108 protein-coding genes and 1 tRNA gene (2 of these 109 running past the window's edge) are annotated in these 111531 nt (G+C 70.9%); 48 read left to right on the plus strand and 61 right to left on the minus strand.

Annotation, left to right across the window (positions count from 1 at the left end; all coding sequences use genetic code 11):
- A protein-coding gene (locus tag JIG36_RS23480; RefSeq protein ID WP_236048101.1) for an AfsR/SARP family transcriptional regulator crosses the window boundary here: on the minus strand, positions 1-607 show its 5' portion. 92 nt of this gene lie to the left of the window's left edge; the window shows 607 of its 699 coding nt (coding positions 1-607); its start codon is at positions 605-607; its stop codon lies beyond the left edge, outside the window.
- 77 nt (positions 608-684) lie between these two features.
- Between JIG36_RS23480 and JIG36_RS23485 the strand changes: the two genes are divergently transcribed.
- Both JIG36_RS23485 and JIG36_RS23490 read left to right on the plus strand, forming a co-directional pair.
- A complete protein-coding gene (locus JIG36_RS23485; RefSeq protein ID WP_203378519.1) occupies positions 685-999 on the plus strand; it encodes a hypothetical protein in 315 nt (104 codons plus the stop codon).
- An 89-nt stretch (positions 1000-1088) separates the two neighbouring features.
- The gene (locus tag JIG36_RS23490) at positions 1089-3275 is read left to right on the plus strand and encodes an FG-GAP repeat domain-containing protein (protein ID WP_203378520.1); all 2187 of its coding nucleotides are present in this window, start codon (positions 1089-1091) and stop codon (positions 3273-3275) included.
- Positions 3276-3447: 172 nt separating this feature from the next.
- On the opposite strand, the gene JIG36_RS23495 is transcribed toward JIG36_RS23490, so the two are convergent.
- Genes JIG36_RS23495 through JIG36_RS23510 form a run of 4 tightly spaced genes read right to left on the minus strand, consistent with a single transcriptional unit; the run spans position 3448 to position 6067 of the window.
- On the minus strand, positions 3448-3816 hold the full coding sequence (locus JIG36_RS23495) for a hypothetical protein (RefSeq protein ID WP_203378521.1): 369 nt from the start codon (positions 3814-3816) through the stop codon (positions 3448-3450).
- Entirely contained in the window at positions 3813-4547 is a 735-nt protein-coding gene (locus JIG36_RS23500; RefSeq protein ID WP_203378522.1) for an FHA domain-containing protein, read from the minus strand. Before JIG36_RS23500 ends, JIG36_RS23495 begins: the two co-directional genes overlap by 4 nt.
- A 59-nt stretch (positions 4548-4606) precedes the next feature.
- Positions 4607-5656: a hypothetical protein gene (locus tag JIG36_RS23505; RefSeq protein WP_203378523.1), complete on the minus strand. Its 1050-nt coding sequence runs from the start codon at positions 5654-5656 to the stop codon at positions 4607-4609.
- A gap of 18 nt (positions 5657-5674) precedes the next feature.
- Entirely contained in the window at positions 5675-6067 is a 393-nt protein-coding gene (locus JIG36_RS23510) for a PadR family transcriptional regulator (protein ID WP_236048102.1), read from the minus strand.
- Positions 6068-6153: 86 nt separating this feature from the next.
- Here JIG36_RS23510 and JIG36_RS23515 point away from each other — a divergent pair, with 86 nt between their 5' ends.
- The gene (locus tag JIG36_RS23515) at positions 6154-8124 is read left to right on the plus strand and encodes a WD40 repeat domain-containing protein (protein WP_203378524.1); all 1971 of its coding nucleotides are present in this window, start codon (positions 6154-6156) and stop codon (positions 8122-8124) included.
- Positions 8125-8132: 8 nt separating this feature from the next.
- Positions 8133-8720 (plus strand): DUF4232 domain-containing protein, encoded by a 588-nt coding sequence (locus JIG36_RS23520; protein ID WP_203378525.1) that lies wholly within the window; start codon positions 8133-8135, stop codon positions 8718-8720.
- A gap of 40 nt (positions 8721-8760) precedes the next feature.
- Here JIG36_RS23520 and JIG36_RS23525 read toward each other — a convergent pair whose 3' ends face one another.
- A complete protein-coding gene (locus tag JIG36_RS23525) occupies positions 8761-9489 on the minus strand; it encodes a S1 family peptidase (protein WP_203378526.1) in 729 nt (242 codons plus the stop codon).
- 113 nt (positions 9490-9602) lie between these two features.
- Between JIG36_RS23525 and JIG36_RS23530 the strand changes: the two genes are divergently transcribed.
- Positions 9603-10514, plus strand: a complete 912-nt coding sequence (locus tag JIG36_RS23530; RefSeq protein WP_236048103.1) for an endonuclease/exonuclease/phosphatase family protein — start codon at positions 9603-9605, stop codon at positions 10512-10514.
- A gap of 124 nt (positions 10515-10638) precedes the next feature.
- Positions 10639-12798: a glycoside hydrolase family 76 protein gene (locus JIG36_RS54160; RefSeq protein ID WP_203378528.1), complete on the plus strand. Its 2160-nt coding sequence runs from the start codon at positions 10639-10641 to the stop codon at positions 12796-12798.
- 268 nt (positions 12799-13066) lie between these two features.
- On the opposite strand, the gene JIG36_RS23540 is transcribed toward JIG36_RS54160, so the two are convergent.
- Together JIG36_RS23540 and JIG36_RS23545 are read right to left on the minus strand one after the other, a co-directional pair.
- Positions 13067-13531 (minus strand): DIP1984 family protein, encoded by a 465-nt coding sequence (locus JIG36_RS23540; RefSeq protein WP_203378529.1) that lies wholly within the window; start codon positions 13529-13531, stop codon positions 13067-13069.
- 100 nt (positions 13532-13631) lie between these two features.
- Complete coding sequence (locus JIG36_RS23545; RefSeq protein ID WP_203378530.1) at positions 13632-14093, minus strand: VOC family protein; 462 nt, start codon at positions 14091-14093, stop codon at positions 13632-13634.
- Positions 14094-14198: 105 nt separating this feature from the next.
- Between JIG36_RS23545 and JIG36_RS23550 the strand changes: the two genes are divergently transcribed.
- Positions 14199-15173, plus strand: a complete 975-nt coding sequence (locus JIG36_RS23550; protein ID WP_203378531.1) for a helix-turn-helix transcriptional regulator — start codon at positions 14199-14201, stop codon at positions 15171-15173.
- Positions 15174-16637: 1464 nt separating this feature from the next.
- On the plus strand, positions 16638-16913 hold the full coding sequence (locus JIG36_RS23555; RefSeq protein WP_203378532.1) for a hypothetical protein: 276 nt from the start codon (positions 16638-16640) through the stop codon (positions 16911-16913).
- A 33-nt stretch (positions 16914-16946) separates the two neighbouring features.
- On the opposite strand, the gene JIG36_RS23560 is transcribed toward JIG36_RS23555, so the two are convergent.
- Both JIG36_RS23560 and JIG36_RS23565 read right to left on the minus strand, forming a co-directional pair.
- Positions 16947-19148, minus strand: coding sequence for a hypothetical protein (locus JIG36_RS23560; protein WP_203378533.1), 2202 nt, complete (start codon positions 19146-19148; stop codon positions 16947-16949).
- A gap of 29 nt (positions 19149-19177) precedes the next feature.
- Positions 19178-19248 (minus strand) — tRNA-Ser (locus JIG36_RS23565).
- A gap of 94 nt (positions 19249-19342) precedes the next feature.
- Here JIG36_RS23565 and JIG36_RS23570 point away from each other — a divergent pair.
- A complete protein-coding gene (locus JIG36_RS23570; protein ID WP_203378534.1) occupies positions 19343-19867 on the plus strand; it encodes a hypothetical protein in 525 nt (174 codons plus the stop codon).
- Between the two features lie 11 nt (positions 19868-19878).
- On the opposite strand, the gene JIG36_RS23575 is transcribed toward JIG36_RS23570, so the two are convergent.
- The 7 genes from JIG36_RS23575 to JIG36_RS23605 all read right to left on the minus strand — a co-directional run bounded on the left by JIG36_RS23575 (position 19879) and on the right by JIG36_RS23605 (position 24640).
- Positions 19879-20178, minus strand: coding sequence for a TIR domain-containing protein (locus tag JIG36_RS23575; RefSeq protein WP_203378535.1), 300 nt, complete (start codon positions 20176-20178; stop codon positions 19879-19881).
- A gap of 5 nt (positions 20179-20183) precedes the next feature.
- Positions 20184-20567: a GntR family transcriptional regulator gene (locus tag JIG36_RS23580; protein ID WP_203378536.1), complete on the minus strand. Its 384-nt coding sequence runs from the start codon at positions 20565-20567 to the stop codon at positions 20184-20186.
- 5 nt (positions 20568-20572) lie between these two features.
- A complete protein-coding gene (locus tag JIG36_RS23585; protein WP_203378537.1) occupies positions 20573-21370 on the minus strand; it encodes a hypothetical protein in 798 nt (265 codons plus the stop codon).
- A gap of 69 nt (positions 21371-21439) precedes the next feature.
- Positions 21440-22045, minus strand: a complete 606-nt coding sequence (locus JIG36_RS23590; RefSeq protein WP_203378538.1) for a response regulator transcription factor — start codon at positions 22043-22045, stop codon at positions 21440-21442.
- Positions 22042-23151: a sensor histidine kinase gene (locus tag JIG36_RS23595; protein WP_203378539.1), complete on the minus strand. Its 1110-nt coding sequence runs from the start codon at positions 23149-23151 to the stop codon at positions 22042-22044. The genes JIG36_RS23590 and JIG36_RS23595 overlap by 4 nt, the downstream gene beginning before the upstream one ends.
- Before the next feature lie 20 nt (positions 23152-23171).
- The gene (locus JIG36_RS23600) at positions 23172-23900 is read right to left on the minus strand and encodes an ABC transporter permease (protein ID WP_203378540.1); all 729 of its coding nucleotides are present in this window, start codon (positions 23898-23900) and stop codon (positions 23172-23174) included.
- Entirely contained in the window at positions 23900-24640 is a 741-nt protein-coding gene (locus tag JIG36_RS23605) for an ABC transporter ATP-binding protein (protein ID WP_236048104.1), read from the minus strand. The genes JIG36_RS23600 and JIG36_RS23605 overlap by 1 nt, the downstream gene beginning before the upstream one ends.
- Before the next feature lie 95 nt (positions 24641-24735).
- Here JIG36_RS23605 and JIG36_RS23610 point away from each other — a divergent pair, with 95 nt between their 5' ends.
- The gene (locus JIG36_RS23610) at positions 24736-25401 is read left to right on the plus strand and encodes an MSMEG_1061 family FMN-dependent PPOX-type flavoprotein (RefSeq protein ID WP_203378541.1); all 666 of its coding nucleotides are present in this window, start codon (positions 24736-24738) and stop codon (positions 25399-25401) included.
- A 151-nt stretch (positions 25402-25552) separates the two neighbouring features.
- Positions 25553-26650 (plus strand): hypothetical protein, encoded by a 1098-nt coding sequence (locus tag JIG36_RS23615; RefSeq protein WP_203378542.1) that lies wholly within the window; start codon positions 25553-25555, stop codon positions 26648-26650.
- Between the two features lie 13 nt (positions 26651-26663).
- Here JIG36_RS23615 and JIG36_RS23620 read toward each other — a convergent pair whose 3' ends face one another.
- Complete coding sequence (locus JIG36_RS23620; protein ID WP_203378543.1) at positions 26664-27017, minus strand: hypothetical protein; 354 nt, start codon at positions 27015-27017, stop codon at positions 26664-26666.
- Positions 27018-27160: 143 nt separating this feature from the next.
- Positions 27161-28057, minus strand: a complete 897-nt coding sequence (locus JIG36_RS23625; RefSeq protein WP_203378544.1) for a hypothetical protein — start codon at positions 28055-28057, stop codon at positions 27161-27163.
- 197 nt (positions 28058-28254) lie between these two features.
- Between JIG36_RS23625 and JIG36_RS23630 the strand changes: the two genes are divergently transcribed.
- From JIG36_RS23630 to JIG36_RS23645, 4 genes are read left to right on the plus strand one after another with little or no spacing between them, the layout of a single operon-like run.
- The gene (locus JIG36_RS23630) at positions 28255-29565 is read left to right on the plus strand and encodes a S8 family peptidase (RefSeq protein ID WP_203378545.1); all 1311 of its coding nucleotides are present in this window, start codon (positions 28255-28257) and stop codon (positions 29563-29565) included.
- A 9-nt stretch (positions 29566-29574) separates the two neighbouring features.
- Complete coding sequence (locus tag JIG36_RS23635) at positions 29575-29817, plus strand: hypothetical protein (protein ID WP_203378546.1); 243 nt, start codon at positions 29575-29577, stop codon at positions 29815-29817.
- 28 nt (positions 29818-29845) lie between these two features.
- Entirely contained in the window at positions 29846-30940 is a 1095-nt protein-coding gene (locus JIG36_RS54165) for a sensor histidine kinase (RefSeq protein ID WP_203378547.1), read from the plus strand.
- Entirely contained in the window at positions 30937-31584 is a 648-nt protein-coding gene (locus JIG36_RS23645) for a response regulator (RefSeq protein WP_307872883.1), read from the plus strand. Before JIG36_RS54165 ends, JIG36_RS23645 begins: the two co-directional genes overlap by 4 nt.
- Here the strand turns inward: JIG36_RS23645 and JIG36_RS23650 are convergent.
- Positions 31556-32341: a CPBP family intramembrane glutamic endopeptidase gene (locus tag JIG36_RS23650; RefSeq protein WP_203378548.1), complete on the minus strand. Its 786-nt coding sequence runs from the start codon at positions 32339-32341 to the stop codon at positions 31556-31558. The genes JIG36_RS23645 and JIG36_RS23650 overlap by 29 nt on opposite strands.
- A gap of 90 nt (positions 32342-32431) precedes the next feature.
- Positions 32432-33364 carry a hypothetical protein gene (locus JIG36_RS23655; RefSeq protein WP_203378549.1) on the minus strand — a complete coding sequence of 311 codons (933 nt, stop codon included), beginning with the start codon at positions 33362-33364 and terminating at the stop codon, positions 32432-32434.
- A 109-nt stretch (positions 33365-33473) separates the two neighbouring features.
- Here JIG36_RS23655 and JIG36_RS23660 point away from each other — a divergent pair, with 109 nt between their 5' ends.
- Positions 33474-34298, plus strand: a complete 825-nt coding sequence (locus JIG36_RS23660) for a maleylpyruvate isomerase N-terminal domain-containing protein (protein WP_203378550.1) — start codon at positions 33474-33476, stop codon at positions 34296-34298.
- Here the strand turns inward: JIG36_RS23660 and JIG36_RS23665 are convergent, their stop codons facing one another.
- From JIG36_RS23665 to JIG36_RS23680, 4 genes are read right to left on the minus strand one after another with little or no spacing between them, the layout of a single operon-like run.
- Complete coding sequence (locus JIG36_RS23665) at positions 34299-35345, minus strand: sensor histidine kinase (RefSeq protein ID WP_203378551.1); 1047 nt, start codon at positions 35343-35345, stop codon at positions 34299-34301.
- A gap of 1 nt (position 35346) precedes the next feature.
- Positions 35347-36006 carry a response regulator transcription factor gene (locus JIG36_RS23670; protein ID WP_203378552.1) on the minus strand — a complete coding sequence of 220 codons (660 nt, stop codon included), beginning with the start codon at positions 36004-36006 and terminating at the stop codon, positions 35347-35349.
- Between the two features lie 17 nt (positions 36007-36023).
- Positions 36024-37151 carry a mannosyltransferase family protein gene (locus JIG36_RS23675; protein ID WP_203378553.1) on the minus strand — a complete coding sequence of 376 codons (1128 nt, stop codon included), beginning with the start codon at positions 37149-37151 and terminating at the stop codon, positions 36024-36026.
- Complete coding sequence (locus tag JIG36_RS23680) at positions 37148-38089, minus strand: glycosyltransferase family 2 protein (RefSeq protein ID WP_203378554.1); 942 nt, start codon at positions 38087-38089, stop codon at positions 37148-37150. The genes JIG36_RS23675 and JIG36_RS23680 overlap by 4 nt, the downstream gene beginning before the upstream one ends.
- Positions 38090-38658: 569 nt before the next feature.
- Between JIG36_RS23680 and JIG36_RS23685 the strand changes: the two genes are divergently transcribed.
- Entirely contained in the window at positions 38659-38946 is a 288-nt protein-coding gene (locus JIG36_RS23685) for a PRC-barrel domain-containing protein (protein ID WP_236048169.1), read from the plus strand.
- Here the strand turns inward: JIG36_RS23685 and JIG36_RS23690 are convergent.
- Genes JIG36_RS23690 through JIG36_RS23715 form a run of 6 tightly spaced genes read right to left on the minus strand, consistent with a single transcriptional unit; the run spans position 38940 to position 44924 of the window.
- Positions 38940-40157: a hypothetical protein gene (locus JIG36_RS23690; RefSeq protein ID WP_203378556.1), complete on the minus strand. Its 1218-nt coding sequence runs from the start codon at positions 40155-40157 to the stop codon at positions 38940-38942. The genes JIG36_RS23685 and JIG36_RS23690 overlap by 7 nt on opposite strands.
- The gene (locus tag JIG36_RS23695; RefSeq protein ID WP_203378557.1) at positions 40154-41032 is read right to left on the minus strand and encodes a class II fructose-bisphosphate aldolase; all 879 of its coding nucleotides are present in this window, start codon (positions 41030-41032) and stop codon (positions 40154-40156) included. The genes JIG36_RS23690 and JIG36_RS23695 overlap by 4 nt, the downstream gene beginning before the upstream one ends.
- Positions 41029-41949 carry a 1-phosphofructokinase family hexose kinase gene (locus tag JIG36_RS23700; protein ID WP_203378558.1) on the minus strand — a complete coding sequence of 307 codons (921 nt, stop codon included), beginning with the start codon at positions 41947-41949 and terminating at the stop codon, positions 41029-41031. The genes JIG36_RS23695 and JIG36_RS23700 overlap by 4 nt, the downstream gene beginning before the upstream one ends.
- A complete protein-coding gene (locus tag JIG36_RS23705) occupies positions 41946-42860 on the minus strand; it encodes a DMT family transporter (protein WP_203378559.1) in 915 nt (304 codons plus the stop codon). Before JIG36_RS23705 ends, JIG36_RS23700 begins: the two co-directional genes overlap by 4 nt.
- Positions 42857-43777 carry an N-acetylglucosamine kinase gene (locus JIG36_RS23710; protein ID WP_203378560.1) on the minus strand — a complete coding sequence of 307 codons (921 nt, stop codon included), beginning with the start codon at positions 43775-43777 and terminating at the stop codon, positions 42857-42859. Before JIG36_RS23710 ends, JIG36_RS23705 begins: the two co-directional genes overlap by 4 nt.
- Before the next feature lies 1 nt (position 43778).
- A complete protein-coding gene (locus tag JIG36_RS23715) occupies positions 43779-44924 on the minus strand; it encodes an SIS domain-containing protein (RefSeq protein ID WP_203378561.1) in 1146 nt (381 codons plus the stop codon).
- Between the two features lie 302 nt (positions 44925-45226).
- Here JIG36_RS23715 and JIG36_RS23720 point away from each other — a divergent pair, with 302 nt between their 5' ends.
- Entirely contained in the window at positions 45227-45976 is a 750-nt protein-coding gene (locus JIG36_RS23720) for a GntR family transcriptional regulator (RefSeq protein WP_203378562.1), read from the plus strand.
- A gap of 98 nt (positions 45977-46074) precedes the next feature.
- On the opposite strand, the gene JIG36_RS53350 is transcribed toward JIG36_RS23720, so the two are convergent.
- Both JIG36_RS53350 and JIG36_RS23725 read right to left on the minus strand, forming a co-directional pair.
- On the minus strand, positions 46075-46203 hold the full coding sequence (locus JIG36_RS53350; RefSeq protein WP_268919669.1) for a hypothetical protein: 129 nt from the start codon (positions 46201-46203) through the stop codon (positions 46075-46077).
- A gap of 103 nt (positions 46204-46306) precedes the next feature.
- Positions 46307-46888, minus strand: coding sequence for a TetR/AcrR family transcriptional regulator (locus JIG36_RS23725; protein ID WP_203378563.1), 582 nt, complete (start codon positions 46886-46888; stop codon positions 46307-46309).
- A gap of 116 nt (positions 46889-47004) precedes the next feature.
- On the opposite strand from JIG36_RS23725, the gene JIG36_RS23730 reads away from it, so the two are divergent.
- The 4 genes from JIG36_RS23730 (at position 47005) to JIG36_RS23745 (ending at position 51513) form a co-directional block, all read left to right on the plus strand.
- On the plus strand, positions 47005-48060 hold the full coding sequence (locus tag JIG36_RS23730; protein ID WP_203378564.1) for an FAD-dependent oxidoreductase: 1056 nt from the start codon (positions 47005-47007) through the stop codon (positions 48058-48060).
- A 74-nt stretch (positions 48061-48134) separates the two neighbouring features.
- A complete protein-coding gene (locus JIG36_RS23735; protein ID WP_203378565.1) occupies positions 48135-48473 on the plus strand; it encodes an effector-associated constant component EACC1 in 339 nt (112 codons plus the stop codon).
- Positions 48470-49777: a caspase family protein gene (locus tag JIG36_RS23740; protein ID WP_203378566.1), complete on the plus strand. Its 1308-nt coding sequence runs from the start codon at positions 48470-48472 to the stop codon at positions 49775-49777. The genes JIG36_RS23735 and JIG36_RS23740 overlap by 4 nt, the downstream gene beginning before the upstream one ends.
- Positions 49778-49785: 8 nt before the next feature.
- The gene (locus JIG36_RS23745; RefSeq protein WP_236048105.1) at positions 49786-51513 is read left to right on the plus strand and encodes an ATP-dependent Clp protease ATP-binding subunit; all 1728 of its coding nucleotides are present in this window, start codon (positions 49786-49788) and stop codon (positions 51511-51513) included.
- Between the two features lie 215 nt (positions 51514-51728).
- Here the strand turns inward: JIG36_RS23745 and JIG36_RS23750 are convergent, their stop codons facing one another.
- Positions 51729-52982, minus strand: coding sequence for a Gfo/Idh/MocA family protein (locus JIG36_RS23750; RefSeq protein ID WP_203378568.1), 1254 nt, complete (start codon positions 52980-52982; stop codon positions 51729-51731).
- A gap of 70 nt (positions 52983-53052) precedes the next feature.
- Here JIG36_RS23750 and JIG36_RS23755 point away from each other — a divergent pair, with 70 nt between their 5' ends.
- The 7 genes from JIG36_RS23755 (at position 53053) to mraY (ending at position 61337) form a co-directional block, all read left to right on the plus strand.
- Positions 53053-54156, plus strand: a complete 1104-nt coding sequence (locus JIG36_RS23755) for an ROK family transcriptional regulator (RefSeq protein ID WP_203378569.1) — start codon at positions 53053-53055, stop codon at positions 54154-54156.
- Positions 54157-54347: 191 nt separating this feature from the next.
- Positions 54348-55583 carry an ABC transporter substrate-binding protein gene (locus JIG36_RS23760; RefSeq protein ID WP_236048106.1) on the plus strand — a complete coding sequence of 412 codons (1236 nt, stop codon included), beginning with the start codon at positions 54348-54350 and terminating at the stop codon, positions 55581-55583.
- 4 nt (positions 55584-55587) lie between these two features.
- Positions 55588-56490, plus strand: coding sequence for a carbohydrate ABC transporter permease (locus JIG36_RS23765; RefSeq protein ID WP_203378571.1), 903 nt, complete (start codon positions 55588-55590; stop codon positions 56488-56490).
- Positions 56483-57304, plus strand: a complete 822-nt coding sequence (locus JIG36_RS23770) for a carbohydrate ABC transporter permease (protein ID WP_203378572.1) — start codon at positions 56483-56485, stop codon at positions 57302-57304. The genes JIG36_RS23765 and JIG36_RS23770 overlap by 8 nt, the downstream gene beginning before the upstream one ends.
- Positions 57305-57309: 5 nt before the next feature.
- Positions 57310-58623, plus strand: a complete 1314-nt coding sequence (locus JIG36_RS23775) for a DUF4832 domain-containing protein (protein WP_203378573.1) — start codon at positions 57310-57312, stop codon at positions 58621-58623.
- Positions 58624-58713: 90 nt separating this feature from the next.
- A complete protein-coding gene (locus JIG36_RS54170; RefSeq protein WP_203378574.1) occupies positions 58714-60087 on the plus strand; it encodes a GGDEF domain-containing protein in 1374 nt (457 codons plus the stop codon).
- 146 nt (positions 60088-60233) lie between these two features.
- Positions 60234-61337, plus strand: coding sequence for a phospho-N-acetylmuramoyl-pentapeptide-transferase (gene mraY, locus JIG36_RS23785; RefSeq protein ID WP_203378575.1), 1104 nt, complete (start codon positions 60234-60236; stop codon positions 61335-61337).
- 48 nt (positions 61338-61385) lie between these two features.
- On the opposite strand, the gene JIG36_RS23790 is transcribed toward mraY, so the two are convergent.
- The 3 genes from JIG36_RS23790 to JIG36_RS23800 all read right to left on the minus strand — a co-directional run bounded on the left by JIG36_RS23790 (position 61386) and on the right by JIG36_RS23800 (position 63942).
- Complete coding sequence (locus JIG36_RS23790; RefSeq protein ID WP_203378576.1) at positions 61386-62645, minus strand: right-handed parallel beta-helix repeat-containing protein; 1260 nt, start codon at positions 62643-62645, stop codon at positions 61386-61388.
- Between the two features lie 29 nt (positions 62646-62674).
- Positions 62675-62962 carry a hypothetical protein gene (locus JIG36_RS23795; protein ID WP_236048107.1) on the minus strand — a complete coding sequence of 96 codons (288 nt, stop codon included), beginning with the start codon at positions 62960-62962 and terminating at the stop codon, positions 62675-62677.
- 92 nt (positions 62963-63054) lie between these two features.
- Positions 63055-63942, minus strand: a complete 888-nt coding sequence (locus tag JIG36_RS23800) for an AraC family transcriptional regulator (protein WP_203378578.1) — start codon at positions 63940-63942, stop codon at positions 63055-63057.
- Positions 63943-64184: 242 nt separating this feature from the next.
- Between JIG36_RS23800 and JIG36_RS23805 the strand changes: the two genes are divergently transcribed.
- From JIG36_RS23805 to JIG36_RS53355, 7 genes are read left to right on the plus strand one after another with little or no spacing between them, the layout of a single operon-like run.
- Positions 64185-65378: an ABC transporter substrate-binding protein gene (locus JIG36_RS23805; protein ID WP_203378579.1), complete on the plus strand. Its 1194-nt coding sequence runs from the start codon at positions 64185-64187 to the stop codon at positions 65376-65378.
- The gene (locus tag JIG36_RS23810) at positions 65375-66235 is read left to right on the plus strand and encodes a carbohydrate ABC transporter permease (protein ID WP_307872884.1); all 861 of its coding nucleotides are present in this window, start codon (positions 65375-65377) and stop codon (positions 66233-66235) included. The genes JIG36_RS23805 and JIG36_RS23810 overlap by 4 nt, the downstream gene beginning before the upstream one ends.
- The gene (locus JIG36_RS23815; protein ID WP_203378580.1) at positions 66232-67062 is read left to right on the plus strand and encodes a carbohydrate ABC transporter permease; all 831 of its coding nucleotides are present in this window, start codon (positions 66232-66234) and stop codon (positions 67060-67062) included. The genes JIG36_RS23810 and JIG36_RS23815 overlap by 4 nt, the downstream gene beginning before the upstream one ends.
- Positions 67063-67105: 43 nt before the next feature.
- Positions 67106-69343: a family 78 glycoside hydrolase catalytic domain gene (locus tag JIG36_RS23820; RefSeq protein WP_236048108.1), complete on the plus strand. Its 2238-nt coding sequence runs from the start codon at positions 67106-67108 to the stop codon at positions 69341-69343.
- Positions 69340-72264, plus strand: coding sequence for a GH92 family glycosyl hydrolase (locus JIG36_RS23825; protein ID WP_203378581.1), 2925 nt, complete (start codon positions 69340-69342; stop codon positions 72262-72264). The genes JIG36_RS23820 and JIG36_RS23825 overlap by 4 nt, the downstream gene beginning before the upstream one ends.
- Positions 72265-72280: 16 nt before the next feature.
- Positions 72281-75229: an alpha-mannosidase gene (locus tag JIG36_RS23830; protein ID WP_203378582.1), complete on the plus strand. Its 2949-nt coding sequence runs from the start codon at positions 72281-72283 to the stop codon at positions 75227-75229.
- Between the two features lie 7 nt (positions 75230-75236).
- A complete protein-coding gene (locus tag JIG36_RS53355) occupies positions 75237-75359 on the plus strand; it encodes a hypothetical protein (RefSeq protein ID WP_268919670.1) in 123 nt (40 codons plus the stop codon).
- On the opposite strand, the gene JIG36_RS23835 is transcribed toward JIG36_RS53355, so the two are convergent.
- From JIG36_RS23835 to JIG36_RS23850, 4 genes are all read right to left on the minus strand, one after another.
- Positions 75337-76287: a hypothetical protein gene (locus tag JIG36_RS23835; protein WP_203378583.1), complete on the minus strand. Its 951-nt coding sequence runs from the start codon at positions 76285-76287 to the stop codon at positions 75337-75339. The genes JIG36_RS53355 and JIG36_RS23835 overlap by 23 nt on opposite strands.
- Complete coding sequence (locus tag JIG36_RS23840) at positions 76280-76783, minus strand: SigE family RNA polymerase sigma factor (RefSeq protein WP_236048109.1); 504 nt, start codon at positions 76781-76783, stop codon at positions 76280-76282. The genes JIG36_RS23835 and JIG36_RS23840 overlap by 8 nt, the downstream gene beginning before the upstream one ends.
- Positions 76780-77790, minus strand: a complete 1011-nt coding sequence (locus tag JIG36_RS23845) for an endo alpha-1,4 polygalactosaminidase (protein WP_203378584.1) — start codon at positions 77788-77790, stop codon at positions 76780-76782. The genes JIG36_RS23840 and JIG36_RS23845 overlap by 4 nt, the downstream gene beginning before the upstream one ends.
- Before the next feature lie 104 nt (positions 77791-77894).
- The gene (locus tag JIG36_RS23850) at positions 77895-79496 is read right to left on the minus strand and encodes a beta-1,3-glucanase family protein (protein ID WP_307872885.1); all 1602 of its coding nucleotides are present in this window, start codon (positions 79494-79496) and stop codon (positions 77895-77897) included.
- A gap of 223 nt (positions 79497-79719) precedes the next feature.
- On the opposite strand from JIG36_RS23850, the gene JIG36_RS23855 reads away from it, so the two are divergent.
- Positions 79720-80601 carry a TolB family protein gene (locus JIG36_RS23855; protein ID WP_203378586.1) on the plus strand — a complete coding sequence of 294 codons (882 nt, stop codon included), beginning with the start codon at positions 79720-79722 and terminating at the stop codon, positions 80599-80601.
- 52 nt (positions 80602-80653) lie between these two features.
- On the plus strand, positions 80654-82099 hold the full coding sequence (locus JIG36_RS23860) for a cellulose binding domain-containing protein (protein WP_203378587.1): 1446 nt from the start codon (positions 80654-80656) through the stop codon (positions 82097-82099).
- 15 nt (positions 82100-82114) lie between these two features.
- Here the strand turns inward: JIG36_RS23860 and JIG36_RS23865 are convergent, their stop codons facing one another.
- The 6 genes from JIG36_RS23865 to JIG36_RS23890 form a co-directional block, all read right to left on the minus strand.
- Positions 82115-83062 (minus strand): glycine betaine ABC transporter substrate-binding protein, encoded by a 948-nt coding sequence (locus JIG36_RS23865; RefSeq protein ID WP_203378588.1) that lies wholly within the window; start codon positions 83060-83062, stop codon positions 82115-82117.
- Between the two features lie 13 nt (positions 83063-83075).
- Positions 83076-83837: an ABC transporter permease gene (locus JIG36_RS23870; RefSeq protein WP_203378589.1), complete on the minus strand. Its 762-nt coding sequence runs from the start codon at positions 83835-83837 to the stop codon at positions 83076-83078.
- Positions 83837-84982 (minus strand): ABC transporter ATP-binding protein, encoded by a 1146-nt coding sequence (locus JIG36_RS23875; protein ID WP_438870750.1) that lies wholly within the window; start codon positions 84980-84982, stop codon positions 83837-83839. Before JIG36_RS23875 ends, JIG36_RS23870 begins: the two co-directional genes overlap by 1 nt.
- An 85-nt stretch (positions 84983-85067) precedes the next feature.
- Entirely contained in the window at positions 85068-85712 is a 645-nt protein-coding gene (locus JIG36_RS23880) for an ABC transporter permease (protein WP_203378590.1), read from the minus strand.
- Positions 85713-86113: 401 nt separating this feature from the next.
- The gene (locus tag JIG36_RS23885) at positions 86114-87073 is read right to left on the minus strand and encodes a GDSL-type esterase/lipase family protein (protein WP_236048110.1); all 960 of its coding nucleotides are present in this window, start codon (positions 87071-87073) and stop codon (positions 86114-86116) included.
- Positions 87073-88173, minus strand: coding sequence for an SGNH/GDSL hydrolase family protein (locus JIG36_RS23890; protein ID WP_236048111.1), 1101 nt, complete (start codon positions 88171-88173; stop codon positions 87073-87075). Before JIG36_RS23890 ends, JIG36_RS23885 begins: the two co-directional genes overlap by 1 nt.
- Before the next feature lie 200 nt (positions 88174-88373).
- On the opposite strand from JIG36_RS23890, the gene JIG36_RS23895 reads away from it, so the two are divergent.
- Positions 88374-89813 (plus strand): glycoside hydrolase family 43 protein, encoded by a 1440-nt coding sequence (locus tag JIG36_RS23895; protein ID WP_203378591.1) that lies wholly within the window; start codon positions 88374-88376, stop codon positions 89811-89813.
- A gap of 37 nt (positions 89814-89850) precedes the next feature.
- Here the strand turns inward: JIG36_RS23895 and JIG36_RS23900 are convergent, their stop codons facing one another.
- From JIG36_RS23900 to JIG36_RS23910, 3 genes are all read right to left on the minus strand, one after another.
- Positions 89851-90513 (minus strand): SanA/YdcF family protein, encoded by a 663-nt coding sequence (locus JIG36_RS23900; RefSeq protein ID WP_307872886.1) that lies wholly within the window; start codon positions 90511-90513, stop codon positions 89851-89853.
- A gap of 54 nt (positions 90514-90567) precedes the next feature.
- Entirely contained in the window at positions 90568-90981 is a 414-nt protein-coding gene (locus JIG36_RS23905) for a hypothetical protein (protein WP_203378592.1), read from the minus strand.
- Between the two features lie 206 nt (positions 90982-91187).
- Positions 91188-92048: a helix-turn-helix domain-containing protein gene (locus JIG36_RS23910; protein ID WP_203378593.1), complete on the minus strand. Its 861-nt coding sequence runs from the start codon at positions 92046-92048 to the stop codon at positions 91188-91190.
- 121 nt (positions 92049-92169) lie between these two features.
- On the opposite strand from JIG36_RS23910, the gene JIG36_RS23915 reads away from it, so the two are divergent.
- Positions 92170-93231 carry an SDR family NAD(P)-dependent oxidoreductase gene (locus tag JIG36_RS23915; protein ID WP_236048112.1) on the plus strand — a complete coding sequence of 354 codons (1062 nt, stop codon included), beginning with the start codon at positions 92170-92172 and terminating at the stop codon, positions 93229-93231.
- A gap of 79 nt (positions 93232-93310) precedes the next feature.
- Here the strand turns inward: JIG36_RS23915 and JIG36_RS23920 are convergent, their stop codons facing one another.
- A complete protein-coding gene (locus JIG36_RS23920; RefSeq protein WP_203378594.1) occupies positions 93311-94033 on the minus strand; it encodes an SDR family oxidoreductase in 723 nt (240 codons plus the stop codon).
- Between the two features lie 321 nt (positions 94034-94354).
- Between JIG36_RS23920 and JIG36_RS23925 the strand changes: the two genes are divergently transcribed.
- Entirely contained in the window at positions 94355-95212 is an 858-nt protein-coding gene (locus JIG36_RS23925; RefSeq protein WP_438870751.1) for a LysR family transcriptional regulator, read from the plus strand.
- Between the two features lie 653 nt (positions 95213-95865).
- Here the strand turns inward: JIG36_RS23925 and JIG36_RS23930 are convergent.
- The 4 genes from JIG36_RS23930 to JIG36_RS23945 form a co-directional block, all read right to left on the minus strand.
- Complete coding sequence (locus tag JIG36_RS23930; RefSeq protein WP_203378595.1) at positions 95866-96630, minus strand: DeoR/GlpR family DNA-binding transcription regulator; 765 nt, start codon at positions 96628-96630, stop codon at positions 95866-95868.
- 106 nt (positions 96631-96736) lie between these two features.
- Entirely contained in the window at positions 96737-97486 is a 750-nt protein-coding gene (locus JIG36_RS23935; RefSeq protein WP_203378596.1) for an alpha/beta fold hydrolase, read from the minus strand.
- A gap of 282 nt (positions 97487-97768) precedes the next feature.
- Positions 97769-98590: a sugar phosphate isomerase/epimerase family protein gene (locus tag JIG36_RS23940; protein ID WP_203378597.1), complete on the minus strand. Its 822-nt coding sequence runs from the start codon at positions 98588-98590 to the stop codon at positions 97769-97771.
- A complete protein-coding gene (locus tag JIG36_RS23945) occupies positions 98587-99621 on the minus strand; it encodes a Gfo/Idh/MocA family protein (protein WP_203378598.1) in 1035 nt (344 codons plus the stop codon). Before JIG36_RS23945 ends, JIG36_RS23940 begins: the two co-directional genes overlap by 4 nt.
- A 314-nt stretch (positions 99622-99935) precedes the next feature.
- On the opposite strand from JIG36_RS23945, the gene JIG36_RS23950 reads away from it, so the two are divergent.
- A complete protein-coding gene (locus JIG36_RS23950; protein ID WP_203378599.1) occupies positions 99936-100268 on the plus strand; it encodes a YciI family protein in 333 nt (110 codons plus the stop codon).
- A 50-nt stretch (positions 100269-100318) separates the two neighbouring features.
- Positions 100319-101557 (plus strand): RNA polymerase sigma factor, encoded by a 1239-nt coding sequence (locus JIG36_RS23955; protein ID WP_203378686.1) that lies wholly within the window; start codon positions 100319-100321, stop codon positions 101555-101557.
- Between the two features lie 254 nt (positions 101558-101811).
- On the opposite strand, the gene JIG36_RS23960 is transcribed toward JIG36_RS23955, so the two are convergent.
- Positions 101812-102255 carry a lamin tail domain-containing protein gene (locus JIG36_RS23960; protein WP_203378600.1) on the minus strand — a complete coding sequence of 148 codons (444 nt, stop codon included), beginning with the start codon at positions 102253-102255 and terminating at the stop codon, positions 101812-101814.
- 189 nt (positions 102256-102444) lie between these two features.
- Here JIG36_RS23960 and JIG36_RS23965 point away from each other — a divergent pair, with 189 nt between their 5' ends.
- Both JIG36_RS23965 and JIG36_RS23970 read left to right on the plus strand, forming a co-directional pair.
- Entirely contained in the window at positions 102445-103023 is a 579-nt protein-coding gene (locus JIG36_RS23965; protein ID WP_203378601.1) for a dihydrofolate reductase family protein, read from the plus strand.
- Positions 103024-103081: 58 nt separating this feature from the next.
- Positions 103082-103849 carry a MerR family transcriptional regulator gene (locus tag JIG36_RS23970; protein ID WP_203378602.1) on the plus strand — a complete coding sequence of 256 codons (768 nt, stop codon included), beginning with the start codon at positions 103082-103084 and terminating at the stop codon, positions 103847-103849.
- Here the strand turns inward: JIG36_RS23970 and JIG36_RS23975 are convergent.
- The 5 genes from JIG36_RS23975 to JIG36_RS53365 form a co-directional block, all read right to left on the minus strand.
- Positions 103837-104613 (minus strand): SDR family NAD(P)-dependent oxidoreductase, encoded by a 777-nt coding sequence (locus tag JIG36_RS23975; protein WP_203378603.1) that lies wholly within the window; start codon positions 104611-104613, stop codon positions 103837-103839. The genes JIG36_RS23970 and JIG36_RS23975 overlap by 13 nt on opposite strands.
- Positions 104610-105032, minus strand: coding sequence for a VOC family protein (locus JIG36_RS23980; protein WP_203378604.1), 423 nt, complete (start codon positions 105030-105032; stop codon positions 104610-104612). The genes JIG36_RS23975 and JIG36_RS23980 overlap by 4 nt, the downstream gene beginning before the upstream one ends.
- Positions 105033-105177: 145 nt before the next feature.
- Complete coding sequence (locus JIG36_RS54175; protein WP_203378605.1) at positions 105178-107343, minus strand: eCIS core domain-containing protein; 2166 nt, start codon at positions 107341-107343, stop codon at positions 105178-105180.
- 214 nt (positions 107344-107557) lie between these two features.
- Positions 107558-108514 (minus strand): aminoglycoside phosphotransferase family protein, encoded by a 957-nt coding sequence (locus tag JIG36_RS23990; RefSeq protein ID WP_307872887.1) that lies wholly within the window; start codon positions 108512-108514, stop codon positions 107558-107560.
- 11 nt (positions 108515-108525) lie between these two features.
- Positions 108526-108654, minus strand: a complete 129-nt coding sequence (locus JIG36_RS53365; protein ID WP_268919671.1) for a hypothetical protein — start codon at positions 108652-108654, stop codon at positions 108526-108528.
- Positions 108655-108724: 70 nt separating this feature from the next.
- Between JIG36_RS53365 and JIG36_RS23995 the strand changes: the two genes are divergently transcribed.
- The 3 genes in view from JIG36_RS23995 to JIG36_RS24005 are tightly spaced (at most 21 nt apart) and all read left to right on the plus strand, a layout consistent with a single transcriptional unit that may run on beyond the window.
- On the plus strand, positions 108725-109726 hold the full coding sequence (locus JIG36_RS23995) for a Bug family tripartite tricarboxylate transporter substrate binding protein (RefSeq protein ID WP_203378607.1): 1002 nt from the start codon (positions 108725-108727) through the stop codon (positions 109724-109726).
- A 21-nt stretch (positions 109727-109747) separates the two neighbouring features.
- Complete coding sequence (locus JIG36_RS24000) at positions 109748-110269, plus strand: tripartite tricarboxylate transporter TctB family protein (protein WP_203378608.1); 522 nt, start codon at positions 109748-109750, stop codon at positions 110267-110269.
- A protein-coding gene (locus JIG36_RS24005) for a tripartite tricarboxylate transporter permease (RefSeq protein ID WP_203378609.1) crosses the window boundary here: on the plus strand, positions 110266-111531 show its 5' portion. Its footprint extends 285 nt past the window's final position; only the first 1266 of its 1551 coding nucleotides appear in the window; its start codon is at positions 110266-110268; its stop codon lies off the right edge, out of view. The genes JIG36_RS24000 and JIG36_RS24005 overlap by 4 nt, the downstream gene beginning before the upstream one ends.

A 111531-nucleotide genomic window follows, 5' to 3' on the forward strand; every position in this document is an offset into this window, starting at 1 on the left:
CCGCGCCCCGGTTGCCGGCGGCCCGGTGGGCCCGGATCAGCGCGAGGTGGGCGCTCTCGCGCAACGGCTCGGCGGCCACGGCGGTGAGGGCGGCCGCGACCGCCTCACCCGGCCGGCCGGCGGCGATCAGGTGGTCGCCGAGCGCCTCCAACGCGTGCAGGCGCAGCTGGCGGAGCTGTTCGCGGGGGACCAGGAGCCAGTCCTCGTCGTCCCACTCCGGCAGCAGGTCGTCGGCCAGCTCGTCGCGGACCCCGGCCTCGAGCAGCGCCGTGTCGAACCGGCGCGCGTCGAGCAGGCGGGCCGCGAGTTCACGGACCCGGCTCAGGTCGGTGTGCACGTGGGCGGCCAGCCGCAGGTGGCGGCCGTCGGTGTCGATCAGGCCGGGTTGGATGCGATGGGTGCGGCACAGCGCCGACCGCAGATTGGGCCCGCCGCGGGCCGGGGTGGCGTCCGGCCAGAGCGCCAGGGCGACGTGCGAGCGTTCGGCCGGGCGGGTCTGCACGGCCAGCAGGGCCAGCAGGCGCTCCGCGGTCGGGAAAACGGGAACGACCTGGCCTTCGACGGTCAGCGTGAAGCCGCCGAGAAGCATGAGTTCCACCCCACCCATCCGCCCAGCCTCACACCGGCGCCCAGCCGTGTCACGGGCGGTGTCGACATGACGACTGGCATGCGCAGAATGACGAGATGGAAGTGCTTGTTCTCGTACGGGATCCCGACCGTTACGCCGAGGCGATCGACGCGTGGCGGCAATCGGCCACGGTGACCCAGGAGCTGCGGCCGTGGCTGGCACTGGTGTCGCCTGCGGGCCCGCAGGTGCCCGAGATACCGGGTACGCGCTGGTTCGCCGGTGACGTGCCGGAAGACGTACTGGGGGAGTTGCCGCCGGCGGCCCGGTTGTTCGTGGCCGCTTGGCGTCAGCGACAGGAACCGAAGGACCGGCCCGGCGACGGATTGCCCTGGGACACGCCCGGTCACCTGCCTCCGGACAGAGGCGATTGACGATATGTCCACGCCCCGGTCACGGCCCGCGTGGCCTACTTGCCGCCGGGGATGAAACACGTCGTCCCCAGCTGGGAAAGGGGACGGCGATGGCCGGCGACCTGGGAATCACCGAACGGACAGTGTGGAACCAGCCGGAGGCGGCGCTGGCCCCGGCCGCGGGCGAGCAGGATGAGCGGATCATCCATCGGTACGGCCGGTTAGGCATCCTCGCGGTGCCCCGGGGCGGCCCGGCCGACAGCGCGGCCGAGGCGATTCCGGCCACGGACGAGCTGAGCGACGTCGAACGGATCGGCCTGTCCGCGTTCCGGTTGCGCGAGTCGGCGGAATTCCGTACGAGCAAGGACAACCGGCCCCGCGACGGCGAGACGTGGGACATGCCGGACTGCACCACGATCGTGCCCCCGCCGCCCGACGCGCAGCTGACCCAGTCGATCACGCCGGGTGCGCCCGCACCGGCGCCGACCAGCGCCTACCTCGAGGGCTCGGTCGCGGTCGGCATCATCATCGTGCAGGGGCCGACCGCGGATCTGCAGTTCACCGACGCCGAGGCGATCAAGGCGGTCGCCGAGGTGCAGAACGGGCTCGGCTTCTACGCCGTACAGAACCCGCTGGCCGGGATCACCTTCGCCTACGACATCCAGAACGTCACGCTCACCACGCCCGCCGACCCGGCCGCGGCCGACAAGGAAGCGATCTTCCGGGACGGGGCGATGGCGGCCATGGGCTTCCCGGCGAACTGGAACGGTGTCGTCGCGTACGTGGAAAGCCTGCGCTCCGAATTCGGCACGCGCTGGACCTACTGCGCGTTCATCACCAAATATCCGGTCAACCACTTCGCGTACGCCTATTTCGGCGGCCCGCACCTGGTGATGGACTACCGCAACGACGGGTGGGGACCGGACAACATCGACCGCGTGTTCGCGCACGAGACCGGGCACATCTTCAACGCGCCCGACGAGTACGCGGCGAGCGGGTGCACCTGCGGCGGAGCGTTCGGCCGGTACGGGGTGGCCAACGGCAACTGTGAGACGTGCGCGGCCGGAGGCGGGGTCAGCTGCCTGATGAAGGCCAACGACTTCGCGCTGTGCGAGTACACCCCGAGCCACCTCGGCTGGTCGCCGCAGTTGGTGATCCGTAACTTCGGCTACTCGGCGGGTGGCTGGCGGGTCGAGAGCCACCCGCGCCTGATGGCCGACACCAGCAACGACAAGCGGGCCGACATGGTCGGTTTCGGCAACGCCGGTGTGTACGTGTCGCGGGCGCTGGCCAGCGGCGGGTTCGAGCCGCCGGTGCTGCGCGTCGGCGACTTCGGCTACGTCGCGGGTGGCTGGCGGGTGGACAAGCATCCGCGCATGCTGGCCGACACGACCGCCGACGGGCGTGCGGACATCGTCGGTTTCGGTGATGCCGGGGTGTACGTGTCGCGGGCGCAGGCGGACGGCTCGTTCGACGCGTTGCGTCTGGTGGTCCCGGACTTCGGCTACGTCGCCGGTGGCTGGCGGGTGGATCGGCATCCGCGGTTCATGGCCGACACCACCGCGGACGGGCGGGCCGACATCGTCGGTTTCGGTGACGCCGGGGTGTACGTGTCACGCGCGCAGGCGAACGGGTCGTACGACGCGTTGCGCCTGGTCGTGGCGAACTTCGGCTACACCGCGGGCGGCTGGCGGGTCGAGAGGCACCCGCGCTTCATGGCCGACACCACCGGCGACAAGCGGGCCGACATCGTCGGTTTCGGCGACGCCGGGGTCTGGATCTCCCGCGCCCAGCCGAACGGCTCGTACACCGCACCCCAGCTGGTGGTGAACAACTTCGGCTACACCGCCGGCGGCTGGCGGGTCGAGAAGCACCCGCGGTTCGTCGCCGACCTGACCGGCGACGGGCGGGCCGACATCCTCGGCTTCGGCGACGCCGGAGTCTGGATCTCACTGGCCCAGGCCGACGGTTCCTATTCGGCGCCCGAGCTGGTCGTGGCGAACTTCGGTTACGTCGCTGGGGGCTGGCGGGTCGAGAACCACCCGCGGTTCCTGGCCGACACCACCGGCGACGGCCGGCTCGACATCGTCGGTTTCGGCGACGCCGGTGTCTGGGTGTCCCGCTCGCTGGGCGGCGGCAAGTTCGAACCGCCCGGACTGGTCGTGACGAACTTCGGCTACGTCGCGGGCGGCTGGCGGGTCGACAAGCACCCGCGCTTCGTCGTCGACTCCACCGGCGACGGCAAGGCCGACATCATCGGCTGCGGCGACGCCGGCGTGTGGTTCGCCCGCTCGTAGCGGGGCCGCTTCCAGGGCCGGCGCCCGCTTTACGGCGGGCGCCGGCCCACACGCGCCCGCGCTGGGCTCCACGGCAGGCGCCGGCCCACGCGTGCCCGCGCCCGGCTTCACGGCGGGCGCCGGCCCACGCGTGTCCACGCTCGGTTTCACAGCGGGCGCCGGTCCCCGCGCGTCAGATCAGAGGCAGGCCGACCAGGGCGCCGAGTGCGCGCATCGACGTGACCAGCGCGGTCCCCGCCGTGGCGAGGGCGCCCGCGTCGCGCAGGCCGGCGGCGAACCGTTGCAGGTGTGATCCCGCCGCGGCCTTGTCGGGCAGGGCGCGCTCGGCCTCGTCCAGCCGGGCCTCGGCCGCCTTGCGTTCGGCGCCGGTCAGGCGGAGCTCGTCCAGCGCCTCCCGCAGACGGTCGATCTCCTGGGTCAGTTGCGGCGCGGCGCCGCCGATGTGCTGGTCGCGGCCGGCCAGATACTGGTCGCGACCGGCGACGAACTGGTTGCCCGAGCCGGTGTTGACCGGGCCGTGGACGTTGCCGAACGTACTCATGCGTTTCCCCTTCGTTCCGCACGTTTGCGGGCGGCCTTGGACATGCCGCTGCCGATGCCGGCCAGGACGGCTCCGAACAGGAACGCGGCCGCGCCGACGGGCAGGACCGGCACGCCCGGGACCAGTTCGACGGCCATCGGGTCACGCCCCACCGGGTCGTCGATCGAGGAGCCGAACGCGACCATGAAGAAGTAGCCGATCAGCGCGAACCCGCCCAGCGAGAGCAGCCAGCCGAAGATCATCAGGAAGCGGCCGAAACCGCGGCCCTGGAACATCTCGTCCGAGGCGTCGTAGTCGTTGGTGTACGTGAACCGGTCGCCGATGTGCTGATCCCGGCCGGCCACATACTGGCGGCCCGGCCCGGTGTTCACCGGCCCGTGCACATCACCGAACCGCATGGGCTGCGCCTGCGGCCGGCGCGCCGGTGAGTCGTACCGGAGCCGGACGTCTCCCAGCCGCACGGTGTCACCGGGATGCAGCGGCCTCGTTTCGCCCCGCAGCCGGTCATGGTTGACCCAGGTGCCGTTGGTCGACCCGAGGTCACGCAGCGCGACCTGATCGCCGTGCCGCGACACCAGAACGTGCCGTCGGCTGACCGTGCCGTCGGTGACCAGCCCGAGCGGATTGTCCCGCCCGACCGCGGTCTCCCCGATCGGGATGTCCCACGCCGCATGAGTGGCCGGCCCGTCGATCACCACCAGCCGATGCGGTACGTCCCACCCTTCATCCATGCCCGCGAAGGGCGCCGACGACCAGCCCGCGTACGTCTCTGTCGGCTACCCGACCCGGGTCAGGCCGTGGTGGGTGTGTGGACGGGTGCCCGTCGTGGCCAGACGCAGCAGACGACGACCGCGAGGATCGGGATCAGCGACAGGAGGGCGAGCGGCTCGGCCCCGAGGAACACGAAACCGCCCCAGTACACCGAGGGGCCGTGGCCGTTGCGGTGGGTGTTGGCCAGCAGGGAGCCGGTCGAGGTGGGGATGTTGCCCAGGCCGGCCGGGGCGAGCAGCAGCAGCGTGGTGACGCAGAGTCCGGAGTACATCCGCTGCCGGCCCGGCCCGTAGCGGCGCATGCGCTTCGAGGTGTAAAGCCCGAGCAGGGCGCCGAGCAGTGCGCCGGCCAGGCCGCCGAGGACGGTGTCGCGCACGTGGCCGGGCGGCTCGGCCCACATGAGGTCGAAGTTCAGGGCGGACGGGTTGGACTCGGCCTGGGTGATCTGCACCGCGGCGAGATAGCCGCTGCGCGTGCCGGTCACCTCGGCGAACCCGCTCTGTGGACCCGTGGTGTGCACGTCCTGCCAGCCGTGTGCGCGCATCTGCCGGGTGACGTCGGCGGCGACCTGCTCCACGCGAGCGTGCGGGGGCATCATGCCGGTCACACTGGTCCGGCCGGCGCGGACGCCGGTGCCGCCGAACAAAGAATTCTTGCTGTACGGGTTCCAGAAGGTGTGCCGCCCGTACTGGTCGGCCCGGTCGTCGAAGGGGACCGGCAGGACCGTGGGCGCGAGCCCGATGGCGGTGGCCTTGTCGGGCGCCATCGGGTCCACGTCCCGCCAGGCCAGCCACGACCCGAGCGCAATCCCGCCCAGCCCGCCGAGCACGGCCGCGAACGCCGCGATCACAAACGCCCGGCGCCCGAACTCGGCGACACGCCGGCCGAGGCCGTGCCGCAGCAGCAACGCGGCCTCGCGCGCGGCCGGCCGCGACCGGCCCGGATCGGCGGCGTCGAGCAGCGTCGCGAGGATCTCCGGGCCACGCTCGCGCCGGTACGCCCGGGGGTAGGCCAGCAGCCACCGCCGGTACCCGCGGGTCAGGCGCGCGGTGCGGATGTCCTCAGGCACGGTGATCCCTCCGGGGTCTCAGGCCGGGCGGGGAGCACCGGCGGGCCGGACTCCGTACTTGCCGCCGCTGGGGGGTGAGGGGTTGTCGGAAGCCGACGCGCGGTGGCTCAGCCGTTGGCTGACCATCCGTGCGTCGCGCCGCATCTGCTCGGCCTCGGCGGCCAGCGTGGCGATGCCCTGATCGGTCAGCCGGTAATAGCGGCGGAGCCGGCCGTCGACCGTTTCCTCACGGTCGACCTCGACCAGGCCTTCGTCGCTGAGCCGGTCGAGCGCCGCATACAACGTGCCGGCGGCGAGGCGCGTCTTGTCGTCCGACAGCCGCGCCACTTCTTTGATCACCGCGTATCCGTGCAGCGGGGCCGGAGCGAGCGCCGACAGGATCAGAAAGCTCGGTCGCCGCATGCTCGCCATGCCCGCCAATATACAGTTGATCGTCATATAGGCGAGCCCGCTAGCCCCACCTCAGCTACGAAACAGGCGCTCGTTAGGGTGCCGGGGTGATCGACAAGCTGCCCCTCGACAGCCCGCTGTGGGACGGGCTGTCCGCCTGCTACTCGACCGCCAACGCGATCGCCCGGTTGCGGGAAGTGGTTTCGACTCGGGAGCTGGGCGAGCCCTGGCGCGAGCTGTGCGACGAGTTGCTGCACCAGGGATCGGTGTACGGGGTGACGTCGGCGGCCATTCCGCACCTGGTCGAGCTGGCGCCCGAGCTGCCGATGGACGCCCGGCGGACGCTGTGGATCGAGATCGGGTTCATGGTCACGGCCGGGGCCGGCGAGTTCGAGTCGCCGCCGGCGGCCGGCCTCCAGGAAGGTCTGACCGCGGCGCTGCGCCGAGCGGACGTTCTTGCGGTGGGTGACTTCCTCGCCGACGGGGCGGTCCCGCCGGGCGAGGTCGGGTATTTCGCCCTGTCGTGCGTGGCGTTCACCGGGCACCCGGTCGGCCGGGCACTGTGGGAGTTCCTGTCGCCGGGTGAGGGTTACGTGCGGATGGTCTGCGCCGGGTGCGAGGCCGAGTACGAGGTCGGCGGCTTCGCCGATCCGATCGGGCCGCCGTGCCCGCCGCCGGTCGTGGAGCTGCCGCCGCTCGGCCTCGAACCGTGGCCGAGCCTGGCCCGGGCCATCGACGACGTGGATCTGGGGCCGGGCTGGTCGGGCTTCCTCGATGCGGCCCGGCAGGTGGCCGCCGCCGGTGTGCCGGTGCACGCCCCGGCCGATGCGGTGTGGTGCCTGGTCGCCGCGATGGTGGCCCTCCAGGGCGACGACTCGGTTCCGTGGGCGCGCACGCTGGCACGCCTGGCCGGGCACCTGCGCTGCGTCGAGTGCGACCAGGTGTATTCGATCGCGGACCTGATCAACGAGCAGGACGACGTCGAACCGGTCGATCCGGCCTCGGCGCCGGCCGAGACTGTCGCCGACGGCGTGACCGGGTTCCGGCCCGCCCCGGGCGGGGTTCCGGCTTCGGCCGCCCTGGAGGCGCGGGTGCGATGGCGGGTCGGGAGCAGGGCGGTCGACGCACTCGCCGCGCTGGGCGAGGGGGCGGTTCTGGCTGCGGGTCCGTCCGGGACCACGGCGTGGGACGTTGAAACCGGCGGTCAGGTGCTGCCGGTAATGCCCGGCCCCGCGGTCAGCGTCTACGCCCCCGACGACACGGTCATCGTCACCGCCGACCCGGACGGCGCCCTGCATCGGTGGGAACGGTCGACGGCGAATCCCCTCGGCGAGGCCGTACGCGGTGGTGGAACGCCGGTGCGGTCGTTGGCGGCGGTCCTCGTGCCCCACGCCCGGCACGAGCACGCCGTGCCGTGGCTCTCCGTGATGCAGGGACGACGCCTGCTCGCGGTCGGTGACGCCGGTGGCGGGGTCGAACTGTGGGAGCCACTGGCCGAGCGGCCACACGTCGAGCTGTTCCGGCGCGAGGACCGGGCCGTGGCCGGCCTGGCCGCCCTCGACTTCACCGACCAGCCGTCGTGGAGCGGCACCGACCTCATCGTCCTGTACGGCGACACCGTCGTCGACGTGTGGGAGTCGGCGGCCGTGCACGGGAACCGTTCCACCATGGCGCCGGACCCGGCCGGGCTGGCGGCGATCGGTCACGAACACATCGTCGGCGGCGTCGTCGCTCCCCGGCGGCTCGGATATCGGGCGCCGGTCCTGCTCGCCGACCGCAACGGCACGGTCTCGATGTGGGAGACCTTCGGCGTGCGCCTGAACGACCCCCTGCCGCCGGATCCCCGGCACCGCGACGTGATCGGTGTAGCCGCTGTGCCGTACGGGGAAAGCATTGCCGTCGTCACGGTCAGTCGCGCCGACCGGAACCTGCGGATCTGGCAACCGGCGCGGGGTTCCGTCGCGCTCGTCCCGCTCGACGTGAGTCCGCGCTGTGTGACGGCGGTCGGGCGCACGGTGGTCGTCGGGCATGACGACGGAGTTCTGGCCGTGACGGCGGGTGGCGAGGGTACGACATGATCGGCGGCGTGCCTGGGGTCCGCCGATTGCTGCTGCTGGTGCTTGTGGTTCCGCTGCTGGCCTCGTGCTCGGAGCCGTGGCGGGCCGCCGACGGGCTGATGCCGACGGCGACGCCCAGCGCACCGGCGCCATCGGTCGTCGCGAGCAGCCCGGCCGGTCCCGCGGCTCCGGAGGCGGTCGAGGCGGTGTCCGCGTGCTCGCTGACCGGCGTGCTCATCACGGCCGATCGGGGGGATGCGGCGGCGGGATACCGGGAGATGGGCCTGCACATCCGGAACTGCGGCACCGAGCCGTACGAACTGAGGGGGCGCCCGGACATCGTCGTGCTCGACGAGGACGGTCGTCCGCTGAAGATCTCGGTCGAGGCCAGCCGGCACTACACCGCGGCGCCGGGGCGGCTCGTGCTGAAACCGGGCGCGGGGGCGATGGCCGTGCTGTCCTGGCGCAACACCGTGACCTCGATCAGCGGCGGGGTGGACACCGGGGAGTCGCTGGCGGTGGCCGTGTCCGAGGGCGGGATGCGCCAGCTCGTCACCCTGCCGTCGACGCTCGACCTCGGCAACACCGGGCGGCTCGAGACCAGCGCCTGGTTCTGACGGCGGCCTCGAGCCGGGATGTGCGCGGTGGCGGTGCCGGTCAGGACGGGAGGCCGCCGACCTGGGTGTTCACCCAGGCCCGGATCGACGGCAGGTCGCCGTAGATCGAGGGGGCGGTGGCGCAGGTCGAGCTGCTGTTGCCGGCCCGGCTGGTCACGCCGATCAGGTTCCAGCGGCCGCTGACCGTACGGACCTGAGGGCCGCCCGAGTCGCCGTAGCAGGCGCCGGCCACGCCGCCGGTGTTGTTGGTGCAGATCTCGTACGCGGAGTCGATGCCCGCGCAGCGGCTGTCGGCGACGATCGACGTGTCGAGCTGGTGGGCGATCGTCGGCGCGGAACCGCAACCGCGCGGGGCGCAGGTCTGACCCCAGCCGATGATGCGGGTGGCGGTGCCGACGGCCCCGGAGGTGGTCGGGATCGGAGCCGGAGCATAGGTGACCGACGACGCCAGTTCGAACAGCTTCACGTCGATCCGCGGGTGACTGACCGCGCGCCGCACCGAGACGACGGTTCCGCCGCTGCTGCGGTTGATGCTTCCCACCCGTACGGAGGAAGGGGTCGGGCAGTGTTTGGCCGTGACCACCCAGTTCGACTTGATCAGCGAACCGGTGCAGCCGGAGGTGTACACCATGAACGGGTAGTTCTCCGTGGCCTGCTGACCACCGACGACCGACGGGCCGGGCGGGGGTTCGGCGGCCGCGGCGGGAGTGGCCGGGAGTAACAGGCCGGTGACGAGCAGCGCGAGCAGGGTCCGGGCGAGGAGGCGCATAGGGATCGTCCTGTCTGGCCGGTGCGGGATGGAGGCGGGCGGGTTGCCCGGCCACACCGTAACCGTGAATAGACAATCATCGATACATGTCAAACAGGGCCTATCATGAGCTGATGGCGATTCGTGGCGGTCTATCCACCGTACGGTCGCTGATCGCTCTGCTCGCCGTGCTGAGCACGCTGGCCCTCACCGTCGCGCCGGTGGCCGCGGCGACCTCGGCCATGGAGCGGCTGGCCGGCCCCGCGAAGCCCGGTGACCTGCACGTGATGACGTTCAACCTGCGCTACGGCAGCACCGCCACGCCCAACTCGTGGGCCCAGCGCCGCCCGGTGATGCGCAACCTGCTGGCGACCGAGCGGCCCGACCTGATCGGCATCCAGGAGGGGCTTTCCGAGCAGCTGAGCGACATCGTCGGCGACCTCGACGACGCCTACGGTTATGTGGGCAAGGGGCGGCTCGGCGGCACCCGGGGCGAGTTCTCGGCGATCCTCTATCGCAAGGAACGGCTGACCCCGCAGGCGTACGGAAATTTCTGGCTCTCCAACACCCCGGCGATACCCGGTTCGGAAACCTGGGGCGGCTGGTCGGTCCGCATGGTCACGTGGGGGCGGTTTCTCGACCGTACGACGGGAAAGCAGTTCTACGCCGTCAACACCCATCTCGACAATGCCAGCGAATACGCGCGTTTCCGGGCCGCCATGCTGATCCGGCACCGCATCAAGGCCATGGGCCCGATCGTCCTGACCGGCGACTTCAACAGTCCGGCCCGGCTCGGCGGCCATGTCTACGACGTGCTGGTGGCGCGGGCCGGTCTGCGGGACTCGTGGATGACGGCTCAGGAGCGCGGGCCCGCGTACGGGACCTTCCACGGTTACCGCCCCCTCGTGTCGGGCGGTCCGCGGATCGACTGGGTGCTGACCTCGGCCGATGTGGTCGTCACGGCCGCGCTGATCAACACGTACCGCCGGGGGAGCCAGTTCCCGAGCGACCATCTGCCGGTCCAGGTGCGCGTGCGGCTTCCCTGAGCGCGCGCCCGAGCCGCGGCGCAGCGGCCGTCATCGCGACTCACCGTAGCCGGACCGGCGCGAAAGGGCAGACTCGGTTAACAATCATTGCTGTCAGGCGTTGATGTTTATCAATATGTACTTTGTGAAGCGCGTTGTCCTCGCCGTTGTCACGTTCCTCGCCGTCGTCCTCAGCGGCACGCCCGCGCAGGCCCGGCCCACCACCGAACCGGAGGCCGTGGCCTCCACCATTCCGCTCGCGGCTGCCGTCATCTGCTCCGTGAACTGCGACATGCTCGACCCGTCGAAGGCCAAGCAGGACACGTTCCCGGTCCCCGACAAGACGCAGAACGGCCGCCGCATCTCCCTGCACTTGTCCGACGCCGACGCCATGGCGTGGGGCAGCATCGACAACGGCGGCTCCGGCGACTCGGTGTGGCTCGACCGCACCTTCGACGGCGGCGCCACCTGGGACGGCCTGCTCGGCAAGGCCTCCGTCCCGGGCGGCTGGACCGGCACCCGCACCCTCATGTACAACCTGTCGGACCCGTCGCACCACCGGCGCGGGATGATCCGGGCCTGCGGCGACGCGTCGGGCATCCAGTGCACGGACTGGGTGCGTACGGGAGCCTGTGATGTGGTCTGTGATCACTCCGCGGCCGGATCCGGGGACAGCCAACCGGTCCCGTCCACCACCCTCAGCGGCCGCACGATCGCGCTGCACACCGACACCCGGGGCATGGTCTGGGCCACCATCGGCGGCGGGGCGGCCGGCGACGAGCTCTGGCTCGACCGGTCGTGGGACGAGGGCTCCTCCTGGGGCGGCGGCTCCTCCCTCGGCCGGGTCAGCACCCCCAGCGGCGCCACCGGCACCCGCACCGCGCTCTTCGCTTCCCGAGACACCAAGGCTTTCCTGTACGGGGGTGCCTTGCGCGCCTGTGGACGGGCGGTCACCGGTAACAACGGCAGCTGTACGGCGTGGGCGCGGCCCTCCGACAACCGGGCCGCGGCCGCCGTCGACGCGCTGATGTACAACTACCAGCCGGACACCGCGTGGTGGCTGTCGAGCTGGTGGAACACGGCCGACTCGATCACCGCGGTGATGGCCTGGATGAAACGCACCGGCCGTACCGACTACATGTGGGCCGTCGACCGCACGTTCACTGTGAACCGGGTCGCCTTCCCGGCCGGGGTGAAGAGCAGCGACCCGATCGAGGGCAACTTCATCAGCCGGGCCGTGGACGACGCCGGTTGGTGGGGGCTGGCCTGGGTCCAGGCGTACGACCTGACCCGCGACGCCAAGTACCTCAACGAGGCGGTGACGATCGCCAACTACGTCAGCAGCTTCTGGGACACCTCGACCTGCGGTGGGGGCGTGTGGTGGGACCGGGAACGCACGTACAAGAACTCGGTCACGATCGGCCTCTACATCCGGCTGGCGGCCGCCCTGCACAACCGCATCGCGGGCGACACGGCCTGGCTCAATCGGGCGACGACCGGCTGGAACTGGTTCGTCAACAGCGGTCTGATCAATGGGTCCAATCTGGTCAATGACGGCCTGACCCGGGCCTGCGCCAACAACAACGACACCGTCTGGACCTACAACCAGGGCCTGGCGATCGGGGCGGCGGTCGAGCTCTATCGCGCCAACGGCAACGCGGCCGTGCTGAGCAAGGCGCGGGCGCTGGCCGATGCTGCCACCGCCAACGGTGTGCTGACCAAGAACGGCATCCTGACCGAGGCCTGCGACGCCGACAACCGTACGTGCGACGACAACGGCAAGCAGTTCAAGGGCATCTTCATGCGGCACCTGATGGATCTGGCCGACGTGACCGGGCAGGCGAGCTATCGGACGTACGCCCGTACGCAGGCCGATCGGATCTGGTCGGCTGATCGGGACACGCTCAACCGGCTGGGGGAGCGCTGGACCGGCGCGACGTCCTCGTCCTACCCGAACGCGCGTGACTGGCGTACTCAGGCCTCGGCGTTGGGTGCGTTGCTGGCCGCCACCGACCCGCCGGCCGGAACCAACCCGCCCCCGACGACGCCGCCTCCGACCACGCCGCCAACGACACCCCCGACGACCCCTCCGGCCACGCCGCCAACGACGCCGCCGACAACGACACCTCCGACAACGACACCTCCGACAACGCCTCCGAGCGCCACGGCCTGGGCGCCTGGGGTGTCTTATCGGCAGGGCGACGTCGTCACGTACGGCGGTCTGCGGTATTCCTGCCGGCAGCCGCACACCTCACAAGAAGGCTGGGAGCCGCCCTACGTACAGGCTCTGTGGCTGGCGCTCTGACCGCCGGCGGCGGTCCCCGGCGGCAACCGGGGACCGCTGTCTTCTCTTGTGCGCGGAGTACCCCGTACCCGCCCTCGCCGTCGTGGATCTGCACGCGGTGGTGTGCTGTGCCCGGTGCGCCGTTACCTGTCTTGCGTGCTGGGCATGCGTTGTGAAACGGGGAGTCGAACCCCCGCGCCTGCCCCCGGCGCGCCAGGAGTGGGCCGGATAACCCGCCGGCCCTCGGGTCTGTGCACGCCTCCACGTCGGCTACCTGCTCCGCGCCCGCTCAGTCGAGCAGATCGACCTCCCAGTTCATCCGCTGGATCACCGTGTCCACCTCGCGGATCTGCCGGGCCAGGTCGTCGGCCTGCCGCCGGATGTCGGCGACCGGCAGCGCCGGGATCATCTTGAGCTCCGAGCGCAGCTGCCGGTATCCGCGCTGCCCCTCACCGGCCGCGGCGTCGGCGGCCGCGGTGATGATGCTGTGCCGCAGGCGCAGGACGTCACGACGGGCCAGGGCGTCGGTCAGTGTGCCGCCCTCGGCCGGGGTGGCGGCGTTGGTGCGGTTGATCCGGCGGATCAGCGACTCGAGCTGCGTGAGCACTTCGCCCGCCTCGACCAGAAGCGCGGCGGCGTCTTCGGCCGGCGTCTCACCCTCCTGGAAGCGGGCGCTGCCGGCGATGCGCGAACGGAGCTGTTCCGCCCGGCGCGACGCGTCCGCGCGCAGCGCGAGGGCCTCGGCAAGTTTCATCGCAGCAGTATCGCAAACCCAAGATCGAGGCCGCCTCCGATTAATCCCCCGGCGAACCGGGCCCGAGACCGTCTCGGACCCGGCCGGCCGGGGTGACGTGTCAGCCGGCCTGGGCGGCGGTGACCTGGAGGACCCAGGTGACGCCGAAGCGGTCGGTCAGCATGCCGAAACCGGGGGAGAACGGCGACGGGCCGAACTTCTCGACGATCTCGGCGCCGTCGGCCAGCTTGTCCCACAGGGCGCCGACCTCGTCGGCCGTCTCACCGTTCACGGCCACGAAGAAGCGCTCGCCGGTCAGGGTCAGGCCGTTCTCGCGGGTGGTGGCGGTCGGCGCGGCGGCCTCAGGGGAGTGGCTGGGGGCGTCGTAGGCCGCGATGCGGAAGCCGCTGTCGGCCGTGACCTGCCCGAAAACGACCTTGTCGGCGTCGGGCAGCTCCTTCGGCATGCCGAAATCCCCGTACGCGATGACGGTGAGGTGGCCGCCGAACACGGACTGGTAGAACTCCAGCGCCGCCCGGGCGTCGCCGCGGAAGTTCAGGTGGGTGGTGGCGGTGATCGTCATGGTTCTGGCTCCTTGGTTTGTCCGGCCGGTGCGGCCCGGCGTGAGACCAAGATTCGCAGGGGTAGGTGCCAGGTTGTGGCACCTACTTCGGGCAGAATTCGGTTCATGCCGAAAACCTCCGCGCGGCTCCTGGCCCTGCTCTCGCTGCTGCAGGCGCGCCGGGACTGGCCGGGCACCCTGCTGGCCGAGCGTCTCGACATCAGCCTGCGTACGGTGCGGCGCGACGTCGACCGGCTGCGCGAGCTCGGCTATCCGATCGCCGCGGTCAAGGGTCCCGACGGTGGCTACCGGCTCAGCGCCGGCACCGAACTGCCCCCGCTGCTGTTCGACGACGATCAGGCCGTCGCGCTCACGATCGCCCTGCAGGTCGCCGCCACCAGTTCGGGCGACACCCTGGCCGAGGCCTCGGCGCGGGCGCTGAACACGATCCGGCAGGTGATGCCGTCGCGGCTGCGCCACCGCATCGAGTCCCTGCGGATCACGGCCGTCGAACGACCCGCGACCCGTCCCGCCGCGCCGGTCGACGGCGACGTGCTGCTGGCCATCAGCGCCGCCGTGCACGCCCGTGAGGTGTTGCGCTTCGACTACGGAACCTCGGACGCGCCCCCGCGCCGCGCCGAACCCCACCACCTGATCACGTGGGACGGGCGCTGGTACCTCATCGCCTGGGACCTTGACCGCGGCGACTGGCGTACTTTCCGGGCCGACCGGATCACCGTACGGACGCCGAACGGTCCTCGCTTCACGCCGCGCGAGCTGCCCGGTGGTGACGTCGCGACGTATGTGATCGGGAAGTTCCGCGGATCGGGCGACGCCTCCGGGAACTGGCCCTGCCAGGGCACGGTGATCCTCGACATGCCGGCCGCCACGGTGGCCCTCTACACCCGCGACGGCGTCGTCGAGGAGGCCGGGCCCGACCGTTGCCGGCTCACCCTCGGGTCGTGGTCATGGGCCGCACTGGCCGCGGCCGTCGCCCGGTTCGACGCCGAGATCGAGGTGGTCGGGCCGCCCGAGCTGACCGAGGCCTTCGCCCACCTGGCCGCCCGTTTCAGCCGGACCGCGGCCCGCTCAGTCGCCTGACCGCAGACGCTGCGCGCCGCCTGCTTCGGCCGGACCGCGGGCGGCTCAGTCGCCTGACCGGAGATGCTCCGCGGCCAGGACCTTCCACTTCGCACTCCCGCCCGGCAGCGGCCACGCGCGCGTTGCCCCGTACGGGAATCGTAGGTTTTGAGACTCGTGGCGAGCTGCCGGCCGACAATGACAAGCGCCCGCTCGGCCCCGGGTGCGCCGCGGGTGATCTGGCGTTCCAGGGCCTCAGCCGTGATGGCGTACCGGCTCAGCGCGGCTTCCGTGTCGCGGACGGCCCGCTCGGTGTCGACCAGGTAGAGGGCGAGGGTCGGCGGCTCCACCTTCTCGGCCATCGCCGCGACGAGCCGGTCATGGCCGTCCAGCACCACGTAGCAGTCCAGGCCGCTGATGTACCAGAGCAGAACGGGCGCGAGAACGCCGTCCCTCACCTGTTTCCGGTACGCCTTGACGCGTCCCGCTTCCAGCCCGGCCAGCGGCCGCAGCGGGATGACCTGCCAGACCCCGTTGTTGCAGAACCAGTCGACGTATCCCCGGTTCCCAGGCAGCAGGCATTCCTCCCACGGGCGGGCCGGCGAGACTCCCCGCAGATGGGTGGTGCCGTCGCCCAGAGCCCAGCGGCCGGTATGCAGCGGTCCCTCCGCCGAGCCGGTCAGCGCGCTCGCCATGTGGTGAGCCCATCGCGAAAGCCCCTGTGTGCCGACGGATGCGGCGTGAGCGGCCCGGATAGGCGCGACGGGCGAGCGGTAGTGGCCGGTCACCGCGTACTCGACGCCGCAATGGTCGTTCGCGACCAGCGCGACGAGCACGACCGCGTCGCCCTGCCACAGCACGAGGGAACCCCGGCCGGCGACCTCGACCCGCAGCCCCGGGCGAGCCGGCTGTTTCACATCGAGGACGAGCGCTTCCCCCGGTGCGTTCTGTTCCACTTCCGTATGGTCGGGCAACTTTGGTTGCGACGCCCGCCATTTTCCGGAGTCGTGACGATGGCGAGTCCGGACGGCACGCCCGGGTCGTGGTCCGCGATCCGAATGACGCCGGCCAGATGCTTGTCCGGCGGCCCGTACGCATCCGCAGGCACCATCACCACCGACCAGCCGCGCCGCTCGATGGTGCCCGCCATACGCGGGTCGGATTCGTTGTCGCCCTGACCGAGCGCGCAGGACAGGGCGGGCGTTCGTCGCTCGCGTGCCCAGCCTACGAGCGGTCGCGCGCATGCTCAGCCCCGCGTCACAATGCCGCCAACCGGCAGTGCACCCGCCCCGGACCCGCGATGATCGAATGATGAAGGCACCTTGCCGCGTCGGAGCGTGGGCCCTCCTGACAATCGGGATGGCCGGGTCCTTCGCGGCCTGCTCCGGTGACGACTCGCCTGTCACGACGGCCACGTCCTCCCGGCCTGCCTCGTCCAGTTTCTCGGCGACGCTCCCGGCACTCGAGGAACCGACGACCGGGCGCGTGCTCGAAAACCTGAAGGACAGGACGGGTGCCTGGACGGCCGAACTCGGCGAGCCTGATGCGAGCGGACCGGTTGACTTCAGCGTCAGCTGTATCGGCGGCGGGCGGCTGAGCTACGCCTACGCCGAAGCGGCGGGCACGACGGCCTGCGACGGGTCGATTCTGCACAACCGCGAGGAACAGGCAGCGGCTGGTCCCGTTGCCGTACGGATCGAGGCCGCCGGCGGACAGCGGTGGTCGATGCTCATGGTTCGCGGGATGCGGCTCAGCGACTGACGTAGCGCCATCGCGCTTCCACCTGGATCGGCGTCAGCGGCTGAGGCGGACGAGCATCCAGTGCCGGCCCGTGGTCCAGCCGAGCAGGCGCCGGCTTGTGCCGGAAGCGTCGTCGGGCTCGGCGGTCCGGTCGATGGCCACCCGCGTCAGCCCGGAAAGGGCCGGACCGATCGCCGCCCGTACGGGGTCAGGCCGGCTGTCCAGCTCACGGGACCAGTTGGCGAAGCGGGCCCGCACCTCGGCCTCGTCGCTGAGCGACAGGAAGAAGACCAGCTGCCGCCACGCGTACGCGATGTCCTTGACCGTGCCCAGCGGCCGCGGGTTGCCGCGCAACCGACCGGCGAGCGTGGTGGCCGTGGCGAACGCGCGGTCGGCCAGCACCGGCCAACCCGATTCCGGGCGCACCCCGACCCGGGCGACCAGCGTGGCCAGATTGTGGGTGGTGAGGATCTGGGCCTGCTCGATCACCATGCCGTTCGCGGCCACGGAACGGCCGCGGAGGTCGCCGAGTTCGCCGGCCCGCTCGCGGCACAACGCGTCGAACGCCGGCGAGGTGGCGGCGGCCTGCCGTCCGCGCTTCCGGAGGTCGTCGATCGCGCTGATCCGTGCGTAGTCGATGCCGTAGTAACGCTCGTAGAGGCTGCCCGGCAACAGTTCCGCGGCTACCTTGGCCGCGCCGAGGAAGCTGGTTGCGAACGTGCCCTCGAAGATGTCGGCGGCCAGTTCGCTGACCCACGGCAGTCCGGCGTCCGCCTCCTTGCCCAATGTGGACAGCTCACGAACCAGCGGGTTGGGCAGCAGGGTGGCCGGGAAGCCCTCGAGGGCCAGTTCGCCCAGCCGCCGCAGCGTCGCGTGGGCCTCGCCGCGGGTGTCGTCGTCGGCCGTGCGATAGGGCTGGACCGCCCGCACCCACGGCAGTTCTCCCAGGCGCACCTGGTGTTCCAGGTTGAGCAGCAGAAGCGACCGGCGGTTGCGGAGCGCGCGGTAGGTGGCCGCCATCAGCGTGCGCAAGGCCTCGTCGCGGTAGGGGGCGGCGGCCGTGGCGGCGGCGATCTGCGGCACCAGCGACGCCAGAACCTCGGCCGACGGCACGACGCGGGCCGCGACCAGTTCCTCCACCGTGCCCGCGAGCGCCCGCAACACCGGCGCCCGCAGCGAAACGGGGAACTCCGTGCCGGGCGCCACACCGTCCGCTTCCCCCGCCCGTACGGGGGAAAGCACCTCCTCGACATCACCGATGCCCTGCCCCGGCGGCAGCGCGGCCAGTCGCCGCACCAGGATCCGCGCGAGCTCGTGATGCGTCGGCACGGACGCCTCGGCCGCCTGCCCCGCGCGCAAGGCGGCATGCCGGGCCGAACCGGGCGTCCCCCGCCGCCGCAGCATCGAGTCGACCGCGTGCTGCAGCATGCCCCGGGCGCGCGGGGTCAACGAAACGCCATCCTCCACCTTGGCCAGGGCCGAACGCAGGATGGCCAGATTTTCCTTGGGGCGCTTGTGCTTCCCGCACCAGGTGTGGGCGGCGGCGAGCCGTTCGTAGCGCCGCAGCAGCGCCGAAGCCCGCCGCCGCCAGTCGTCGTCCATCGCGGCCGCGACCTGTCCGTCGACGACCGTCTCGCACCACAGCACCAGAAGCTCGTCGGCGAACGGGTTCCAGACCGTCAGGGCCTCACGCTGCGCCTCGATCTGCGGGTTGCGCCGGCGCTGGGCCAGACGCTCACCGGCGTCGGCCGAGGTCTCGCGCCACACGACATCGGGATCGGCGACCGCCTCGCCGGGCAGAGGCGAGAAGCGCAACCTTTCCCCGTACGGCCCGATCTCCTCCAACAGCCGCAAAGCGCCGTCGCGGTCGCCCGCTCGCAGCAGCCACGCCACCACCAGCAGGGCCGCGTGTTCGGGCAGCTCGACGTGGTAGGCGCCGCTGTCGAGCCGGGCGGTGAGCTCGGCCAGTCCCGCCTCGGTCAGATAGTGGGCGAACGGCGCTCCCCGCTCGCCGCCGGCCGCCGCGGCCCGCCCGGTGGCGAACCCACCCCGCACGACCTCGGGGGTCACCCACACCGGCAGATCGGCCACCGGCTTACGGGATCCGACCCGCAACGCCCCGCTCAGCATGCCGCGCAACACCGACGCCCACCGGCCGGCCCGCTCGTCGGCACGCCGGCGGGTCGCCTCGTCCTCGTGGGCCGACGCGGTCGCCAGGGCCTTGGCCAGCTCGCCCGCGGCATAGCCCGGGTTCACGCTCGCAGGGTGCTTGTTCTCGTTCATCGCCAGCGTGGCGGGAACCGCCCCCGCGCCTTCCGGGTCTCCAGCCCGGTGCTCTCTGCTGAGCTACACGCTGTTCGCCACGGGCACGACCCGCGGGACCGCCCGACCATACCCGCGCCCGCCTCGCCCGCGCCCCGCATTTACCGCGGTCGTGTGATCATCCTCGGGTGACCAGTTTCCCCGCGACGGCCGTGCAGGTGCGCGACCGGAGCCGGGATCCGCGGCGCCGCCGGGTGAGCCTGCGGAACTGCCTCTACCACTTCGCGCCGTACGGCTTCCACGCCACCTGGAACCACCTGGCGGCCGCCCACCGCATTCCCCGCCGCATCGAGGCCGATCCCGAGTCCCTGGCCCGGGCCCTCGACGAACTCGAGGCCGCACGCGTGGTGGTGCTGCCCCGGGCGGCCGCCTTCGCCGCCGATCAACGCGAGCGGAAACGCCACGGTCGCCGCTTCCCGATCGCGGCGCACCCATGGGATTCGTGGGGCGGCCACGGCATCGCCTACTGTCCCGACCCCGGAAAACACCCGTTCGAACCGCTGCCGGTCGTGGTGGGCCGGGTCCTGGACGCGTGTGCGGCCGGTGCCGATCCGCGGGGCCGCTGCCTGGTCTGCGGCGACGAGGACCGCCGCCCGCGGAGGGCGTGCCGCCATTGCGGCGTCCTGCCCGGCGGCCGCAACAACCCCATCTGAGCCCGGGCGGCTCACTCGCGGCTCAGATACCGGACCGGCTTGCCCAGCGACTCCGCGTAGGCGATCTCCCGCCGGGTCGACTCGCCCAGGTAGCCGCCCGGGTCCACGATGTACACCTCGTCGGCCATGCGGATCTTCTGGAAGTGCACGCGGCCGAGCCGGCCCCTCAGATCGTCGTCCGGCGGTTCGGGAAGGCTGAACAGGCCCAGGCTGATCACGACGCAACCCTCGAGCGTGAGTCGCCGGTTGACCTCCGCGAACTCGGCCTCGAACCGGGTCGAGCCGCACAGCGTGATGACCTTCGCCTCCATGGGCTTCATGATCGGTGTTCAGCCGGCCTCGGGGACACCCGGGTCAGCGCCGCCTGGACGATGCGGACGGCTTCGGCGGTGTCGATGCCGAACTCGGCGATGACGGCCGCGTATTCGGCGGCGGCCCGCCGGGCCCGCTCGCGGCCCTGCTCACCGGCCGCGGACACGAACGAGCCGGCCGCGCCGCGGGTCTCGATCAGCCCGGCCTCCTCCAGTTCCCGGTAGGCCCGGCCGACCGTGTTGACCGCCAGGCCGAGGTCTGCGGCCAGCCGCCGGATGGTCGGCAGCCGGGTGCCCACGGCCAGCGTGCGTTCCTGGATCTGCCGGGCGAGCTGGGCGCGCAGCTGCTCGAAGGGCGGCACGGGCGAGGCCGAGTCGATAACGATCATCTGGCTCACCGGGCGTTGGAGCCGCGCCGGGCGGCCAGGGCGTTGCGCCCGTCCCAGGCCGTGATCAGGACGACGGCGATGACGCTGAGGACGATGAAGACGAGCCAGCCCGTGTTCCACGGATCGAGCCCGGTGTCGAACACCGACACGACCGGCAGCGACCACACCACGGTCGGCAGAGCCACCTCGCGGGCGTCCTCGACGCGCATGAGGAAGTCGGCCTTCAGCGAGCCTTCGTCGTCGGCCACCACCGGGTGGGTGAGCACGTGCCGCAGCTGCACGGCCGTGCCCACCGCGACCCCGCTCAGCCCGATGAGCAGGATGACCGCCGCATAACGGGCGGAGCCCTCGCGCGTGGCCAGGGACGCGATCGCCAGCACGGCCGCGCCCGCGTAGGTGCTCGCCAGCAGAGCGGCCCGCGGCACGCCGAGCACGGTTCGCCAGCCGGGCCGGACGGAGTGGGCCGCCCGTCGTGGCAACTCGGCGCCGGCCCGCTGATCGACCCGCCGCACCCACCGGTCGAGCAGCGAAAGACCCAGCACCAGCCCGGTCACCAGGGCCGTCAGCACCACCAGGGCCCAGCGCTCCTGCGTGCCGAAACCGTCGTCCGAGGGACGGATCGGCAGAGCGGAGACGTAGACGAGGGCGGTCGCGCAGAGGAACACGGCCAGCACGACGGCCACGGCCACCCGCGCCCGTCGCCGGACCGTCAGGCGCGCGGCCAGCATCGGCGTCGGCGTGACGTCGGCCAGGGCGCGCGCGGCCAACCACAAACGGGCTGTCTCGAGCTCCGTCGCGCGCATGGCGGCCTCCCTCTTGTCGCAAGCCTTGTCCCAACATGATGAGACAAGATCTGGGACAAGTCAACGGCGTCAGATCCAGCCGTTGGCCCGGGCCCGGTGGGCCGCCTCGATGCGATTCCGCGTGCTCGTCTTGCCGATCGCCGCCGACAGATAGTTGCGGACCGTGCTCTCCGACAAGTGCAGCCGGGCCGCGATATCGGCAACCGTCGCGCCGTCGGCGGCCGCCGCCAAGGCGTCCCGTTCGCGGTCGGTGAGCGGGTTCGGGCCGGCCGACAACGCCGCCGCCGCGAGCGCCGGGTCGATCACCCGCTCGCCCGCCAGCACCTGCCGGACGGCGACCGCCAGCTGCTCGACCGGCCCGTCCTTGACCAGGAAACCCGCGGCGCCGGCCTCCATCGCCCGCCGCAGATAACCGGGACGGCCGAAAGTGGTCAGGATCAGGACACGGCAGTCCGGCACCTCCGTTCGTAGGCGCGCCGCCACGTCGAGGCCGCTGCCGTCGGGCATCTCGATGTCGAGCAGCGCCACGTCGGGCCGGGTCTCCGCCGCGCGGCCCAACGCCTCGGCGGCCGTTCCCGCCTCGGCCACCACCTCGATGTCCGGCTCGAGGTTGAGCAGCAGGGCCAGGGCGCCGCGCATCATCCCCTGATCCTCGGCCAGCAGCAGCCGGATCATGCGGTCACCCGGGCCGGCAGATGCGCGGTCAGCTCGATCCCGCCGCCGGCTTCCGAGCCGAACCGCAGCGTGCCGCCGGCCACCTCGACCCGTTCCGCCAGGCCGCGCAATCCGTTGCCGGGCAACGGGTTCCCACTCGTGCCGTTGTCGCGGACGGTGAGCGTCGCGCCGCCGATGCCCGCTTCCACCACGATGTCGCAGCGGGTGGCCGCGCTGTGCCGCATCACGTTCGTCACCGCCTCGCGCAGAACCCACCGGAACACGTCGTCGGCCTCACCGTCGAGCGGCGGCCCGGACTCCTGCAGGGTGACCTCGACCCCCATGCCGGCCAGGACGGTACGGGCGTTGTCCAGCTCGCGGGCGAAACTGTGCTCGCGGTAACCGGTGACGGCCTCGCGCACCTCGGCGAGCGCGGTGCGGCCGATCCGCTCGATGTCGGCGGCCTCGTCCGAGGCGCGTCCGGGGTCGGCCACGGCGAGACGGCGTACGACCTCCGCCTTCACCACGATCAGGGACAGGCTGTGACCGAGCAGGTCGTGCAGGTCCTGGGCGAACCGCAGGCGTTCCCGTTCGAGGACGGTGCGGGCGAGTTCCTTCTGCGTACGGCGTAGCTCCTCGACGAGCCGTACGAAGCGCACGAAAGCGATGGTGGAAGCGCCGGCCAGCCCCGCGATGAGCGCGATCGGTGCGATGTCGGAGGCCGGTCGCGACTGCAGGGCGCCGATCGCGAGGACGGCCGCCACACAGCCGCCGACCCAGGCGAATCCGGCGGCCGGGCGGGCGATTCCGAGCGCGCCGGCCGAGCAGACGAACAGCAGCAGGGTCGGCCAACTGCCACTTCCTTTCCCGTACGCCGTAGCCAACCCGACCCCGAGCAGCGCCAGGGCCGCCAACCCGCCATAGCGGGCGGTGGAGGGCACCGGCAGCTGCAGCACCGGCACCGCGATCAGCGTGATGTAGAGCAGCACGAAGGCGATCAGCCCGGTCGCGGCCACCGGCCGATGCGTCACCGAGGCGGCCGCCGGCAGCAGGAACCACAGCCACGCCGTATGCGCGACCAGGAGCGCGATCCCGCGCCGCCGCTGGACGTTCCGATCCCCGGTCATGCCTGCCACCGTATCGACCCTCAGCGGCGCGCCGTCGAACGCCGGTACGCCCAGGCCGCCACCACGGCGAACCCGGCCGTCCACGCGCCCAGCACGGCCAGTTCGGCCCCGCCGGGCAGCTGCCCGGCCGCGGAGCGCCAGCCGAGTTCGGCATAACGGTAGGTCGGCAGCGCGTGCGCCAGGCCGCGGAGCCAGCCCGGGAAATAGGTCGCGGGCGCGAGCAGCCCGCCCAGCACGGACAACGTGAGAAAGACCAGGAAGGTGACCGACGTGGCGATCTGCGGGGACAGGCCGTACCCGATGGCGAGACCGAGCAACGCGAACGGCACCGTGCCGATCCACATGAGCAGCACCAGGGCGGCCCACCGGCCGTACGGCAAATCGATGTGATGCTGAACGGCGGCGGCGGCCCCGACGGCGATCACCGGCGGAATCGCGGTCAGGCTGCCGAGGAAGGCCTTCACGGCGACGACCTCGCGGGCCGGCAACGGTGTGACCCGCAGTTGGTGCAGCCAGCCCGAGGCGCGCTCCTGCGAGACCGCCGATCCGACCATGAGCACACCCGCGACGGCACCGTATCCGGCCAGGCCGATCATCACGGCGACCGGTGCGGCCAGCCCTTCCAGGCGGTCGCCGGCCGACCAGCCCGAGAAGATCACGTACGTGACCACCGGGCCGATGACCGAGAAGAACAACAGCCGGGGGTCCCGTACGAGGCGGCGCAGCTCGAACCTCAGGTAGGCGCGCATCACTGCTCCGTTCCGGTCGGGGTGGACGGGTCGGTGAGGGCGAGGAATGCCTGATCGAGGGAGATGCCCTCCCGTACGCCGGCTTTCACGCGAACCTGCGCGGGCGTGCCGTCGGCCACCACCCGGCCGGCGGCCAGCACCACGATCCGGTCGGCGTGCTCGTCCGCCTCGTGGAGCTGGTGGGTGCTGAACAGAACAGTGTTGCCGTCGGCCGCGTACGAGCGGACGGCCGTCCAGAACGCCTGCCGGGCCGCGACGTCCATGGCCGCGGACGGCTCGTCGAGAACCAGAAGTTCGGGGCCGCCGGCGAGAGCGAACGCGAACCGGGCCCGCTGGGCCTCGCCGCCGGAGAGTTTGTCGAGCCGCCGGCCGGCCAGCCCGGTCAAGCCGGCCACGCTCAGGACCCGGTCGGTGTCGAGCGGGCGTGGATACAGGGCGCGAGCCAGCTCGACCACGTCGCGAACGGTGGCGCCCGGCACGAACGCGCCGTCCTGGAGCATCGCGCCGACCCGGCCGGCCCGCACCGCGTCGACCGGAGAACCCTCGTACAGCAGAACCGTGCCCGTGTCGGGTGGCGCGAGACCCAGCATCATCGAGATCGCCGTGGTCTTGCCCGCGCCGTTCGGGCCGAGCAGGGCCATCACGCAGCCCCGGTCCACGCTCAGGTCGAGCCGGTCGACGGCCCGGACCACGCCGAAGCGCTTGCTGACACCGGTGACGCGAATTGCCATGTCATCCATGACATCGACGCTACGGAAAGTGGCACTGCCCTCGGCAGAGCCGCCGATACGGCCTCGGCCGTGACAAATGTCCTGGCACCGGCGAGCATTGACGGATGCAGTCAGCCCTCCCCACCACCACGGCCTTCGACTCCCTGCGCCTCGACGCCGTGCCCGATCAGGAGGCGTTGCGCCGGGCCTACGACGCCCAGCCCAGCGAGGCGGCCGTACGCAAGCAGATGACCGAGCTCACCGAGCAGACCCGGCGGCTGATCGGCTGCGCCTCGCTGGTCTTCGTCGCCAGCGTCGACGCCCACGGCAACGCCGACGTCTCGCCGCGCGGCGGCCCGGCCGGGTTCGTCGCCGTGCTCGACTCCCGCACGCTGGCGATCCCCGACGCGACCGGCAACAAGCGCCTGGACACCCTGCAGAACGTCGTCGAAACCGGCCGGGCCGGCCTGCTGTTCGTCATCCCCGGCCGCACCACGACGCTCCGCGTGAACGGCCGGGCCTGCGTCTCCACCCGCCCCGACCTGTTGTCGCAACTGACCCCGGTGGGCAAGCCCCCGGCCAGCGCGCTGGTGGTCGGCATCGACGAGGTCTACCCGCACTGCCCCAAGGCCCTGCTGCGCGGCGCGGCCTGGAAGCCCGACCAGTGGCTCTCGCCCGACGCCCAGCCCACCTCGGCCGAGGTCACGCTGGCCCAGTTGCGCATGCCCGGTCTGACGATCGCCGACATCGAGCAGACCGAGGCCGACGCCCTGAAATACCGCTACGAATAAACGATGCGACGGCTGAGCGGCTCGATTCGCGGAGGTCGGCGGCGAGCTTCGGCGCGCGTTCGGTGGTGTTGCGCTGCACAGCGAACCGGATGGGAGCCAGGGTCCAGCGGGGCCTGAATCGCGGCGGTCGTGACGAAGTAGGGTGCGGCGCATGTCGAAGCTGGCCGGGAGCCTGACGGACCTGTTCGCGGGATACGCCGCATTCTGGCTCGGGATCACCCGGCCGGTGCCGCCGTTCGAGGTCGGGCTGAACGGGCCGGACGTCGAAATCGCGGTCGCCGGGCAGAAGGTCGTCGGGCGGCTGTCCGCGTATGCCCTGCTGGCACACCGGTTCTGGGCCGCCGTGCTGCCGCCGCCGGTGGTCATTCCGTCGCTGATCCGGGAGGGCAACGAGGGCCGCGACTGGGACCAGTTCGACGAGGACCACGGCGTGGCCGCCCTGCACGTCGCCGCCGGCTGCCTGGAACAGGCGGGTGAACGCACCGAGGCGGCCCTGGTTCATCGGCTTCTGGCCCGCACCGACGGCGACTGGGGCGTCCCGCCGTGGACGAGCACGGACGATTACCTGGGCTACCACGAGGTGCCGGCCTCGCTGGTGGCCGACGTCGCGTGGCGCAGCCCGGTGGTGGAGCGGCTGGCCGGCCGCAGGTCATGGAACGTTACCTTCACCGTCAAGGCACTCCAGACCGAGGACGACTGGGCCCTCGTGACGCGGACCATCGACGCCCCGGACGGCAAGCGCGATCGCAGTGCCGCGTACGCCGATGCGCCGTACTGGAATGACCTCCGTCTTGCCGGCAGCCTCGATGTCCGGCGCGCGGTGGGCTTGGCGCGGGCTGCTGAGGCCACGGCGCTGCGGGCGGCCGGCGAGGATCTGTGGCTCGTCGAGCAGATCCGCAGCTATGGCGAGGACCGGGCGCGCAAGGGGATCGAGCGGCTGATCCGGCAGCGGGCCTACGCGCCCGGCGATGAGGAAGCGGTCGCACTGCGTGACCGCGCCCGGGAACTGTGCGCCCGGGCCCTGGAAATCACGGTCGAGGAGGGCACGGGTCGCGAGCGCTTCTTCCGGGCCAACGCGTTGTGGGGCTCGGTCGGCCGGGCCCGGGAAGCGCTCGGCGACCGCGACGGCGCCCTGGCCGCTTACCGCACGGCCCGCGACATCGCGGTCGCCTCGGGTGTTCCCGGCGACTGGTGGGCCGGCGACATCGAGCGGCTCAGACGCGATGCGGATCCTCGCCCGCCGCTTTGACCAACCGGTCGTGTCACCGGCCCAGGTCGTCCTTGACGGCCGCGGCCTCGGCGGCGCCCAGATCGCCGGCCGCCGCGCCGATCAGCCACCGTTCCAGGGCGCGGTCGGGGTCGGCCAGACGCCGCTCCTCGCCGCCCGCCTCCCGCACGGTGACCGTCCCGTCCGAGACGAACACCTCGGCCGGGGCGCCGGGCGCGGCGAATGCGGTGGCCCGCAGACCCCGGTAGCCGAGCCGGTCGCTGGAGGCCGAGGACGAGGGAGCGGGCTGCAGGGCGGCCACCCGGCGCAGCAGCTCGTCGGCGACGTCGGCGCCGACGTCCGCGACCGGGTTGGGGCGTCCGCTGTAGAGATCAACCTCGAGCCGCATGCCTGCTCCCCCCGACGAAGACGGCGACGAAGACGGTGACGGTGACGGCGGGGGCGACGACGACGCATCGTCGCCGCAACCGGCCGTGCACAACGCCACCCCGGCGATCACAAAAAGCGATCGCCGGGGAATACCCGCGTCTTTCACCGTATCCGTCGCCGTTGGCTGTCGCAGCCGTAGAAATAGCCGGCGAAAATCGTGTACGGACCCCGGTCGGCCGTTTCCGGATTGGTGATCGTCTGGTTGCTGTTGTCGACGTTCCGGGCCGCTGTCCCGCCCGGCTTGTGTCCCCAGAACCCACCCTGGTGATAGCGGTACCAGTGGTAGTCGATGAACGCCGGTCCGGGCGCGATGACCAGAGCGACCAGATTGCGGGGCTTCTCGGTGTCGGGGAAGCAGTCGTAGCGCCGGTGCATGCCGTCGCAGAGCGCCGCCCGGGTCACCTCGGCGGCGGTGATCGCCTTCCAGACGTTGCCGCAACCGCGCCCGGGCTGGGCGAACGTGTTGGTGCGCCAGTTGCTGGCGTAGTTGTAGCAGTTGTTGTTCCACAGGGTGGTCGAGTTGTCGTTCCAGAAGCCCGGGTTGAACGCGTAGAAGTCGTAGTAACAGACGGCGTCGGCGGTCGCGGGCTCCTGCTTGTCGGACCCCTCCTGCACGGTTCCGCTGCTGCTTCTCTCGAGCTGTCCGAGCAGGTAGTCGCGCAGGCCCTCGTCGAAGGTCGTCTGCTCCTCGAAACCGGGCACGGCCAGGGCGTTGCCGCTCATGGCGAGCGAGGTCAGCCGCTCGGTGAACTCGGCGGTGGCGGCGCCGGCCGGGATGTAGAGCGAGCCGGCCAGGTCGTAGCGCCGGGCCAGCTCGTCGTCCATGATCTCCAGCTGGAACCCGCGCAGGCCGAGGCCGCCCTCGGCGGGTGGTTCGGCGGTCGCCAGCGAACGGTTGGCCGACAACTGCCGCAGGGTCGAGCGGATTTCGTCGTCGTTGCTGATCTCGATGACCGGATTGGGACGACCCGAGTAGACGTCCACGGTTATCCGAAACATGAATCTTCCCCATTCCGCGGTGGGTTTTTCCGGTTGAGCCGAGCTGTACCGCCGGTGACGACGACGGGGCAAGGGACCGGTCCGGAAACGGACGCGGGGGTTGGTAGATCGAGGACATTGCCGATGCGCGCCCCGGCCGGCCGGCCATAGCGTCCGAGGGCTCAGGTGACGGACGCGCCGGAGGGGGCGGAGAAATCATGACGGAACCGATGGGGGAGAACGCCAACCGGGCCGACGCGGGTGTGCCCGCGCGGGTGGACGCCTACACGGGCGCCTATCTGGTGCTGCTGGAGCCGGACGATGCCGGCGCGGCGGCCGTGGTCATGCACGACGAGGCCGGCGTGCCGGTGGCCGAGATGGTCCACGGCACCGAAGCGCACCAGGTGGCCGACATCCTGGCCGGAGGCGGCTCGGTCATCCTTCCCGAGATCGGCGTCGCCGTGGTGCCGGTCGACCCCGACCAGCGCGACGCCCTGGTGCGGGTCGCCGCCGACACCCCGCAGATCCTGCTCACCGAGCCTGAGCGGGAGGTGTACGCGTTCGCCGACGGCCTGACGGTGGAATATCTGCGCGGCTTCCGGGACGCGGCTGAGGCGCTGCTGGAGAGCTCGTCGAACGGCTCCGGGGCGGCCGAGGCGGCGGCCCGGCAGTGGGACGAGAACCGGGTGACGTGGGGGCTGCAGGCGGTCCGGGCGACCGAGTCCGACCTGACCGGCCGGGGCGTACGGGTCGCGGTGCTCGACACCGGCGTCGACCGGCACCACCGCGATCTCGAGGGCCGGGCCATCACGACGATGTCGTTCATCGCCGGGGAGAGCGCGGTGGACGGCCACGGCCACGGCACACACTGCATCGGCACCGCGTGCGGGGTGCGCTCGCCCAAGGTGCTGCCGCGCTACGGCGTGGCCGGCGAGGCCGAGATCTTCGCGGGCAAGGTGCTGAGCAACGCCGGCAGCGGCCGTGACGGCGGCATCCTGGCCGGCATCAGCTGGGCCGTGGCGCAGGACTGCCGGGTCATCTCGATGTCGCTCGGGGCGCCGGTCCGCGTGGGTGGCACCTATTCGCGCATCTACGAGGAGGTCGCCCGGCGCGCGCTGCGGCAAGGCTCCCTGATCGTGGCGGCGGCGGGCAACGAGAGCCGCCGGCCGGGCACGATCGCGTCGGTCGGGCACCCGGCGAACTGCCCGTCGATCCTCGCGGTGGCCGCCCTGACCCCCGACTTCGATGTGGCGTCGTTCTCGTGCGCGGGCCGCAACCCCGACGGCGGTCAGGTCGACATCGCGGCGCCCGGCGTGCGCGTTCTGTCGTCGTTCCCCGAACCGACCGGCTACAAGCTGCTCAACGGCACGAGCATGGCCACCCCGCACGTGGCCGGGGTGCTGGCGCTGTTCGCCGAGCAGAACCCGGCGGCGACACCGGCCGACCTGAAGGCGTTGCTGGCGTCGAGCGCCCAGCGGCTGCCGCTGCCGTCCACGGATGTCGGGGCCGGCCTGGTCCAGGCCCCGTAGGATCCGGCGATGACCGACGAGCCGGCGGTGCCGGTGACCATCCTGGTCGACACCGAGGCCTTCGCCGGCGTGGCCGCGTCGCTGGCGGCCGCCGCCGACGTCGAGGTCGACGCCGAGCTGCCGGCCATCGGGGTGATCAGCGCCCGGGTGCCGCCGGGCCGGGTCGCGGCGCTCGCCGGGCTCGACGGGGTGCGGTCGGTGGAGCTGGAGCGCGAGTTCCGGCTCCCGCCGCCGGAGGCGGAGACGCAGTAGGTGGCAGCCCGGCGGTAGGGTCGGGCCGGTGAAGCCGTTCCTGGCGGCGCGCATCGATCGGTTCGCGCGTGCCCGCCCCGTCCTGCTGGACCGTCTTCTCGCCGGAGCGGTCTGGGTGGTGGCCGGCCTGCCGAGCGCGCTGATCGCCGGTTGGGCCGGGCTGGTGGTCGGCACCGCGACCGTGCTGCCGCTGGCCGCCCGCCGTCAGTTCCCGCGCTCGGTGCTGGCCTGGTCGACCGCCGTCTTCGTGGTGCAGCTGGTCGTGCTGCTCGTCCCGCTGCCGGCCAACCTGGCTCAGGCGATCGTTGTCTACACGATCGCCGCGCATGTGCCGTCGCTCGCCGTCCGGCTCACCGCGTTGGCTCTGGCCACCGCGGGGTGTCTGGTCGCCGGCTTCCGGTGGAGCACCCCGCCCCGGTACGTGGCCAACGCCGTCTTCATCGGTGTCGTGCTGGCGGTGCTCGTCGTCCTGGTGTGGATGATCGGGAACCTGGTCCGCGGCCGGACGGCGAACCTGCGTGCGCTCGCCGAGAGCCGCCACCGCAACGAGCGCCTGGCCGCCGCCCGCGAGATCCACGACCTGGTCGCGCATTCGCTGACGGTCGTGGTCGTGCAGGCCGACGCCGGAGCGTACGGTGACCCGCGACAGGCCCTGACCACGATCGGCCGTACGGCCCGGACCGCGCTGGCCGACGTCCGCGAGGTCATCGAGATGCTGCGCGAGACCGCACCCGTCTCCGACGCCCCGGTCGTTCTCGCCGACGTGGAACGGATCGCCGACGTGGTCCGGGCGGCCGGGGTGCCCGTCACGGTCTTCGCCGATCCCCATACGCTCACCGTCGTGCCGCCGCCGATTCTCCGGGTGATCCGTGAGGCCCTGACCAACGTGGTCAAGCACGCCGGCGTGGGGGCGTCGGCCGCGGTGAGCATGTGGATCTCGGCCGAGGAGCTGCGGGTTCGGGTCGACGACGACGGTTCCGGCGGGCCGGTCGGCGCCGGGACCGGGGTGGGCATCGCCGGGATGCGCGAACGCCTGCATGCCCTGGACGGGACGCTGGAGGCCGGCCCGCTGCCGGACCGCGGCTTCCGCGTCCAGGCGAGCATGCCGGTGGCGGTGCCGTGATCCGCGTCTTCCTCGTCGACGACCAGGAAATGGTCCGGGCCGGCTTCGCGATGATCATTGACGCCGCCCCGGACCTCGGCGTGGCCGGCCAGGCCGCCGACGGCCGCACCGCGCTCACCATGCTGCGGTCGCCCGAGCACCGGGCCGACGTGGTGCTGATGGACATCCGCATGCCCGGTCCCGACGGGGTCGAGACCACCCGCCGCCTGATGGCCTCGGCCCGGCCACCCCGGGTCGTCATGCTGACCACGTTCGACGCGGACGACCTGCTGGTGGCCGCCCTGCGCGCCGGCGCCTCCGGCTACCTGCTGAAGGACGCCGGCCCGGCCGACCTGCTGGCCGGCATCCGCTCGGCCGCGGCCGGGGACGCACCCGTCTCGCCCCGCCTGGTCGGCCGGCTGATCGACTCCTTCGTGCGCCCGGCCCCGGCCCCGCCCGCGCCGGATCCGGGGCTGGACCGGCTGACCCAGCGGGAGCGCGAGATTCTGGCCGCCGTCGGGCTCGGCCTGACCAACACCGAGATCGCCGCCCGCCTGCACGTGGCCGAGTCGACCGTGAAGACCCATCTGGGCGCTGTGCTGCGCAAGCTGGACCTGCGGGACCGTGTGCAGGCGGTCATTCTCGCGCAGTCGCTCGGGGGATGAGCGGCGCCGCCGCCCGGGGCACGAGCGCGGCGGCCACGGCCGTGCCGATCAGCACGAACAATCCGGTGTCCCCGGCCAGATATTCGTTGACCACGACCGGGTGGCTGGTCGTCAGGGCGTACGTGCCGATGAGGGCGAACGTGGCGTTGTGCGCGAAGTGGGCCAGCACCGCCGGCCACACACTGCCCGTACGCTCCCGCAGCTTGCCGAAGAGCACCGAGAAGGCCAGCACCGAACCGGCGAACAACCCCAGGACCAGGACCCGGTTCCCGTCGGCGTGGTAGTCCGGCGTGAGCAGGATGTACGGGAGGTGCCAGGCGATCCACACCACGCCGATGACCAGCGACGACCGGAGGCGGGGCTGGAGATAACCGCGCCAGCCGATCTCCTCGGCGAAGGCCAGGACCGGGCCGGTGACGCCGATCGCGAGCAGGTCGGCCGGCCACGATCCGTGCGGCGCGGTGAACCGGGCGACCCCGGCCACGACCACGAGCACCGCGGCGATCACGCTGACTCCCGCGGTGGTGGCCACGGCGGCCGGCCAGGAGCCGAGCCCCAGCCGGCCGAGCCCGAGCCGCCGCCAGCCGTCGCGTGACCACCCGTCCCGGGTCACGACGAGCATCATCAGCAGCGTCACCAGCAGAGGTGAGACGGCGAGGACCAGCCCGCCGGCGACCCGGGCCGTGCTCAGCGAAACCGCGAGAACGACCACGACAAACACGAGCCCCGAGGCCCGATCCGAAAGCGTACGAAACATCGGCTCAGTCTCGGCACGCCGACGTGGCCGCGACTCCACCCGCGAACGGAGATCCACCCCGGCCCTCCGACCGCGGGACTACGACCGCGCTCAGTTGTAGGGCATCGTGGGGAACCACCCGTGGCCGAACATGGCCGGCAGCCGCACATCCCAGTAGACGGCGGTGAACACACCGAGGGCGATCAGCAGGGCGGCCGTCACGGCCACGGTGCGGGACGGGCGCGCGGTCAGCCACTGCAGCACCCGGCCTCGCGTCAGCACGATCACCAGCGCGAACAGGATCGTGACGATCGCGATGTTGCCCAGTGACTGCAACACGAAGGCTCCGGCGCCGTAGAGCGGGTTGCCCGAGTCGACGGCCCAGTGGAACAGCTTGTTGAACAACGGATACGGGCGTCCGATGAGGAATCCACCGACCAGGGCGCCGAGCACCACCACGCGGGCGATCGGCCGGTCCGCGAACGGGTCGGGCACGATCCGCAGCGCGGCCAGCCCCAGATAGACGAAGGCCAGCCCGATCACGCCGAAGACCACCATCGACTGGATCAGGCGGACCGGAATGCCGCCGACGACCTCGGTCGACAACTGTGGCAGGTCGTCACCGATCAGCACGCCGACCGCGCCGTACAGCGCCGAGACGGTCACCATGCCGAGCGCGAGCCAGCCGACCGGCCGCAGCAGCCGGCGGAGGCCCGAAGAGGTCGAGCCGGACCGGGTCGCCTGGCTCATCGGTCCGACCGACGCGACCATCGCGATGTTGCAGGCGGTGAACGTGCCGGCCAGGCCGGAGACGAACGCGAAGACCAGACCGGCCGCGGTCCCGCCGATCGCGGTCGCCTTGGCGTCGTGGCCGAGCAGCGTGTTGGCGACGTTGTCGCCGATGACGTGGTCGACGAACTCGAAGGACCACAGGACGGCCAGCGCCAGGCCGGCCAGGACGCTGCCGGCGACGATCAGGCCGCGCCGGCGTGGACGATCGTCGATCGAGGTGATCAGTGGCGGTGTTTTCCCCAGGACAGACATTGCTTCAGTGTCGGAGCGTCCACGCGCTCCGGACGCCTTCGGGATTGCTGACTTCAACTACGGCAATTTCGAAGAAGACCGATGCCGCTCGATGCGGCAGGCTGTCCTCATGGACAGCCTGCTGACGGCGTTGCCCACCGCGCTGGATCGACTGCGTACGGTCGTCGGCAGCATTCCCTCCACGCGGAAGGTGACCCGGCACTGGGATGTCGGCGACACCCTGGCCCACGTGGCCTCGATCGCCGCGATGGACGTCGCTCTGCTCGCCGGGCGCCCCCTCGATCCGCTCGTGCCGGGCCTGGACGAGCTCGTCGCGGGTAGCACGGTCGACCAGGTGAAGGACGTCAACGTCAAGGTCCTGGCGCACCTCCGGGAGCGTGACCCGGCCGTTCTGCTCGGCCGGCTGACCGAGGATCTGGACGAGCTGCTCCGGATGGCGCGCGGGGCCGATCCCCGCACCGTCTTTCCCTGGCTCGGCGGGGCGGACCTGCCGCTCGACGGCCTTCTGGCCCATCTGCTCAACGAGATCAACGTGCACGGCTGGGACATCGCGACGGCGGCCGGCCGCCCCTGGCATCTGCCCGCGGCCGATGCCGCCGCGTTCTTCGACGTGTTCTTCACCGGCCTCGTCGCCTCCGGCTACGGCAAACTTCTCGACCACGACGGTCCACCCCACCCGGGAAAGGTCGTGGTGACGTTCCGGGGATCGGCCGTCCGGCCGTTCACCCTGGTGCTCGAGCGCGGCCGGGTGCATCTCACCGAGGTGGTGGAACGCCCGGACGTGCGCCTGACCTACGACCCGGTGACGCTCGACCTGATGCTGTTCGGCCGGGTCAGCCGGGTGCGGGCCGCCCTGACCGGAAAGGTCCGCGTCGGTGGCCGCCGCCCGTGGCTGCTTCCTCCGTTCCTGCGGACGGTCCGGCTGCCGTCCTGATCAGGCCGGGAACGTGACGGTCATCTGCAGGCCGCCGCCCTCGGCGTTCGGGGCCGCGTCCACCGTGCCGCCGTGGGTGCGCACGATCGCCCGCACGATGGCCAGCCCCAGGCCGCTGCCCCCGCTGTGGTCGAGGCGGTCGCCGGCCAGCCGGGTGAACGGTTCGAACAGGCGGCCGATCTCGGCCGCGGGCACGGCCGGGCCGGTGTTGGTGACGACCAGGGCGCCCGCCGGGTCGATCTCGACGTGGACGGTGCCGCCCGGCACGTTGTACTTGAGGGCGTTCTCGACCAGGTTGCGGGCCAGCCGTTCCAGCAGGATCCGGTCGCCGCTGACCACGCGGGGCCGCAGACCGGTGGTGAGGGTGACGCCGGTGGGCTGGTGGGCCTGGACGACCTCGGCCACGATCTCGTCCAGCCGCTGCGGGGTGTGCGCGACCAGTCCCTGCTCGGCCTGGCTGAGCGTGAGCAGGCCCTCGATGAGGCGTTCGCTGCGCTCGTTGGCCTGCAGGAGCTGACCGGCGACCTGGGCCGAGCGGTCCTCGGTGAGCGGCTCGGTCATGCCGATCTCGATCAGCATGCGCTGCAACGCGAGCGGGGTCCGCAGCTCGTGGGAGGCGTTGGCGGCGAAGTTGCGCTGCCCCTCGTAGGCGGCGGCCAGCCGGTCCAGCATGGCGTTGAGCGCGGACGTCAGCGCCGCCACCTCACCCTTGCGGTCGCGGCCGGAGGGGATGCGCAGCCCCAGGTTCTGCGGGCCGACCTGGGCGACGAGCGGGACCAGGTTGCGGACGGGCGCCAGCACCCACCGGGCCACCGGGCGGGACAGGATGACCACGACCAGCAGCAGGAACGCCCACTCGGTGACCGACGTGAACGGCTTGTTGCGATAGAACGTGCCGCAGAAGCCGTCGGTCGCGCCCATGCACGGTTCCCACTCCCACCACGTGAGCCAGGGGAAGAGCATGTAGTAGTGGTCGAACGCCATGACACCGGTCAGGCCGGCCACGGTGACGAGCAACAACCTCGCCCGTACGGTGCGCAGATGCATCTCAGGCTCCGAGCCGGTAACCGGACCGCGGGACGGTGTGCAGGACAGCCGGCTCGCCGAGCTTGCGGCGCAGGTTGCCGACCGTCACCCGTACGACGTTGGTGAACGGGTCGGTGTGTTCGTCCCATACCTGTTCCAGCAGGTCCTCCACGGTGACGGCGTGCCCCTGGGCCCGCAGCAGGGCGTGCAGCAGCCCGAACTCCTTGGCGGTCAGCCCGAGCGGACGGCCGTCGCGGGTCGCGGTGCGGGTGGCCAGGTCGACCGTGACGCCGTCGCGTTCCAGGGCGGGCGGCAGCGCCGGGGCGGTCCGCCGGGCCAGGGCCTCCATCCGCGCGACGAGCTCGGCGAACGCGAACGGCTTGGTGAGGTAGTCGTCGGCGCCCAGCCGCAGCCCCTCGACCCGGTCATAGACACTGCCGGCCGCGGTCAGCAGCAGCACCCGGGTCTCGAGCCGTTGTTCGTGCACCCAGCGGCACACGTCGTCGCCCGTACGGCCGGGCATGTCACGGTCGAGCACGGCCACGTCGTAGCGGTGCACGCCGAGCCGTTCGATGGCGGCCTCACCGTCGTAGCAGACGTCGACCGCCATCGCGTGCCGCCGCAGCCCCGCGGCGAGCAGGTCGGCGTAGAGCCGCTCGTCGTCGGCAACCAGGATGCGCATAGCAGAACCAGCCTATTTCAGGCGATCAAGAAAGTGCCGGACATGAACACCATCAGCAGCGCCGCGTGCAGCGCGAAACCTGAGGTCAGCACCAGCCGGTCGACGAGCGGGCGGGCGCCGATCCGGGCCAGCACCAGCACGACGGCCACGGCCTCCATCGCATAGCGGGGCGCCGACTGCATCGCGCGACCACCGACCTCGGTCGACATCAACAGCACAAGACAGATGCCCCCGTACGCAATGAGGTAGCTCTGATCGGGCCGGAAGCGGAACCGGCCCCGGACGCAGAGGATCAGCAGCACCACCGCGGCCAGAATCGAACCGGCGTCGAGGATCGCCCCCAGCGTGCCGTTGCCGAGCGTGCCGTCGGCCTGCCCGACCGCGATGAACCACGCCTCACCGGGAAAGGTGTAGCGGCGTCCCCACTGGTCCTGGGCGATGCTGAAGGCCAGCGGGCTGCCCAGATCCCACCAGCAATAGAGGCTGTAGGCCACCACGCCCAGCGGCACGAGCGCGATCCCCAGCACGTCGGCCCGGATCCGCCGGTTCTGGCGCAGGTACTCGATGGCCAGCGGCAGCATCAGGAGCACGCCGAACAGGCGGGTGCCCGACGCCAACGTGCCGAGGCTGCCGGCCAGCCACCAGTGTCCGCGCCGGGCGGCGTACAGGGAACCGATCGTCAGCAGCAGGAACAGCGACTCGTTGTAGCCGATGAACAGGAAGAAGCCCATGGGGGAAGCGGCGAGGTACCACGCCGCCCGCTGAGCCGTGCCCGGACCGAACTCGTGGTCGGCCAGCCGGTGCAGCAGGGCTAGCGCACCGATCGCGGCCGCGTTGGCGACGACCAGGGCGCTGATCAGCCCGCCGCCCGGCAGCAGCGGGTCGAAGACGCGGATCAGCAGCGGATAGAGCGGGAAGAAGGCCGGATAGCCCGGGCCCACGTGATAGCCGACCTCGGCGATCGTGACGTAGTGCTGGGCATCCCAGTTGTTCCAGCTCAGCCAGCTCGACCGGGAGAACACGGTCACCGCGATGTGGACCACGGTGACGGCCGACCACACGGCGAGGGCGGTGCGGAACGCCGCCTGCCACGGGGCGGTAGTCCGGACCGGGGCCGGCGCGGGCGCGACAAGCAGGTCGGTCACCGGGTGGCCAGCATTTCCGAGTCGAAGGCCACCACGTACGCCGGTCGGCCCTGCAACGTGGTGAAGATGCGGGCCACGTACTCGCCGAGCAGGCCCAGGCACAACAGCTGCAGCGCGCCCAGGAACACCAGTACCACCAGCATCGACGACCACCCCGGCACCACGTCGCCCCACCAGTAGGCGGCGAGCACACCGAGGCCCAGCAGCACGCACAGGGCGATGCCGGCGCAGCCGAGCCACGTGGCGAGCCGCAGCGGGGCGGCCGAGAATCCGGTGATGCTGTCGAGGGCCAGCCGCATCATCTTGGCGAGCGGATACTTCGACCGCCCGGCCGCTCGGGGCTGCCGGGCGTAGGTCACCTCGCCGCTGGGCAGGCCCAGCCACGGCACCAGCAGACGGTAGACCGGCCCGTGCTCCGGGAGCCCGATCAGCGCGTCGACCGCCCGGCGGCTGAGCATCCGGAAGTCGCCGGCGTCGGCGGGCACGTTCGCGCCGACCACCCGCCGGACGAGCCGGTAGTAGGCGCCGGCGGTCCAGCGCTTGAACGGGGTGTCGCTGCTGCGGTCGGCCCGCACGCCGTGGACCACGTCGAGCCCCTCGGCCTCGGCCAGACGCAGCATCTCGGCGATGACCTCGGGCGGGTCCTGCAGATCGACGTCGATGCTGACCACGTACTCGCCGCGGGCCCGGTGCAGGCCGGCGGTGAGCGCGTTCTGGTGCCCGCTGTTGCGCCGGAGCCGGACGACGCGCAGCTCCGGCCAGCGGAAACGCATGCCCTCCAGCACGGCCGGGGTGGCGTCACGGCTGCCGTCGTCGACGGCCAGGACCTCGTACGGAATCCCGAGCGCGTCGAGCACCGGCCGCAGCCGGTCCTCGAACAGCGGCAGAACGTCTTCCTCGTTGAACACGGGGACGACAACGGAGACCTTGATCGACATGACGACCGACCGTACGGAAGGTCCGATAAATGCCCGATAAATCGACGGTCATCACATCAGAGGCTGGGCGCCGGCGTGGTACGCCCGGGAAGTTCCGCTGGACGCTCCCGGGCCCCGGATTCGCAGCGGCCCGTAGGCAGACCCCCGTACCGCCTACGGGCCGCTGACCAAGAGGCTCGCACGCTCCGCTTGCGGAATCCTTGCGGCGGCCGTCCGTGAACTGCTCTAACCGCGCGCGGGCGGCGGTGGTTCGTCCTCCCAGCGGTGGGATCGCCGGTTGTCGCGGTCCGGTGTGACGCGTCGCTGGTTGACGCCGTACCAGGCAGTTCCCGACTGCAGATCACGGGCCGGGGGAAGGTTGCGCGCATCGGTGGCGCGGGACATCGTGAATCACTTCCTTGGGGAAACGTTGCTCACCAGCACGCATGCCCGCCCAGCCTCCGCGCAAACCAGCGACCGTTCGATCACTGTTTGTCATTGAACGGAGAAGCGACCGCCGGGTGTTCGCGACATCCCGTTCCTAGCGTTGCCCGCAGGGCCAGGAGCAGAGGAGGTACGTGGTGAATCCGATGGACGGCCTCGACATCCGTGGACGTGAGGTGCTCGACAACGAGGGCCGGGAGATCGGCCGGATCGACGACGTGCTGACCGACCCGGCACGCTTGCTGCGCGTGGAGCACGACGGGCTCTTCGGCGTCGGCGCCGGGCCTCTGTACATCCCGGCCGACTGCGTGGAGAGCGTGACCGACGAGCAGGTCAGGCTGGATCGCACCCGCGTGCAGATCGCCGGCGCGGCCGCGTACGGACCCGACACGATCGACGAACTGCTCGAGTACTACCGGAGCGTGGCTCAGTAGGTCGCGCGCGAGCAGGTCAGGACCGCCCGGCGGACGGCGGCGACCCGGGCCGCGGCCTCCTGGTCGCTGAGTTTGCTCAGCTCGTGCGCCTGAGCGGAGGCGTCGGGGGTGCCCAGCAGCCAGGCCGACGCGGCGTCGACAACCGTGGTGTCGGGGCCGGGGGAGTCGGCGGGGCACGGGAAGGGGAGGACGCCCAGGTTCTCGGCGAGGCGGCCGGTGCCGAGCGCGTGTCCGTTGTCGTCGATCGCCAGGGGAATCAGCAGGGTGTCGGCGGAGCGCGGGACGAGTCCCGCCTCGACGGCCCGGGTCGGGGCGCCGGGGAGGCGGGACAGCGTGGCCAGGGCGGCACGGGCGGGCGGTGCCACCTCGTCGAGCACTCCGCTGTGGACGCGGGCCACGCAGACCGTGGGGGCGTCGGGGGTGCAGACGAGAGAGCGGGCGACGGGGTCGATCGGGTCCCGTACGAAGGCCGCGCCGCCCTGCAGGACGAGAGCGGCGAGCGCCGTGCCCAGCAGTGGGGGCAGCAGGGCGGGCCACCGGGTGCGGGCGAACAGCAGCGCGGCCCCGGCGGCCAGGCCGGTCAGGTAGAGGAGCTGGCCGATACTGAAACGGGCCTGGATAGTGTCGAAGTCGGTTCCGCTGCCCAGGCCGTGCGCGGGGAACAGCAGGGCGCTCACCCAGCCCTCGCGACCGGGCACGGCCAACGGCGACGCCAGGCTCAGGATGGCCAGGGCGGGCGCCGTGACGACGTACGGCAGCAATCGCCCGGCCGCCAGACCGAACCAGGACCCGGCCAGCACGGCCACCGCACCGACCGCCACCACCCCGAGGAAGGCGCCGACCGGCAGGTAGTGGGCGGTGCCGAGGATCCACAGGGCGGCCAGGGCGGTGGCGCCGGCATAGGCGAGGACCATCGAGATCCCGTACGCGATCAGGACCGGCACCACCTGCTGGAAGCGGGGCCGGGGCATGCCGGCGAACAACTCCTCGACCCGGGACCGGCGTTCCCGGCGGCCCTGCGCGGCGCCCGCGGCCAAGGCGATGCCGGCCAGGAACGGCAGGTACCACCGCTGGTCCAGGGCCAGGATCATCCAGCCCGAGGTCCACCGCTGGCGAGCCGAGTAGAGCATCGCGGTCCCGCTCGCCAGCATCGTCAGGGCCGCCCAGAGCACGGTCGAGCGGCGTAGTTCGATGAGGAGGATGCGGCTCACACGGGGCTAGACGCTGCCGCCCCCGTCCGCGGATCATCGGCCGCTGTGGGACCCGTCACATCTGTGGCGAGCAGCCGCAGCAGGCGGGTCACCTCCGCCCGTACGGCGTCCCGGCCCGGCTTCAGATATTTGCGCGGATCGGTCAACGTGTCCTGGTCGGCCAGCACGTCGCGGACGGTCTCGGTGAGCACCCGGTTGAGCAGCGTGCCGACGTTGACCTTGGTGATGCCCCGGGCGGCGGCGGCCCGAAGACCGTCGTCGGGCACGCCGGACGAGCCGTGCAGCACCAGCGGCACCGGAACGGCCTCGGCGAGCCGGGTGATCAGGTCGAGGTCGAGGCGGGCGTCGCGGCTCGACATGGCGTGCGAGGAGCCGACCGCGACGGCCAGTGAGTCCACGCCGGTCTCGGCGACGAACTGCGCCGCCTGGGCCGGATCGGTGCGGACGCCGGGAGCGTGGGCCCCGTCCTTGCCGCCGATCTCGCCCAGCTCGGCCTCGACCAGGCAGCCCACCGCGTGGCAGCGCTGCACGACCGCCCGGGTGCGGGCCACGTTCTCCTCGTACGGCAGGGTGGCCGCGTCGAACATCACCGAACGCAGGCCCAGCGCGACCGCCTGGTCGATCAGGCTCTCGTCCTCGGCGTGGTCGAGATGGACGGTCACCGGCACCGAGGCGGCCGACGCCAGGCTCAGGCAGGCGGTGGCGAAGGGGGCCAGCGAACCGTGGTAGCGCACGGCGTTCTGGGAGATCTGCAGGATGACCGGCAGCCCGGCCTGTTCGGCGCCGGTGACGATGGCCTCGGCGTGTTCGAGCAGGATGGCGTTGAAGGCGCCGACGGCGTGGCCGCGGCCTCGAAGGTCGGTCAACAGGCTCACGGAAGTTCCTCCACGGTGATGGTCCCGAGCCAGCGGCGGCGTGCCTCGAGATCGATTTCGCCGGCCACCGGGCGCAGCACGCAGGCGGCCGAGGTGGCGACGGCGTCGGCGAGGGCAGCGGGCCAGGGGGTGCCGGCGGCCAGGGAAAGGGCCAGGGCGGCGGTGGCGGCGTCGCCGGCGCCGGTCGGGTTGCCGTCGACCACCTCGGCGGCGCGGGCGTGCCAGGCGCCACCGGCGGTGACGGCCACGGCGCCGTCCTCACCGAGGGTCACGACGACCGCGGATGCGCCCTGTTGCAGCAATTGGCGTCCACAAGCGACGACGTCATGGACCGGGCCCCAGATGTCGGCCAGTTCGTCCCGGTTGGGAACGAGCACGGCACCGGAGCCGACCGCGGCGCGCAGGGCCGGGCCCGAAACGTCGACAACGGCCGGAATATCCCGTTCCCGGGCCAGCCGGGCGAGCCGAGCGGGGAGGTCGGCCGTCAACCCCGGTGGGACGCTGCCGGAGACGACGAGGGCGTCCGCGCCGGCCAGCTCTTCCGTGATCACACCCTCGACAGCGGCGGCGGTTCCCTGCGGCGCGGGGCTGCCGGGCTCCAACAGGATCGTCGTCGGACCGTCGGCACCCACGACGGCGACGGTCCGACGTACGGTGGCGAAAGCGGGAACCAGGTGGTGAGCCAGGCCCAGGCTGTCGAGCCCCTCGCGGAACGGGTCCGGCTCGGCGCTGGCCGCCGGGGCGACGACGATCGCGTCGCCGCCCAGCTGCCGCACCACGGAGGCCACGTTGACGCCCTTGCCGCCGGCCCGCGACCGGACCGCCTCGACCCGGACGCTGGAGCCGACGGCGAGCGCCGGAACCGCGTACGTGATGTCGAGCGCCGGATTCAGCGTGACGGTGACGACGCGGGTCATACCTCGGCCAGTTCCGCGGACTTCTCGGTCGTGTAGACCATCAGCGTCGAACCGGCCAGCGCCAGCACGATGCCGGCGGTCTGCCACCCGGACGGAATGGTCTGGTAGATCGCCAGCGACAGCGCGATCGTGAGCACCGGCGCCAGCGCGTTGGTGATCGGCGCGACCACCGACGCCTTGCCGCGGCTCATCGCCATCACCAGGAAGAGCGCGCCGACGGCGTTGAGCACCTGGGTGACCGCGGTCAGGGCGGGCGCCTGCCACGGGAAGCCGGTCGGGAAGCCGCCCATCATGATCAGGGCGACCGGGATGAGCACGAGGCCGCTGATCGTCATCCAGCCGAACGTGGTCGCGTCGTTGACGCCGGCCACCGCCGCCTTGCGCATGTAATAGGCCTGCACACCCCACGCGACGCAGATCAGCACGGCCAGGATCAGGTACGGGCCGGTGGAGACGCCCTCGTCACTGGGCGCGACGGAGAACAGCACGATCGCCACCAGCGCCATCACCACGCCGATCACGGCCAGGCGGGTCAGGCGTTCCTTGAGCGCGACCAACGCCATGATCACGGTGATCGCGGGGGAGAGGGCGATGATCGGGAAGATGATGTACGCGGGCCCGATGGTCAGCGCCTTGAACAGCAGCAGCTGGCCGCCGGCGCCGGTGATACCCACGATCAGCCCGTACGCGGCGGCGACCGGCCGGCGGTCGAAGGTGGCCCCGCGCAGGGCGGCCACGGCGGGGATGATCATGGTGATCGACCAGACGATGTAGACCATGCCGTCGGGGTAGCCGTATCTGCTGGTCGGCTGGCTGGAGAAGGCGCCCCAGACACCCCAGAAGAGCACGAGCAGGGCCGCGTACGGGATCCAGCCCGTACGCCGGGCGGCGGTGGTGCCGAGTGAGGTCATGTCGGGGTTCCGTTCGATAGGCGTGCGGCGTACAGGGCCGCGCCGTGGTCGGGGGGAAGGAGCGGTTCGCGCAGGTCGTAGCGCCCGGTCAGGGCCTGCCGGAACGACGCGAGCAGGGGTGCGCAGGTGAACATCCCGCCCGAGTAGGAGACCGGGACGTTCTGATCGGGGCCGAAGCCGAGCACGCGGGCCTGGGCGTCGACCATGGCGGCGAGTTCGGTTCCGGCGTCGTGCAGGATCGCAGCGCAGACGGTGTCGCCGGCGTCGGCCGCCTCGCTGACCGCGGTGCTGAGCGCGGCGATCTTCGCCCGGTCGGCCTGCCAGCGGTTGAGCACGACGTCGACCAGTTCGAGGTCGTCGGTGAGGCCGAGCTTCGTCCGCAGGATGTCGACGAGCGGGCCGCGGGGCAGCCGTCCGTCGCCCATCTTGCTGAACGCGTTGAGACCCCGGATGGCGACCCAGTGGGCCGAGCCCTCGTCGCCGAAGATCTCGCCCCAGCCGCCGGCGCGGGCCTTGCGGTCGCCGTTCTCGCCGTAGGCGATCGATCCCGTGCCGGCCACCACGTTGATGCCGTCGACCGCGCCCAGCGAGCCGGCCCAGCCGCAGATCATGTCGTTGCCGCACCGGTAGCGGTCGGTGCCGAGCACATTCCGGGGGAGGGCGTCGAGTTTCGGGACGTCGGGCAGCACCTCGCCGTAGCAGGGGATCCCGAAGAACGCGTACGAGATGTCCTCGGGTTTGATGCTGGCCGCCGCGCACACCTCGGCGGTGCCCTCGGCGAGCAGCGGTTCGACGATCTCGATGCCGCTCATCAGGTAGTAGATGCTGGCCGTGCGGGCCGTGGCGACGATCGCGCCGTCGTCGTCGATGAGGCAGAACGCGGTCTTGGTGCCGCCTCCGTCCACGCCGAGATACATGTCAGACCCCCAGTTCCCCGTACGGATGGATGACGACGCCCCGCACCACGCGGTTGACCTCGCCGCCCGGGAACGGGTTGTCCGGGGTGATCCCGGCCGCCCGGGAGCAGGTCAGCGCGGTGAGCTGAGCGGTGATGACGGCGGCGAGCGCCCACAGCGCGTCCGGCATGCCCGGAGCTCGCGGGACATGCCACGTGCCTTCCCGGTCGTCTTTGTTGTCGCCTTTGTTGTCGCGCTCGCGGTCGTCTTTGTCGTCGTCGACCAGCACGACCCGCTCGTTGCCCAGTTCGCCTGTCAGCTCGCGGGCCAGGTCCAGGTCGTACGCCCGCCGGTAGTCGTCGCCGGAGACGAAGATGACGGCGAGGGTGTCCGGGGTGAGGGCGGCCTTGGGGCCGTGGCGGAAGCCCAGCGTCGACTCGCCGAGCGCGACCGTCGTGCCCGCGGTCAGTTCCAGGGTCTTGAGCGCCGCCTCGCGGGCCAGACCCTTGAGGCTGCCCGAGCCCAGATAGACGATGCGGCCCGGCCGCAGCTCGGTGACGGTCCGCTCGATCTTTCCCGCACCGGCCAGCACGGTGGCGGCGGCCTCGGCCAACGCGTCGACGTCGGCGTCGCCGGCCAGGCACAGGTAGGCGGCGAGCACCATCGACGTGAACGACGACGTCATGGCGAAGCCGCGGTCGTTGGTCTCGGCGGGCAGGGTCACCACGGCGGCGTTGGCGGCTCCGGCGTACGCGCGGGCCAGCTGCCCGTCGGCGTCACAGGTGATCACCAGGTGGTGGGCGGCCGGGGCGAGCTGGTCGATCAGTCCGGCCGCGGCGACCGATTCCGGGCTGTTGCCGCTGCGGGCGAACGACACCAGCAGCACCGGCCGGTCCCCGGCGACCACGGCCTGCGGGTCGGTGACGATGTCGGTGGTCGCGATCGCCTCGACCGGTCGCTTCAGTGCGCGGGCCAGTTCCGGCGCCAGAACCTCACCGGCGTACGCGGAAGTTCCGGCGCCGGTCAGCACGATGCGGGTGCGCTCGTCCAGGGCCGCGCCGAGCAGGCGGTCGACCTCCGCGCGGGCGGCCTGCACGACGCGCCGGGTCGCGCGCCAGACGTCCGGCTGCTGCTCGATCTCGGCGCGGGTATAGGTGCTGCCAGTCATCGTGCTCCTTGCTTCTGCTCTTGCTCGGGTCGTGCCCTGTGCGCTGCGCTTTTGGCCGCGCGTCCGGGTGTGCTTGTTGGGTGCGCATCCGGCTGTGCTTGTTGGGTGCGCATCCGGCTGCGCTGATCTGCTCGCGGCTGGGCTCGTTGCCCCGGCCGGTCTTCTCGACGCTTGTTGGCTGCGTGTCCGGCTGCGCTAGTGGTTGCGTGTCCGCTGACAATTCTGGTCTGGTTCCGGAAAGCTACTGGTATGCAACTGGTATGTCAACGGTTTCAACTGGTTGAGCTGGTACCGTCGTCCCGGTGCAGACCAGCCCCCTGATCGGCCCCGACGCTCTCCCGCTCTACCTGCGGCTCGCCGATCAGATCCACGACGACCTGCGGGCCGCCGACGGCACCGACGGCGCCCGCCTGCCCTCGGAGCGTCAGCTGGCCGAGCGTTACGCGGTCTCCCGGGTCACGATCCGGGCCGCACTGGGCGAACTGCGCGAGCGTGGTGTGCTGGTCTCCCTGCCCGCGCGGGGCTGGGCCGTGGCTGCCGCCCCGCAGCAGCGCGGCGCCGGAACCGCGGGCCGGGTGCTGGGGTTCGCCGACCTGGCCGCCCAGCGCGGCCTGGTGATGCGTAACGAGGTGCTGTCGAGCGCGGTCCGTCCGGCCACCGTCCGCGAGGCCGAGCTGCTGCGGACGGTGGCCGGCGCCGACCTGTTCGAGATGCGCCGCCTGCGCTACCTCAACGACCTGGTGATCGCGGTCGAGCACAACCGCCTGCCGCTGACCGTCGCCCCCGAACTGGCGACGACCGACTTCACGCAGCGCTCGCTCTACGAGGTGTTGCGGGCGGCGTCCCCGCGGCAGCAGCCGCACTATGCCGACTACTCGGTCGAGGCCCGCATCGCCACCGACGACGAGCGGGAGCAGCTCGACATCACCGGCCCGGTCCCGATCCTGGCCGCGACGCAGCTGACGTTCAACCAGGAGGGCGTCCCGATCGAGCTGACGGTCCAGGCCTACCGCGGCGACCGCTACACGTTCCGCGCCTCGATCACCGACTGACAGGGTTCCGGCGCCCGCCTCCTCGGTCGCCGCCGTCTTTCAGCTGTCGCTTTCCGCCCGCGCGCCCTTCAACGCCGCATCTTCAGCCCGCGCGCCCTTCAGTGCCGGATCTTCAGCCTGCGTGCCTTCAGCGCCGGATCTTCAGTGCGCGTGCCGATCAGCGCCGCATTTTCAGTGCGCGTGCCGATCGGCGCCGCATCTTCAGTGCGCGTGCCCTCGTGCCGCATCTTCAGTGCGCGTGTCCTTCAATGCCGGATCTTCAGTGCGCGCCCCGCAGCGCCGCATCCCCTTCAGCGTTTTTCAGCCCGCATCCCCTTCGGCGCCGCTTTTTTAGCCCGTGCGCTCGTTCCAGCCGTCGCGCAGCAGCTCGAAGATCGTCTCGACGGCGGCCCGCCGGTCCGGACGGGTGCTGGTCAGGGCCGGGATGTCCAGAACGAACCGGGCCAGCGTGAGGCACGCGAGGTCGTCGGCGGGCCGGCCCAGCTCGGCCGCGATCGCGGCCCCGAGCGTGCCGGTGTGCCGGGTCCACATCTGCTCGTAGTACGCCCGCAACGCCGGCGTGGTGTCGACCAGCGCGACGAATTCGGCCCGCTGGGGATGCCCGGCGATCGGCAGCCAATGGGCCAGGACATAGCGTCGAAGCGCGTCGGCGACGCTCTCCCCGGCGACGCGTTCGCGCACCGCCGCGACCAGCCCGGCGTCGACGTCCTGCTCCTGGTCGAAGACCAGCGCTTCCTTGCCGCTGAAGTGCTTGAACAGCGTGGTCGTGGAGACGTCGGCGGCGTCCGCGATGTCACGGATGCCGACCTGGTCGTAGCCGCGCTCGAGGAACAGGCGCAGGGCGGCGTCGGCGATCGCCTGGCGGGTGGCGGCCTTCTTGCGTTCGCGGCGGCCGACGACGGGCTCGGTCATGAGTTGAGCGTATCCAACTGTTGAATGAAACACAAAGTTGACTCGTTGCACTTTTGGATCGAGTTTGCTTTTCTGGTGGAGGAGGCACATCGCCCCCGCTCACCGAAGGAGTAGTCATGAATCGGATCAGCATCATCGGCGCCGGCCCCGGCGGCCTCACCTGCGCCCGCATCCTGCAGCGGCACGGCATCCCCGTGACCGTCTATGACCGCGACACCAGCCGCGACGCCCGCAACCAGGGCGGAACACTCGATCTGCATGCCGACGACGGCCAGGTCGCTCTGCGCGAGGCCGGCCTGCTGGAGGAGTTCTTCCGGCTGTCCCGTCCCGAGGGGCAGGAGATGCGGGCGTACTCGATCACCGGCGAGCTGCGCGAGCACCACATGCCCGAGGAGGGCGAGCTGTTCAAGCCCGAGATCGACCGCGGCGTGCTGCGCGACCTGCTCCTCGACTCGCTGGAGCCCGGCACCGTGCGCTGGGGTCACGACCTGGCGTCGACCGACGGCCGGACCCTGCGGTTCAAGGACGGCACCACGGCCGGGACCGACCTGGTCATCGGCGCCGACGGGGCCTATTCCCGCGTACGGCCGCTGGTCTCCACAGCCGTGCCGCAGTACACCGGGGTGTCGTTCCTGGAGGCGTGGTTCAACGACGTGGAGAACCGCCACCCCGAGCTGGCCGCGCTGGTCGGCCAGGGCGGAGCGGCCGCCGCCGACGGCGAACGCGGCCTGTTCGCCCAGCGCAACGGCGGCGACCACATCCGGGTCTACATCATCCGCCGCTCCCCGGCCGCCGTGACCGGCCTGTCCACCGAGGAGATCCGAGCCGGCCTGCGCACCGAGTTCGCGGCCTGGTCCCCCGAGATGCGGGGGCTGGTCACCGACAACGACGGCCCGTACATCGACCGCCCGATCAACGTCCTGCCCGTCCCGCACACCTGGACCCACCACCCGAACGCCACCCTGCTCGGCGACGCGGCCCACCTGATGCCGCCCCTCGGCGTAGGCGTGAACCTGGCCATGCTGGACGCCAGCGACCTGGCCCTGGCCCTGGCCGCCGCGCCCACCCTCGACGAGGGCGTGCGCGCGTACGAAGCAATCATGCTGCCCCGCTCCACCGAGATGGCCAAGACCCTCGAGGGCCGCGCCGAAGACCTCCTCGAAGCCGCCTGACCTCAGCGCTGTCACGGACTGAGTGACCCCATCGGGGGAGGTCGGAGAGGCGCGGCCTCACTACCATCCGTTCAATGGAGCTTCAGTTGTCCGGAGTGGACGCCGACGATCTTGGCGGATGGCTGGTGAGCGAGCCCGATCTCCGGCCGTTGGTCAACCGGGTCCGGTCGACACCGCGGCCCGGTGAGCTGGGCGCGCTCGAGGTCCTGACCATCGCCGTCGGCTCGGGCGGAGTGCTGACCGTGCTGGCCGGATCCCTCAACGCCTGGCTGTCGCAGGCCCGCAACCGCACCGTCCGCCTCAAGGTCTCCCTGCGCAACGGGCCGATCCGTCAGATCGAGCTCGACGCGACGAACACCGACGCCTCCGAGATCGAGAAGATCCTGCGGGGGTTGGGGGACGGACCTTCGTGAGCCTGCCGGACGGGGATCGCTCGCAGGTCATCCTGCTCGGCGCCTCCAGGTTCGCCCACGCCGAGGCCTTGCCGGCGGTGCCGGAGGTCCGGCTGAACGTCACCGACCTGGCGGCCTCGTTCACCGACGGCACGTACGGCATCGTGCCGCCCGCCAACTGCGTCTCGTTCGTCGACGACGACAGCCTGCCCACCCTGGGGCGCCGGCTGCGTGCCGTCGCCGTCCAGGCCAAGGACCTGCTGCTCATCTACTACGCCGGCCACGGTCTGAAGGCCGGTCCCCGCCACGAGCTCTACCTCGCGATGTATGAGACCGACCCGGAGGATCCCAACTTCGGCGCGCTCAAGTACGACGTGCTCCGCGAGATCGTCATCCGGAGCCCCGCCCGCGTCAAGGTCATCATCCTGGACTGCTGCTTCTCGGGAACGGCGCTCGACGGCGAGCTGAGCGGAGCCGCCGAGTCACTGGTCACACAGCTCAACGTCGAGGGATGCTGCCTGCTCACTTCGTCACAGGCCGACAAGGTGGCGCTGGTCCTGCCGGGGGAGAGGCACACCGCTTTCACCGAGCGCCTGTTGGAGGTCCTGAGCGAGGGAGTGCCGACGGAGGACGAGTTCCTGACGTTCGACGCCGTCTACCGCGCGGTCGAGGAACGACTGACCGCCCGCAACCTGCCGACGCCGATCGGCCGCGGATCCCGTACGGCCTCCAGCCTGTTCCTGGCCCGCAACCGCGGTTCGTCGGCGGCCGTGGCGGCAGCCTGCCGTCTGCGCTTCGACCAGGCCGAGACGCTGGTGGGCGAAGGGCAGTGGCCAGCCGCCCTGGAGGTCCTGCGATCAGTGGAGGCCGAGCAGACCCGACTTCACGGTGCCGACCATGAGGAGACACTACGGACGCGGCGCCTGGCCGCGCACGCGGTCGGAGCCGCCGGCGATCCGAGGGAGGCGTCCCACCTCCTCCAGGACATCCTGGAGCTGGAAACCCGCTCGGGTCTGGGCCCGGACAACGCAGAACACCTGCGTACGCGCCAATATCTGGCGGTCAACCTGGGCGAGGCGGGCGCCCGCAACGACGCCGTTGCCATGTTGAGGGTGCTGCTGCCCGACCGCCGGCGGCTGCTCGGCCCCGACCACGAGGACACGTTGCGAACGCAGCACATGCTGGCCCGCAACGTCGCCCTGCTCGGCGCCAGAGCCGAAGCCGAGGCGCTGCTGAGGGAGATCGTCCACTCGGCGTCCCCGGGCACGCCGGCGCACGACTGGGCCCTCTCCGACCTGACCGACCTGCTCGAGGCCAGCCGATGAAGGACGGGATGGTAGTCGTCCAGTGGGCGGACCTGACCGGTACGGGTTTCAGCCCGCAGCGTCGCGACAGCGATGCGCCCGCCGAATACTGGGCCGCAGCGGAAGGGCTTCTCAACGCCGATCTTTGCCAGCCGCCGGACTTTTTGCGCACCACCGGCAGCCATCCGGTCTGGACATTGCGCAAGGTGCCGGTGAGGGGGCATCACGTCTGGTGCTTTGCAGTTCAAGGCCGGCGCGGCGAGTTCGGTGTGGCCGGAACCTGCCGTTTCGCCTTCGCGACGAAGGAGCTGGAAGCGGCTGAGGCCTGGCAACGTGGCATCGAAGCCACGGGTGCTCAAGCGGCCGAGCCGCAGATGTCGGACACGCAATTCGCAGCCGGGGTGCGTGATGTGCTGCGCGGGGTGGTCCTTGGCCGGGACCGGATCGGGGTGGGGCTGGGACCGGCCGAAACCGCCCGGATCATCGCCTGCGTCCTCGCCGCGCTGCCGGAAGCCGAGGCGCGCGCCTGGTCGTGGTCGACCTGCGCGCTGATGCCACCCGGACCGTCCAAACGGAAGGAGGTGTCAGGGAGATGGCCGGACGAGTTCCGCGCCTGGGAACCGCGGTGGGCGAACGCAATCGCCGCCTCTTTCGACGAGCCCATCACCGCCACCGAGAACTTCCGCCGGTTGCTCGAGGCGCAACGGCTCAAAGGGCTAGAGGAGTTCAAGGAGCAGGTGGTGCGCGGGCAGGTCGACGCCGATCTGCGGAGGAGCAGTCGCGACCTGGCCGAGCTGATCTCGCGGATCCGCACGCGTCCCAGCCCCCGTCCGCGGTTGATGCCGACCGTGTTGCCGCCGGTGCCGGCCACGGCGCCTTCGATGCCCGTGACGCCGGCCGGCACCAACGGTCATCAGCCTGCGCCAAAGGAAGATGCGCCCGAGGAGCCGCCCGCCGCAGAGTCGTTCCGCTTCGGCCGAGACCTGACCCGGGTTGCCCGCGATCCCGCGGCGGTTCCGATCGTCAGCCGTGACCGGGAGATCGACCACATCCTGCGGGTCATCTCGCTGCACAAGCGCAACAACCCGGTCCTCATCGGCGAACCGGGTGCAGGGAAGACCGCAGTGATCGAGGGTCTGGCCCAACGGATCGCGGCCGGCCGCGTGCCACCCGCCCTGGCCGGCAAGCTCCTCTACGGCGTCGACCGTGGGGTCGCACCGGACGAACTCATCGTCGAGATCGCCGGGCAGAAGGACGTCATCGTCGTCGTGGAGGACTATTTCCACTGGCGGGAGATGTACCGCCTGCTCCGAAATGATGTTCAGATCATCGCGACCAGCACAGCCGCCGACTACGAATCCGCCCGAGCGACCGATCGCAGCCTGGACCGCTCTTTCACGCCGGTGCTCATCGCAGTGCCAACCGCCGCGGCATCAGTCGCGATCCTGCAGGCGGTCCGTCCGAGCTACGAGCGGCACCACCGTCTGCGCATCGCCGACGACGCCCTCACCGAAGCCGTCCGGCTGGCCGCTCGCCACATCGGCGACCGCAGCCTGCCCTCAACCGCGCTCGACCTGCTCGACGATGCCGCCGCGTGGCTGGCGGTGCACAACCCGGAATCCGTGCTGGAGGCCGCCGCAGTCTGGGCGGCGCTGGACCGCCACACCGGCCACGGCCTCGCGGTGCCGACCCTCGCCGACGCGCCGGCCACCAACCTGTTCAAGGACGGCGGCCGCGACGTCTGGATGATGTCCTGAAGTCGCCGGCTCGGAAATCCTGAAGCCTTGCGCGAACTTCGGCGATGGTTACGGCGTACATCGTCGCGACACTCTCGGACGAGCGAGGAAACGGAGCAGGACGAGGGGTATGGAACGAGGCACCCGGGAGCGGTTGATCGGCCGCTTGGCCGAAGCGGTCGAGGAGGTTGACGTCGCGCACCCGGCCCGGGCGGCGACCGCCCGGCCTGGGTGGATCACGCGGGCAGCCGCACCACCTGATCGGTCAGGCGGGCCTGCTCGGCGGCCCACACGACGCGGTGCGTGGCCAGGCTTTCGACCGGGTCCGAGAGCAGGGCCGAGCCGTCGCCGGTTGCTACCGCCTGCAGAAAAGCGTCGACCAGGCCATCGTCACCGCCGCCGTGGCCGTCCGCCGCTGATGGGCCGCCGTCGGACGCGGAGTCCAGGACCTCGACCTTTCCCGTACGGAAGTCCAGGTGACGCACCGTGCGGCCGTCGCCGTCGAGGTAGCCGTGTGTGCCCTGCAAGCGGGTGCGCCGGTGCTCCATGGGGGTGAACGCGCTGACCGTGAACGAGCAGGTCGCGCCGTCGGGGAAGGCCATGTTGACGACCTGGTGGTCGACCACGTCGTTGTCGCAGGCGTAGACGCACCGGCCGTACGGGCCCTCCCGCAATGCCTGTTCGACCGAAGAAGCAGTGGGTGTCGGCGTGACCGCGCCCAGCGGCCAGAAATGCTCGTCGGGGTCGGCCAGGGCCTGCGCGTAGCGGCGCGAGGCGGAGTACGGGCAGGTGTTCTCGACGGGACAGTCCAGGCAACGGTCGGTGGCGCCGGCGGGGCGTTCGGAAGCGCGAAAATGGGACAGGCTTCCGAACGAGCTGACCCGGTCGGGCAGCTGCTCGAACAGGTACATCAGCCAGTCGATGTCGTGGCAGCACTTGGTCAGCAGCAGCGGGCCCGACTCCTCGGTGTTGCGCCAGTGGCCGCGCACGAACGAGTGCGCGAAGTGCCACCAGCCCACCGGCTCCAGGTGCTGCACGCTCACCAGCTTGCCGATGCGGCCCTCGGCCAGCAGCGACTTCAGCACTCTGGTGTACGGGGTGTAGCGCAGCACATGGCAGACGGCGGTGATCACCCGGTGGCGCCGGGCCGCCTCGACGATCGCGCTCGCGTCCTCGTCGGTGGGTGCCAGCGGCTTCTCGATCAGCAGGTGGTAGCCGTGGCCGGCCAGCCGGACGGCCGGGTCGCGGTGCATCCGGTCCTGGGTGGCGACGATGGCCGCGTCGGCCAGGCGTGACCGGTCGGCCAGGCCGGTCCACGAGTCGAAGACGTGGTCGGACGCTATCCCGAACTCGGCCGCGGCCGCCGCGCGCCGCGCCGGATCAGGTTCGGCCACGGCCACCACCCGGGCCGCGCCGGTGCTGACCGCGTGCCGTGCGTACGCCTGCCCGCGAAGGCCGGCACCGACGAGAGCTAGAGTCACCGCAGACATGGTGTCCCCTTCGGCAGTTATCAAGGACTCCATCTAAAGGCGTGGGGATCGGAACCTCAAGGGGGCGTTGGTGACGGCACACCTGGCCGGCGGTGACCTGAACCGGCTGCGGCAGCTCAACGCCGACTCGGTGATCCGGGTCCTGCGCGACGAGCCGCCGCAGACGCTGACCGAGCTGTCCCGGCGGGTCGGCCTGTCCCGCGCCTCGACCGAAGATGTCGTGCAGGAACTGCTCGAGGTGGGCTGGGTGGCCGAGGTCGAACCGGCCGCCGGGGGAGTGGGCCGCCCGGCCCGGCGCTACCGGTTCCGGGCCGACGCCGGGCACCTGCTCGGCGTCGACATCGGCGGCCACAAGGTCCTCGCGGTGGTCACCGACCTCGACGGCACGGTGCTGCACAGCCGCCAGGTGCCGGTGACTCCCGAGCTGGGCCGCAGCGAACGGCTGGCCGCCACCGACCGGGTCATCGGCCGGGCGCTGCGGGCGGCCGGGCTGACCGGCGACCGGCTCTGGGGCGCCGGCGTGGCCACCACCGGCCTGGTCGACGGCACCGGCCGGGTGATGCTCTCCGAAGCACTGACCGAGTGGACCGGTGTCGACCTGGCCGGCCACCTGCGCGACCGGGTCGGCGGCGCGGTCCGGGTCGAGAACGACTGCAAGGTGGCGGCGCTGGCCGAGACCTGGCGCGGGGTTGCCCGGCACGCCTCCGACATGGTCTTCATCCTGGCCGGCTGGCGCACCGGGGCCGGCCTGATCATCGGCGGCAAGCTGCACCGGGGCTTCGGCAACGCGGCCGGCGAGATCGGCGCCCTGCCCGCGGCCGGGTGGCAGCGCGCGCCCGGCCACCTGCGGGCACGGCCCGATCAGGGGGACGTCTTCGCCGCGGCCCGGGCCGGTGACAAGACCGCCATGGCCGCGCTGCGCCGCTATGTGAAGGACCTCGCCCAGGGCGTCTCGGCCCTGGTGCTCACGCTCGACCCCGAGCTGGTGGTGATCGGCGGCGGTTTCTCCCGCTCGGCCGATGTGTTCCTCGAGCCGCTGCGGGCCGAACTCGACCGCTGGTGCCTGCGCACACCCGAGATCCGCGTCTCGACCCTGGCCGACGAGGGCGTCGCCCTGGGCGCGGCCAAGCTGGCCCTCGACATGAGCTCGCCCCAGCTGCGAACCCGGCGCTAGGCCCGGCCCGCCTCGAAAGGCGCGCGGGAACGAGGCGAGTCCCACGGGACCGGCCAGAGCGCGCAGTCAGGACTGACCGTTTGCCCCGCGTCTCTTGTGAGTCATGGATGCCGTGCATTAATTTCCATGCACCCCAGGATAATTCCCGGCATCAATCTGATGAGGGCGATGAGATGCGCACCTTCATGCGAATGGGTACCGCCCTGCTGGCGGCAAGCTTGGCCCTGACCGGCTGCTCCGGCGGCGACGACGGAAACGGCGGCGATGGAAAAGACGGCCCCGTCACGCTGACCTACGCGGTGTGGGACCAGAACCAGAAGGCGGCCATGCAGGAACTGGCCACCGACTTCACCCGCACCCACCCCGAGATCACCATCGACGTCCAGCTCACCCCCTGGGAGGGCTACTGGACGAAGCTCAAGGCCGCGGCGACCGGTGGCGCGGCCCCCGACGTGTTCTGGATGAACGGCCCCAACTTCCAGCTCTACGCGGCCAACAAGGTCATCGCACCCAACCCCGAACCGGCCGACATGTCGGTCTATCCGAAGCCACTGGTCGACCTTTACACGTACGAGGGAAAGAATTTCGGACTGCCGAAGGACATGGACACCGTCGGCGTCTGGTACAACAAGAAGCTCTTCGACGCCAAGAAGGTGCCGTATCCGAAGGACGGCTGGACCTGGGCCGACTTCCAGGCCACGGCGGCCCGGCTCACCGACGCCAAAGCGGGTGTCTACGGCACCGCGGCCTCGCTGAGCAGCTTCCAGGAATACCAGTACGACACCATCGCGCAGGCCGGCGGGTTCGTCATCACGCCCGACGGCAAACGGTCCGGCTACGACGACCCGAAAACCATTGCCGGGCTCAAGTTCTGGACCGATCTGATCGCCGGCAAGCAGTCGCCCGACCTCAAGACGATGACCGACACCGTGCCGCTGCAACTGTTCGAGGCCGGCAAGATCGCGATGTACTGGGGCGGGTCGTGGAACGCCGCCGAATTCACCGGAAACGGCTACACCAAGGGCAAGGTCGACGTCGCGCCGCTGCCCAGGGGTGAGAAGCAGGCGACCGTCATCCACGGCGTGGCCAACGTCGTCGGCGCCAAGACCGAACATCCGCAGCAGGCCTGGGAATTCGTCAAATATCTGGGCTCCAAGCCGGCCGCCGAGATCCTCGGAAAGAAAGGACCGATTCCCGCGTACGCCGGCACGCAGTCCGACTGGGTGAAAGCGCACCCGGACATGAATCTCCAGGTGTTCCTCGACGCGGTCGATTATGCGGTGCCCTATCCGGTCTCGAAGAACACCGCGGCCTGGAACGAGGCCGAGCTGACCCACCTGACCAAGGCGTGGAGCGGGCAGCAACCGGTGGAGCAGGCCGCCACCGAGCTCGCCGCCACGATGAACGACCTGCTCGCCAAGGAGTGAGCGGGTGACACGGCGACGGGACCGGATCACCGAGGCGCTGTGGGCCTACGCGTTCATCGCGCCCCTCGCGCTCGGGCTGGGCGTCTTCTATCTCTGGCCGGTGCTGCAGACGGCGTACTTCTCGTTCACCGAATGGGGTGCGTTCGGCGGCCACGAATGGTCAGGCACGGATAATTATGTACGGCTGGCGCACGACCCCGAGGTGGGCCGCGCGCTCGTCAACACGATCTCGTACACCGTGCTCGGCCTGGTCTCGATCCCGCTCGCCGTGGTCTTCGCCGCGTTGCTCAACCGCCGGATGCGCGGCGTCGGCGTCTACCGCACCCTGTTCTTCCTGCCCGTGGTCACCATGCCGGTCGCCGTCGCGATGGTGTGGCGCTGGCTCTACAACGGCGACTACGGGCTCATCAACTACGTGCTGTCGCTGGCCGGGATCGATGGGCCGAACTGGATCGCCGACCCGACCACGGCCCTGTTCGCCCTGGTGGTGATCGGCGTCTGGAGCAGCCTCGGCTACAACCTGATCATCTTCCTGGCCGGCATGCAGGCCATCCCGGCCGAGTACTACGAGGCGGCCGCGCTCGACGGCGCCGGCCCGGTGCGGCAATTCCTGCGGATCACGGTGCCGCTGCTGTCGCCGACCGCGTTCTTCGTCTCGGTCGTCTCGGTGATCGGCTCGCTGCAGCTGTTCGACCTGGTCTTCGTGATCGCCGGTTCCGGGGCCTCGGCGCGGGCCAACCCGGCCTACCCGCGGCTGCAGACCGTCGTTGCGCTCTTCTACGACCGGGCCTTCGTCACCAACGATCGCGGCTACGCGGCCGCCGTCGTCATGGTGCTGCTGCTCATCATCGCCGCCCTGACCCTGACCCAGTTCCGCCTGCAGCGCCGGTGGGTGCACTATGCGTAGGCCGTCGCCCTCCCGCGTGCTGCTGCACACCGTGCTGGTCGCGGCCTCGCTGGCCATGGTGGCGCCGTTCCTGTGGCAGATCGTCACGTCGCTGAAGTCGCTCAGCGAGGCCACCACCGTGCCGCCGACGTTGCTGCCCGAGGGCCGGTGGGAGAACTACGGGCGGGTCTTCGACCTGCTGCCCTTCGGCACCCAGTTCCGCAACACTGTGATCGTGGCCCTCGCCCGTACGGCCGGGCAGGTCCTGCTCTGCTCTCTGGCCGCCTACGCGTTCGCGCGGCTGCGTTTCCCGGGCCGCGGCGTGCTCTTCGGCGTGCTGCTGTCGGTGCTCATGGTGCCGCCGCAGCTGTTCATCATCCCGCAGTACCAGATCATGTCGTCGCTGGGCTGGCTCAACAGCCTGCAGGCGCTGATCGTGCCTGGCCTGTTCAGCGCGTTCGGGGTGTTCCTGCTGCGGCAGTTCTTTCTCGGCCTGCCGTTGGAACTGGAGGAGGCGGCCCGCCTCGACGGCGCCGGGCCGGTCCGCATCTACTGGTCGATCATGCTGCCGCTGGCCCGCCCGGGTCTGCTCGCCCTGGCCGTGCTGGTGCTGATCTGGTCGTGGAACGACCTGTTCTGGCCGCTGGTGGTCAACAGCGACCCGGACACCATGCCGCTCTCGGCCGGGCTGGCCTCGCTGCAGGGTCAGTTCCAGACCGACTATCCCGTGCTCATGGCCGGTTCGCTGCTCGCGTCGCTGCCGGTCATCGCCGTTTTCGTGTTCCTGCAACGCCAGTTCATTCAAGGCATCGCACAGACCGGAATAAAGGGGTGAGGAACATGTCCGTACGACGGTGGGTTTCTGGAGCCGCCGCGATCGTCCTGAGCGCTTCTCTGATAGCCGCGGCCGCTCCCAGCCGGGTCACCTATCAGGCCAGCAGTGCCGATTTCGCCAACCCGGAACGTGGCCTCTATCACCACACGAGCAGCTGCGACGCCGGCGCCTTCGACGAGAACGTGCTGCGCGGTTATCGCACGACCGAGAACATCTCGCTGGTCATGTGCATCTTCTATCTGCGCGACTATCGCACCTCGCCGATCAGTGCCGCCGCGCTGACCCACCTGCAGAACCAATTGGACACCGTACGGCGGGCCGGTCTGAAAGTGGTGCTGCGGTTCGCCTACACCGACACCGATGACGCCGACGCCACCCCGAATCAGGTGAGCGCGCACCTCGATCAGCTCGCCCCCTATCTGCAACGCAACGCCGACGTGATCTCGGTCGTGCAGGCCGGGCTGATCGGCACGTGGGGGGAGTGGTGGGACACCCGCAACTTCGGCGACGAGGGGGTGATCAGCGCGCAGAACTGGGCCGACCGCAAACGCGTGACGGACAAACTGCTGAGCGTCCTGCCCGCCTCACGCGCGATCCAACTGCGTACGCCCAAATTCAAGCGCACCATGTACGGCACCGGGGCCGTGCCGCGAATCGGCCACCACAACGACTGCTTCCTGGCCAGCCCGGACGACTACGGCACCTACGAGAACCCGGCCGTCGAGTATCCCTACCTGCAGCAGGACACCCGCACCAACCCGATGGGCGGCGAGACCTGCGTGGTGAACCCGCCGCGGTCCCAGTGCCCGACGGCGGTCTCGGAGCTGTCCGGCTTCCACTGGTCGTACCTCAACGTCAACTACAACCCCGACGTCATCGCCGGTTTCGCCGCCGAGGGCTGCCTGCCCGACATCAAGCGCAAACTCGGCTACCGGCTCACCCTGACCAGCGGCACCTATCCCTCCAGCGCGAGCCGGGGCGGGCCGCTGGCGATCAGCATCGGCCTGCGCAACGACGGCTGGGCCGCGCCCTACAACCCTCGCACCGTACGGCTCGTGCTCCGCTCGAACACCACCGGCGCGGTGACCCGGATCCCGCTCCCGGCCGACCCGCGCACCTGGCAGCCCGGCGCCACGACCCTGGCCCAGACCGTCACCGTGCCGTCCGCGCTGGCCACCGGTTCGTACCGGCTGCTGCTCGAACTGCCCGACCCGCTGCTGGCGAACCGTCCGGAATACTCGATCCGGCTGGCCAACGAGGGCACCTGGGAGGCCGCGACCGGCTTCAACAACCTGAACGCCACCGTCTCGATCCGGTGACCTGAATTTCTTGGTTGGGCGCTCGCGCGGCCGATAGGAGCCGCGTGAAGCGTCCGCCCGGAGCGTCCGCCCGGAGCCGTCATCCTCGCCGTGGGGATCGCCGGTGGCGTGCCGAAGCTGGTCGCACCGGAGTCCGGCCCGGCCTACCTCAGCTACTTCGCCGTGTTCGCCCTGATCCAGGTGTGGGTGTGGCGGAGCGTGCGGGAGGCGGCGGGGCGGGCGCGGCTCGCCCACGCGGCGATCGCCGGTGGCCTGAGCACCTGGTTCACCGGCGACATCGCGTACGAGCTGGTCTCCCGCGCGTATCCCGACATGGACGTGGTGTGGCCGGCCGAGATCCTCTGGGTCGCGGGCTACCCGCTGCTCGTCGGTGGACTGTTGCTGATGGTCCGGCTGCGGGCGCCGGGCCGGATGCGGGAGGCGGCGCTCGACGTCCTCGCGATGACCACCGTCGTCGCCTCGCTGTTCTGGCAGTTCTACGTCGCGCCTCAGCTGGCCGGCGAACACGGCGCCGTCAACGTCGCCCTGATGGTGTTCTACCCGTTCGGCGACGTGCTGCTGTTCGTGGCCGGGGCGCTGCTCGCGCTGGCGCCCGGCGTGTGGTCCGGCCCGACCCGATACCTGCTGTCCGCCCTGATCGCGTGGTTCGTCGCCGACATGGTGGCCTCGAGCACCGCGCTCTGGGCGCCGGACTTCGACGGCGCCCACCTGGACGCCGTCTATCTGGTCGCCAACTGTCTCGTCGCGGCCGCCCTGTGCCACCGGGACGCGAGCCGGCTCTCGGAGCCCCACCCGCGCCATGCACGACGACTGCACCCGGCCCGGATGGTGTTCCTGGGCATCGCACTGCTCGCCCTGCCGGCGGTCAGCGCGGCCCGGACCGGCGAATCGGCGGCGGCCCGGTTCACCACGCTCGGCACGATGGTCGTGCTCACGGTCATCGTGCTGATCCGGTTCATGCTCATGGTCCGCACCACCGAACAGGCCCGGGCCGCGGTGGCCCACCAGGCGGCCCACGACCAGCTGACCGGGCTGGTGAACCGGCCGGAATTACTCGTACGGCTGTCCGCCGCGCTGCGGGAGCGCGACGCCCGCCCGGTGGTGCACTTCCTCGACCTCAACGGCTTCAAGGCGGTCAACGACGTGTACGGCCATGCGGCGGGCGACGCCGTGCTGGCCGGAGTAGCCGAGCGGCTGCGGGCGGCCGTCCGGGAGCCGGACACGGTGGCCCGGCTCGGCGGCGACGAGTTCGTGGTGCTCTCGGAGGCCACCGACGATGACGCCGCGTTCACCGATCGGCTACGGCACGCGGTCGAGCAGCCCACCTTCTTCGACGGGCACGAGCTGAGGGTCGGGGTGAGCATCGGCGTGGTCGCGGCGGCCGACCTCGACGAACCCACCGCCGAGTCCCTGCTGGCCACGGCCGACGCCGGCATGTACCGCGAGAAGGCCCTCGCCGCATAGACGGCTGGCGCTCGCCGCATAGACGGCCGGCGCTCGCGGCATGGACGGCCGGCGCTCGCCGCATGGACGGCCCGGCGCGAACCCGCTTGCCGCCGGATGGCAAGCTCATGCTCCGTGACCCATGATTTCGCGAAGGACCACCGCTCATGAGGGCGGTCATCGTCGCGGCCGCGGTCGCGTTCATCGTGTCCCTGCTCGTCACGCCGGTCGCGATCCGCGTCTTCACCGCGCTCAAGGCCGGACAGCCGATCCGGTCCATCGGCCCGGCCACCCACCTGACCAAGACGGGCACCCCCACCATGGGCGGTGTCGCGTTCATCCTGGCCACCGTCGTCGCCTACGTGGCCGGGCACATCGCCCTGACCACCCTGCCCGAACGGCAGATCGCGCAGGAGGGGCCGACCATGACGGCCCTCGTCCTGCTCGGCCTGTTCGTGCTGTGCGGCGCCGTCGGGTTCCTCGACGACCTGCTCAAGGTGCGGCGGCGCAACTCCGACGGGCTGTCGGCCAAGGGCAAGCTGCTCGGTCAGGCGCTCGTCGGCAGCGGGTTCGGCATCGCCGCGCTCTATGTCGCCAGCACCAACGGCCAGACCGTGGCCAGCGAGAAGATCTCGTTCATCCGCGACATCAGCTGGCTCGACGTCGGCAAGGTGGGCTCGGTGATCGTGTTCGTCTTCGTGATCACGGCGATGTCGAACGGCGTGAACCTCACCGACGGGCTCGACGGCCTGGCCACCGGCGCCTCGGTGCTGGTGCTCGGGGCATACGCGCTGATCGGCTTCTGGCAGTACCGCCACTGGTGCGCCGACGACACGTACACCCGCGCGAACGAATACTGCTACCAGGTGCGAGATCCCTTGGAGATCGCCATGATCGCGGCCGCGGCGGCCGCCGCCTGCGTGGGCTTCCTGTGGTGGAACACGTCGCCGGCGCGGATCTTCATGGGTGACGTGGGCTCGCTCGCGCTCGGCGGCCTGATCGGCGGGCTCGCGGTGGCCACCCGCACCACGCTGCTCTCCATCCTGATCGGCGGCCTGTTCGTCCTCATCACGGTCACCTGGGTGATCCAGATCGTCTCGTTCCGGACCACCGGGCGGCGTGTCTTCCGGATGGTTCCGCTGCACCACCACTTCGAGCTGGCCGGGTGGAGCGAGGTCAACATCGTGGTCCGGTTCTGGATCGTGGCCGGCCTGTCGGTGGCGGTCGGCCTCGGCCTGTTCTATTCCGACTTCCTGGCCAACGTCGGGTAGTCGGGTAGGCCCTGTTCCGTAGGCCGGCCCGCGGAACAGGGCCCAGGATCACTGACCCTGCAGGGCGCGGCCGGCCCGGGCCGAGGCGTGGGTGTACCAGTAGCCGCCGGGGCCGGACACGGTGTTGGCGAACACGGCGACGTCGGTGATGGTGAGCCCGCCGACCGCGTCGTGGACGGCCAGCAGCGGGCGTGCGGCGTCGGTCGTGGCGACGACGTTGTCGACCACGTCGACCCGGCTCAGGCTGTTCGCATAGGCCTTGACGTAGATGCCGCCCGCGCAGCCCGAGAGCATGTTGCCCCGGATCGTGAGCCGCTGGGTGTCCTGCGGCCCGACGGCGTCGTACTTCGTGGCGGTCACGGAGTTGAACTCGATCGCGACGTCGGTGTGGGGCGAACCGGCGACGCTCGTGTGCGACCCGGCGAAACGGCCCCAGCCGGGTTTGCTGCCGGACGGGCCGCACTCGTTGTCGACCAGCCGGATGTTCGCGCAGGCCGTGTTGTCGGCGGCGCCGGCCCAGGTGGTGGTGGCGACCGCGGTGTCGAGCTGCACGGCCTCACCGTGCCAGAGGCCGACCGTCGGGTCTTCGACCCAGCCCAGGAAGTGACAGTTGGACACCGTCGCGGTGTGCACCGCGTTCAGCTCGATGGCGTGCCACCACTTCACGTTGTAGATGTACACGCCGTCGATCTCGACATCGGCGGTGTGCTGCATCGTGATGACGTTCATCGGCGGCGCGGCGGTCGCCTTGGCCTGGTCGTCGGTGCTCGCCCCCTGGATCGCCGACCAGATCGGATCCCACGAGCCGCCCTGGATCCGGATGTTGCCGGGCGCCCGGTAGCCGCCGGTGCCGGCCGACGGCACGTGATTGAGCACCATCGTGGCGTGCGAGACCGCGCCGGCCGTCCGGACGCTCGAGAACGTCGGTCCGTACGCCGGAGTCGCCGAGTGGGCGTTCGAGGTGTCGGTCGTGTACGTCTGCGCGACGGTCGGAAAAGCCGCCAGGATCCGGGCGCCCCTCGCGTCGAGGTGAGTGTCACCGCCGATGATGAGCGTGTCCCGCAGCGTGATGGTGGTGCCCGACCCGATCCGGACGATGATCCGTCCACGGTCGTCGCGGCCGGCGGCATTTTCGATCCCGTTGGCGGCGTCGTCCAGCGCCCGCCGCAGGCCGGTGGTGGCCGGGTCTTCACCGGTGACCGCCGGATTGATCGCGGCCCGGGCCCCCGTGACGCCGACCTGCCCGAGAACCGCCGCCCCGCCGGCCACGACTCCGGCCCGCAGGACATTTCGACGCGTTGTGCTCATGATCCTCCCCCGTTGAGGCGGGGAAGATATCACGGCTGTCGATGACTCAGCAGTCCGTCGATGATGACGCTGAGTTTCCAGCCCGCGTACGCCTGACTGTCGCGCCCGGCAGTGGTCATGGCTGAGCCCAGGGCGTGGATCGTCGGGTAGTCGTCCGCGGACAGGTTGCCATAGACGGCGTCGAGCCGGGAGCCCTCGGCCCGGGACATGGCCTCTTCGGTGGCCGCCGCCGCCCGCTGGTCGCGCCGCCGGGCCGCCAGCTCGAGGGCCGACGACGTGACGTACTGGTCTAGCACGCCGGCGGGTGGCTGGCGCATCACCCGGGGCGACCTCGCACGCTTCATCGTCGGGGAGCTCGCCGCCCGTCGATGGTCGCGTCAGGCGCCGAGTCTGGCCGAATAAAAGCAGTTCAGATGAGCGGCGTACGGGCCCGGGCGTCGCTCGGTGGGTAGCGGAACTGACGCCGGAACTCGCGGGAGAAGTGCAGCGGATCGGTGAAGCCGACCCCGCGGGCGACGTCGTTGATGGGGCGTTTGCTGGTACGCAGGATGTCGGCCGCGAACAGCAGCCGCTCCCGCCGGATCCAGGCGGTCGGGGAGAGCCCGGTGTGGCGGCGGAACCGGCGTTCGGCCGTGGAGACGCTGCACCCGGCCACCCGGGCCAGGGTCGTGGTCGAGAGCGGGTCGGCGATGTGGGACCGGACGTACTCCATCATCACCGCCGTGCCCGGGGGCGGGGTCTCGGTGACCTCGGCCCGGGAGTCCTCGCGGAACAGCACCCGGGCGATCAGGACGCCGAAGGAGCGCAGGACGGCGTCCTCGGGTTCGTCGTCGGTGAAGTATTCGACCGCGGCCTCGCCGAGCCGGGTCGCCTGGCGGGCGGTGACGGGGGAGAGCCGGTGGGTGGTCTCCAGGCCGGGCCACGGCCGGTTCTGCCGCCCGGCGAGCCGGTGCAGCGGGTCGCGCGGGCCGTGACCGGCCCAGGGGACGACCGGGAGGCCGCGGTCGTGCCAGGGCAGCAGGTGTGCGGCTCCGGTGAGGAACGGTTCGGACCGGTCGGCCCGGTAGCGCACGTCGGTCATCCACGGAAAGAGCACGGCGTCACCGGGTGACAGGTCGAGCTTGGTGCCGCGGACCTCGGCCGAGCCGCGCCCGGCGATCACCCAGAACAGCATCCGGCTGCCGATCGACCGGACCCAGTAGTCGTCGCCGCTGGAGAACTGGAAGTGGTTGGCGCGCAGGAGCACGACTTGGCGGTACCAGGCCGGGTCTTCGACCTGACTGCCGATTCTGTCCATGTTTTGCGTTTCCTAATCCATTCTCGGCCCCGTTGCTGGACCGTAGAGTCGGAACCCGGCGCACGTCATTCTGCCCTGCTTGTGCGCTTGATTGAAAGGGATTGCCCTCCGGGAGGAAGCACGTGCGAGGAAGAAGAACGGTCGTCAGCGCGCTGACGATTCTGGCCATAACATCCGTCACAGCCTGTTCCGCGGGAAGCCTGGGTTCGTCCGAGGACACCGATGGCGCCACCAAGATTACGATGCTCACCGACGCCGACGAGGGCAGCCAGTCCGACGCCAAGGCGATGGTCGCCGCCTTCCAGAAGGCCAACCCGGGCGTCGTGGTCGACGTGCAGGCCAAGCCCAGCGGGACGGACGGCGACAACCTGATCAAGACCCGTCTGCAGACCGGCACCATGACCGACGTCTTCACGTACGGATCCGGGTCGCTGTTCCAGCAGATCGCGCCGGCCAACAACCTGGCCGCGCTGACCGGTGACGCCGCGGTGGCGAAGGTCGACGAGGCCTACCTGCCGCAGGTCTCGGTCGGCAGCGACGTCTACGGCGTCCCGTGGGGCAACGCCTTCGCCGGCGGCGTCATGTACAACAAGAAGGTCTTCGAGCAGCTGAACCTGCAGGTGCCGAAGAGCTGGAGCGAGTTCCTGGCCACGGCCGACAAGATCAAGGCCGCCAAGATCGCCCCGGTGATCCAGACCTACGGCGAGACGTGGACCTCCCAGCTGTTCGTGCTCGGCGACTTCCACAACGTCGCCGCGGCCGCACCGCAGTGGGCGGCCGACTACACGGCCAACAAGGCCAAGTATGCGACCACCCCGGCCGCGCTGGCCGGTTTCGAGCACCTGCAGGAGGTGCACGACAAGGGCCTGATGAACTCCGACTTCGCGTCGGCCAAGGTGCCCGACGGCCTGCGCCTGCTGGCCTCCGGCAAGGGCGCGATGTATCCCATCCTGTCGGGCGTGCTGCCGCAGCTCGAGCAGGTCGCCCCGGACAACGTCGACGACATCGGGTTCTTCGCCCTGCCCGGCCCGGACGCCGCGACCAACGGGCTCACGGCGTGGTTCCCCAACGGTGTCTACATCCCCAAGAGCACGAGCGGGCCGAAGCTCGAGGCCGCGAAGAAGTTCCTCGGCTTCGTCGCCAGCCCGGCCGGGTGTGAGGTGATGGCCGCGTCCAACAAGCCGACCGGCCCGTTCATGGTGCAGGGGTGCTCCCTGCCGGCCGACGTCCCGCAGGTCACCAAGGACATCCAGACCTACTTCGACGAGAAGAAGCAGTCACCGGCGCTCGAGTTCCTGTCGCCGGTGAAGGGGCCGAACCTCGAGCAGCTGTGCGTCGAGGTCGGGTCGGGCATCTCGAAGGCGGACAAGGCGGCCGCGCTCTATGACCAGGACGTCAAGAAGCAGGCTCAGCAGCTGGGGCTCGAGGGCTGGTGAAAAGGCTCAGTCCGTACCCGAACTGGTTCTACCTGCCCGGGGCGATCATCTATGCGGTGCTGTTCCTGGTCCCGACGCTGCTGTCGTTCTACTTCAGCCTCACCCGCTGGACCATCTTCGACAGCGAGTTCATCGGGCTGGACAACTTCGTGCAGTTCTTCTCCGAGCCCGCGCTGGTGAAGGGTTTTGTCAACACCTTCATCTACGCGGTGGTGACCTCGGGGGCCAAGGTGGTTCTGGGTATGGCGCTGGGCCTGCTGCTCACCTCGCAGATCGTCGGCCGTGGCTACCTGCGGGCGGTGGTGTTCTTCCCCGTGCTGGTGTCCACGGTCGGCGTGGGGCTGACGTTCCAGGTGCTGATGAACCCCGAGCGCGGCGCCATCAACGCCGCCCTCGGGCTCTTCGGCTTCGACGGGCCGGGCTGGCTGACCGACCCGTCGCTGGCCCTGCTCTCGGTCGCGCTGGTCGACGTCTGGAAGGGCGTCGGCCTGGCCACGGTCATCTACATGGCCGGCATCGTCAGCATCCCGGCCGAATACCGGGAGGCGGCCAAGATGGACGGCGCCGGGCCGTGGGCGGCGTTCCGCAAGGTCATCCTGCCGCTGTCGTGGCCGGCCACCTCGACCGTCGTCACGCTCTCGCTGATCGGCGGTCTGCGCTCCTTCGACCTGATCTGGGCCATGACCAAGGGCGGGCCCGGCTTCACCTCCGACGTCATCGCGTCGGTCATCTACAAGCAGTACCAGGCCGGTTTCTACGGGCTGTCGACCGCGGGCAACGTCGTCCTCTTCGTCGCCGTGACCGCCGTCGTCGTCCCGCTCACCCGGTTCCTGGCCAGTAAAGAGGTGAACGCATGAACCGCGCGCTGACCCGCTGGGGGCTGGGCGGCCTGGCCATCCTGTCCAGCATCGTCGTCTTCCTCGTGCCGTTCGCCTTCATCGTCACCACCGCCGTCATGGACTCCCGCCAGGCCGGGGAGTTCACCCTGGCCTGGCCCCGGCAGTTCCAGTTCGTCGAGAACCTCACGACGGTGCTGCAGACCCGCGACTACCTGCTCGTCATCGCGTTCATCAACTCGACGGTCCTGACCGTCGTCTCGGTGACGGCGCTGGTGATCCTGGGCGCGATGGTGGCGTTCGTCCTGCAGCGCCGCAAGAGCCGGCTGACCGGCCTGGCCAACTTCCTCGTGCTGACCGGCCTGATCATGCCGCCCGCGGTCGTGCCGACCATCTGGGTGATGCAGAAGCTGGGCCTGTTCGGCGGGATGCCCGGGCTGATCCTCATCGAGATCACCTATGGGCTCTCGTTCACCGTGCTGCTGTTCCGGGCCTTCCTGGCGACCGTTCCCCGCGAGCTCGACGAGGCCGCGATCATCGACGGCGCCGGGCCGCTGCGCCTGTTCTTCCGGGTCGTGCTGCCGCTGCTGCGACCGGTCACGGTGACGATCATCGTGGTGCAGTCGGTGAACATCTTCAACGACTTCACCAACCCGCTCTACTTCGCGCCGGGCGACCAGAACGCCACGGTCCAGTTGACGCTGTTCAACTTCCAGAGCCAGAACCTGACGTCCTACAACCTGCTCTTCATGGACATCCTGCTCATCACCATCCCCCCGCTGATCATGTATCTGCTGTTCAACCGGCAGATCGTCGCCGGTATGACGTCCGGCGCGGTCAAGGGCTGAGAACTTGGAGACCAAACCCATGCCCCCACGCTGGCAAGCCGTCATGATCACCACCGACGAGGTGGACCAGGCCCCGCTGCTGCGCACCCGTTTCACCCTCGACGACGGGCACGGCGAGGTGACGTCGGCCGTGCTGCACGTGAGCGCGCTCGGCGTCGTCGAGCCGCACCTCGACGGCGAGCCCGTGAGCGAAGACGTTCTCACCCCGGGCTGGAGCAGCTACGAGTGGCGCCTGCGCTACGTCAGCCACGACGTCACCGCGCGGCTGGGCCGGGGCGAGCACGTGCTCGGCCTGGCTCTGGGCAACGGGTGGGCGCGGGGCCGGCTGGGCTGGAACGACGGCCGCGCCTTCTACACCGGCGAGCTCGGCGCGTTCGCGCAGCTGGAGATCACCTTCGCCGACGGCCACCGGCAGGTCGTGGCGACCGGGCCGGACTGGCAGGCCCGGCCGTCGGCGGTGCTCGCCGACGACCTCTACGACGGCCAGACGATCGACGCCCGGCTGCGTGAGCCCCGGTGGGCCGCGGCCGACGGGCCCGAGACCGGCTGGACCGGGGTGCACGCGCTGGAGTTCGACGCGCGCCGCCTGACCGAGCACATCGGACCTCCCGTACGGCGTCACGAAGTCCTTCGTCCCGTTCAGGTCACGCGGTCGCCGAGCGGGAAGACGCTGGTCGACTTCGGCCAGAACCTCGTCGGATGGCTGCGGTTCACGGTGCGCGGCGAGGCGGGCACGGTCATCACCGTCCGCCACGCCGAAGTCCTCGAGAACGACGAACTGGGCACGCGTCCGCTGCGCTCGGCCCGGGCCACCGACCGGTTCGTGCTGTCCGGCGGGCTCGACACGTTCGAGCCCACGCTCACCTTCCACGGTTTCCGCTACGCCGAGGTCTCGGGCTGGCCGGGCGAACTGGGCCGCGACGACCTGGAGGCGGTCGTCGTGCACTCGGCGATGCGCCGCACGGGCGAGTTCGACTGCTCCAACGAGCTCGTCAACCAGTTGCACCGCAACGTCGTCTGGGGGCAGAAGGGCAACTTCCTCGACGTGCCGACCGACTGCCCGCAGCGCGACGAACGCCTCGGCTGGACCGGCGACCTGGCCGTGTTCGGGCCCACCGCGGCCTACCTGTTCGACGTGTCGTCGTTCCTGCGGGACTGGCTGCGCGACCTCGCCGCCGAGCAGGCCCACAGCCCCGACATCGCCCCGCTGGTCGTCCCCGACATGGTCAAGTTCGAGGAGAACGACGACGTCATCCAGGCCCGGTCGGTGGCCGTCTGGTCCGATGTCGCCGTCTGGCTGCCGTGGTCGCTATGGCTCGCCTACGGGGATCGGGACGCCCTGGCCGAGGCCTATCCGGCGGCGAGCGAGCACGTCCGCCGGGCCGAGACGCTGCTGTCACCGAACGGCTTGTGGGACACCGGATTCCAGTACGGGGACTGGCTCGATCCCGACGCGCCGGAGGACAAGGCGTCGGCGGCCAAGGCGGACAAGGGCGTGGTGGCCACCGCGGCGCTCTATCGCAGCGCCCGCACGGCCGCCGACATGGCCCGGCTGCTCGGCCACGCCGAGGACGCCGAAGCGTTCGCGTCGCTGGCCGACCGGTTGCGGACGGCGTTCGGCAAGCACTACGTCTCGGCCGACGGCATAGTCTTCTCTGACTGCGCCACGGTCTACGCCCTGGCCATCGAGTTCGGGCTGCTGGACGGGGACCTGCGGGACCGGGCCGGCGCGCGGCTGGCCGAGCTCGTGGCCGCGTCAGGCTACCGGGTGTCGACCGGGTTCGCCGGAACCCCTTACGTCACCGGCGCGCTGACGTCGACCGGCCACCTCGACGCGGCCTACCGGCTGTTGCTCGAGGAGAGCTGCCCCTCCTGGTTGTACCCGGTGACGATGGGGGCGACGACCATCTGGGAGCGCTGGGACTCGATCCTGCCCGACGGGCGGGTCAACCCGGGCGACATGACCAGCTTCAACCACTACGCGCTGGGGGCGGTCGCCGACTGGCTGCACCGGGTGGTGGCGGGTCTCTCGCCACTGGAGCCGGGCTATGCGCGGTCGCTGATCGCCCCACGGCCCGGCGGCGGGATCACCTGGGCCCACGGTTCGCTCGAGACCCCGTACGGGAAACTCGCGGTTGACTGGAGGAACGAGCCGGGTGGCTTCGAGGCCGACGTCACGGTGCCGCCGGGGACGACCGCCCTGCTGCGGCTGCCCGACGGCACCGAGCACGAGCTCGACGCGGGCGAGCACACGGTCCGCGCCGCTACGGTCGGACAATGAGGACCCTCACCGCGCCGCGCGACGCCGCACGAGTCGAACACACCCTTTCCGGTACGCCGGTGGGGCAGACGATCGGCCCCGGCGACGAGCTCTCGTGGCTCGTCCGGCCCGAGGGCACCGAGGACGTCGCGACGCGCTGGGACGCCACGGCGGTGACCGTCGACGTCCGGCTCGACGACGGCTCCCGGCTCAGCGGTCTCGGCCTGCACGACCAGTACGGCGGCGGGCTGTCCCCGGAGGCGCAGCGCGACGAGCGCCGGCTCTGGCCCGACCAGTGGAACCTGCGCCGCGTGGCCATCGGCGAGGTGGCCGCGGGCCGCCGGATCGAGCAGGTGCAGGTGGTGTTGCTCGGCTCGGCGCAACGAGCCGTCACCGTCCAGGTCGACTCGGTGCGTCTGACCCCGCGGACCCGCCGCGACGACGTGCTGGACCAGGTGCTCACCACCCGCGGCACGAACTCGACCCGGGCCTTCTCGCGGGGCAACACGGCGCCGCTGGTCGGGGTGCCGCACGGCAGCGTCTTCGGGCTGCCGATGACCGATGCCGCCGCCGTCGACTGGCCTTACACGTACGCGTCGACCTCGCTGGCGGCCTTCGCCACCTCGCACATCTCCAGCCCCTGGATGCGCGACTACGGCCAGTTCCAGCTCATGCCCAGCGCTTCGGCCGATCCCGATCCGACGCGCGAGGGCCGGGCGCTTGCGTTCGACCGCGCGGACGAGAGCGCCGGTCCGCACCGGTACGCGGTCCGGCTCGCCGGGGGGATCGAGGCCGAGCTGACGGCGGGCGACGCGGCGATCGCCCTCCGGGTGACCGGCGCCGCGTCGCTCATCCTCGACCACAGCGGTCAGCTCGCCGCCGCCCACGAGTCGGCGGAGGGCGCGACGTGGACTCTCGACGTCACCTTCGCGGCCGTGGGCGAGAAACCGGAAAACCATGTGCACGTACGGGTTCCGGCCGCCGGGCGTTCGTCGGTGCGCCTGCATGAGGGCCGCCTCACCGGTCACGTCGGAGTGGCCGGGCCGGGCCCGGTGGAAGCGATCGTCGGCTACTCAGCCATCTCCCCGGAACAGGCCCGCTCGAACGCGGTCGCCGGCGGGGGATTCGACCGGATGCTGGCCGACGCCGAACGGCGCTGGCGCGAGGTAGTGGGAACGGTCGAGCTCGAGGGCGCGACCGAGGATCAGCGGGTGTCGGTGATGTCGGGGCTCTATCGGGCCTTTCTTTATCCGACGCGCTATGACGAGACGACCGCGCCGGGAGTGGTCCAGGCCCGTTCACCGTACGACGGGGCGCTGGTCGACGGCCCGTTCTCGGCCTCCAACGGTTTCTGGGACACCTACCGCACCGCTTGGCCGCTGCTGACATTGCTCGACCCGGCGAGTGCGGCCCGGCACGCTGATGGCTTCCTCGCACACGGCGAATGGACGCCGCGCTGGAGCGCCCCGGCGGCCGAGGACTGCATGACCGGCACCACCTTCGACCTGGTGTTCGCCGACCTCGTGGCCAAGGAGATGGACGGGCTCGACCTGGAACGGGGATACGCGGCGGCTCGCAAGAACGCCACCGTGCCGTCGCCCGACCCGCGGGTGGGCCGCAAGGGCCTGATCCCGGCCATCTTCCGTGGCTACGTCTCGACCGATACGCCGGAGGGGCTTTCCTGGACCCTCGACAACGCCCTCAACGACGCTGGAATCGCTTTGCTGGCAAGGAAACTGGCCGAGCAATGCGACGACCCTGATCTGCGCGCGGAGGCCGAGTACTTCGCCCGGCGGGCGCTCGGCTACCGCGAGGTGTTCGATCGCGACCGGGGTTTCTTCATCGGACGCGACGCCAACGGCCGCTGGCGCGACGGGTTCGACCCCCTCGAATGGGGCCGCGACTACACCGAGACCACCGCGTGGGGCACCGCGTTCACCGTGCCGCACGACGGCGCCGGCCTGGCGCAGCTGCACGGCGGCGAAGCGGCGCTCGGCCGGGCGCTGGACGCGATGCGGCAGATCCCGGAGACCGCGGAGGACCGCCTGCGCGGGCACTATCCGGAGGTCATCCACGAGATGCGCGAGGCCCGCGACGTGCGCTCCGGGATGCTGGCGCTCTCGAACCAGCCCGCGCACCACATCCCCTTCATGTACATGTTCGCCGGGCGCCATGACGACGCCCATGCCGTGGTCGCCGACGCTCGGCGCCGCTTGTTCGCCGGATCCGACTTCGGGCAGGGATATCCCGGGGACGAGGACAACGGCGAGATGAGCGCCTGGTACGTGTTCACGACCATCGGCCTCTACCCGCTCGTGCCCGCTTCCGGCTCGTACGTGCTCGTCCCGCCCGCCGTCGCCCGCACCCGCATCGCGCCGCGCGGTGGCCGGCCGATCGAGCTGCGCGTGCGCTCGGGACGCCCGGGCGATCCGTACATCCGCGCCGTGCACGTGGACGGCGAACCGTGGGACTCGGTCGTCATCGACCACGCCCGGCTCGTCCGGGGTTGCACCGTCGAATTCGACCTGTCGCCCGAGCCCACCGGGTGGGCCGCGGCGAGCCGGCCACCGTCGGTCGCGGCCCGGGAGCCGCTGCGGGACGCTTGCCGGCCGGACGGCCCGCTGACCGACGACCTGGGTTCACGGGCCGTCCCGCTCGCGGCGGGCGATCAGGTGGAGGTCGCCTTCGACGCGGCGGCCGAGATCTCGCTGCTGACGATCACCGTGGCCACTCCGCTCACGCTCGACGCCACCGTGGAGCTGCTCGACGGTCGGGGCCAGGCGACCGCGAGCCGCACCCTGCACGGCGAGCGGTTCGACTGGCCCGGGCAGACGCGCGTCTTCGCGACCCCACACGGCGCCGCGGCCTCCGGTCTGCGCCTCACCGCCCACGGCGCCGCGGCCCTGACCCAGCTCCAGGCCTTCCCCGCCGAACCCTCCTGACAGCGCGAAGAGGACCATGCACAACAACGACGACATCTCCATCGCCCGTGCCCGCCGTGCCCTGCTGGAACGCATCTGGCCCGCCGTGCACGCCGAGCGGATCGCCCTCGACGTCGAGGTTTCCGTGTTGCCGGGCGAGCCGATTCCGCCCCGGGATGCGATCGCGGGCACCTTTGAGCCCTATCGGGTCGGGACACCCTGGGGGCGGGCGTGGGGGACAACCTGGTTCCGCGTACGGGCGGAGGTGCCGCCGGAGTGGGCCGGGCGCCGCGTCGAGGCGATCCTCGACCTCGGCTTCGACCATCCACGACCCGGCTTCCAGTGCGAAGGCCTGGTGTACCGCCCGGACGGCACCGAGGTGAAGTCGGTGAACCCGCAGAACCACTGGGTGCGCGTCGACGGCGATGCGGTCGACCTCTATGTGGAGGCCGCGTCCAACCCCGTGATCCTGGTCGGCCGGCAGTTCCACGCGACCTGGCAGGGTGACCTCGGCACCGCGAGCGACCGGCCCCTCTACACGACGCGGGCCATGGACCTGGCCGTGTTCGAGCCCGAGGTGCACGCGCTGGCGCTCGACGTCGACGTGCTCCTGGGGTTGCAGGGCGAGCTTCCCGAGGGGCCGCGCCGTGCCCGCGTGTTGCAGGCGCTCGACGACGGCCTGGATCTGCTCGATCCTCGTGACATCGTGGGCAGTGCTCCCGCCGTACGGGAACGCCTGCGCCCTGTTCTGGAAAGCCCGGCCGAGGCGAGCGCGCACCGGATCGCCGCGGTCGGCCACGCCCACATCGACTCGGCGTGGCTGTGGCCCGTGCGCGAGACCGAACGCAAGGTGGCCCGGACGGTGAGCTCGATGCTGGCGCTGATCGAGGAGACCGACTCGTACGTCTTCGGGATGTCGAGCGCCCAGCAGTACGACTGGATCCGCCGCACCCGGCCCGACCTGTGGCGGCGGGTGGTCGACGCCGTACGCGCCGGTCGTCTCCTGCCGCTCGGCGGGATGTGGGTCGAGAGCGACACCGTGATGCCGTCGGGCGAGTCGCTGGTCCGCCAGTTCCTTTATGGACAGCGCTTCTTCGAGCGCGAGTTCGGCATCCGCAGCCGGGGCGTGTGGCTGCCCGACAGCTTCGGATATTCGCCGGCTCTGCCGCAGCTGCTGCGCCGGGCGGGGTTCGAGTGGTTCTTCACCCAGAAGATCTCGTGGAACCAGACGAACGACTTCCCCCATCACGCGTTCGTGTGGGAGGGCATCGACGGCACCGGCGTGCTGACCCACTTCCCGCCCATGGACACCTATGAAGCAGAGCTCTCCGGCGCCGAACTCGGGCGGGCGGCGCGGAAATTCCGGGAGAACCGCATCGCGCCGGCCTCGATCGCCCCCACGGGTCACGGCGACGGTGGGGGCGGCACCACCCGCGAGATGGTCGGGCGTCAGCAGCGTACGGCCGATCTGGAGGGCAGTGCCCGGGTGGAGTGGCGGCATCCCGACGAGTTCTTCGCCGAACTGGCGACGCTGGAGGACCGGCTGCCACGATGGTCGGGCGAGCTGTATCTCGAACTGCATCGGGGCACGCTGACCACGCAGCACGCGATGAAACAGGGGAACCGCCGCCTCGAGCATCTGCTGGCCGAGGCCGAGATGTGGGCGGCGAGCGCGAATCTGGTGCGGGGGGCCGATTATCCGTACGGGAAACTCGACGCGATCTGGGAAGCGGTGCTGCTCAACCAGTTCCACGACATCCTCCCCGGCACCTCGATCGCCTGGGTGCACCGGGAGGCGCGGGAGCAGTACGCGGAGCTTGCCGAGCGGGCCGAGGCCCTGATCGCGCGGTCGCTCGGCGAACTCGTGGGCACCGGTGACATGAACCTCACCGCCCGGGCGTCCGGAGCCGTCGACCCCGCCCGGCCCGTCACGGAGCCGGCGCGGCCGCGCGAGGACGAGGACGGCTGGCTGCTCGAGAACGACCTGGTTCGCGTACGGGTCGATCGGCGTGGCCTGATCACGTCGGCCGTCGACCTGGGCACCGGCCGGGACGCTGTCCTTCCCGGTCGTGCGGCCAACCTGCTGCAGGTGCACGACGATCGGCCGAACCAGTGGGACGCGTGGGACGTCGATCGCTTCTATCGCAACAGCCGTACGGATGTCATCGATGTCACGGCCATCTCGACCGGCCCGGGTGTGATCACCGTCGACCGGCCGCTGTCGGCGGTGTCCCGTGTCCGGCAGACGATCTCGCTCGACGGCCGGGTGGTCCGGCTGGAGCAGGAGACGCACTGGAACGAGGACGAGCGGTTCCTCAAGCTGTCGTTCCCCCTCGACGTGCGGGCCGAGCAGAGCGTGGCCGAGACCCAGTTCGGTGTCGTCTCCCGCCCGACCCACACCAACACCAGCTGGGAGGATGCCCAGTTCGAGACGTCGATGCACCGCTTCGTTCTGGTCGAGGAGCCCGGATTCGGCGTCGCGGTCGTCAACGAGTCGAGCCACGGCTACGACATCACCCGGGTCCGGAGCGACCACGGCTGGGGAGTCGACCTGCGGCTCTCGCTGCTGCGGGCGCCGATCTTCCCCGACCCCGGCACCGACCGGGGCTTCCACCGGCACGAGTTCGGTCTCGTCATCGGCGCCGACATCACCGGCGCGCTGCGGGCCGCGACCGCGCTCGGCCACCCCGACCGCCCCCTGCGCGGCGCGCGGACAGTCGAACCGATCGTCCGCCTCGAGGGCGAGGGCCTGGCCATCTCCACCGTGAAGGCCGCCGCCGACCGCTCGGGCGACATCATCGTCCGCCTGCACGAGCACACCGGCGCCCGGGCCCGGGGCCGCCTGATCCTGAACTTCCCCGCCGGCGCCGCGCGCACGGTGACCCTGCTGGAGGAGCCGCTGGACCCCGGACGTTCCGACCTCGCCGTCGAACTCGGCCCGTTCGAGGTGCAGACCTGGCGCATCACCCCGGCTCCTGCAGTGTGATGCGTCCGTGACGCGCCCGGCCGGCCAGGAGAAGCCGGCGACGTTGTTCCGTGTGGTCGGCGTCTCGGGCGTCGCCGGTCCACCGGGCGGCGGCGACGCGGCCGGGCTCACCTCGGGTTGGAGCGGTTGAGGATGTGCACGCCGGCCGCGAAGCGCAGCAGGTCGTTGTCCGAGATGGCCAGCGGGGAGCGGACGGTGACCTGCAGAACGGCGTCCCAGTCGGTGACGGCCACCTCGAGCATGGTGCGGCGGGCGTCCCGGGTGAGCCGCGCGTCGTAGGCCGCCACCTTCTGGTTCGTGGTCGGGAGCTGGTACTGCTTGCGCAGCACCACGCTGAACGCCCCGTCGCGGAAACTCATCGTGGAGGCGTCGACCGTGTCGGGGGTGAGGCCGGCGGGGGAGTAGTCGAGTTCGAACGGTGGCAGCACCTCGATCGCCGCGCTCGTCAGCGCATTGGCGAGGGCGACGACCTGCTGCGGGGTGTACGTGTCGTCGGTGGCCAGTTGCAGCCAGCGGCCGGGCGCCTCCGGCCAGTAGAGGATGTACTGCTTGGCCGGCTCCACGTCGATGGTGCGCAGCCGGCCCTGGTGGCCGCGGACCGTCCAGGCGGACTCGTCGGCGGCCGTGGTGAACACCGGCTTCGTGGACGTCACCGTGACCATGGTGTCGGCGTGGCGGCGCAGGTCGGTCGCCTCGAAGAAAGCGGTCGGCGTCCCGGCTTCCAGCGTGGCCACGGGCGCCCGCATGCCCTCGGTGGGCGGGAGGGCGTACGGGAAAACCGGGTTTTGAAAGCCCTCGACCAGCGTGACCGGGCTCGCCGCCGAGGAGGAGAACGCGGCCGGAGGGGGCAGCGGCGGGCCGGAACGGTTGAGGAGCACCGCGGTCGCGGGCAGGCCGACGACGACCACCGCGGCCAGGCCGGACAGCTGCACGGCGAGGCGACGGCGGCGGTAGCGGCTCGACCGGCGGTGCACCTTGCTCAGCAGCTCGGTGTCGCCGGGGGCGTCGGTGGCCGCGCCGTGCAGGCTCTGGGCGAGCATCCGCTCCACGTCATCCATCGCCGACCAGCCCCTTCTCGGCCATCACGGTGCGCATCCTGGCAAGGGCGCGAGCGGCCTGCGACCGTACGGTGGACTCGCCGCAATCCAGCAGAGCGGCGATCTCGGGGTCGGGCAGATCGCAGTAGAAGCGCAGCACGAGCACGGCCCGTTGCGCGCGGGGCAGGCCGGACAGCAGCTGCCACATCTGGTCGCGGGCCAGCACGCGGGTCTGCGGCTCGTCGAACACGGCCGGCTCGGGCACCTCGGCCAGGACCGCCTCGCGGTAGGCCCGGCGCCGCCGCCAGGACAGGAACTGCCGCAGGATCGCCTTACGCACGTACGCCTCCGCGTTGTGCATCTCGGCGATCCGGTCCCAGCGGCGGTGCAGCCTCGCCAGGACCTCCTGCACGAGGTCCTCGGCGAGGTGCGGGTCGCCGGACAGCACGTACGCGAATCGCAGCAGCGCCCACCCGCGGGTCTGCACGAACTCGTCGAAGCTGTCCGGACCGCTCAACAGGCTTTGAACTTGTACGAGCCCGAGCCGGGAGTGGTGACGTTGACGTCGCGCAGCACGATCGAGAGCCGGCTGCCGAAGCCCGAACACGCCTTGGTGAAGCCGTTCTGGGTGTACTCGATCACCACCACATTGTTGCCGTACGTGGAGGTGTAGGCATCACATTCGTCCCATTCACCGCACTCCTCGGCGACCGCGAAGTCGAAACCGGCCGTACGGGATTCGCTCGTGCTCAGGTCGGCGGTGTTCTTCTGGCCGACGGCAAGACCCTTTCCATGCGCGTACGAGGTGAGGGAAGCGGCGTAGGCGAGCGCGTCGGCCTTCTTGAGCCGGCCACCCGACCGGCTGAACGAGTCGAGGTTGTCGGGCTCGACGCCCTTGAAGCCCTTGCTTGCGCACGTGGTGATCCAGGCGCCGACGACCTGGGTGAGTTCGGCCCGTTTGGCGGCCGTCGAGTAGTCGAGCAGGTATTCGTCCCAGTCGGGATCCTCGACGGGTTTGCCCTTGCTGTCGCGCAGCAGGACGTTCGGGTGGTTGGTCTCCCACCACTGCTTGGCCGCGTCGTCCGACTGGGTCTGGAAGGCGTTGACGTAGCAGATGTTGTAGAGCCCGGGCGCGACGGCGGCGGTGTAGTCGCGGCTGACCACCGTGACACCCGCCGGCGGCGTGTAGGCGCCGCCGATCTGGTAGTCGAAGCCCGCGTTGGCCGGCGGGGCAGCCCAGGCGGCCGCCTTGGTCGTGGTGGGTGTCGCGGCCGGGGCGGTGGTCTTGGCCGGGGCTGTGGTCCCGGTCGGCGTCGGCGCTGTGGTCTTCGTGGGCGCTGTGGTTCGGGTCGGCGCCGGGGCCGTGGTCTTCGTGGGCGCCGCGGTCTTCGTGGTGGCGGTCGGCGCGGGCCGGCCCTTCCCACCGCCGCGGCGGGTGCCGGCTTCCGCGACCCCGATGCCGGCGGCAACAACCGCCGCGGCGGTGGCCGCCACGACCAGCGCCTTGGTTCTCCTGGACGCCATGCGCGAACTCCTCGAGTGAACTGGGGGGCAACTCTCCTCGAAGAACGCGCCGGGCGGACGCTGCCGCTGCCACGCCCGCCCAACTATTTTCCGTGATCTTGCGGCTACCCCTTGTGCCACTTCTGGTTGGCCGAGCCGGCGCAGTCCCACAGCTGCAGGCGGGCGCCGTCGTTGCCGTTCCAGTCCTTGATGTCGACGCACCGGTTCGAGGCGTTGTTGACCAGGTCGCCGGCGGCCGACAGGGTGAACTGCTGGGCCCCGGTGCCGTTGCACGTGTAGAGCTGGATCGGCGCGCCGTTGCCGGTCGCCCCGGCCGCCACGTCCAGGCACTTGCCGCCGGCCTGCAGGGTGGTGCCGTTGAAGGTCCACTTCTGGGCGGCCGAACCGTTGCAGTTCCACATCTGGATCGGGGCGCTGTCGACGAAGTTGCCGCTGGGCACGTCCAGGCACTTGCCGTTCCAGTCGCTGACCACGGGCACCGCGCCGCCGGCCGGGGGCGGGGTGGTGCCGCCCGCGCCGAACGGGGTCAGGATGATCGAGGCCGAGCGCGGGTCGCCGTCGTGCACCAGCGACTCGAAGTTGCCGACGTCGTCGAACGCGAACGCGTACGCCTTACCGTCGACCATGTTCTGGTGCATGATCCGCGCGTAGTGGTTGGGCGCGCTGTTGGTGAAGAACTGGGCGGCGTTGGTCGACGGCTGGGTGTCGACCGTGCCCAGCGTGCCCCGGTTGAGCGCCGCGCACAGCGTGCGGGCGATCGGGCCGACCACGTTGTCGTTGGGCGCGAACAGGTCCTTGTCGCAGCCCCAGACCGAGGAGTTCGACGGCTTGGTGAACGACGCCACCTGCGCGCCGCTGCTGTTGGTGAAGCGCATGACGTTGCCCGACGTACGGCCGAAGTATTTGACGTCGGGCTGGTCGCCGAACGGAACCACGGTGAGTGTCTTGCTGGTGTAGGCGTTCCAGGCTGAGGTGATGTACGCGTCGAGGTAGGTCGAGCTGAACAGGCCCGCCTCGGCCGCTTTGCCCGGGGCCAGCGCGCGCAGCACCGTGCCGTCGGACCGGGTGTAGACCGTGCCGGCCCAGCCGGCCTGGGCCTTGAGCGCGTTGAAGACCTTGTTGCGGCCGTCGCTGACCAGGTCGCCCTCACGCTTGGTGGCTCCGTCGGCGCCGGTCACGGTGACCGCGTGCGGAATCGAGAGCATGTCGACCTGGGTGCTGTTGAGCCACAGACCGCCGTCGTCGTAGGTGAACTCGCTCCAGTCGAACAGGATGTGGCGGTTCGGGTCGCCGCTGGTCCAGGGCGCGGGCTGCACGAAGCCGTCCGGGGTGAGCGACAGCTTGAGCTTCTCCCCGAGCGAGAAGTAGACGCGCCCCGAGAAGCCGCGCGGGAACCGGATCGTGGTCGAGCCGCCGCTACCGGGCCCGGCCATGGCCACGTCCGGGGCCGGTGAGGGCGGGAGGGAGCCGGCCGGCCAGGGCGTGAACGTACCGGCCTGATTGACGTAGCCGAGCCGTCCGGTGTTGACGTTGGTGCCGATGACGTACAGGTAGACGGCCTCACCACGGCCGGTGTTGTTGGTGACGGTGACCGGGAGGATGGCGGGCCCGATCGCCCCGGCGGGCTGGGCCGCCACCGCGACGCCGACCGGCAGGCTCACCGCCAGCGCGGCGAGAGCATGGACGAGCCGTTTCCTGAGACGCACAGAACCTCCTGGGGGAGACGAGGACACGCCGGGCCCTCGGCGGAACGAGGACACGCCGGACCGACCGCACGGCCGAGCCGCAGGGGATGGTCGGGAGAGCGCTCTCAGGATCGAACTGTTAACAACGCGTGTCAATAGGCGACCGTGGATGTGCTGCTCGCCGGTGGCCGTGGCCCAAGGCGGGCGGCGCATACTGGCGATCTTCGACCGGGGAGCCGATGTCATGGGAAACGCCCGCACGCTGTTCGACGGCCAGACCTGCCGCATTCACGTTCTCGACGTGGACAGCGGCCGCGCGACGCTCGTACACGAAGGCTCGGAGGTTCTGTTCGAAGCCCCGAACTGGACCGCGGACGACCAGCTCATCGTCAACGGGGACGGGCTGCTCTGGAGCCTGCCCGCGGACGGTTCGGCGCCGCCCCGGCGGATCGTTCTCGAGGTGCCCGAGCTCAACAACGACCACGTGCTGGCGCCGGACGGCGAGACGATTTTCCTGTCCGCCAACGACGGGCAGCTCTATCAGGCGCCGTTGACGGGTGGTCCCGTGAGGCGGGTGACCGCGAACGACGACCGCAAGCACTTCCTGCACGGGGTCAGCCCGGACGGCGGCTCCCTCGCGTACGTGGGAATCGAGAATTTGAACTTCGACACCGGCACCCTGTGGACCATCGGGGCCGACGGGACGGGGGACACCCGCCTGACCATGGCCGGCAGCGGACCCGACGACGGCCCGGAATACTCGCCCGACGGTGGCTGGATCTATTTCAACACCGAGCGGTTCTCGACGGCCAAGGGGCACGCGCAGATCGCGCGGATCCGGCCCGACGGTACGGGTCTGGAGCAGCTCACGTCCGACGAGCGGGTCAACTGGTTCCCGCATCCGTCACCCGACGGCGACCGCACCGTCTATCTGAGCTTCCCGCCGGGCACCCAGGGCCATCCGGCCGACCGCACCGTCGAACTGCGCCTCGTCGAGGGCGATTCCTGGCACGCGCCGCGCATCCTGGCCGAGCTGCCCGGCGGTCAGGGCACGATCAACGTCAACAGCTGGTCCCCGTACGGGCGTCGATTCGCCTATGTGGACTATCCGCTGAAGCAGGGGTAGCTTAACCGGTTAATGCATCGACATCAGTCGATTAAAGCCGGGAGTGTGTCCGATGCGCACAGGCAGCCTGACGATCGCGGCCGCCGCGGCCCTCGTGGTCGCCGCGGGTGTGGTTCCCGCCCGCGCGCAGGCCGCGGCCGGGTGCCGGGTCACCTACGAGGTGACCAGCCAGTGGCAAGGCGGTTTCGGGGCCACGGCCGACGTCACCAACCTCGGCGACGCCCTCACCGGCTGGCAGCTGACCTGGTCGTTCCCGGCCGGCCAGACCGTCACCCAGCTGTGGAACGGGACGGTGGCCCAGTCCGGCCCGCGGGTGACCGTCACCAACGCCGGCTGGAACGGCAATCTCGGGGCCGGCGGCACGGTCTCGGTCGGCTTCAACGGATCGTGGAGCGGCGGCAACCCGGCGCCGACGGACTTCGCGCTCAACGGGGTCCCGTGCAACGGTGGCGGCACGACCCCCACGACCCCGCCCGCCACCGACGTGCTCGGTCAGGTGAGCACGGTCAGCCGGGTGCGGGCCGCGGATGCAGCGGTTCAGTACACGTGGCCCGGCACCTACTTCGAGGGGCGGTTCCGGGGTACGAGCGTGGGGCTGATCCTCAACGACGCCACCAATGACTACACCGTGCAGGTGGACGGGGCGACCGTCGCGACGATCGTGACACCGGGCCGCACCACGTACTGGATCAGGAACTTGGCCGACGGCGACCACACCGTGCGGCTGGCCAAACGCACCGAAGGCCAGTGGGCGGCGGGGGAGTTCGGTGGTCTCGTCGGCACTGTGCTCGGCAAACCGGCGTTGCGCAGCCGGCAGATCGAGTTCATCGGTGACTCGTGGACCGCGGGATACGGCAACATGTCGACATCGCGCGACTGCACCAGCACCGGCGGCCTCACCCGCAACTCCAACGCCGACGTCTCCTTCGGCGCGCTCACCGCCCGCGGGCTGAACGCCGACTACCAGATCAACGCCTGGTCCGGGCTCGGCATGGTCCGCAACTACAACGGCCAGGGCACGGACAATTTCCGTACGTACTACGAGACCGACCTGCAGGCGGTGTTCAACAGCCAGGTGTGGCCGGTGCCGAGCTCGTGGCGCCCGCAGGTGGTCGTGGTCGGCCTGGGCATCAACGACTTCTCCACCGCGCTCAACGCGGGCGAGAAATGGGCCAGCGTCGACCAGTTGGCCGCCGACTACCGGGCCGCCTATGGCGCGTTCCTCGACAAGCTGCGGGCTCGCTACGGCGCGAACACCTTCCTGGTGCTCACCTATCCCGACCTGTCCTATCAGACTACGGCCCTGGCCGATGCGATCCGTACGATCGTCCAGGGCCGTAACGACGCCGGCGACGCCCGGGTGTCGGCGCTGTTCTATGACAACACCGCACTCGGGCTCGACCTGCTCGGCTGCGACTGGCATCCGTCCCAGCGCGACCACCGCATCCTCGCCGACGCCGTCACCCGGCACCTGGCCGGTCTGCCCCTGGGCTGGTGAGACCGGACCGGCCGGTCAGAGCAGCTTCTGGTCCTCGAGCCACTTCTCGGCGACCGTCTCGGGGCGCTGGCCGTCGACCGAGACCTGCTTGTTGAGCTCGGTCATGGCGTCCTGGGTGAGGGCGGCCGAGATCGGGTCGAAGATGGCCTTCAGGTCGGCCGCGTGGGCGTCGTAGTACTCCGAGCGGAACACCGGGGACGCGTTGTAGAGCGGGAAGAAGTTCTTGTCGTCCTCGAGCACGACCAGGTCGAGGGCCTTGATCCGGCCGTCGGTGGTGAAGACCTCACCGAAGTTGCACGGGTCCTGCTTGTCCGTCGAGGTGTAGACGATGCCGGTGTCGAGCACGGTCACGTTGTTCGCGGGCAGCTGGAAGGCGTACTTCTTCTGCAGGCCGGGCAGGCCGTCGTCACGGGTGGAGAACTCGCTCTCGACGCACATGGTGGCGTCACCCGGCTTCGAAGCGGCCAGAGTGCCCAGGTCGGAGACGGTCTTCGGGCTGCCCAGCTTCTCGGCCGCCTTCGAGCTGTAGGCGATGCCGTACGTGTTGTTGAACTTCGCCGCGTTCAACCAGACCAGCTTGTTCTCCTTCAGGTCGCGCTCGGCGACCTTCTGCCACTGCTCGGCGCTGTCCGTGATGGGCGTGGTCTCCTTGAAGAAGCTGATCCATGCGGTGCCCGTGTATTCCCAGTAGACGTCGACGTTGCCCGAGGTCAACGCGGCCCGGGCGGCGTTGGTGCCGCCCAGGTTGGTCTGGTCGGTGACCTTGGCGCCGGCCTTCTCCAGGGCCAGCTTGGTGATCTGGCCCAGCACCAGCTGCTCGTCGAAGTCCTTCGAGCCGACGATGACCGTGGTGCCCTTGAGCGGGCCGTCCGCGTTGCTGCCGCTGTCGTCGCCGCAGGCCGCGGAGGCGAGGGCCAGGCCGAGGCCGACGGTGGTGGCGGTGATCTTCTTGCCGATATTCATCTGTTTTCCTCTTCTAGAGGCCACGCGGGGTGAGCAGTTCTTCCACGACGCCGGCCAGGTAGTCGACCAACAGGGCCAGGCCGGAGGCCATGACCGCGCCGACGACCAGCACCGGCGTGCGGTCCAGCTGGATGCCCTGGAAGATGACGTAACCCAGCGCCTGGACGCCGAAGAACGTCGAGAGCGTGGCGGTGCCGATGTTGATGATCAGAGCCGTGCGGACGCCGGCCAGGATGACCGGGACCGCCAGCGGCAGCTCGATGCGCGTCAGGGTCTGCCATCCGGACAGGCCCATGCCGCGCGCGGATTTCACGAGCGTCTGGTCGACCTGCTGCAGGCCGACCATGGTGTTGCGCAGGATCGGGAGCGCCGAGTACGCCACCAGGCCGAACACGATCGACTTGAACCCGACGCCGGCCAGCAGCACCACCAGCGTGATCAGGCCCAGCGAGGGGATGGCCTGGCCCAGGTTGCCCAGAACCAGCACCACCGGCGCGACGAACCGCGCCCCGCGCCGGGTGGCCAGGATGCCGAGTGGCACCGCGATCACGATGACGATCAGCGTCGACAGCGCGGCCAGCTGCAGGTGTTCGATGACCCGGTCGGTCAGCCTGGCCGCGTTCAGCGTGCGCTGCTCGATGCTGTCGAGATCCTGTGCCGAGACGTACGCGTAGAGCGCCAGCCCGACGACCGCCAGGAAGACCGGCATGCCGAACCATCGCAGGGCTCGCCGCGGACTGTGCTCCGCCGGCGTCGCCATCACGTCGACGGCCATCAGCTCGGCACCTTCGCCGCCCGGTAGAACTCCGGCGCCGACCGTGTCGCCACCATGACCGTCTCGAAGTCGAGCAGGCCCTGGAAACCGCCGCTGCGGTCGACGACCAGGGCGACACCCGCGTTGGAGGTGAGCATCTCGTTGAGCGCTTCCGACAAAGTCGCGCCGGCCTGCACCACCGCGGCCACCGGCTCGCCGGCGGAGGACAGGTCGGAGCCCTCGAGGTCGCCGGCGTCGACCCAGCGCTGCGGGCGGCCGTCCGCGTCGAGCAGCAGCAACGCCGCCCGGCCGGAGGAGCGCAGGCGCTCGCGGGCCGCGGCCACGTCACCGTCGATGCGGGCGGTCGGCGCCCCGGTGTCCAGCCCGACGTCGCCGACCCGGCTCAGGTGCAGGCGCTTGAGCGACGCGCCGGCCCCGATGAAGTCCTCCACGTACGGGCTGGCCGGGTTGCTGAGGATGGCGGCCGGGGTGTCGAACTGGGCGATCTGCGAGCGCTCGCCGAGGATCGCGATCCGGTCGCCCAGCTTGATCGCCTCGTCGATGTCGTGCGTGACGAACACGATGGTCTTCTGGACCTGCTGCTGCAGGCGCAGGAACTCGTTCTGCAGCCGGTCGCGGGTGATCGGGTCGATCGCGCCGAACGGCTCGTCCATGAGCATGACCGGCGGGTCGGCCGCCATCGCCCGGGCCACCCCGATGCGCTGGCGCTGACCGCCGGAGAGCTGCTTCGGGTAGCGCCCGCGGAACTCCGACGGCTCCAGCCCGACCATGTCGAGCAGTTCGTCGACGCGCTCGCCGACGCGCCGCTTGTCCCAGCCGAGCAGCTTGGGCACGGTGGCGATGTTCTCGGCCACGGTGAAGTGGGGGAACAGGCCGATCTGCTGGATCACGTAGCCGATGCGCCGGCGCAGGGCGTCGGGGTCGGCGTTCGTGACGTCCTCGCCGTCGAGGAAGATGCGCCCCGACGTCGGCTCGATCAGCCGGTTGATCAGCTCCATCGTGGTCGTCTTGCCGCAGCCGGACGGGCCGACCAGCACGACGATCTCGCCGCGTGGCATGTCCATCGACACCTGGTCGACGGCCGGGTGGGGCTGGCCGCGGTAGGTCTTGGTCAGCTTGTCCAGCCGGATCATGGGTTCGGTCATCGGATCCCCCGGTTCGTTGGTGCGGTCATCGGATCCGCCGTGCCGTGTCCGTTGTTCATCGGGTCTGCCGGGTCGTGGCCTTGGTTCATCGGATCCCCCTCGCCGTGGTCACGCGGCGCAGCAGGATGAAGAAGGCGTCGAAGAGCAGGGCCACGACGACGATGCCGAGCGTGCCGCCGAGAACGAGGTTGAGCGCGAACGGGCTGCCCAGCGAGCGCAGCCCGCGGAAGATCTCGTTGCCCAGGCCGGGGCCGTTGACGAGGGCGGCGATGGCCGCGATGCCGACTACGACCTGCGTCGAGACCCGGACGCCGGTGAGGACCACGGGCCAGGCGAGCGGGAGCTCGACCCGCAGGAAGCGGCGCCACGACCCCATGCCCATGCCACGCGCGGCCTGCAGCACACCCCGGTCGACCGAGCCGAGGCCCACGACGGTGTTGCGCACGATGGGCAGCAGCGCGTAGAGCACGAGCGCGACCACGGCAGGCGGTGTCCCCAGGCCCAGCAGCGGGATGAACATCGCGAAGAGCGCCAGGGACGGGATCGTCAGCAGCGTGGAGGACACGGCGAGGATCATCGGGCGCAGCCGCGCGGACCGGTGGGCGAGCACGCCCAGGGCGCAGCCGAGGACCAGGGCGATGCCGATGGACATGGCCACGACCATCACGTGGTCGACGGCCTCTTCGAACAATGGCTCTGCGTTGTCGGTCAGATACTCGTAAAAATCCATAGGCTCTCATCGGGCCGGGGACAGATTAAAGGCGCACAGCCGAGGCCGTGCGCCGGCGATTCAAAAATTCGTCGTCGACCATAGTTGATCAGGGCAAGCGGAACCATCATAGGGGCCGTTCCGGCCCTGCTTCATGACAGTCTCATGACAAGTGCGCAATGATTTGACAATCACCACGTTGGATGGCTATGGCCCGCGTTAATGGTTTCGAAACAGACACAATATACAGTCATGGGGTTGCGGCGGTGCAGCTCAGGGGTTTGGCGCGCTGACCTTCCGCGTTGATATGATCGCGTTGAGTGCATATATGTGAACATTCTCGCGCGGACGCGCTGTGTCGCTGAAAAGTTGCGTGACACCGGATTTTGAGTCCGTGATCACACTGGTGAACTCCAGGGGATCTACGCATTCAGATAGGCCGCGAGCGGGATATTCTGCTCGCGCAGAGCGGTGGTGATAAGACCCGCGATCTGTTTCGCACCGGCCGCCTCGAAGTGCGTGTGGTCGTTGCAGAAGAACGCGCCGACCGCGCCCGCCGTGTAGTCGCCGTTGTTCGGGCACAGCCGCAGCGAGTTGTAGAGAGCCACGCTCCGGGCGTGCAGATCGATCACCGGTACGCCGTTGGCCGCGGCCGCCTCCTTCGTCTGGGTCACGAAGCCGCGGTTGCCCACCGCCGTACTGCCGCTGCAGGTGATCGCCGCGACCGGGGTGACGAGGATCGGCTTGACGCCGCGGTTCTTCGCGGCCGACACCATCACGCCGAGCAGCTCCTGGAAGCGGGCCGGGCCGACATGTCGCGGGCAGTTCGCGTCGCCGTCGTTGATGCCGAACTGGACGATCAGGTAGTCGCCCGCCTTGAAGCCGGTGGTGGTGTTGAGCATGGCCGACCACCGTGAGCTGTAGGCGGTCGAGCTGAGGGTGCACTCGCCGGCGGTGTCCTTCGCCGAGGTCACGTTGCCCTCGTACAGCCAGGTCTGGATGCTGCGGCCGCCGACGGCGCTGTTCTGCACGGTGACGCCGGAATTGAAGTACGGGGCGAACTGGCTGCCCCAGCCGATCGGGCAGGTGCTCGCGTTCATCATCGTGGAGTCGCCCGCCATCCACACCTTGACCGGTGCCGCGGCCCGGAGATTGGTGAGTGTGTAGTTGGCGGCGCAGGCCGGGGCGGTGACGGCGGCGTGGGCCGGGGCGGGGGTGATGCCGAAGCCACCGGCCGTGACAGCCAGGGCGGCGGTCGCGAGGGCCCGTCCCATCAGGGCTGGGCGCTTGGTCGGGGTGTCGTACCGGGTCGGAGTCGTGTGCTTGGTGGGAGCGTCGCGCCGCGTCGGGGTCGTGTGCTTGTCAGGAGCTTCGCGCCGCATCAGAGCCTCGCCCTCAGGATCGGGATGAGCCGGTCGGCGATCGCCTGGTGGCCCTTGTCGTTGGGGTGGACGGAGTCGCTGAGGCCGTCCGACGGGAGCCAGCCGGTCGTGTCCACATAGAACACGTTCGCGTCGCCGGCCGTGGTGCGGGCCTGCACGGCGGCCTGCGTCTCGACCGCGTACCGGCCGATGAAAGTGCGCAGGGCGAAGAGCTTCGCGTACGGAAATGTGGCCCGGATCCTGGCCAGGAAAGTCGTGTACCTGGCCTGGAAGTCGGCGCCGCTCACGCCGTGGCTCTTGTCGTTGGTGCCCAGGTTGATGACCACGCCGTCGGCGGTGTAGCGGGTGAAGTCCCACTGGTCGGTGCCGGCCTGCCCGCCGCTGGACATCCAGTAGCGTGTCTCGTGCGCCCAGCAGCCGTCCGTGGTCTCGGACAGGCACATGCCGCCGATCGCGATCTGGGTGTGGTCGAAGCCGAGTTGCTCGCCGGATTTGAACGCGTAGTCGGTGACGGCCAGCTGGCTGCTCGTCGTGCCGGCCGTGATCGAGTCGCCGACGAACTCGACCAGGCGGGGGCGGGCCGTCGGCTTGACGGTGGTCGCGCCCGCGTCGAGCGTCAGCCCCTGGAAGACGGCGTCGCCGGTGTAGGAGCCGGCCACCTGCCGATAGCTGACGGTCAGAGTGTGGTTGCCGGCGGCCAGAGCGGTGGGGGTCAGGTTGATCGTTCCCGAGCCGGTGAACGCGGTGAACGCTTTGCCGTCGATACTGGCCCACAGGGTGATGGTGTTGCGCTGCTTGAGTTTCACGGTCCGGCCGGTGAACCCGACCCGGAGGTAGGCGCCGGCCCAGTAGGGCACGTACGCCGAGGGGTTGGTCTTGTTCCAGCGCCCGACGAAGCTGATGTTGGCGTCGCCCGGCGAGCCGTCCCCGGTCGCGGCCAGTGCTACCTGTGCTTCTGGTTGTCCGTCCGTGGTTGCGGCCCGTGCTGCCGGCGCTCCTGGTGTCCCGCCTGCAGTTGCGGCCCGGGCCGGCGGCGCGAGTGTCCAGCCGGCCAGCGCCGTCACGACGATCATGGCCACCCAACTCAGGCGACGTCGCATTCCGTGTTCCTCTCGCGTCCTAATCGGGAGCGCTCCCACGTGCGCGATGGGTCAAATCGTCGTATGGATATAGACGGATGTCAATGAAAAGGAAGGTTGCCCGAAAGGCTCGTTTCCGCCGTCATGCGCTGCCGGGCGGCTTACGATGCATCGACGGAGCCCGATCCCCCAAGTGTGGGCCCGCCGATGGAGGTATCCCCATGCCCCGAATCGCTCCCCGCCGGTGGTGGCTCGCGCTCGTCGCGCTCACCGGGCTGGTCCTCACGTTCGCCGTGAGCGGCCTGGCCCGCGCCGAACCGGTGTCCACGCTGGCCGCGGGCACGTTCCGCAACCCGGTCGGCGTCAAACCGGACCCGTTCATGACGTACTTCAACGGCAGCTACTACCTGACGATGACCGAGGGCGACTCGATCAAGATGCGCCGTTCGGCCAGCGTGGCCGGGCTGCTCAACGCGCCCGCCACCGAGGTGTGGCGTGACACCAACGCCTCGCGCAACAAGGAGGTGTGGGCGCCGGAGTTCTACCGGCTCAACGGCCTCTGGTACATGTACTACACCGCCGACGACGGGGTGGACGAGAACCACCGGCTCTACGTGCTCGAGTCCAGCGGCGACAACCCGCTCGGGCCGTACCACTTCAAGGCGCGCCTGGTGCCCCCGAACCGCGACGTGTTCGCCATCGACCCCGGCATCATGCAGCACAACGGGCGGCTCTACCTGGCCTGGGCCGGCACCAACGCCTACCAGCACAACGGCATCAACGTGGCCCCGATGTCGAACCCGTGGACGGTGTCGGGCAACGCGGTCGCGATCAACGCCGCCGGCGGCTGCCCCGAGGTGCGCGAGGGTCCCGAGTTCCTCTACCGCAACGGCCGTACGTGGATGACCTACTCCGCCTGTGACACCGGCAAACCCGACTACCAGGTCTGGCAGTTGAGCATCGCCGGCACCGCCGACCCGCTCAACCCGGCCAACTGGCAGCAGCGCAGCGGCGCCGTCTTCGCCCGGTCCGATGCCCGCGGCGTGTTCGGCCCCGGTCACCACGCGTTCTTCAAGAGCCCCGACGGCGCCCAGGATTGGATCGTCTATCACGCCAAGACGACCAGCGTCTTCACGTACACCAACCGCACGACGCGGGTGCAGCGCATCACCTGGAACGCCGACGGCAGCCCCAACCTCGGGGTGCCGCTGGCCATCGGCGCCACCCAGGACCTGCCGTCCGGAGACCCCGGCCCGTCGACCTCCTGGATCAACAACGACGGCCGTACGAGCGGAAACGGTTCCCTCACGTACGGCGGTGCGTGGAGCTCCGGCACGGGCTGCGCCGCCCAGTGCTTCTGGGGCGACGACCACTGGAGCGGGGCCACTGGCGCGACGGCGACGTTCACCTTCACCGGAACCCAGCTGGCCCTGCTCTCGGTGCGCGACGTCGGCAACGGCATCGCCGCGATCAGCGTCGACGGCGGCGCCGAGCAGAGGATCGACTTCTACAACGCGATCCGGGTCGGGGAGGCGCTGAACTGGCTCTCACCCAAGCTCGCGTACGGAACCCACACCGTCCGCGTCCGCGTGACCGGCGAGCGCAACGCCGCCTCCAACGGCACCGTCATCAGCATCGACCGGGCCGAGATCTGGTCCTGACCCTCCGAGCCTTGGTCGCCGGAGCTGACGGGCCACGTCAGCTCCGGGCCAGGGCGGTCTCGACCGCCGAGCTCCGGGGCGAGGTGACCGCCGGGGGCCGCTGTCGTACGGCGTCCCAGGCGGCCTTCCCGCTCGCGAAGTAGTCACGCACCGACTTCTCCGCGAGCAGTGCCCGGCCACAGCCGTCGCACCGCGCCCGGACGCCGTCAACGTCCAGCCCGAGGCTGCGGCAGAGCGTCACCGCGCGCGACAGGTGGTAGGACTGGGTGACAATCAGGGCGCGCCGCACCCCGTAGACGTCCCGGGCCCGCACGCAGGAGTCGTAGGTGTCCAGGCCATTCGGGTCGGCCACCACCCGGGCGGGGTCGACCCCGAGGGTTCCGGTCAAATAGGCGGTCATCGCGGCCGGTTCGTCACCGGAGTCGCCACCGCCGTCACCCGAGACCAGCGCCACCCGGGCCCGGCCACTGGTGACCAGTTCGGCGGCGGTCTGCAGGCGCCCGGCCAGCCGCGCTTCCGGCTGCCCACCCGCACCGACCGTCGTCCCCAGCACTATGACCACGTCAGCCGTGGGCGCATCAGCGGCATCATGCACATGCCCCACGGCGGCGGTGGTGGTCCAGATCCAGGGCGCGCTGACCATAAGCAGCAACACCACGCCACCGACCAGCCACCGCCGTCGCTTGACTTTCGAACTCACCGGGGCAGCGTAGGTGTCCCTGTCACGTCGCCTGGCACCGCCCGGACGTGAGGATTACTTGGCGCCGTCGCGGAGGATGTAGAGGCCGCGGGCTGAGGTGCGGGCGGCCTGCAGCCACTGCGGCAGCTTCTCGGTCAGGAGCCAGGCGACCTCGTCCGCGTCGTCGTCGCCGTCGGGGAGGAGGTCGCATTCGTCGTGGACGCGGGTGATGTCGAACGCGGCCAGCTCGGCCTCGATGCGGGCCACGTGGGCGGGGTCGGCGTACATCGGGAAGGGCCACGGGTCGCCGGCCGTGGTGGGCCAGGGGCGCGACCACAAGTCGGCCAGGGCGGTCAGGCCCCACGCTGCGAAGGCGGGCGTCAGCTCGTCCCAGTGCCGGCCGGGCAGGGTTGCCTTGCCCACCGGCGGGTCGGTGGGGACGACGCGGGAGGGGTCTACGGCGTACGCCGTGAGGTATTGCTCGGCCACGGCGGCCATTCTGGACCACGCCGGCATCAGCGCGCGGTCGGGGCGCCAAGCGCTGTTTGTAGATGGGTGAAGGCGCCGCCGCTTTCTGCGCCCGCCTTCCGCGTCCGCTCGTCGGGCCCTGTCGGCACGCGCCGACGTGCCCGGCCGCTGTCCGCTGCACCCCGTCTCAGCGTCGCCTCAGGAGTGAGATCGGCACTGGCTCGGCGTCACTTCACGGGGCGGGGTGCGGGGTGTTCGGCCTGGATGCCGTGTGCCAGCAGGGCCAGGGCGTCCTCGGCTTCCGAGCCGGGCTTTGCCAAATAGACGAACAGCGTCTGGCCGGGGTCGGGGAGGCTCAACGCCTCGCTGGCGAGCTCTATGCGGCCGATGATCGGGTGATAGAGGGTCTTGGCGTCGTGGCCCTGTTCGGTCACCAGGTGGTCGGCCCACCAGCGGCGGAAGTGCTCGCTGTGCATGGACAGTTCGCCGACCAGTTCGGTGGTGCGGGGGTCGTCGGGGTAGCGGGCGGCGTCCATGCGCAGCGCGCCGGTCATCGCTGACGCCGTTTTCTCCCACGCGTCGCCCCACAGTGAACGGGCACCCTCGTCGAGCACCAGCCAGCGGGCGGCGTTGCGTTGCCGGGCCGGCATGGCGTCGAAGTCGGCCAGCAGCAGGCGGGCCATCCGGTTGGTGGCCAGCACGTCGGTGCGACGGCCCAGCACGTACGCCGGAACGTCGCCGAGCTGGTCGATCAGGCGCAGCGTGCCCGGGTGCACCACCTGCGGGCGCGGCGAGCGGCGGCGGGCCTGGGGTTTGCCGCGGGCGACGGCGTGCAGGTAGGCGGTCTCGGCCGGGTCGAGGGAGAGGGCAGCGGCGATCGCGTCGAGCACCGGCTCCGAAGGCGTGATGTGGCGGCCCTGCTCGAGGCGCGTGTAGTAGTCGACACTGACCCCGGCCAGGGCCGCCAGCTCCTCACGCCGCAGCCCGGGCACCCGCCGCGCCGGCCCCGAGGGCAGCCCGGCCGCCTCCGGGGTGAGCGCGGCCCGGCGCGCGCGGAGGAAGTCGCTGAGCTCCTCGTTGTGGGTCATGACTCCCATGGTCGCCCATGGTCGCGGCCGCTGAGACGGCAAAGGTGGCCCACCGCGTCCTAGGTTCCGGTGGGCCGGTTATCGCCGTCCCGGGCGCCGTCGCCGGAGCTGAGATCGAGGCATGACAAACGAGAACGGCACGACGAACGAGAACAGCGCGACCTACGGCGGTGGCGTGGCGAACGAGAACGGCACGACGAACGAGAACAGCGCGACCTACGGCGGTGGCGTGGCGAACGAGAACGGCACGACGAACGAGAACAGCGCGACTTACGTCGGCGGCGTGACGAACGAGATCGGCGCGACGAGCAGCAGCGGCGTGGCGAACAGCGGCGGCGCGACGAACGAGATCGGCATGACGAACAGCGGTGGCGCGACGAACGGCGGTGGCGCGAAGAACAAGGTCTGGCTGGTCACCGGGGCCACATCGGGCTTCGGGCGGCAACTCGCCCTCGCCGTCGCCGGGCGTGGCGACGCCGTCATCGCCACCGGACGCCGCAAGGACGCCCTGGCTGAGCTGGCCGCGCTGAGCGCGCACATCATCCCGGTCGTCTCCGACATCACCACCGCTGACGGCCGCGCCGCGATCCGCGAGGCGGTCAACGCCGCCGGCGGGCTCGATGTGCTCGTCAACAACGCCGGGTACGGGCTGTTCGGCGCCGTCGAGCAGGTTGGCGACGCGGCCGCCCGCGAGGTGTTCGAGACGCACGTGTTCGGGCCGCTCGCGTTGCTGCGGGACACACTGCCCGTGCTGCGCGAGCGGCGCGGCCACGTCATCACGCTCTCGTCCGAGCTGGCCGTCTACGCCTGGCCCAGCTCGGGGCTCTACTCGGCCAGCAAGGCCGCCGCCGACCTGCTGTCCGAGGCCCTGGCCATCGAGCTGGCGCCGGCCGGAGTGCGGGTCACGGCGATTCAGCCCGGCACGTACGCCACCGAGTTCGGCCCGCAGTCCCTCGCACGGGCCGTGGCGCCGGACGACGTCTACGCCCCGACGGTCGGCGCCTTCTTCGCCGCGTTCCAGGCCAAGCCGGCGGCCGAGTTCGGCGACCCGCGCGAGGTCGTGGACGCCATCCTGGCCGTAGCCGACGACGAGAACCCGCCGGTGCGCGTCGCGGTCGGGGAGGAGGCCCGCACCACGATCCGCGACGCCCTGAGCCGGCGGCTCGACGAGGTCAGCAGATAGATGGCAGCGCCGAGACGAGCCACGAGGAAAGGCTGGCGGCGAGGAGAGGGCGCCCGGTAAGGCCGTCGGCGAGTTCAGGTCACCAGGGGATGACCCCCTCGTCGTTGGTGAAAGTGCCGGTCGGGCCGTCGTCGGGCAGGGTGGCCAGGTGGATCGGGGTGGCTGCGGCCTCGCGCACCGGGCGGCCCACGCCGCCGGTGAAGTCGGTTGCTATCAGGCCGGGGCAGGCGGCGTTGATCAGGATGCCGGTGCCGGCCAGCTGGCGCGCGTAGTGCACGGTGAGGGCGTTGAGGTAGGTCTTGGTCGGTGCGTAGGCCGCCATGATCGGGCCGACCTCGACGCCCGGGTCCGACTGCCAGGTCAGCGAGGCGACGCTGCTCGAGACGTTGACGATGCGAGGCGAGGCCGAACGCCGCAGCAGCGGCAGCATCGCGTTGGTGACCCGGATGACGCCGTAGACGTTGGTGTCCACCACCGCGCGCACCACGTCGAGGTCGAGGATGGTCGGGTCCTGGCCCCAATCGGGGCCGGTGGGACCGGAGATGCCGGCGTTGTTGACGAGAACGTCGAGGCGGTCGAGCTGCCCCGCGGCCTCGGCGACACTGCGGTCGCTGGTCACGTCGAGGGTGACGGCGAACGCATCCACCCCGGCCGTACGCAGCGTCTTGACGGCGGCCTCACCCCGCGCCCGGTCGCGCGCCCCGACCGCCACCCGGTAGCCCCGGGCGCCCAGCCCGGCCGCGATCTCGTATCCGAGTCCCTTGTTCGCGCCGGTGATCAGCGCGGTCTTCGTGTCGCTCATGACGCCGATGGTGACCCGGCGACGGCCCTGGCCCTTACACCGATCCGGTGGGCTGTGATACCTGCCGGGTATCGTCGACGGGTGGACCAGGTGGAGAGCCGACACGCGGACCGGGTGGAGAGTCGACGCGCGGACCGGGTGGGGAGTCGACGCGCGGACCGGGTGGGGAGTCGACGCGCGGACCGGGTGGGGAGTCGACGCGCGGAGTGAGCGGAGAGCTGACGCGCGGAGCGGGTGGAGAGCTGACGCGCGGAGCGGGTGAAGAGCTGACGCGCGGAGCGGGTGGAGAGCTGACGCGCGGACCAGGTGGGGAGTTGACGGATGGACCAGTTGGAGATCCGTGAGCTGCGGTATTTCGTCACGGTCGCCGAGGAGCTGCACTTCAGCCGGGCCGCCGAGCGCCTGGGCATGGCGCAGCCGCCGCTGTCGCGGGCGATCCAGCAGCTTGAGCGGCGGCTGGGTGTCACGCTGCTGGAACGCGACCGCCGGGGCGTCGCCCTGACCGACGCGGGCCGGGTGCTGCTCGACGAGGCCCGCGCGCTCCTCGACCACGCCGCCGCGGCCGCCCGCCGCACCCAGCGCGCCGCGACCTCGGCGAACAGCCTCACCCTGGCGACCAAGGCCGGCGCCAGCCACGAGCTGCTGCAGAAGCTGCTTGACGCGTACGCCGTCGAGCCCGCCGCCGCCTCGATCGACGTGGTCCTGTGCGGCATGTTCGAGCAGGCGCAGATGCTGCGGGACGGCCGAGCGGACGTGGCGCTGATGCAGCGGCCGTTCGATTCCTTCGCCGGGTTCGACACCGAGGATCTGCTGACCGAGCAACAGGTAGCCATCCTGCCCGCCACACATCCTCTGGCCGCGTGCGAGAAGCTGACCATGGCTGAGCTGGCCGATGTGCCAGGTCTGCCGGTGGCACGCTGGCCCGGCCAGGACGGCACCTACCCGGATGGCCCGGGTCCGGAGATCCGCGACCTGGCCCAGCTCGGCCAGCTGATCGCCCTCGGGCACACCGCAGCCGTGCTGTGCGCGTCGTCGCGATCCTGGTTGTGGAGCGCACACGCCACGGTCCCGGTGATCGACGCCCCGCACGTCACGACAGTGCTCGCGTGGCCGGCGCACAGCCGCTCCCAGACCGTCGCCGGCCTGGTCCGCACGGCGGCGAGCCTGTACCCCAAGTAGTGAAGGAGACCCGTCTGCGCGGGTCAAGCATGCCCCGGACGCGTGGAATGCGAGTCAGGCATGCCCCGCGCATAACAGATGCGGGCCAGGCATTCCCCGAGCGCAAGAGATGCGGACTAGGCATGCCATGGGCGGTGCAGGATGCGGGTCAAGCGTGCCTTGGGTGCGAGGGGTGCGGGTCGGGCATTGCCCAAGCGGTGCGGGATGCGGGTCGGGTATGCCGTGGTGGCGAGGGGTGCGGGTCGGGCATGCCCCAAGCGGTGCGGGATGCGGGTCGGGTATGCCGTGGGGGCGAGGGGTGCGGGTCGGGCATGCCGCGGGCGGTGCGGGATGCGGGTCGGGTATGCCGTGGTGGCGAGGGGTGCGGGTCGGGCATGCCGCGGGCGGTGCGGGATGCGGGTCGGGTATGCCGTGGGGGCGAGGGGTGCGGGTCGGGCATGCCGCGGGCGGTGCGGGATGCGGGTCGGGTATGCCGTGGGGGCGAGGGGTGCGGGTCGGGCATGCCGCGGGCGGTGCCGGATGCGGGTCGGGTATGCCGTGGGGGCGAGAGGTGCGGGTCGGGCATACCCCGGGCGGCGGAGGATGCGGGTCGGGCGTGCCCCGGGCGGTGCAGGATGCGGATCAGGCATGCCCCGGGCGGCGAGCGAGGTTGGTCAGCCGGCCACGCGCAGCTCGACCCCGTGCGCGTCGCACCAGCGGGCGGCGTCCTCGGTCACGCGCTCGGTGATGATGACGTCGACCCGGTCGAGTCCGCACACGGCCACGAAATCGGCCGCCCCGAACTTGCTGCTGTCCATCGGGGCCACCACCCGCCGGGCCCGGTCGATGACTGCCTGTTTGACCTGCGCCTCGGTCACGTCGGCGACGCTGATGCCGTCCGCGGTCAGGCCGCTGGCCCCGATGAACGCGACGTCGACCGTGAACCGGCCCAGGGTTTCGAGCGCGACCGGCCCGACCAGCGACCCGCCGAGCGGACGGACCGTGCCGCCCAGCAGCGTGTGCCGCAGCCCCTCCCGCCCGGCGACCGCGTGGGCCACCCCGAGCGCGTTGGTCAGGATGTTCAGGTCGAGCGGTTCCAGGCCCTCGGCGATTGCCTGCACCGTCGTTCCGGAGTCGAGGTAGACCGACTCGCCGCGGGCGATCTCCGCCCGGCACGCCTGCGCGATCTTCAGCTTGGCGTCGCGGTGCTGTCCGCTTCGGTCGTGCAGCGTCTGTTCGAGATGTGACTCGACCGCGATCGCGCCGCCGTGGGTGCGGCGCAGCAGCCGCCGGTTGTGCAGCTCGCTCAGGTCCTTGCGGATGGTCGGCTCGGTGACGCCCAGCATCTCAACGAGGTCGGACAGCCGGACCCGCCCCCGCGCCCGGACGGCGTCGACGATGCGCTGACGGCGCTCCTCGGCGAAAACCGGGCCGCTCATCCGGCCAGCGCCTTCGCCGCAGCGGCCCGTACGGCGTCGACGGTGCGCTGACGGCGCTCCTCGGCGAAAACCGGGCCTGTCTGCGGCATGGGCCGGAGTCTAGTGGTCATCCGGCCAAGGCCTTCGCGACCACGGCCCGTACGGCGTCCTGATGTTCGGTCGGATCGGGCAGCTTGGGCGGCACCATGATCAGCCGCGAGCCCGGGTTCCGCCGATGCAGCTCGCGGGCCAGCGACTCCGGATGCACCGGGTCGCCCGGAGCGGCCACGATCGTCAGATCAACCCCGGTTTCCCCGTACGGGAATGACAACGGCATCTGGTCCAGAACGCGCGCCCGTTCGACGGCGTAGGGGCGGTCGAACTGCCCCAGCAGCGACTGCGCCATCGCCGGCGCCTCGGCCGCGATCCGCTGATAGGAGTCCGTCCTGAGGAAGGCGTCGCGGTCGGGCAGCAGCCGCGCGATGGTCCGGAACACCTCGAGGTGCGCCGGCGGCTCATCCAGCCAGGACGGCCGCACGAGCACGAGCCGTTCGACGAGTTCGGGATGAGCGGCGGCCAACGCCTGGGCCACCCCCGCGCCCATCGAGACCCCGACGACCGGAACCGGCGAGGTCAGCAGCCCCGCGACCCGCTCGGCGAACGCCGCGAACGTGACCGGCTCGTCCGGCGTGAGGTCGGTGTCGCCGTGCCCGGGCAGGTCGGGCGCGATCCGGGTGGCCTCGAACGTGGACGGAAGCAGCCCCAGCGCCTGGGTCCGGTCGCCGCCGAGCCCGTGCAGCAGCAGGACCGGCCGCCCGCTACCGGCCAGCGTGTGGAAAAGCGGACCCAGGCGTCCGCGTGGGGGCTGATGCGTCATTGCGCGGCCCGCCGCAGCAGGTCGGCACCGGGGGGTTGAGGCGTCATTGCGAGGACCGCCGCGAAAGGTTGGCACCCGGGGGCTGCGGCGTCATTGCGAGGCCCGCCGCAAACAGGTCGGTACCCGGGGGCTGAGGCGTCATTGCGAGGCCCGCCGCAAACAGGTCGGTACCGGGGGACGGAGGCGTCACTGTGCGGCCCGCCGCAAACAGGTCGGTACCGGGGGACGGAGGCGTCACTGCGCGGCCCGCCGCAAACAGGTTGGCACCCGGGGGCCAGGGCGTCACTGCGCGGCCCACCGCAACAGGTCGGCCCGCACCCGCGGGGCGTCGGCCTCGGAGGCGTCCTGCACGATCAGCGGCACCGGCGCGATCCGGTTGAGCTGGGCCAGCACGGCCGGGTAGTTCATCAACCCGGCCCCGGCCGCCGAATAGCCCGCGGTCACGACGTCTTTGGCCTGTGCGCCGACCACACGGTCGCCGAGCAGGTCGACCGCCTCGCCCAGGATCTCGTTCTGGCGGCTCACCGTCTGCGGGGTGAGCAGGTTGGCCGGGTCGAGCACGATGCCGACCGGGGCGTCGTCGCCGAGTTCGGCGAGCAGCCGGGCCGCGGTGGGCGCGTCCCGGATCACGTTGCCCGGTTCGGGTTCGACCCCGAGCCGTACGCCCGCGCTCTCGGCCGCCTCCAGCAACGGATCCAGTGTCTTGCGTAGGTCGGTCCAGGCGTCCGGATCGGTGTTGCCGGGGTGGGCGCGCCACATGTTCTCCGGGTCGCGCGTGCCGGTGCACAGGGTCACCACGTCGGCGCCGAGGAGGGGCACCAGACCGATCAGCCGTACGGCCTCGGCGGTCTGCCGTTCCCGCAGCTCGACGTCGGGGTGGATGACGTTGAACGTGCCCGAGACGCTGGGAATGCCGATGCCGGCCGCGTCGAAAGACCGATGGACCTCGCCAAAACGATCGATGTCAAACGTCAGCGTGGGTAGGCCGATCGCGGCGAAGTTCCAGTGGGCGAGCCGATAGCCGGCGGCCCCGACCGCCCCGGCCACCTCGGCCGGCGTGTCACGGACGAACGTGCGGGCGAAGATGCCGAGCGAGAGGTTCACAGCTTCACCTCGGCGCCGCTCCCGACCGCTGCGGCGGTGGCCTCGATCAGCCGTACGGCGGAAAGCCCGTCCCGGACATCAGGCGTGACCGGCCCCTCGCCGCGGATCGCGCGCGCGAACGCCTCGATCTGCCGCTCGTAGGCGTCGCCGTCGGGCAGCACCGGCGTGACGGTCTCGCCGCCCGCGTAGGCCTGCACGGTCGAGGCGAGCCGGTAGAACGGGAACGGCGTGTCGACCCGGATCGAACCGGTGGCGCCGAAGACCTCGATGCCCTCGCTGGGCACGCCGGGCACGTCGACCGTGATGCCGACCGTGCCGATGGCGCCCGAGGCCATGGTCAGCAGGGCCTGCCAGTATTGGTCGCGGCCGTCCTGGCGGTGCTTGGCGATCACCGAGGCGACGTCGCCGAGCAGGTAGCGGACGGTGTCGAAGACGTGCGCGCCGTGCGTGGCCAGCAGGTAGCGCCGCCGGTCGGCCTTGAACGTGGCCTCGGCGCCGCGCGCGGCCTCGTCGGCGAAGACGGGCGGGAACAGCGTGGCCTCGATGCCGGGGCGCAGGTCGCCGATGCGGTACCAGGCGTTGAACGTACGGGCCGTTCCGAGTTTTCCGGTGACGAACCTGTGGGCGTACTCGAGGCCGGGGTCGTGTCGTTTCATGGCGCCGACCTGCAGCAGCCGGCCGGTCTGATCGACGAGGTCGGCCAGCGCCTCGGCCTCGCCCGAGTCGGCGGCCAGGGGCTTCTCGACCAGAACGTGCTTGCCCGCGCGCAGGGCCTCGGCGGCGATCGGGAAGTGGAACCGGTCGGGTGCGGCGACGATCACCGCCTCGACTCCGGGGTCGGCGAACACCTCGGCCTGACTGGTGTGCGCCGCCGGGACGCCGTAGCGGCGGGCGACGTCGGACGCCACCTGTCCGCTCGGGTCGGCCACCGCGACCAGCGTGACGCCGTCGGCCTTCTCGATCGCGGGCAGATGCGCCACCTGGGCGATCCGGCCGCATCCGATCAGGGCGATGCGTACGGGCTGGGCCATCTCGGTTCCTTCCGTCCGGGCCGAAACGAGCTGAACCGAAACGGTAACACGCCAAAACGAAGACAAACGAAAGCGACCTTTGCCCGTACGGGAAACCGGGTTTGATCTGCGGAACGAAACAGGGCGTCGGCGGCGGCTGCCGGATCGCGGCCGGGGCCTCGGCGGTGCGGATTTCTGGCGGGGGCTGCCCGATCGCGGCCGGGGTCTCGGTGGTTCGGATTTCTGGCGGCGGCTGTCGGATCGGGGCGAGGGCGTTCGTGGCAGAGGTGAGAGGCTGCCCGGAACGGTTGGCCGCGAGCAGGAGATGAGCCGAGATGCAGTATCTGGTTTCCGTGATCGACGACAAGTCCAACTCCGGCACCGAGGAGGAGATGGTGGCGATCGACGCGTTCAACGCGGGCGTGCAGGCGGCCGGCCACTGGGTCTTCGCCGGCGGGCTGGCCTCGCCCAGTACCGCCACCGTCATCGACAACCGCGACGGCCAGGCGTTGTTCACCGACGGGCCGTTCGTCGAAACGAAGGAGTACATGGCCGGGTTCTGGGTGTTCGAGGCGCCCGACCTCGATGTGGCGCTGCGGCTCGCGGCCGACGGCAGCCGGGCCTGCAACCGCCGGGTCGAGGTCCGCCCCTTCCTCGACCCCGCATGAGCGATTCCCGTACGACGATGGGCCGCGACGACGACGATTCCCCCGCGGCGATGAGCCTGGTCCAAGACGATTCCCGTACGGCGGTAAGCCGGGCCCACCGAGAGGAGTGGGCCCGGATCGTCGCGTCCCTGACCAGGCGTTACGGAGATCTCGACATCGCCGAGGAGGCCGCCGCCGAGGCGTTCGCGATCGCCGTCGAGAAGTGGCCGGAGGACGGGGTGCCGCCGAACCCGGGCGCCTGGCTGACCACGACCGCCAACCGCAAGGCCATCGACCGGATCCGCCGGGAGGGCAAGCGCGACGACAAGCACAAGGAGGCCCGGATGCTCCACGACGACACGCCGCTCGAGCCCCTGGGCGCCATCGAGGACGAGCGGCTGCGGCTGATCTTCACCTGCTGCCACCCGGCGCTGGCCCCCGAGACCCGGGTCGCGCTGACGCTGCGCATGGTCGGCGGCCTGACCGTGCCCGAGATCGCGCGCGCCTTCCTGGTGCGCGAGACCGCCATGGAACAGCGGATCACCCGGGCCAAAGCCAAGATCAAGGCGGCCCGCATCCCGTACCGGGTGCCGGCGGCGGAAGACCTTCCCGTACGCGTCGCCGGCGTCCTCGCCGTGCTCTTCCTGATCTTCAACGAGGGCTACCTGGCGACCGGCCCCGCCACCGATCCGGTGCGCCGCGATCTGACCGCCGAGGCGATCCGGCTGGCCCGGCTGATCCGCGCCCTGCTGCCCGGCGACGGCGAGGTGGCCGGGCTGCTGGCGTTGATGCTGCTCACCGAGGCCCGCCACGCCGCCCGTGTCTCGGCCACCGGCGAGCTGGTCACCCTGGACCGCCAGGACCGCGGATCGTGGGACCGGACCCTGATCGCCGAGGGCCACGCCCTCGTACGGGAACGCCTGGCCGCCGGCGAAGCGCCCGGCCGCTACCAGATCCTGGCCGCGATCAACGCCGTGCACACCGACGCGCGCGACGTCCGCGACACCGACTGGTCGCAGGTCGTCGCCCTCTACGACCAGCTCGTCCGGGTCGACCCGTCACCGATCGTCGCCCTCAACCGCGCGGTCGCGGTGGCCGAGATGGACGGCCCCGAGGTGGCGCTGGCCGCTGTCGACCGCCTCGCCGACCGGCTCTCCGCCTACCACGCGTTCCACGCGACCCGGGCCGACCTGCTGCGCCGCCTGGGCCGCAGCGCCGACTCCCGGGCCGCCTACGACCAGGCGATCGAGCTGGCCGGCAACACCGCCGAGATCGCGTATCTGACCCGCAGGCGCGACGAGCTGGGATAACACCGGCGTGCGCAGCCGGGGACAGTGCCGGCGCGCCCGAGCGCGGGGTGGGACCCGGGTGTTCGACGGGCGCGAGCCCGCCCCGCGCGGGGGAAGGCTGGATGGCGTCCGCATCCCGGAGAGGCAGGGACTGTCATGACCGGCGATGCCATCCGGCCCTTCACCGTGCGGTTTCCCGACGAGGCCGGGCTCGGTCGTCGAACTGCTCGACGCGGTCGGCCGAGGTGCGCGCCGCATTCCGGCCCCGGCGGTGATCAGCACCGGGTGGTGACGACCTTCTTCCAGGTGCAGGTGTCCATTGTCGCGCCGGACGGGCTGCGCAAAGTGGCGGTGTCGCCGGTGTTGTTCCAGATGTAGTTGCCCGAACCCCAGTAGAAATGACCCGCCGGCGAGCCCTGCGTGCCCTTACCGGTGTGCACGGTGAAAGTGCCCTTTCTGGGCAGCGTGATGGCGCCGAACTTGATGACTTTGCCGGCCGCGTCCTTGACCGACCAGTCCTTCAGGCTCACCGGCCGGTCCAGCTGGTTGGTGAGCTTGAAGTACTCCTGGTTGAGGCTCGTGTTGGTGCGGTTGTCGGTGCCGGGGGAGTCGACATAGACGTACGTGAAAAGAACCGGCTTGGTGACGGCCGATGCCGGCGCGGCGCCGAAACCGAGAACGGCGGCAACCACGGCCGGAGGAACGAGAAGTTTTCGCATCGGAATCCTTTGTGGTCGGAGGCGTCGGTGACCTTTGTAACGACGTGCGATGCCGGACGCCGTCGGGCGATCGGACCGTTGTGCCACCCGTCCGGCGCGCATTTCCCGCAGAAAGTTGCCGGCCCGTTGTCGGATGGCGCTATCCCCTTTCGTGGAGAAGGTGACAGACCCACCGAGAAAGGAACTGACATGACCGCCACCTACACCTGGGACGTCTTCTCCACGCTCGACGGCTACGGCTCCTACGCCGAGGGCGCCGACTGGGGCGGATATTGGAGCAAGCAGGGCCCCGAACTGCTCGCGCACCGCGCCGCCCTGTTCGACAGCGGCCCGCGGATGGTCTTCGGGGCCACCACTTTCCGCGAGACGGCCGAGATCATGGCCTCGGGCATCGATCCCAACGCGCTCGACGAGTGGAACGTCCGGACGCTGCGGGCGCCGGCGACGGTGATCTCCTCGACGCTCACGGACACCCTGGGCTGGCCCGACGCGACCATCGTGAGCGGGGACGCCGTCGACATCGTGAAGCGTCTCAAACAGGAGTCGGACGTTCCGCTGCGCTCGCAGGCCAGCCTGTCGCTGAACTGGGCGCTGATGGCCGCCGGCCTGGTCGACCGCCTGCAGGTGACGATCTTCCCGGTGATCTCCGGACGCACCGGGACCAGCCCGATCCTGGGCGGGGCGGGCGACTTCGACCTGGAGCTTCTGGAGAGCCGGACCCTCGACGGGCGCACCCAGGAACTGGTCTATCGGCCCACCCCGCGGTGAGGCCCCGGCCGCCGGCCCGGCTTGACTGTGACCCTGGGGCACGGTGTCGAATGTCCGGATGCGGATCAAGCTGGGGTGGAGCACCCGTGAGCTGGCCGAACTCGCCGGCACGAGCCTGAAGACGGTCCGGCACTACCACCGGATCGGCCTGCTGGAGGAGCCCGAGCGGGCGCCCAACGGATACAAGAACTACCGGATCCCGCACCTGATCCGGCTGCTGCGGATCCGCCGGCTCGTGGATCTGGGGGTGTCGCTGGCCGACATCGCCGTGATCGAGGAGTCGGACGAGGGCGCGGACCAGGTGTTCCGTGCCCTCGACGCCGAGCTGAAGGCGAGCATCGAACGCCAGCAGCGCATGCGCGAGGAGCTGGCCGCCATCCTGCAGCACCGCAAACTGGCCGACCTGCCCCCGGGGTTCGGTCAGGCGGCGGCCGAGCTGTCCGACACCGACCGCGCCTTCCTGCTGCTCTCCGAACGCATCTTCGAGCCGCAGATGATGGACACCCTGCGCGAGATCCACGACACGCCGCCCTCGGCGGAGGCCCGCGAGTTCACCGCCCTGACCGACGACGCCACCGACGAACAGCGCCGGAGCCTGGCCGAACGCTACGCGCCCGAGATCCGCCGCGAACGCGACCGCTACCCCGACCTGACCCACCTGGCCCGGGAGGGCGCCGCCGGAAAGGGCGACCAGCGCATGTGGTCGGTCGTCCTGCAGGGCATCGCCGAGATGCACAACGCCGCCCAGATCGACGTCCTCCAGCGGGTCAACGACATCATCGACCACGAGGACGGACCGGCCGGTGCTGGTGATCACCGCAGGTAGGAGGCTCCGTTCAGGTCGAGGACGGCGCCGGAGGACCAGCGCGCCTGCGGGGAACTGAGGTGCAGTACGGCCGCGGCGACCTCCTCGGGGGTGCCGACGCGGCCGAACGGGCTCTGGCCGAGCAGGCCGGCGCCCTCCGGGCCGTCGAGCGTGGCCTGCTGGCGGTCGGTGCTGATGAAACCGGGAGCAACCGACATGACGGCGATTCCGTACGGGGCCAGCGCGATCGCCATCGACTGGCCGAACGCGTGCAGGGCGGCCTTGGCGGCGCCGTACGCCGGGTAGTCGGGCTCGCCCCGGTAGGCGCCGCGCGAGCCGACGTTGACGATGCTGCCGGGCTCGCCGCGTTCGATCAGGTGCGAGGCGACGCCGTACGTGACGTTGGCCGCCCCGATCACGTCGACGTCGACCATCCGGCGCCAGGCGCGGTTCCAGTCCTCGTACGACGTGGTGGCGACGGGATGCCGGTTGCCGGGGCCGGGCGCGACGGCCGCGTTGTTGACCAGCACGTCGACGCCACCCAGATCCCGTACGGCGGTGTGCACCACCTCGCGGGCCGCGTCCGGATCGCCGAGGTCTCCACCCACCAGGATGTGCCCGTCGCCGGCCAGCGCCCGCAGCGTCTCCTCGGCGTCGGCCCGCGCCGTGGCGTAGTGGATCGCGACCCGGTCGCCCCGGGCGGCGAAGGCGGTCGCGATGGCCCGGCCGATGCCCCGCGAGGCGCCGGTGACCAGAACCCGCCTCGTCTCGCTCGTTGCGCTCACTTGGCGAACACCTGGGACTCGTCGCGGAACGCCTTGAACTCCAGCGCGTTGCCGGCCGGGTCGCGGAAGAACATCGTCCACTGCTCGCCGGCCTGTCCCGGGAAGCGCAGGTAGGGCTCGATCATGAAGGTGGTGCCGGCGTCACGCAGCCGAGCGGCCAGCGCGTGGAACTCGTCCGCGCCCAGCAGCAGGCCGAAGTGCGGGATCGGCACCTCGTGGGAGTCGACCTCGCTGTCTCCGGCGGGCCGGACCGGACCCGGCACGACGTGCGTGACCAGCTGGTGGCCGTGCAGGTTCCAGTCGACCCAGTGATCACTGGACCGCCCTTCGGCCAGCCCGAGCACACCGCCGTAGAAGGCGCGGGCGGCGGGCAGGTCGTCGACGGGGATGGCGAGGTGGACCGCGGGTCGGTTGCTCATGCACCGAGCTTGCCTGATCCGCACCGCCTGGCATCGCGGCAGCCGCGTGGTCGACGCCACAACGGACGACATCAGCGAGGTGTACGCGCTGCGCACGGTCGCCACCACGGCCCGCCTCGCTCTGCCGGCCGACCTGCCGCCTGGCCTAGGGGCGGGGGCGGGGTGGTTGTTCGGCTATCGCGCGGCCGGGGTTGTCGATGTGGCGGCCCAGGCGGTGGAGTTCGGCCGACAGGCGGTCGTCGAGGGCGGTGTAGGCGCGGTCGCGGGCCCGTACGACCTGGGCGAACCCGCTCATCCGGCCGGCCAGGTCGCCGACGAAGGCGCTCTCCGAATGCAGCGGAAGCCACGCGTGTTCCAAGATCGGGTATCTCAGGGCCAGCGACCAGAACAGGTCGTCCAGGTCGCCGGCGATCGTCTGGAGCATCTCGGCGCGGCGGTCGATCTCGTCGGCCAGCTGGGGCAGGCCCGATCGGTAGGGGGCGATCTGCTGGAGCAGGTCGATGCCGCGGCTCTCGTAGTTCTCGGCCGACGAGCGGAACGACGCCACCTTCTGCGGCGGGGCGGCGGCACCCTGCGCCACCCGGGCCAGGGCGGTGTCCCAGTCCGGTCCGCGCTGGTCAACCGGGATCAGGCCGAGGCCGACAATCAACAGGGCGGCCCGGGCCTGGTACACCCGGAGGCCGCGCCACTCGTTCTCGTACGTTCCGCGCAGCGCCTCGACGTCGGCGAAGGCCTCGAGCCGGGCCGGATCGGGGTGGCCGGCCAGGAATTCCGCCTCGGCGTCGGCGACCACGGACCGCATGTACGACTGGAGCGGGTGGGTCACCTTCTCGACCGTGGTCCGGGTCTGCTCGTCGGACGCGTTCGCGTACAGGTCGAGCAGGGTGCGCCCGAGCTGCACGGCGGTGAAGGTCCTGGCGACGACCGAGCCCTTCGGGGTGCGGGACAGGGCGGGGGTGTCCTCCCGGGGCAGGCCGTTGGCGTCGACGCCGGTCACGCGGGCCTTCGCGCGGCCGCCCTCGTACTCGACCTTCACTGACAGCCGGCCCGACTTGACCACCTCGCCGTCGGCGGGCAGAGATTTGGCGGTACGCGTCGTCGGCTCCCCGGCCGTCGACGTGCCCTTGGGCGTCGCCGGTGCTGTCTCGGGCGTCGCCGGTGTGGGTGGTGAGCTCTTGGGTGCGGCCGGGGCGGACGGTGTGGTCTTGGGCGCCGAGGGTGTGCCCTTGGGCGGGCTCGACGATGTGCCCTGCGGTGCCGCCGAGTTCGGTGGGGGCGACGGTGGGGTCTTGGGTGTCGGCGAGGTCGCGGGAGCGGGCGGGTTCGGCGGGGCGATCGGGATGGGCTCGCGGGCCACGACCGACAGCGCCGGGCGCCCGGCCCGCGTCGACGACCGGCTCGCCGTCTTGGGGGACACCTCGCCGACGCCGACGACCCGGGCCCGTACGGGCTCGTGGGGTTCGATGACGGTCAGGCCCCGGCTCCGGGCGTACGTGATCAGCCGCTCCCGGCACGTCGTGCAGATCGTCTGGTCGCTGACCACGATCAGCTTGCCGCCGGGAAGCTGGGCCGGTCCGTGCGTCTCCAGCGCCCGCACGCACCGGGCCTCGGCGTGGGCGTCCGGTCCGCTGCCGTGGAAATGGTCGGCCGCGACCGCCACCCGCCGGCCTTCCGCGTCGACGAGCTGCACTCCGGCGTACGTCTCGAAGCCCTTGCCGAGCGGCGCCCCGGTGGCCGTCGGGTTGCCGTCCGCGTCGACGGCGAGACTCCCCGGCGGCACCGTCGCCGGTGACGAGCGGTACGAGTCGCCGGCGCCGCTGGTGGACGACGTGAACCCGCGCTGACTCTGGACGAGCTGGGTCCACATCTCTTCCGGAGTGAGCGCCGGTGGCCGTCCCGATCCGCCTCCGCCGGGCGGGTCGGGTGAGCGCTGCGGCCCGGTGACGGTCATCGGCCCGAGCTGGGCCCGGCCCCCGGCCAGCACCGTCTCGGCCGCGGATTCGGCCGCCTGCTCGCCGACCGGGTCCGGCTTCGTGCCGGCCGGCGCCCGGCCGCCCTGCTGCACGACGTGGGCCAGCTCGTGGGCGATCAGCTTCGGCGCCGGTGGGACATCCCGGGCCAGATACACATCGGAGCCGATCGTGACCGCGCGGGCCCGCATCGACCGCGCGGTCTCGGCCGCCTCCTCGCCGGAGTGCAGACGTACGCCCGAGAAGTCGTACCCGAACCCGGCCTCCATCGCCGTCCGGACCGGCTCCTCCAACGGCTCCGATCCGTCCCGCCGCGGTTCCGAGACGTGCTCTCCGCTCACCGCCGTCCTCCTTCGAGGCCCCGGAAACAGGCACAATCTCGAGCCCGGGAAGAAGCGCACTCCGAGCCCGGAAGAAACGCAGTCCGAGTCCTGGAATCAGCGCACTGTGCGCCGCCGAACAGGGCACCTTGAGTCCAGGCAACAGGCGTTCCACCCGCCTGCGCTTCCGGGAAGTCCCTAGGAGCTCCGTTGGCACCGACGTATGCGGACCGAACTAGGCCTCGCTGAGGATCACGTCGACGACGTGCGACTCGTCGTCGGCCAGGGACTTCCACAGGGCCCAGCCGCGGCCGCGTCTCCACGTGGCGTCGTCGACGCCGAGTCGGTCGCGGAAGGCGCGGCGGCCCTCGGCGGTCAGCAGCGTCCACGCGACGGCCAGGTCGCACGCCGGGTCCCCGACGCCACACGTGCCGAAGTCAATGACGGCCGACAACCGCCCGGCGTCGAGGAGCAAATTGCCCGCGGCCACGTCGCCGTGGAACCAGTAGGGGACGCCGTCCCAGGGCGCGCCGAGTGCGTCCGCCCAGATCTCACGGACCAGAGTGAAGGAGTTCGCGCGGTCGGCGGCGAAGAGGATGTCGCAGTCCGCGGCGCAGTCGGGGACGACGGACGAGAGCTCGCGTTCAAGGGCGGCGGTCAGCAGGCCCTCGAAGGTCCGCAGGGTGCCACCCCGGAACCAGTTGTGCTTGCCGGGGCCCGGGCCACCGGCCGGGTCGATGGATCGGAGCGCCGCCAGGAACTCGGCCAGGTCGAGGGCGAACCGCACCGGGTCGGCGATGGCGGCCGGGGTGGCCGGTGTGCCGTCCAGCCACTCGTAGACCGACCACGGAAACGGGTATCCGGGACCGGGTGCGCCTTTGGCCAGCGGCTTCGGGATGGGCTGGGGCAGGCGGGACGCGAACCGGGGCAGCCAGTGGTGTTCCTTGTCGACGGCCTGGGCGTATTCGGCGGCGCTCGGCAGCCGCACCGACATGTGGTCACCCAGGTGGAAGGTCCGGTTGTCCCAGCCGCCGTCCGCCACCGGCCGCACCGGCAGGTGGGCCCACTGCGGGAACTGCTCGGCGACGAGACGGCCCACCTGCCCGGCGTCGACCGTGAGGCGCCGCGGCGGAGGCCCGAGATCGGGAACGTCGTCCGTCAAAGGTGGATCGAGAGAGGGAACGTCGCTCACCGGGACACGATTCACCAGCGGCCGGGCCGCACGCCACCGATATCCGGCCCGGCGACCGCGACGACAAAGACCGCGACGACAAAGACCGCGACCATAAAGGCCAAAACGACCATCAGGACCGTAAGGGTGACGTGCGCCACTGGTCGGCAGCAGCATCGGCGCAACACAAGCGCAACGGTGCGGTTATACGCCGGCCGGAGGAGGACCGCCATGAACAGACGCACGTTCGCGGCCACGGCCGCCGTGGCGCTCCTGGCCACCGCGACCGCCGGGTGCCAGAAGGACACCGCGGGCGGCGGCTCGGCCGAGTATCCGTCGAAGACCCTGCAGCTGATGGTGCCGGCCGCGCCCGGCGGCGGCTGGGACCTGACCGCCCGCACCATGCAGAAGACCATGACCGACGGCAAGCTGCTCGACCAGCCGGTCGAGGTCTACAACGTGACCGGCGCGGCCGGGACGATCGGCCTGGCCCAGCTCGTGTCCAAGAACAAGGGCGACGCCCACCACCTGATGGTGATGGGCCTGGTGATGGTCGGCGGCGTGGTCGCCAACAAGTCGCCGGTCAAGCTCGACCAGGTCACGCCGATCGCCACGCTGACCGCCGAGCAGGAGGTCATCGTCGTCCCGGCCAATTCCAAGTACACGTCGCTGGAGCAGCTCATGGCCGACGCCAAGGCCAACCCGGCGTCGATCAACTGGGGTGGCGGCTCGGCCGGTGGCACCGACCAGATCCTGGTCGGACTGCTGGCCAAGGCGGCCGGGGCCGACCCCAAGGCGATGAAGTATGTCGCATACTCCGGAGGCGGCGAGGCGAAAGCGGCCCTGCTCGCGGGTGATCTGACCGCGGCGGTGTCCGGGCAGAGCGAGTTCAAGGATCTCGTCTCGGCGGGCAAGGTACGCGCCCTCGCTGTCTCCGGCACCAACGGTGTCGACGTGGGTGAGGGCAAGCCCGCGAAGACCATCAAGGAGCAGGGCCTCGACGTCGAACTGATGAACTGGCGCGGTGTCGTGGCGCCGCCCGGGATCAGCGACGCCGACAAGACCGCGGTCACCGCGTTCATCGACAAGCTGCACTCGTCGTCCGGCTGGACCGACGCCATGAAGGCGCAGGGCTGGGAGGACTTCTACAAGAGCGGCGACGAGGCGGCGGCCTACTTCACCGCCGAGAACGAGCGCATCACCAGCGTCCTGACCGACATCGGGCTGGGCTAGATGTCGGCAGGGTCCGAGCCGGTGCGGCAGGCTACCCAGAGCCGCCGCACCGGCGTGGTGCTCGCCGCCGGCCTCCTCGCCGTCGGTGTCTTTCTGCTGTGGTCGGCGGTGACGGCCGACGGCGACTTCGGTGCGCAGGGGCCGAGGCTGGCGCCCGTCGTGATCACCGTGGCGTGGGTGGTGGCAGCGGCCGTGTTCCTGGCGATGCAATTGCGGCCCCAGACCGATGCCACCGCCGAGCCGGAGATCGACCCGGAAACGCCCACCGAGGACGAGGAGAACGACGGGGACGCGCCGGCCGCCAAGGCGGGCTGGCTGGCGCCGGGAGGCGTGCTGGCTGCTCTGGCCGGTCTCGCCATCGCGCTGGAGTACGCGGGCTTCGTCGTCTCGGCGGCGCTGTTCATCGTGGTGACCGCGCGTATCCTCGGCAGCCGTCACCTCGTCCGTGACGTGATCGTCGCGATCGTCCTGCCGGTCGTCGTCTACCTCGGCTTCACCCGGCTGCTCGACATCTTCCTGCCGGCGGGAGTGTTCCCGCTGTGAACGTCTTCGGCGACCTGCTCTCCGGGTTCGGCACCGTCCTGACCCCGGAATACCTGCTGTACGCGGCGATCGGCGTCACCCTGGGCACGTTCGTCGGGGTGCTGCCCGGCATCGGCCCCGCGCTCACCATCGCCCTGCTGCTGCCGGTCACGTTCAGCCTGGACGACCCGATCGGCACGTTCATCATGTTCGCCGGCATCTACTACGGCGCCATGTACGGCGGTTCCACCACCTCGATCCTGCTCAACACCCCGGGCGAGTCGGCCTCGGTCGCCACCGCCATCGAGGGCTATCAGATGGCCCGCCGGGGGAGAGCCAAGGCCGCCCTGGCCACGGCCGCGATCGGCTCGTTCGTCGCCGGCACCATCTCGACCCTGCTGCTCAGCCTGTTCGCCCAGCCGGTGGCGAAACTCGCGACGACGTTCCGGGCCGCGGACTATTTCGCCCTGGCGTTGCTGGCCATGGTCGCCGTCACCGCGCTCGTCGGGCGTTCCCTCGTACGGGGTCTGCTGTCGTTGATCTTCGGTTTGTTCCTCGGTGTGATCGGCATCGACGGGCTGACCGGGCAGGCCCGGTTCACGTTCGGCACGATGGAGCTGCTCGAGGGCATCGACGTGGTGGTGGTGATCGTCGGCCTGTTCGCGATCGGCGAGACCCTGTTCGTGGCCAGCCGGATGCACCACCTGCCCGAGCACGTGACACCGCTGGAATCCGGCGCCGGCAACCACAAGTCGTGGATGAGCCGCGACGACTGGCGGCGCTCGTGGGCCCCGTGGCTGCGCGGCACCGCGGTCGGGTTCCCGTTCGGCGCCCTGCCCTCCGGGGGCGCCGACGTGCCCACGTTCCTGTCGTACACGTACGAGAAACACCGCTCGAAGAACCGGGAACAGTTCGGCAAGGGGGCCATCGAGGGCGTCGCCGGTCCCGAGGCCGCCAACAACGCGGCGTTCTCCGGTGTGCTGGTGCCGCTGCTGACCCTCGGCATCCCGACCTCGGCCACGGCCGCCGTGATGCTGGCCGCGTTCCAGATCTTCAACCTGCAGCCCGGCCCGCAGCTGTTCGACAACTCGCCCGAGCTGGTGTGGGCGCTGATCGCCTCGCTCTACGTCGGCAACGTGCTGCTGCTCGCCCTGAACCTGCCCCTGATCCGGGTGTGGGTCAAGGTGCTGCAGATCCCGAGACCCATCCTGTACGCCGGGATCCTGGTCTTCGCCACGCTCGGTGTCTACGCGTCGACGGGCAGCGTCAACCAGGTCTTCATC

Source organism: Paractinoplanes ovalisporus (assembly GCF_016834655.1).
Taxonomy (GTDB): Bacteria; Actinomycetota; Actinomycetes; order Mycobacteriales; family Micromonosporaceae; genus Actinoplanes; species Actinoplanes ovalisporus.

What these genes read in the sequence shown, in the direction of transcription:
- JIG36_RS23485 (WP_203378519.1), top strand. Translation starts at nt 685, where the DNA reads ATGGAAGTGCTTGTTCTCGTACGGGATCCCGACCGTTACGCCGAGGCG.
- JIG36_RS23490 (WP_203378520.1), top strand. Translation starts at nt 1,089, where the DNA reads ATGGCCGGCGACCTGGGAATCACCGAACGGACAGTGTGGAACCAGCCG.
- JIG36_RS23495 (WP_203378521.1), bottom strand. Translation starts at nt 3,816, where the DNA reads ATGAGTACGTTCGGCAACGTCCACGGCCCGGTCAACACCGGCTCGGGC.
- JIG36_RS23500 (WP_203378522.1), bottom strand. Translation starts at nt 4,547, where the DNA reads ATGGATGAAGGGTGGGACGTACCGCATCGGCTGGTGGTGATCGACGGG.
- JIG36_RS23510 (WP_236048102.1), bottom strand. Translation starts at nt 6,067, where the DNA reads ATGGCGAGCATGCGGCGACCGAGCTTTCTGATCCTGTCGGCGCTCGCT.
- JIG36_RS23525 (WP_203378526.1), bottom strand. Translation starts at nt 9,489, where the DNA reads ATGCGCCTCCTCGCCCGGACCCTGCTCGCGCTGCTCGTCACCGGCCTG.
- JIG36_RS23530 (WP_236048103.1), top strand. Translation starts at nt 9,603, where the DNA reads ATGGCGATTCGTGGCGGTCTATCCACCGTACGGTCGCTGATCGCTCTG.
- JIG36_RS23540 (WP_203378529.1), bottom strand. Translation starts at nt 13,531, where the DNA reads ATGAAACTTGCCGAGGCCCTCGCGCTGCGCGCGGACGCGTCGCGCCGG.
- JIG36_RS23545 (WP_203378530.1), bottom strand. Translation starts at nt 14,093, where the DNA reads ATGACGATCACCGCCACCACCCACCTGAACTTCCGCGGCGACGCCCGG.
- JIG36_RS23550 (WP_203378531.1), top strand. Translation starts at nt 14,199, where the DNA reads ATGCCGAAAACCTCCGCGCGGCTCCTGGCCCTGCTCTCGCTGCTGCAG.
- JIG36_RS23575 (WP_203378535.1), bottom strand. Translation starts at nt 20,178, where the DNA reads ATGGAGGCGAAGGTCATCACGCTGTGCGGCTCGACCCGGTTCGAGGCC.
- JIG36_RS23580 (WP_203378536.1), bottom strand. Translation starts at nt 20,567, where the DNA reads ATGATCGTTATCGACTCGGCCTCGCCCGTGCCGCCCTTCGAGCAGCTG.
- JIG36_RS23585 (WP_203378537.1), bottom strand. Translation starts at nt 21,370, where the DNA reads ATGCGCGCGACGGAGCTCGAGACAGCCCGTTTGTGGTTGGCCGCGCGC.
- JIG36_RS23590 (WP_203378538.1), bottom strand. Translation starts at nt 22,045, where the DNA reads ATGATCCGGCTGCTGCTGGCCGAGGATCAGGGGATGATGCGCGGCGCC.
- JIG36_RS23595 (WP_203378539.1), bottom strand. Translation starts at nt 23,151, where the DNA reads ATGACCGGGGATCGGAACGTCCAGCGGCGGCGCGGGATCGCGCTCCTG.
- JIG36_RS23600 (WP_203378540.1), bottom strand. Translation starts at nt 23,900, where the DNA reads ATGCGCGCCTACCTGAGGTTCGAGCTGCGCCGCCTCGTACGGGACCCC.
- JIG36_RS23605 (WP_236048104.1), bottom strand. Translation starts at nt 24,640, where the DNA reads ATGGATGACATGGCAATTCGCGTCACCGGTGTCAGCAAGCGCTTCGGC.
- JIG36_RS23610 (WP_203378541.1), top strand. Translation starts at nt 24,736, where the DNA reads ATGCAGTCAGCCCTCCCCACCACCACGGCCTTCGACTCCCTGCGCCTC.
- JIG36_RS23615 (WP_203378542.1), top strand. Translation starts at nt 25,553, where the DNA reads ATGTCGAAGCTGGCCGGGAGCCTGACGGACCTGTTCGCGGGATACGCC.
- JIG36_RS23620 (WP_203378543.1), bottom strand. Translation starts at nt 27,017, where the DNA reads ATGCGGCTCGAGGTTGATCTCTACAGCGGACGCCCCAACCCGGTCGCG.
- JIG36_RS23625 (WP_203378544.1), bottom strand. Translation starts at nt 28,057, where the DNA reads ATGTTTCGGATAACCGTGGACGTCTACTCGGGTCGTCCCAATCCGGTC.
- JIG36_RS23630 (WP_203378545.1), top strand. Translation starts at nt 28,255, where the DNA reads ATGACGGAACCGATGGGGGAGAACGCCAACCGGGCCGACGCGGGTGTG.
- JIG36_RS23635 (WP_203378546.1), top strand. Translation starts at nt 29,575, where the DNA reads ATGACCGACGAGCCGGCGGTGCCGGTGACCATCCTGGTCGACACCGAG.
- JIG36_RS23650 (WP_203378548.1), bottom strand. Translation starts at nt 32,341, where the DNA reads ATGTTTCGTACGCTTTCGGATCGGGCCTCGGGGCTCGTGTTTGTCGTG.
- JIG36_RS23655 (WP_203378549.1), bottom strand. Translation starts at nt 33,364, where the DNA reads ATGTCTGTCCTGGGGAAAACACCGCCACTGATCACCTCGATCGACGAT.
- JIG36_RS23660 (WP_203378550.1), top strand. Translation starts at nt 33,474, where the DNA reads ATGGACAGCCTGCTGACGGCGTTGCCCACCGCGCTGGATCGACTGCGT.
- JIG36_RS23665 (WP_203378551.1), bottom strand. Translation starts at nt 35,345, where the DNA reads ATGCATCTGCGCACCGTACGGGCGAGGTTGTTGCTCGTCACCGTGGCC.
- JIG36_RS23670 (WP_203378552.1), bottom strand. Translation starts at nt 36,006, where the DNA reads ATGCGCATCCTGGTTGCCGACGACGAGCGGCTCTACGCCGACCTGCTC.
- JIG36_RS23680 (WP_203378554.1), bottom strand. Translation starts at nt 38,089, where the DNA reads ATGTCGATCAAGGTCTCCGTTGTCGTCCCCGTGTTCAACGAGGAAGAC.
- JIG36_RS23685 (WP_236048169.1), top strand. Translation starts at nt 38,659, where the DNA reads ATGGACGGCCTCGACATCCGTGGACGTGAGGTGCTCGACAACGAGGGC.
- JIG36_RS23700 (WP_203378558.1), bottom strand. Translation starts at nt 41,949, where the DNA reads ATGACCCGCGTCGTCACCGTCACGCTGAATCCGGCGCTCGACATCACG.
- JIG36_RS23705 (WP_203378559.1), bottom strand. Translation starts at nt 42,860, where the DNA reads ATGACCTCACTCGGCACCACCGCCGCCCGGCGTACGGGCTGGATCCCG.
- JIG36_RS23710 (WP_203378560.1), bottom strand. Translation starts at nt 43,777, where the DNA reads ATGTATCTCGGCGTGGACGGAGGCGGCACCAAGACCGCGTTCTGCCTC.
- JIG36_RS23715 (WP_203378561.1), bottom strand. Translation starts at nt 44,924, where the DNA reads ATGACTGGCAGCACCTATACCCGCGCCGAGATCGAGCAGCAGCCGGAC.
- JIG36_RS53350 (WP_268919669.1), bottom strand. Translation starts at nt 46,203, where the DNA reads ATGCGGCACGAGGGCACGCGCACTGAAGATGCGGCGCCGATCGGCACG.
- JIG36_RS23725 (WP_203378563.1), bottom strand. Translation starts at nt 46,888, where the DNA reads ATGACCGAGCCCGTCGTCGGCCGCCGCGAACGCAAGAAGGCCGCCACC.
- JIG36_RS23730 (WP_203378564.1), top strand. Translation starts at nt 47,005, where the DNA reads ATGAATCGGATCAGCATCATCGGCGCCGGCCCCGGCGGCCTCACCTGC.
- JIG36_RS23735 (WP_203378565.1), top strand. Translation starts at nt 48,135, where the DNA reads ATGGAGCTTCAGTTGTCCGGAGTGGACGCCGACGATCTTGGCGGATGG.
- JIG36_RS23745 (WP_236048105.1), top strand. Translation starts at nt 49,786, where the DNA reads ATGGTAGTCGTCCAGTGGGCGGACCTGACCGGTACGGGTTTCAGCCCG.
- JIG36_RS23750 (WP_203378568.1), bottom strand. Translation starts at nt 52,982, where the DNA reads ATGTCTGCGGTGACTCTAGCTCTCGTCGGTGCCGGCCTTCGCGGGCAG.
- JIG36_RS23760 (WP_236048106.1), top strand. Translation starts at nt 54,348, where the DNA reads ATGGGTACCGCCCTGCTGGCGGCAAGCTTGGCCCTGACCGGCTGCTCC.
- JIG36_RS23770 (WP_203378572.1), top strand. Translation starts at nt 56,483, where the DNA reads ATGCGTAGGCCGTCGCCCTCCCGCGTGCTGCTGCACACCGTGCTGGTC.
- JIG36_RS23775 (WP_203378573.1), top strand. Translation starts at nt 57,310, where the DNA reads ATGTCCGTACGACGGTGGGTTTCTGGAGCCGCCGCGATCGTCCTGAGC.
- mraY (WP_203378575.1), top strand. Translation starts at nt 60,234, where the DNA reads ATGAGGGCGGTCATCGTCGCGGCCGCGGTCGCGTTCATCGTGTCCCTG.
- JIG36_RS23790 (WP_203378576.1), bottom strand. Translation starts at nt 62,645, where the DNA reads ATGAGCACAACGCGTCGAAATGTCCTGCGGGCCGGAGTCGTGGCCGGC.
- JIG36_RS23795 (WP_236048107.1), bottom strand. Translation starts at nt 62,962, where the DNA reads ATGCGCCAGCCACCCGCCGGCGTGCTAGACCAGTACGTCACGTCGTCG.
- JIG36_RS23800 (WP_203378578.1), bottom strand. Translation starts at nt 63,942, where the DNA reads ATGGACAGAATCGGCAGTCAGGTCGAAGACCCGGCCTGGTACCGCCAA.
- JIG36_RS23805 (WP_203378579.1), top strand. Translation starts at nt 64,185, where the DNA reads ATGCTCACCGACGCCGACGAGGGCAGCCAGTCCGACGCCAAGGCGATG.
- JIG36_RS23815 (WP_203378580.1), top strand. Translation starts at nt 66,232, where the DNA reads ATGAACCGCGCGCTGACCCGCTGGGGGCTGGGCGGCCTGGCCATCCTG.
- JIG36_RS23820 (WP_236048108.1), top strand. Translation starts at nt 67,106, where the DNA reads ATGATCACCACCGACGAGGTGGACCAGGCCCCGCTGCTGCGCACCCGT.
- JIG36_RS23825 (WP_203378581.1), top strand. Translation starts at nt 69,340, where the DNA reads ATGAGGACCCTCACCGCGCCGCGCGACGCCGCACGAGTCGAACACACC.
- JIG36_RS23830 (WP_203378582.1), top strand. Translation starts at nt 72,281, where the DNA reads ATGCACAACAACGACGACATCTCCATCGCCCGTGCCCGCCGTGCCCTG.
- JIG36_RS23835 (WP_203378583.1), bottom strand. Translation starts at nt 76,287, where the DNA reads ATGGATGACGTGGAGCGGATGCTCGCCCAGAGCCTGCACGGCGCGGCC.
- JIG36_RS23845 (WP_203378584.1), bottom strand. Translation starts at nt 77,790, where the DNA reads ATGGCGTCCAGGAGAACCAAGGCGCTGGTCGTGGCGGCCACCGCCGCG.
- JIG36_RS23855 (WP_203378586.1), top strand. Translation starts at nt 79,720, where the DNA reads ATGGGAAACGCCCGCACGCTGTTCGACGGCCAGACCTGCCGCATTCAC.
- JIG36_RS23860 (WP_203378587.1), top strand. Translation starts at nt 80,654, where the DNA reads ATGCGCACAGGCAGCCTGACGATCGCGGCCGCCGCGGCCCTCGTGGTC.
- JIG36_RS23865 (WP_203378588.1), bottom strand. Translation starts at nt 83,062, where the DNA reads ATGAATATCGGCAAGAAGATCACCGCCACCACCGTCGGCCTCGGCCTG.
- JIG36_RS23870 (WP_203378589.1), bottom strand. Translation starts at nt 83,837, where the DNA reads ATGGCCGTCGACGTGATGGCGACGCCGGCGGAGCACAGTCCGCGGCGA.
- JIG36_RS23875 (WP_438870750.1), bottom strand. Translation starts at nt 84,982, where the DNA reads ATGACCGAACCCATGATCCGGCTGGACAAGCTGACCAAGACCTACCGC.
- JIG36_RS23880 (WP_203378590.1), bottom strand. Translation starts at nt 85,712, where the DNA reads ATGGATTTTTACGAGTATCTGACCGACAACGCAGAGCCATTGTTCGAA.
- JIG36_RS23885 (WP_236048110.1), bottom strand. Translation starts at nt 87,073, where the DNA reads ATGCGGCGCGAAGCTCCTGACAAGCACACGACCCCGACGCGGCGCGAC.
- JIG36_RS23890 (WP_236048111.1), bottom strand. Translation starts at nt 88,173, where the DNA reads ATGCGACGTCGCCTGAGTTGGGTGGCCATGATCGTCGTGACGGCGCTG.
- JIG36_RS23895 (WP_203378591.1), top strand. Translation starts at nt 88,374, where the DNA reads ATGCCCCGAATCGCTCCCCGCCGGTGGTGGCTCGCGCTCGTCGCGCTC.
- JIG36_RS23910 (WP_203378593.1), bottom strand. Translation starts at nt 92,048, where the DNA reads ATGACCCACAACGAGGAGCTCAGCGACTTCCTCCGCGCGCGCCGGGCC.
- JIG36_RS23915 (WP_236048112.1), top strand. Translation starts at nt 92,170, where the DNA reads ATGACAAACGAGAACGGCACGACGAACGAGAACAGCGCGACCTACGGC.
- JIG36_RS23920 (WP_203378594.1), bottom strand. Translation starts at nt 94,033, where the DNA reads ATGAGCGACACGAAGACCGCGCTGATCACCGGCGCGAACAAGGGACTC.
- JIG36_RS23925 (WP_438870751.1), top strand. Translation starts at nt 94,355, where the DNA reads ATGGACCAGTTGGAGATCCGTGAGCTGCGGTATTTCGTCACGGTCGCC.
- JIG36_RS23930 (WP_203378595.1), bottom strand. Translation starts at nt 96,630, where the DNA reads ATGAGCGGCCCGGTTTTCGCCGAGGAGCGCCGTCAGCGCATCGTCGAC.
- JIG36_RS23935 (WP_203378596.1), bottom strand. Translation starts at nt 97,486, where the DNA reads ATGACGCATCAGCCCCCACGCGGACGCCTGGGTCCGCTTTTCCACACG.
- JIG36_RS23945 (WP_203378598.1), bottom strand. Translation starts at nt 99,621, where the DNA reads ATGGCCCAGCCCGTACGCATCGCCCTGATCGGATGCGGCCGGATCGCC.
- JIG36_RS23950 (WP_203378599.1), top strand. Translation starts at nt 99,936, where the DNA reads ATGCAGTATCTGGTTTCCGTGATCGACGACAAGTCCAACTCCGGCACC.
- JIG36_RS23955 (WP_203378686.1), top strand. Translation starts at nt 100,319, where the DNA reads ATGAGCCTGGTCCAAGACGATTCCCGTACGGCGGTAAGCCGGGCCCAC.
- JIG36_RS23960 (WP_203378600.1), bottom strand. Translation starts at nt 102,255, where the DNA reads ATGCGAAAACTTCTCGTTCCTCCGGCCGTGGTTGCCGCCGTTCTCGGT.
- JIG36_RS23965 (WP_203378601.1), top strand. Translation starts at nt 102,445, where the DNA reads ATGACCGCCACCTACACCTGGGACGTCTTCTCCACGCTCGACGGCTAC.
- JIG36_RS23970 (WP_203378602.1), top strand. Translation starts at nt 103,082, where the DNA reads ATGCGGATCAAGCTGGGGTGGAGCACCCGTGAGCTGGCCGAACTCGCC.
- JIG36_RS23980 (WP_203378604.1), bottom strand. Translation starts at nt 105,032, where the DNA reads ATGAGCAACCGACCCGCGGTCCACCTCGCCATCCCCGTCGACGACCTG.
- JIG36_RS23995 (WP_203378607.1), top strand. Translation starts at nt 108,725, where the DNA reads ATGAACAGACGCACGTTCGCGGCCACGGCCGCCGTGGCGCTCCTGGCC.